Annotated in this window: 82 protein-coding genes (1 of these 82 cut by a window edge); 3 read left to right on the forward strand and 79 right to left on the reverse strand. The window is 36.4% G+C overall.

The window, feature by feature from the left end; translation table 11 throughout:
• The 61 genes from ACSVDA_RS05935 to sdaAB form a co-directional block, all read right to left on the reverse strand.
• Positions 1-61: the 5' portion of a chemotaxis protein CheW gene (locus ACSVDA_RS05935; protein WP_485881640.1), read on the reverse strand. The gene continues 2,003 nt to the left of window position 1, outside the view; 61 of the gene's 2,064 nt are visible here — the first part of the coding sequence; its start codon is at positions 59-61; its stop codon lies off the left edge, out of view.
• Positions 62-317: 256 nt separating this feature from the next.
• Entirely contained in the window at positions 318-1,412 is a 1,095-nt protein-coding gene (locus ACSVDA_RS05940; protein WP_485881642.1) for a protein-glutamate methylesterase/protein-glutamine glutaminase, read from the reverse strand.
• An 8-nt stretch (positions 1,413-1,420) separates the two neighbouring features.
• Complete coding sequence (locus ACSVDA_RS05945) at positions 1,421-2,290, reverse strand: MinD/ParA family protein (RefSeq protein WP_485881644.1); 870 nt, start codon at positions 2,288-2,290, stop codon at positions 1,421-1,423.
• On the reverse strand, positions 2,283-3,452 hold the full coding sequence (gene flhF / locus ACSVDA_RS05950; protein ID WP_485881645.1) for a flagellar biosynthesis GTPase FlhF: 1,170 nt from the start codon (positions 3,450-3,452) through the stop codon (positions 2,283-2,285). Before flhF ends, ACSVDA_RS05945 begins: the two co-directional genes overlap by 8 nt.
• Positions 3,449-5,485, reverse strand: a complete 2,037-nt coding sequence (flhA, locus tag ACSVDA_RS05955) for a flagellar biosynthesis protein FlhA (RefSeq protein ID WP_485881647.1) — start codon at positions 5,483-5,485, stop codon at positions 3,449-3,451. Before flhA ends, flhF begins: the two co-directional genes overlap by 4 nt.
• Positions 5,486-5,591: 106 nt before the next feature.
• Positions 5,592-6,674, reverse strand: a complete 1,083-nt coding sequence (flhB, locus tag ACSVDA_RS05960; RefSeq protein WP_485881649.1) for a flagellar biosynthesis protein FlhB — start codon at positions 6,672-6,674, stop codon at positions 5,592-5,594.
• Between the two features lies 1 nt (position 6,675).
• Positions 6,676-7,452, reverse strand: a complete 777-nt coding sequence (fliR, locus tag ACSVDA_RS05965; protein WP_485881651.1) for a flagellar biosynthetic protein FliR — start codon at positions 7,450-7,452, stop codon at positions 6,676-6,678.
• 2 nt (positions 7,453-7,454) lie between these two features.
• Positions 7,455-7,724, reverse strand: coding sequence for a flagellar biosynthesis protein FliQ (gene fliQ / locus ACSVDA_RS05970; protein ID WP_485881653.1), 270 nt, complete (start codon positions 7,722-7,724; stop codon positions 7,455-7,457).
• Positions 7,725-7,735: 11 nt separating this feature from the next.
• The gene (gene fliP, locus ACSVDA_RS05975) at positions 7,736-8,404 is read right to left on the reverse strand and encodes a flagellar type III secretion system pore protein FliP (protein ID WP_320208702.1); all 669 of its coding nucleotides are present in this window, start codon (positions 8,402-8,404) and stop codon (positions 7,736-7,738) included.
• A 5-nt stretch (positions 8,405-8,409) separates the two neighbouring features.
• Positions 8,410-9,051, reverse strand: coding sequence for a flagellar biosynthetic protein FliO (locus ACSVDA_RS05980; RefSeq protein WP_485881655.1), 642 nt, complete (start codon positions 9,049-9,051; stop codon positions 8,410-8,412).
• A gap of 15 nt (positions 9,052-9,066) precedes the next feature.
• The gene (locus ACSVDA_RS05985; protein WP_485881657.1) at positions 9,067-9,429 is read right to left on the reverse strand and encodes a response regulator; all 363 of its coding nucleotides are present in this window, start codon (positions 9,427-9,429) and stop codon (positions 9,067-9,069) included.
• Between the two features lie 24 nt (positions 9,430-9,453).
• Positions 9,454-10,680 carry a flagellar motor switch phosphatase FliY gene (gene fliY / locus ACSVDA_RS05990; protein WP_485881658.1) on the reverse strand — a complete coding sequence of 409 codons (1,227 nt, stop codon included), beginning with the start codon at positions 10,678-10,680 and terminating at the stop codon, positions 9,454-9,456.
• Positions 10,670-11,668: a flagellar motor switch protein FliM gene (gene fliM / locus ACSVDA_RS05995; RefSeq protein WP_485881660.1), complete on the reverse strand. Its 999-nt coding sequence runs from the start codon at positions 11,666-11,668 to the stop codon at positions 10,670-10,672. Before fliM ends, fliY begins: the two co-directional genes overlap by 11 nt.
• 155 nt (positions 11,669-11,823) lie before the next feature.
• The gene (gene fliL, locus ACSVDA_RS06000) at positions 11,824-12,252 is read right to left on the reverse strand and encodes a flagellar basal body-associated protein FliL (RefSeq protein WP_485881662.1); all 429 of its coding nucleotides are present in this window, start codon (positions 12,250-12,252) and stop codon (positions 11,824-11,826) included.
• The gene (locus ACSVDA_RS06005) at positions 12,245-12,466 is read right to left on the reverse strand and encodes a flagellar FlbD family protein (RefSeq protein WP_320208799.1); all 222 of its coding nucleotides are present in this window, start codon (positions 12,464-12,466) and stop codon (positions 12,245-12,247) included. Before ACSVDA_RS06005 ends, fliL begins: the two co-directional genes overlap by 8 nt.
• A gap of 69 nt (positions 12,467-12,535) precedes the next feature.
• The gene (flgF, locus tag ACSVDA_RS06010; RefSeq protein WP_485881746.1) at positions 12,536-13,765 is read right to left on the reverse strand and encodes a flagellar basal-body rod protein FlgF; all 1,230 of its coding nucleotides are present in this window, start codon (positions 13,763-13,765) and stop codon (positions 12,536-12,538) included.
• A gap of 75 nt (positions 13,766-13,840) precedes the next feature.
• The gene (locus ACSVDA_RS06015) at positions 13,841-14,224 is read right to left on the reverse strand and encodes a TIGR02530 family flagellar biosynthesis protein (protein ID WP_485881664.1); all 384 of its coding nucleotides are present in this window, start codon (positions 14,222-14,224) and stop codon (positions 13,841-13,843) included.
• Positions 14,225-14,262: 38 nt separating this feature from the next.
• The gene (gene flgD / locus ACSVDA_RS06020) at positions 14,263-14,907 is read right to left on the reverse strand and encodes a flagellar hook assembly protein FlgD (protein WP_485881666.1); all 645 of its coding nucleotides are present in this window, start codon (positions 14,905-14,907) and stop codon (positions 14,263-14,265) included.
• Positions 14,908-14,916: 9 nt separating this feature from the next.
• Positions 14,917-16,239: a flagellar hook-length control protein FliK gene (locus tag ACSVDA_RS06025; protein ID WP_485881668.1), complete on the reverse strand. Its 1,323-nt coding sequence runs from the start codon at positions 16,237-16,239 to the stop codon at positions 14,917-14,919.
• A gap of 35 nt (positions 16,240-16,274) precedes the next feature.
• A complete protein-coding gene (locus ACSVDA_RS06030) occupies positions 16,275-16,883 on the reverse strand; it encodes a MotE family protein (RefSeq protein WP_485881670.1) in 609 nt (202 codons plus the stop codon).
• Positions 16,883-17,332, reverse strand: coding sequence for a flagellar export protein FliJ (gene fliJ, locus ACSVDA_RS06035; RefSeq protein WP_320208691.1), 450 nt, complete (start codon positions 17,330-17,332; stop codon positions 16,883-16,885). The genes ACSVDA_RS06030 and fliJ overlap by 1 nt, the downstream gene beginning before the upstream one ends.
• Positions 17,333-17,337: 5 nt before the next feature.
• Positions 17,338-18,636: a flagellar protein export ATPase FliI gene (gene fliI, locus ACSVDA_RS06040; RefSeq protein WP_485881671.1), complete on the reverse strand. Its 1,299-nt coding sequence runs from the start codon at positions 18,634-18,636 to the stop codon at positions 17,338-17,340.
• Between the two features lie 24 nt (positions 18,637-18,660).
• Positions 18,661-19,425 (reverse strand): flagellar assembly protein FliH, encoded by a 765-nt coding sequence (gene fliH, locus ACSVDA_RS06045; protein WP_485881672.1) that lies wholly within the window; start codon positions 19,423-19,425, stop codon positions 18,661-18,663.
• Complete coding sequence (gene fliG / locus ACSVDA_RS06050; RefSeq protein ID WP_320208689.1) at positions 19,418-20,437, reverse strand: flagellar motor switch protein FliG; 1,020 nt, start codon at positions 20,435-20,437, stop codon at positions 19,418-19,420. Before fliG ends, fliH begins: the two co-directional genes overlap by 8 nt.
• Before the next feature lie 11 nt (positions 20,438-20,448).
• Complete coding sequence (fliF, locus tag ACSVDA_RS06055; protein WP_485881673.1) at positions 20,449-22,035, reverse strand: flagellar basal-body MS-ring/collar protein FliF; 1,587 nt, start codon at positions 22,033-22,035, stop codon at positions 20,449-20,451.
• Positions 22,036-22,242: 207 nt separating this feature from the next.
• A complete protein-coding gene (gene fliE, locus ACSVDA_RS06060) occupies positions 22,243-22,539 on the reverse strand; it encodes a flagellar hook-basal body complex protein FliE (protein WP_485881675.1) in 297 nt (98 codons plus the stop codon).
• Positions 22,540-22,550: 11 nt separating this feature from the next.
• On the reverse strand, positions 22,551-23,000 hold the full coding sequence (flgC, locus tag ACSVDA_RS06065) for a flagellar basal body rod protein FlgC (RefSeq protein WP_320208686.1): 450 nt from the start codon (positions 22,998-23,000) through the stop codon (positions 22,551-22,553).
• A gap of 3 nt (positions 23,001-23,003) precedes the next feature.
• Positions 23,004-23,399: a flagellar basal body rod protein FlgB gene (flgB, locus tag ACSVDA_RS06070; protein ID WP_485881677.1), complete on the reverse strand. Its 396-nt coding sequence runs from the start codon at positions 23,397-23,399 to the stop codon at positions 23,004-23,006.
• A 497-nt stretch (positions 23,400-23,896) separates the two neighbouring features.
• Positions 23,897-24,676 (reverse strand): GTP-sensing pleiotropic transcriptional regulator CodY, encoded by a 780-nt coding sequence (gene codY / locus ACSVDA_RS06075; protein ID WP_320208684.1) that lies wholly within the window; start codon positions 24,674-24,676, stop codon positions 23,897-23,899.
• A 139-nt stretch (positions 24,677-24,815) separates the two neighbouring features.
• The gene (gene hslU, locus ACSVDA_RS06080) at positions 24,816-26,213 is read right to left on the reverse strand and encodes an ATP-dependent protease ATPase subunit HslU (RefSeq protein ID WP_485881679.1); all 1,398 of its coding nucleotides are present in this window, start codon (positions 26,211-26,213) and stop codon (positions 24,816-24,818) included.
• Positions 26,214-26,233: 20 nt separating this feature from the next.
• The gene (hslV, locus tag ACSVDA_RS06085) at positions 26,234-26,776 is read right to left on the reverse strand and encodes an ATP-dependent protease subunit HslV (protein WP_214482673.1); all 543 of its coding nucleotides are present in this window, start codon (positions 26,774-26,776) and stop codon (positions 26,234-26,236) included.
• A gap of 26 nt (positions 26,777-26,802) precedes the next feature.
• The gene (gene xerC, locus ACSVDA_RS06090; protein WP_485881681.1) at positions 26,803-27,705 is read right to left on the reverse strand and encodes a tyrosine recombinase XerC; all 903 of its coding nucleotides are present in this window, start codon (positions 27,703-27,705) and stop codon (positions 26,803-26,805) included.
• 66 nt (positions 27,706-27,771) lie between these two features.
• Positions 27,772-29,079 carry an FADH(2)-oxidizing methylenetetrahydrofolate--tRNA-(uracil(54)-C(5))-methyltransferase TrmFO gene (gene trmFO, locus ACSVDA_RS06095; protein ID WP_485881682.1) on the reverse strand — a complete coding sequence of 436 codons (1,308 nt, stop codon included), beginning with the start codon at positions 29,077-29,079 and terminating at the stop codon, positions 27,772-27,774.
• Between the two features lie 83 nt (positions 29,080-29,162).
• Positions 29,163-31,238, reverse strand: a complete 2,076-nt coding sequence (topA, locus tag ACSVDA_RS06100; RefSeq protein ID WP_485881684.1) for a type I DNA topoisomerase — start codon at positions 31,236-31,238, stop codon at positions 29,163-29,165.
• A 176-nt stretch (positions 31,239-31,414) separates the two neighbouring features.
• On the reverse strand, positions 31,415-32,296 hold the full coding sequence (dprA, locus tag ACSVDA_RS06105; protein WP_485881685.1) for a DNA-processing protein DprA: 882 nt from the start codon (positions 32,294-32,296) through the stop codon (positions 31,415-31,417).
• 63 nt (positions 32,297-32,359) lie between these two features.
• Positions 32,360-33,262 carry a succinate--CoA ligase subunit alpha gene (sucD, locus tag ACSVDA_RS06110; RefSeq protein WP_214482669.1) on the reverse strand — a complete coding sequence of 301 codons (903 nt, stop codon included), beginning with the start codon at positions 33,260-33,262 and terminating at the stop codon, positions 32,360-32,362.
• Between the two features lie 18 nt (positions 33,263-33,280).
• Positions 33,281-34,441 (reverse strand): ADP-forming succinate--CoA ligase subunit beta, encoded by a 1,161-nt coding sequence (gene sucC / locus ACSVDA_RS06115; protein WP_320208677.1) that lies wholly within the window; start codon positions 34,439-34,441, stop codon positions 33,281-33,283.
• A gap of 98 nt (positions 34,442-34,539) precedes the next feature.
• Positions 34,540-34,821: an EscU/YscU/HrcU family type III secretion system export apparatus switch protein gene (locus ACSVDA_RS06120; protein WP_485881688.1), complete on the reverse strand. Its 282-nt coding sequence runs from the start codon at positions 34,819-34,821 to the stop codon at positions 34,540-34,542.
• Entirely contained in the window at positions 34,818-36,557 is a 1,740-nt protein-coding gene (locus tag ACSVDA_RS06125) for a hypothetical protein (RefSeq protein WP_485881689.1), read from the reverse strand. Before ACSVDA_RS06125 ends, ACSVDA_RS06120 begins: the two co-directional genes overlap by 4 nt.
• A gap of 6 nt (positions 36,558-36,563) precedes the next feature.
• On the reverse strand, positions 36,564-37,349 hold the full coding sequence (locus ACSVDA_RS06130) for a ribonuclease HII (protein ID WP_485881691.1): 786 nt from the start codon (positions 37,347-37,349) through the stop codon (positions 36,564-36,566).
• A 545-nt stretch (positions 37,350-37,894) separates the two neighbouring features.
• Positions 37,895-38,749, reverse strand: a complete 855-nt coding sequence (gene ylqF / locus ACSVDA_RS06135) for a ribosome biogenesis GTPase YlqF (RefSeq protein ID WP_485881693.1) — start codon at positions 38,747-38,749, stop codon at positions 37,895-37,897.
• A gap of 22 nt (positions 38,750-38,771) precedes the next feature.
• Entirely contained in the window at positions 38,772-39,305 is a 534-nt protein-coding gene (lepB, locus tag ACSVDA_RS06140) for a signal peptidase I (RefSeq protein WP_485881695.1), read from the reverse strand.
• Positions 39,306-39,378: 73 nt separating this feature from the next.
• Positions 39,379-39,723 (reverse strand): 50S ribosomal protein L19, encoded by a 345-nt coding sequence (gene rplS / locus ACSVDA_RS06145; protein WP_214482781.1) that lies wholly within the window; start codon positions 39,721-39,723, stop codon positions 39,379-39,381.
• Between the two features lie 134 nt (positions 39,724-39,857).
• Positions 39,858-40,595, reverse strand: a complete 738-nt coding sequence (trmD, locus tag ACSVDA_RS06150; RefSeq protein ID WP_485881697.1) for a tRNA (guanosine(37)-N1)-methyltransferase TrmD — start codon at positions 40,593-40,595, stop codon at positions 39,858-39,860.
• A gap of 2 nt (positions 40,596-40,597) precedes the next feature.
• Positions 40,598-41,113 carry a ribosome maturation factor RimM gene (rimM, locus tag ACSVDA_RS06155; RefSeq protein ID WP_485881699.1) on the reverse strand — a complete coding sequence of 172 codons (516 nt, stop codon included), beginning with the start codon at positions 41,111-41,113 and terminating at the stop codon, positions 40,598-40,600.
• A gap of 12 nt (positions 41,114-41,125) precedes the next feature.
• Entirely contained in the window at positions 41,126-41,512 is a 387-nt protein-coding gene (locus tag ACSVDA_RS06160) for a YlqD family protein (protein WP_485881701.1), read from the reverse strand.
• 571 nt (positions 41,513-42,083) lie between these two features.
• Positions 42,084-42,314, reverse strand: coding sequence for a KH domain-containing protein (locus ACSVDA_RS06165; RefSeq protein ID WP_214482659.1), 231 nt, complete (start codon positions 42,312-42,314; stop codon positions 42,084-42,086).
• A gap of 14 nt (positions 42,315-42,328) precedes the next feature.
• Entirely contained in the window at positions 42,329-42,601 is a 273-nt protein-coding gene (rpsP, locus tag ACSVDA_RS06170) for a 30S ribosomal protein S16 (protein WP_485881703.1), read from the reverse strand.
• A gap of 94 nt (positions 42,602-42,695) precedes the next feature.
• Complete coding sequence (gene ffh / locus ACSVDA_RS06175) at positions 42,696-44,039, reverse strand: signal recognition particle protein (protein ID WP_485881705.1); 1,344 nt, start codon at positions 44,037-44,039, stop codon at positions 42,696-42,698.
• 15 nt (positions 44,040-44,054) lie between these two features.
• Positions 44,055-44,387, reverse strand: coding sequence for a putative DNA-binding protein (locus tag ACSVDA_RS06180; RefSeq protein WP_214482656.1), 333 nt, complete (start codon positions 44,385-44,387; stop codon positions 44,055-44,057).
• Between the two features lie 87 nt (positions 44,388-44,474).
• A complete protein-coding gene (gene ftsY / locus ACSVDA_RS06185) occupies positions 44,475-45,464 on the reverse strand; it encodes a signal recognition particle-docking protein FtsY (RefSeq protein WP_485881707.1) in 990 nt (329 codons plus the stop codon).
• Between the two features lie 613 nt (positions 45,465-46,077).
• Positions 46,078-49,641 (reverse strand): chromosome segregation protein SMC, encoded by a 3,564-nt coding sequence (gene smc / locus ACSVDA_RS06190; RefSeq protein ID WP_485881708.1) that lies wholly within the window; start codon positions 49,639-49,641, stop codon positions 46,078-46,080.
• 295 nt (positions 49,642-49,936) lie between these two features.
• Entirely contained in the window at positions 49,937-50,653 is a 717-nt protein-coding gene (gene rnc / locus ACSVDA_RS06195) for a ribonuclease III (protein WP_485881710.1), read from the reverse strand.
• A gap of 152 nt (positions 50,654-50,805) precedes the next feature.
• Complete coding sequence (gene acpP, locus ACSVDA_RS06200; RefSeq protein ID WP_214482652.1) at positions 50,806-51,039, reverse strand: acyl carrier protein; 234 nt, start codon at positions 51,037-51,039, stop codon at positions 50,806-50,808.
• Positions 51,040-51,292: 253 nt separating this feature from the next.
• Positions 51,293-52,036 (reverse strand): 3-oxoacyl-[acyl-carrier-protein] reductase, encoded by a 744-nt coding sequence (gene fabG / locus ACSVDA_RS06205; protein WP_485881712.1) that lies wholly within the window; start codon positions 52,034-52,036, stop codon positions 51,293-51,295.
• A 4-nt stretch (positions 52,037-52,040) separates the two neighbouring features.
• Entirely contained in the window at positions 52,041-52,982 is a 942-nt protein-coding gene (fabD, locus tag ACSVDA_RS06210; protein ID WP_485881714.1) for an ACP S-malonyltransferase, read from the reverse strand.
• A 23-nt stretch (positions 52,983-53,005) separates the two neighbouring features.
• Positions 53,006-53,992, reverse strand: a complete 987-nt coding sequence (gene plsX / locus ACSVDA_RS06215; protein WP_485881715.1) for a phosphate acyltransferase PlsX — start codon at positions 53,990-53,992, stop codon at positions 53,006-53,008.
• A 16-nt stretch (positions 53,993-54,008) separates the two neighbouring features.
• Entirely contained in the window at positions 54,009-54,575 is a 567-nt protein-coding gene (gene fapR / locus ACSVDA_RS06220; protein WP_320208660.1) for a transcription factor FapR, read from the reverse strand.
• Positions 54,576-54,663: 88 nt separating this feature from the next.
• A complete protein-coding gene (gene recG, locus ACSVDA_RS06225) occupies positions 54,664-56,712 on the reverse strand; it encodes an ATP-dependent DNA helicase RecG (protein WP_485881717.1) in 2,049 nt (682 codons plus the stop codon).
• A complete protein-coding gene (sdaAA, locus tag ACSVDA_RS06230; RefSeq protein ID WP_485881719.1) occupies positions 56,705-57,592 on the reverse strand; it encodes an L-serine ammonia-lyase, iron-sulfur-dependent, subunit alpha in 888 nt (295 codons plus the stop codon). Before sdaAA ends, recG begins: the two co-directional genes overlap by 8 nt.
• Before the next feature lie 42 nt (positions 57,593-57,634).
• Positions 57,635-58,297, reverse strand: coding sequence for an L-serine ammonia-lyase, iron-sulfur-dependent subunit beta (gene sdaAB / locus ACSVDA_RS06235; protein WP_320208657.1), 663 nt, complete (start codon positions 58,295-58,297; stop codon positions 57,635-57,637).
• A gap of 312 nt (positions 58,298-58,609) precedes the next feature.
• On the opposite strand from sdaAB, the gene ACSVDA_RS06240 reads away from it, so the two are divergent.
• Positions 58,610-58,759, forward strand: a complete 150-nt coding sequence (locus ACSVDA_RS06240; protein WP_485881721.1) for a hypothetical protein — start codon at positions 58,610-58,612, stop codon at positions 58,757-58,759.
• Positions 58,760-58,939: 180 nt separating this feature from the next.
• Here the strand turns inward: ACSVDA_RS06240 and ACSVDA_RS06245 are convergent, their stop codons facing one another.
• Positions 58,940-60,610: a DAK2 domain-containing protein gene (locus ACSVDA_RS06245; RefSeq protein ID WP_485881723.1), complete on the reverse strand. Its 1,671-nt coding sequence runs from the start codon at positions 60,608-60,610 to the stop codon at positions 58,940-58,942.
• Between the two features lie 15 nt (positions 60,611-60,625).
• Complete coding sequence (locus tag ACSVDA_RS06250) at positions 60,626-60,988, reverse strand: Asp23/Gls24 family envelope stress response protein (RefSeq protein WP_320208655.1); 363 nt, start codon at positions 60,986-60,988, stop codon at positions 60,626-60,628.
• A 258-nt stretch (positions 60,989-61,246) separates the two neighbouring features.
• Here ACSVDA_RS06250 and rpmB point away from each other — a divergent pair, with 258 nt between their 5' ends.
• On the forward strand, positions 61,247-61,435 hold the full coding sequence (gene rpmB / locus ACSVDA_RS06255; RefSeq protein WP_214482642.1) for a 50S ribosomal protein L28: 189 nt from the start codon (positions 61,247-61,249) through the stop codon (positions 61,433-61,435).
• Between the two features lie 60 nt (positions 61,436-61,495).
• On the opposite strand, the gene spoVM is transcribed toward rpmB, so the two are convergent.
• The 16 genes from spoVM to ACSVDA_RS06335 form a co-directional block, all read right to left on the reverse strand.
• Positions 61,496-61,579: a stage V sporulation protein SpoVM gene (gene spoVM / locus ACSVDA_RS06260; RefSeq protein ID WP_214482780.1), complete on the reverse strand. Its 84-nt coding sequence runs from the start codon at positions 61,577-61,579 to the stop codon at positions 61,496-61,498.
• Positions 61,580-61,711: 132 nt separating this feature from the next.
• Positions 61,712-62,353 carry a thiamine diphosphokinase gene (locus ACSVDA_RS06265; RefSeq protein WP_485881748.1) on the reverse strand — a complete coding sequence of 214 codons (642 nt, stop codon included), beginning with the start codon at positions 62,351-62,353 and terminating at the stop codon, positions 61,712-61,714.
• Between the two features lie 259 nt (positions 62,354-62,612).
• A complete protein-coding gene (rpe, locus tag ACSVDA_RS06270) occupies positions 62,613-63,263 on the reverse strand; it encodes a ribulose-phosphate 3-epimerase (protein ID WP_485881724.1) in 651 nt (216 codons plus the stop codon).
• A 3-nt stretch (positions 63,264-63,266) separates the two neighbouring features.
• A complete protein-coding gene (gene rsgA, locus ACSVDA_RS06275) occupies positions 63,267-64,148 on the reverse strand; it encodes a ribosome small subunit-dependent GTPase A (RefSeq protein WP_485881726.1) in 882 nt (293 codons plus the stop codon).
• A gap of 17 nt (positions 64,149-64,165) precedes the next feature.
• Positions 64,166-66,148: a Stk1 family PASTA domain-containing Ser/Thr kinase gene (gene pknB / locus ACSVDA_RS06280; protein WP_485881728.1), complete on the reverse strand. Its 1,983-nt coding sequence runs from the start codon at positions 66,146-66,148 to the stop codon at positions 64,166-64,168.
• A 6-nt stretch (positions 66,149-66,154) separates the two neighbouring features.
• The gene (locus tag ACSVDA_RS06285) at positions 66,155-66,904 is read right to left on the reverse strand and encodes a Stp1/IreP family PP2C-type Ser/Thr phosphatase (RefSeq protein ID WP_485881749.1); all 750 of its coding nucleotides are present in this window, start codon (positions 66,902-66,904) and stop codon (positions 66,155-66,157) included.
• Positions 66,905-66,909: 5 nt separating this feature from the next.
• Positions 66,910-68,007, reverse strand: coding sequence for a dual-specificity RNA methyltransferase RlmN (gene rlmN / locus ACSVDA_RS06290; protein ID WP_485881729.1), 1,098 nt, complete (start codon positions 68,005-68,007; stop codon positions 66,910-66,912).
• Between the two features lie 5 nt (positions 68,008-68,012).
• A complete protein-coding gene (gene rsmB, locus ACSVDA_RS06295) occupies positions 68,013-69,356 on the reverse strand; it encodes a 16S rRNA (cytosine(967)-C(5))-methyltransferase RsmB (protein ID WP_485881731.1) in 1,344 nt (447 codons plus the stop codon).
• A complete protein-coding gene (fmt, locus tag ACSVDA_RS06300; RefSeq protein ID WP_485881732.1) occupies positions 69,343-70,302 on the reverse strand; it encodes a methionyl-tRNA formyltransferase in 960 nt (319 codons plus the stop codon). Before fmt ends, rsmB begins: the two co-directional genes overlap by 14 nt.
• A 115-nt stretch (positions 70,303-70,417) precedes the next feature.
• Positions 70,418-72,829: a primosomal protein N' gene (gene priA / locus ACSVDA_RS06305; RefSeq protein WP_485881734.1), complete on the reverse strand. Its 2,412-nt coding sequence runs from the start codon at positions 72,827-72,829 to the stop codon at positions 70,418-70,420.
• Positions 72,826-74,031, reverse strand: a complete 1,206-nt coding sequence (gene coaBC / locus ACSVDA_RS06310) for a bifunctional phosphopantothenoylcysteine decarboxylase/phosphopantothenate--cysteine ligase CoaBC (RefSeq protein ID WP_485881736.1) — start codon at positions 74,029-74,031, stop codon at positions 72,826-72,828. Before coaBC ends, priA begins: the two co-directional genes overlap by 4 nt.
• Positions 74,032-74,474: 443 nt before the next feature.
• Positions 74,475-74,669, reverse strand: a complete 195-nt coding sequence (gene rpoZ / locus ACSVDA_RS06315) for a DNA-directed RNA polymerase subunit omega (RefSeq protein WP_214482777.1) — start codon at positions 74,667-74,669, stop codon at positions 74,475-74,477.
• Between the two features lie 4 nt (positions 74,670-74,673).
• Complete coding sequence (gmk, locus tag ACSVDA_RS06320; protein WP_214482633.1) at positions 74,674-75,288, reverse strand: guanylate kinase; 615 nt, start codon at positions 75,286-75,288, stop codon at positions 74,674-74,676.
• Between the two features lie 15 nt (positions 75,289-75,303).
• Entirely contained in the window at positions 75,304-75,567 is a 264-nt protein-coding gene (gene remA / locus ACSVDA_RS06325; RefSeq protein ID WP_320208645.1) for an extracellular matrix/biofilm regulator RemA, read from the reverse strand.
• A 65-nt stretch (positions 75,568-75,632) separates the two neighbouring features.
• Entirely contained in the window at positions 75,633-76,508 is an 876-nt protein-coding gene (locus ACSVDA_RS06330) for a YicC/YloC family endoribonuclease (protein WP_485881738.1), read from the reverse strand.
• A 156-nt stretch (positions 76,509-76,664) separates the two neighbouring features.
• On the reverse strand, positions 76,665-79,337 hold the full coding sequence (locus ACSVDA_RS06335; protein ID WP_485881739.1) for a calcium-translocating P-type ATPase, SERCA-type: 2,673 nt from the start codon (positions 79,335-79,337) through the stop codon (positions 76,665-76,667).
• Positions 79,338-79,514: 177 nt separating this feature from the next.
• Between ACSVDA_RS06335 and ACSVDA_RS06340 the strand changes: the two genes are divergently transcribed.
• Positions 79,515-81,224 carry an Rqc2 family fibronectin-binding protein gene (locus ACSVDA_RS06340; RefSeq protein ID WP_485881740.1) on the forward strand — a complete coding sequence of 570 codons (1,710 nt, stop codon included), beginning with the start codon at positions 79,515-79,517 and terminating at the stop codon, positions 81,222-81,224.
• Positions 81,225-81,338: the final 114 nt, after the last annotated feature.

Raw genomic sequence — 81,338 nt, forward strand, 5'->3', positions numbered from 1 at the left:
CTGTTTGTAAATGCTCTTTACTTTCATCAATAAATACATCTAAATACTGATTCATATCCATAACATACACACCCCTTATTCGGATTTTAGACTAGGACATTCAGTAAGTCCGAGAAAAATGACTTTGCATTCGGTTACTCCACTGTGTAACAATACGTGACAGTTTTATGAAAGTAGCCGTAAGTTGCATTTCCCTCCTCTTTTTGTCCTCCTTAATGCAAACGTACTTGAAGGGTTTATAAACCTCTCCGTTCTTAGTTTGAGCTTTTCAATTAATATCCCATTCTAAATACATATACATTTTGTTATAGAGTTTATTAATAAATATATTTTAAGGCGGTTGGCGCTATATCACCTAGATCTGCAACATCGTCTATGACATTTGCAGCTATTGCCGACTTAGGCATACCAAAAACAATTGAAGTTTCTTGAGATTCTGCTATAGCTTTCACATTGCCGCTTGACTTTAATTTCTTTAACCCTTCAGTACCATCTGAACCCATTCCTGTCATAATGATTGCAATTTTCATATATCCTGAAATGTCACTAACTGATTCAAGCATTACATCTACAGAAGGTCGATGACCATTCTTAACCTCTGATTGATCTATTTGTATAACTAACGAAGTACCTACCTTCTTCACCTTCAAATGAGAGCCTCCTGGTGCAATATAAGCAGTACCATTTTGAATTATTTCGCCATTCTCGCCCTCCTTAACACATATATCGCACAGGGAATTAAGACGTAATGCTAGTGATTTCGTAAATCCTGCTGGCATATGCTGTACAACGATAATCGGTACATTAATATTTTTAGGCAACCCTTGCAATACTTTTTGTAAAGCTCTCGGTCCTCCCGTGGACGTACCGATGCATAATATTTTTTTATTCGTCTTCACTGAGCTGTTACTGCTCAAGCGGGAATTGAATCTTGGTTCTATTTTACTATATTCTGCTAATGATGAAGTAATAGTTTTTGCTTTTTCAGTCGGAATTTGGAAATTTTTCATATTTACTTTGCTAGCTAGTAGCACTTTCGAGACTATTTCGTCCTTAACTTTATGAAGGTCTAAAGAAATGCCACCAGAAGGTTTCGTAATGAAGTCAATAGCTCCATATTGCATCGCAACAATAGTATTATCAGTTCCTTCGTTAGTCGTGCTTGATAACATGATGACCGGTAATGGGTTCAACTTCATTATTTTCTTTAGAGCCTCTAACCCATCCATAGTGGGCATTTCCACATCCATCGTTACTACGTCAGGATTAAGTTGTTTAATTTTGACCAGTGCATCCTCACCGTTTCGAGCAGTTCCTACAACTTCAATCTGATGATCTTCTTTTAAAAATTCTGAAATCAACTTTCTCATGAATGCTGAGTCATCTACGATAAGAACTTTTACTTTTTTCACGGTGGTACCTACCTTTCTATTAAAAATTTCCGTAATCTCGACATAAATGAATGAGTTGTTGAGTTTTGTTTTATATTCTTTGAAAATGACATATACGTACTTGCAACTTGTTGAATATTTCTACTGGCACTAGCTTTTGGAGCATATAATAAAAATGGGGTTTGTCGGCTTACTGCTTTTGTAATTTGCTTGTCCTCAGGTATTTGTCCTAGTATCTTTATATCTTTATTTAAGAACCGTTTCATGACATTGGTAATTCTCTGAGTTGTATGGTTTCCTTCATGTTGTGACTGAGTTTTATTAACTATTAAGAATAGTGGCATCGTTGGATCTTTCAAAATAATATACTTAATTGCAGCATATGCATCCATAATTGAAGTAGGCTCTGGAGTCGTAACGACAAACACTTCGTTTACCGCTCGTATTAGTAATAAATTTTCCTCGGTCATGCCCGCTCCCATATCAAATATGACATAATCATATTTGTCTATTAAGCTTTGCATATGCTGAATAATCATATGAACTTTTTTAGAATCTAGCTTAAACACGTGATTTAACCCAGAACCTCCTGCTATATAGGATAAATTCTCTGGTCCTTTAGTAATAATTTGATCGATAGTAATGTCATTGCGAAAGACATCCAAGATTGTATGTTTTGAAGATAAGCCCATTAAAATATCGATATTCCCCATACCAATATCCATATCAAAAATAAGTACTTTTTTTTCCTGCCTAGCTAAAGTCAAAGCAAAGTTTAAGGAAATATTGGATTTACCAACACCACCCTTACCGCTTATAACTGCGATCGTCTTAGCAGAGGTGTTGGTTTGTTGACGTTCCATTTGTACACGTAAGCTTTCTGCTTGATCCTTAAACATTGGTTTCTTCTCCAAGAATAATTTGGCCGATTAATTGCGGTGAAGCTGTTTTAATATCATCCGGTACATTTTGACCATTCGTAATATAAGCTACACCAATTTGGAAATGGTCGATCAGATTAAGCATAGAACCGTAGGTTGATGTCTCATCTTCTTTTGTAAAAATAAACTGATCGATTTGAATCATTGAAAATTGCTTATAAATTTGCTTCATATCAGTAAATTTTGATGTGAGTGATAAGACAAGAAACGTTTCAACGTCCTCATTAAAATCTATTATTTCTTTAAGATCCTCTACATATTGTTGGTTCAAAAAATTCCTGCCAGCTGTATCTACAAAGACGACATCATAGTGATCAAATTTATCCTTAGCACGTTGAAAATCGTCAATATTGTAACAAACTTCAATTGGGACATCTAATATTTTCGCATATGTTTTTAATTGTTCAATTGCTGCAATTCGGTATGTATCAGTAGTTATAAAGGCCACTTTTTTCTTATCATTTAGTACACATTGTGCAGCTAATTTAGCCAAGGTGGTCGTTTTCCCAACACCAGTTGGTCCTACTACATTGACAAACTTTTTCGAAAAGCTGACACCTCCATAGTTAAATGAAGTTATTCTTTCGATGATACATTGCTTCGTCCAGCTCAAAAAGTTCACATCGTTATCTCTATTAGAATTTGTATGCCATTTCGCTAATAGTTCATCCATAATTTTCAAGCGTAATGAGTCGGATAATTCTTGAACGACTAATCTTTCGTTAATTTGCTTCAATGGATCTGGATATTTCTCAAAATTTGTATGAATATCGATATTTAAGTTTTCCATTAATACTTTTATATCTTTTAATTCGGTTAAAACGTCGTCAGCTTGTTGTGTGGCTGCTGTCTCATTTGGCAAATGAAGCTCGCGCTGCGACATTTCATTTCCTTTCGAACCTTGTATGCTCTGTTTCTTGCTCACTACTTGTTGTTCGTGAGAAAAAGGCTCTGGGTCTTGAACAGCAATAACTTCAAACTGTTTTTTTGAAAAGAAACCAAGGAATCCTCCCTTCTGAACAACTTTAGAATTAAGAATGACTGCATCGCTTCCTAATTCATGACGTATTTTTTTCATTGCTTCAGACATAGAAGGTGCTAAATATTTTTTTATTTTCATCGCATGTTCACCACCCCAACACTTTGAACTTCTACACTTCCATCAAGTTCATTATAGGATAACACCGGGACGTGCGGAAGTAGTCTTTCGATGATTTGTTTCATATACATTCTAACGGCAGGTGAACATAGCAAAATTGGTGATTGATCTTGAAAATGCTGTAGTTCAATATTTTGCACCACACTATTCGTTATTGCTTCTGATGAATCAGGAGCAAGAGATAAATAATTCCCGTGCTCGGTCTGTTGAATGCTATCCGCAATAACTTTTTCAACAGCACCTGATAATGTGATCACTTTTAACATATCTCCGTTAGCGACAAATTGTGCAGTAATTTGGCGTGCAAGTGATTGCCTTACATACTCTGTCAATAGTTCTGTGTCGGATGTCATTTTACCAAAATCAGCTAATGTTTCGAATATGACCGGTAAGTTTCGGATTGAAACATTTTCTTTTAATAATTTCGCTAACACTTTTTGGATATCCCCTATAGCTAAAGGATTCGGTGTAACCTCTTCAATAAGTATTGGATATGACTCCTTCAAATGTTCAACGAGCTGTTTCGTTTCTTGACGACCTAATAATTCATGTGCATTTGATTTAATTAATTCAGTAATATGTGTAGAGACAACTGACGCTGGATCGACAACAGTATATCCAAGCATTTCAGCTTTTTCCCTCATGTCTTCAGAAATCCATTTTGCAGGTAAACCAAATGATGGTTCAATTGTATCGATTCCTTCAACAGATGGATCATCTACTCCAGGACTCATCGCTAAATAATGGTCGAGCAATAGCTCTCCCTTTGCCACTTCGTTCCCTTTTATTTTTAATCGATATTCATTCGGTTGTAACTGAATATTGTCTCGAATTCTAACGACTGGAATAACAAGGCCAAGCTCAATCGCCAACTGCCTTCTAATCATGACAATACGATCTAATAAGTCCCCACCTTGTTTTGTATCAGCCAAAGGAATTAAGCCATAACCGAACTCAAATTCAATCGGATCAACATTGAGTAAGCTTACGACACTATCAGGACTTTTCATTTCCTCTGTTTCTACTTCTTCTTCAAGTTCTTCTTCAACTTCAATTGAGGCTTTTTGCGATTGACTAATCATAAATCCACCAATGATGAGTAATGCAGCAATCGGTAAAGTTAATGTTAGTGACATCGTTGTAAAAACACCAAAACTAGCAATCGTTGCACCGACTATATATAACATTTTCGGATAAGCAAATAACTGACCTGTTATATCCTCACTTAAATTCCCTTCAGATGCTGCCCTCGTAACGATAATACCTGTTGCAGTTGAGATCATTAAAGCTGGGATTTGACTCACTAAGCCGTCGCCCACAGACAATAGCACATAAGTACTCGATGCTTCAGAGATGTTCATGTCCATTTGTATAACACCAATAATCATCCCAAAAATAATGTTGATTAACGTAATAACGATTCCTGCAATCGCATCTCCTTTAACAAATTTACTAGCCCCATCCATCGCACCATAAAAATCAGCCTCACGCTGTATTTTTTCTCGGCGAGCTGTAGCATCTTTTTCGGAAATAAGACCTGCATTCAAATCAGCATCAATGCTCATTTGTTTACCAGGCATCGCATCTAATGTAAAACGAGCTGCAACCTCTGAAACACGCTCAGCTCCTTTTGTAATTACTATAAATTGAATAATAATGAGGATAACAAATACGACAAAACCAACTAAAACATTTCCACCAACAACAAAATTACCGAACGTTTCTACTACTTGACCAGCATCGGCATTTCCTAAAATTGAGCGGGTTGTTGACACGTTTAACCCAAGTCGAAAAAGTGTTAATACTAGCAACAGTGATGGAAACACAGAAAGCTGAAGTGCCTCCTTCATATTCATTGATACGAGGAGGACTAATAAGGCAAGAGAAATATTTAACATGATTAAGACGCTTAATAACCACGTAGGTAACGGGATAACTAACATAATAATAATAAGTACGACTCCGATAATAACTGGTAAATCTCTTGCTCTCATATGACATTCTCTCCTTACATATGCTGTTCAAATTTTGCTGATAAGCCTCTTACCATACTCTTCAACCGTTCTGATGATCCATTTGACATTCATTTATTCAACAAAGCTATACTTTATTTTTCAAGCGATAAACATAAGCTAAAATTTCAGCAACAGCTTTGAAATATTCATCTGGAATGGCTTGACCAATTTCTGTTTGATCATATAGCGCCCTCGCTAGTGGTCGATTTTCAATCATTATGACATCATGTTTTTTAGCTATTGACTTGATTTTTTGTGCTATAAAGTCCACTCCACTAGCAACAACATATGGAGCATCCATTTTTGATTCGTCATATTTTAATGCGACGGCAAAGTGTGTTGGGTTTGTGATGACTACGTCGGCATTTGGTACCTCTTGCATCATTCGTTGCATCGCCATTTCACGTTGCTTTTGTTTAATTTTTGACTTGATTTGAGGATCACCTTCGATATTTTTATATTCATCTTTAATATCTTGCTTCGACATTCGAATACTTTTCTCAAAATCATACTTTTGATATAAATAATCGATGATTGCTAAGAACAAAAGGACAATAGCTGCTGCTAAGCCCATTTGAAAAACTAATTTTGCGAGAAAAGACAACGAAGCACCAACACTTATTTGCGAAAGCATTTCTACTTGACCCCAATTAAGCCATAGTATAAAGAAAGTAACCCCAGCAACTAACGAAATTTTTAGAATCGATTTCAACAATTCAACGATCGCTCGCATTGAAAAAATTCGTTTAGCCCCTTTGATTGGATTGATTTTTTCTAATTTAAATTTAATCGGCTCAGCTGAGAATAAAAATCCTACTTGTGAGTAATTTGCCGCTACCCCTCCGATCATCGCAGCAAGCATGATTGGAGCCATGATTAACGACATATCTATTAATAACGCTAAAAAGATGTCATAAATATTACTTTCTGTAGCACCGACAAGTAGATAATCTTGGAAACTAGTAATAAATATATCTACTAATTTTTCCATCATGAATGGGCCGCTAAACCAAAAAAATAGAAATACAACGAATAATACAATGGCCGTATTAACATCTTGACTCTTCGCTACTTGACCTTTCTTCCTTGACTCTTGACGTTTCTTCGGAGTCGCTTTTTCAGTTTTTTCCCCAGCAAAAAACTGAAGATCTAATCGTAAAAAAGACAAATTACACTCCTCCTAATATTTTCATCAAGGTTCTTAAAGTAACTAATATATTCTCAAATAAGTCCCTAACTAAATAAATAAATGATGCCATTACGACAATTAGCATCACTAAGCTCACGATAATTTTGATCGGAATTCCCACTACAAAAATATTGAGCTGAGGCATCGTTCTTGCCATAATTCCTAAAGCTACATCTACTAAAAAGAGTGATCCAACAATTGGGAGTGCCATTTGAAATGCAATAATGAACATTATACTTAACGTCTTAATTAAAAAGTTGCTAAATCCAGTGTCTCCAAAAGGAATCCAAGGTTGATCAATCGGTATAAATTCGTAGCTATAAAAAATGCCATCAAGTAATAAATGATGTGCATCAACGGATAGTAAAAATAGTAATGCAAACGTATGTAAATATTGTCCAATCAATGGACTTTGTATCCCAGTTTGAGGATCAATGACATTAGCAATCGCAAATCCCATTTGAAAATCAATAAATCCACCAGCTATTTGGATAGCTGCAAAGAGAATTTGGGCGGTAAATCCGATTAAGAGCCCAATTAATACTTCTTTCATAATTAGTAAGATAAACATTTCATCTATTGTTATAACAACAGGATCAATTGTAAATAACATCATCCATGCTAGAAAAACAGCAAGTCCAATCTTATGTGTTGACGGAATATTACGATAAGAAAAAATAGGTATCGTAACGAAAAAAGCTGTGACTCTTACAAGGATTAATAAGAACATTGGAAAGTAATTTATTATATCATTCATATTTAACCTACAAACTTATGCAAATTATTAAATATATCAAAAGTATAGCTGATCATTCTTGATAACATCCAAGGACCAAATATAACTAAACCAATAAAAACTGCGACAATTTTCGGTATAAAAGCTAAGGTTTGCTCTTGAATTTGTGTTGTAGCTTGAAAGATACTAACAGCTAACCCAACCCCTAATGCTAATAACAACAGTGGACCAGCAACTATCAATACCGTATATACACCTGTTTCAGCAAGTGAAATAACAGTTTGAGCATTCATGTCTCGTTCTCCTATCCAAAGCTTGTTAATAATGATTTAACTACAAGATTCCAGCCATCTACGAGTACGAACAACAATATTTTAAACGGTAATGCAATCATAACTGGTGGTAGCATCATCATCCCCATTGACATTAAAATACTTGCTACAACCATATCAATAACTAAAAAAGGTACAAAAATCATAAAGCCAATTTGAAATGCTGTTTTTAACTCACTAATCGCAAAAGCCGGTACTAATGCTGTCAAAGGAATATCTTCGATAGTTGATGGACTGTCATATTCACCATATGACAAAAACAGGGCTAAATCTTTTTGTCTCGTATGATTACTCATATATTCTTTCATCGGAATACTTGCCCGCTCATACGCTTCTTCAAGATTAATCTCCTCATTAAACAAAGGAGTCAACGCCTGATCATTCACCTCTTGAAACGTTGGCGCCATCACAAAAAATGTTAAAAACAATGACAAGCCAATGATTATTTGGTTTGGCGGCATTTGCTGTGTTCCTAACGATGTCCTTACAAACGATAATACGATGACAATTCTAGTAAAGCTCGTCATTAATACTAAAATACTAGGAGCTAAAGAAAGGACTGTCAATAAAAGTAGCATTTTGACTGTCGTTGACACATTTTGGGGATCACTCGAATTGAAAAACTCCATAAACTCATTCATTCATTCTAGTCCCTTTCTTTATCTTGCTCATGTAAAACACGTTTTCTTTCTACAGATAGCTCATCCAACTGTGATTTAAGCACGCTGGCGAAATTTTCATCATCTTCATGTTGCTTATTATGACGAGACGATATTAGTTTCTTAACTAAATGGGCTGGCTGCACCATTTGGTTTAGTTTATTATGATGGTCGTCTACGATTTGTTGCACTTCATGCTCATTATCTATTTCGCGTAATAATTGAATGTCTTCACCTACGCCTACTACTAAAATACGTTTTCCGACTTTTATGAGTTGAACAGAGCGGTTGGAACCTAAGCTCGTTCCACCTAAGTTTTCAACATAGCGTAAATTGCTTTGTATACTGCTCTTTTTATTTACAAATTTAATAAGTAAATAGATTAATATAAGGACGAATATCGTAGCAAAAATCATTTTCATTAAATCCCAAACCCCAACAGAATTTGGAATTTCATCATCTATTTGAGTATCCTCTATATTATTACTTTCATTAAGTAGACCTTTATTCACAGCTTCTGCTACAGTATTATTTTCTTGATCCTGTTCCGCATAAGCTATCGAAGCTTGTAGCGGAACAGAGAGTATGAAAATCATGAATGCTATAAATAGTATTTTTGTTTGTTGCAAAATAGAAAACCTCTTTTAACTTAATGTTTTATTAATAGCTTCTAACACACGATCTGCTTGGAAAGGTTTAACGATAAAATCCTTGGCTCCCGCTTGAATAGCATCTATTACCATTGCCTGTTGTCCCATCGCTGAACACATAATAATCTTGGCATTTGAATTTAACTTCTTAATTTCTTTTAACGCAGTAATTCCATCCATTTCTGGCATCGTAATGTCCATCGTTATAAGATCAGGTTGGAATTCCCTAAATTTTTCAATCGCTTGAACACCATCAGCAGCCTCACCAACTACTTCAAATCCGTTCTTAGTTAATATATCTTTTATCATCATTCTCATAAATGCTGCATCATCAACGATCAAAATCTTATGGCTCATATTTTTCTCATACCTCCATGTAAATTATCGCATTTTGTTAATACGATCAGTCTGACTAACAATATCTGTTACTCTAACGCCAAAGTTTTCTTCAATTACAACTACTTCACCTTGTGCGATTTTCTTTTGATTAATTAAAATATCAACTGGCTCACCTGCTAGTTTATCAAGTTCGATAATAGATCCAGATGACATATCAAGAATTTCCTTTACTGTCCTTTTCGTACGGCCTAATTCAACTGTAACCTTTAATGGGATATCTAATAGCATATCTAGATTGCTTGACTCTGCTTCTGTTAAATGGACAGGTTCAAAGTTTGAGAATACAGCTGGTTGTACATTTGTTGGCTGCATTTGAGATGACCTGTTTACACCAGCCCCAATGTATTGTGGCGTTGTACGATCTCTCACTGCTTGTCCAACCCCTTCCATGACTGCTGTTGCAGCGACTTCTTTTGCAGTTTGATGCATCGGACTTCCCTGTAATTCAGCATGGTGTGCTGCTTGAGTCACTGCAGATGAATCATTTTGTGTATTTGAACTCGGATGACTCATCTCATTTTGTTCAGGCTCTAGTAACCCTTTCACTAGTTCTTTCGCAAAAGAGACTGGAAGAAGCTGCATAATACTAGAGTCAATAATCTCACCTATTTTTAGTTTAAAGGAGATTTTTATGAGACTATCATCTTCAGGAATTTTATTTGTTCCATTACCTTCCTTGATATCCAGTATATCAATACTCGGCGGCGAAATATCGACCTTTTTATTAAAAATTGTTGACATTGATGTCGCTGCACTGCCCATCATTTGATTCATTGCTTCTTGAACAGCGCTTAATTGAAGATCACCAATTTCTTCATTCGGATTAAGTCCATCTCCGCCTAACATAATATCTGAAATAACTGCTGCATCATGCTTCTTAATAACTAATAAATTTGCTCCAGAAAAACCTGCTGTATAATTTACTTGAATCGCAACGTATGGTTGAGGAAATTCCTCTTCCAATTTTCTTTTAAGCACAACTGATACAGTAGGAGTTGTTATTTCCACCTTGTTATTTAATAGTGTTGAAAGTGCTGTTGCAGAACTACCAAATGAAATATTTCCAATTTCCCCTAGAGCATCTTGCTCAATGGTTGATAAAAATTGTTCAACAGGGGGAGTTTGGTCCTCCTCTTCGCTAGTTAGGTCTACTGTTCCATTCAATAATGCTTCTATTTCATCTTGTGATAGCATGTCATCACTTACCATCTTCGTCTCCCCCTTTCACTTGGTCAATTACTTGTATTGCTTGTTTATTGCCAGCTTTTCCTGGTTGTCCAAGAAACTTTGGTGTTTCATTCACTTTGATCGTTAACGGTTGGTCGATTTGTTGATTTAATTGAATGACATCTCCTACGTCTAGGTTCAAAAAATCTGCTATTGATATTTCTGATGTCCCTAGCTCAGCAGTCACTGGTAAAACAGCTCTTTTGATTCGTTTTTGCAAAGCTTCTATTTCTTCAGGCTCGCGCTCTTTCTTCTCAGTTTGCATCCAATAATGAACAGACAGTTTTGGAATGATAGGTTCTAATACGACATGTGGAAAACAAATATTAATCATGCCGCTCGTTTCACCAATTTGAGTGTTTAAAGAGATGACAACTACTGTTTCATTTGGTGAAACCATTTGTAAAAACTGAGGGTTCACCTCAAAATCAGCTAATATCGGATCAATTTCTTCGATCGTACTCCAAGCTTCACGTAAATTTTCTCCTACTTTATCAAAGAGATTCGTCATAATACTTGTTTCAATTTCTGTTAAATTATCAACTTTATTGACACTTATACCTCTACCACCTAATACTCTATCTACCATCGAATAAGCGATGTTAGGATTTACTTCAATAAGAATTCTACCGTCAAGCGGTGGAACTTCAAATACGTTTAAGACGGTCATTTTCGGTATTGAACGGATAAACTCTTCATACGGAATTTGATCTGCAGATGCAACCGAAATCTGTACATATGTCCGTAATTGTGCAGAGAAATAGGTAGTTAACAGCCTAGCAAAGTTTTCATGAATTCTAGTTAAACTACGAATTTGGTCTTTTGAAAAACGCAATGCTCTTTTGAAATCATATACTTTGACTTTTTTTTCTGCCTCTTCTTTCTTTAATTCTTCTGCATTCATCTCACCTGTTGAAATAGCAGATAATAAGGCATCTATTTCATTTTGCGATAAAACTTCTCCTGACAAATTTCTTCACCTCCATCTTGCCTCTAACCCTGCCTTTGATGTCAAACAGTTCATTGATTGTTCAGGGTTTCCCCTACCATTATTGATAGTTATTCAATCAGGTTGAGTCCAGGCTCCCCCTGTGTCCTCGGTGTTCAAGTCAACGTTGAACTAGCTTACTGGAGGAGAAAGGAGGTAATATAAACATTCTGTATTGTTCCATCTTGCATAATTTCATTCATTTGTGTCAGCAATTTATCCTGAAGTGCTATTTTCCCTTGTTTTCCATCAAATTGCTCTGCCTTCATTTCAGAAAGCTCTTGAATCATAATATTACGTACTTGAAAATCACGTTTTTCTAGCTCTTTTTTCGCATCCTTACCATCTGTTTCAACTTTAAATGACACCCTTATAAAGCCATGATCCAATAAATTCGTTGTAATATCAGCTATGTCTACTGAATTAACTATAATTTCATCTATCGTCGGTGGCTCTTCTGCGTTGGCATTTCTACTATCTAGTAGAATATATATTAATATTGAACCTATGATGGCTAGTATTGCTAGCATTACAATCAGAAATATATACCATTTGTTTTTACCCACAATCCTCACCCTCCAGATCGTGATGGGATCCAATTAATGTAATCCTTTTATAAAACTGTTCAACTTGTGCTTTTACTTCATCCACGCTTTCTTTGACAACGAATTTCTTGCCATCTGTTAACGTGATTGTCGTATCTGGAAATGCTTCAATTTGAAGAATATAAATGGCGTTCAACGTATGTTGCTTGCCATTCAGCCTCGTAACAGTGATCATATGTATCGGCAAGTAGATTCCTAACTGCTATTAACCTCGGAACCTACTTGCCATTCCCCCTTTGTTATATTAACGCTTCAGATTAACGAGCTCTTGCAAAATCTCATCAGACGTTGTAATAATACGTGTATTCGCTTGGAACCCACGCTGAGCAACGATCATTTCTGTAAACTCTTCTGAGAGGTCAACATTGGACATTTCTAATCTACCAGAAGCAATGAGTCCACGCCCTTCACCAGGCATATCTACATTTGCAGTACCGGAGTTAATAGACTCTTGGAATAAGTTATTACCCGACTTCGTTAAGCCAGCAGGGTTACTAAACTTTGCAATCGCAAGCGTCCCTAACGGATTAACTAAACCATTTGAATACACACCATTAATTTCCCCACCAGCACCGATATTGAAGCTTTCTAGAACTCCTTCAGTATTACCATCTGGATTAGCTAACGCAGTAGTAGAGTCATCGAATTGGGTTAGGGCTGAGAAATCTAGTTCTATATCAATAGTTGGCGTTCCACTAGTCCCATCCCCATCATGGTCAAATTCCCAAGGACCTCCTGCATCCGCTGAATCAAATTCTCCTGTTGTGCTATCAAAAAATATTGTATCTACTTTTGTAGGAGCAGGATTAGGTGGATTACTTAAATCGGCTGGTGGCTCTTCATTAATATAAACATCCCACTCATCATCATCAGTCTTTTGAAAATACACATCTACTGTATGAGGCTGACCTGCATCATCAATTACTTTGATTTGTTGGTTATATATAAAACCTTTCGCTGCGCTGCTTGACAGGTTTTCTGAGAAACTTATTTGTGTCGTTTCTACAGCAGGTGACACCGCATTTACATTTACTGCGACATCTCCGAGTGTACCCGTTTCATCATATGCTTGAACTTTAAAGCCTTCACCAGTTACGAGCGTACCGTTGTCATCTAAATAGAAGTTACCGGCACGTGTATAAAACTGTGCATCACCTTGGTTAACGATAAAGTAGCCGTCACCATCGATCGCTAAGTCTAGCGAACGCCCAGTTGTTTGCAAGCTAGATTGTGTATGAATCGTGTCGATCGTAGCGATCGTTGCACCTAAGCCGACTTGCATCGGATTTTGGCCACCACGGTTATCAGTTGAAGCAGTGGCACCTGAAATCGTTTGGTTCATCGTGTCCTTGAATGTAACACGACCTTTTTTGAAGCCGTAAGTGTTAACGTTAGCAATGTTATTTCCTATTACATCAAGTTTCGTTTGGAAATTACGCATTCCACTAATTCCTGAATACATTGATCGTAGCATAGTTCGTTGCTCCTTTCGATAGTTGGTTGCTTCTGTCATTCCACAACCTTTGGCCTCCGCATTCGGTCCAGCCAATTAATCCATAATGATCGTGCCGTTAATGTTCGTAAATATTTGTGATGATGCCTCAGTACGATCCATTGCAGTGACGATCGTATTATTTTTAGCACTTACGATAAACGCTGCATGATTAAATAGGACAAGAGAGTCTTGAACACCCATCTTCTTAGCCTCATTTACCTTTGCAGTCATTTGTTGTAGCTGACTCGGTTCTATTGAAATACCACGTTGTTCAAGCCGCTGCTTTGCATGCTTGCTAATTTTTAATGCATCAGTCGTTTCTAGTGCTGAAGCTAATTGCATTTTAAAATTAGCATGAGACGAATGTCCACCCGTTGTTGCTTTGTTAGATCTTGGTTGTATGTATTGTGGATGTGGCTGAAAAATTCGTTGTGTCACTTGTTCACCTCCAAGTTATAAGAGGAACAGGATCAAAATTAGTTAGAAATTTTAATGATTTGTGATGCAGAAATCGTTGTACCGTCTTCGTCGTCTAGTTGATAAGTTGTTTGCCCGTTGCTAAACAATACTGACTGAACGATTGAAGTAATTTCGGTTTCATCCTCACCTATCCAAGTTACAGTTTTGCCGATTAGCTCGCTGCCTTGTAATATTTGATTATCACTTGTCGTATTGTTGATACCAGATATATTCCCTGTATTAATGACAGTACCATCCTCTAACTCAAACGACACTTCTCCATCATTGTATTGAACGGATTTGATAACGCCTGTTCCTTCTACAATCGTTGGTTCATCGGTATCTTCAGTATTCTCGACTACTTGATGATACAGCACTTCTTTACCGACAAATTGTTGGTAAGAAACGAGATTTGTTTGAATCGTTTGTTCGATTAACCTTTCAATTGAATCGTTCATGTTTGTCATTTGCTCTAAGGAAGAAAATGTTGCCATTTGGGCTATAAAATCTTTATCTTCCATAGGGTTCAACGGATCTTGATTTTGTAATTGTGTCATTAATATTTTTAAAAATTCATCCTTACCTAGCGCACTAGAGCCTGTATTTCGCTGTTCCTGCTCATAAGTAGCTAAAGAATAAGTTGATGGAATTGAACTAACCATTTTTATCACCTACACTTGCAAATTAAGTAATTCTTCCTCAAAAGAAATTGCTTGCTCATTATGCTCATTATCGTTAGAGTCATCCTCTTGCTTTTGCTGACCGCCTTGTCGATCGTTAGAGTCACGATTAAGAAACCTTTCAAATTGTTGCTCTTGTTGATTAGCAATAATTAATTTATCTACTTGAATGTTTTGAGCTTGAAAAGATTGCCTTAAGCTATGAAGCTGTGATTCTACTAAATCTTTCGCAGCAGTAGAGGATGTAATAATTTTGGCTAGCATGCCAGCTTCACTTTGTAATAGCTCTATGCGTAATGTTCCAAGATGCTCTGGAAACAGCTTAATTTGTAATGATTTATTGCCATTCAAAAAAGACAAATTACTTTTCGCTAAGATGTTCTGAAAATCTTTAATAAATTGCTCTTGATTGACCTGTTTTGTTGGTTGGTCAACAAACAGCACATATTGTTGTATTTTATCCATTGGCCCTTGTGGTACATCAGTTGCAATAACTGGGCTAGTTATTATGTCAACTGGCTGTTTAACAGTCATTCCTGCTAGCAATAATTCACTTTCTGCAACGTTGTTTGTTGTAGCTTGATGTGTTGAACTCCTCACAACAGGCTGACGAATGGGACTAAGTAGCAATGGTTGTCCGTTCACAAAGTTACTTGTCGTCTCAGTTTGTTTATTTGAGGAGTCAGTTGTTGCCTTACCTGCAACGTTAGCGACTAATTGCTGTAGTTTAGCAAGAACGTCATCATTTAATAATGACTCTTCTGTCGTATTTTTCATGCTAGCATTCATTTTCATTGCTTCAAGAACATTCATTAGTAGCTGTAAGCTCGATTTTATATGCTCATTTTGTCGTAGGATAGCTGGATCATCTACCTTATTGATCATGTCCGTAAGTCCTACTTGCGAATGATTTTCTACGAACGCTGCCAGTTGTGTATTCAAAGCAGTCATTGTTTCGCCATCCAAATGTTGCAACTCAGCTGACATTTGGATCGTTGATAAGATTTGTACAAGATCTGTTAGCAACGGAGCTATATCTTCATTTGGTTGTAGCTCACTTAATAACTGATTAAGCTGCTGTATAGCTTGCTCAATGTCTATATTAATAAGTTCCTCGATTGCAGCTTCTCCGTCTAAATCAGAAGTGATAGCTTCGCCAGAGACTGCTGCTTGATCATCAATCGCTCCATCTTGATTACTGTTATTAAGAACTCCTACTAATTTGTCCTTAAATGAATTGGCATCAACGTTATTTGAATGTGTTGTTATTTCCATCGTGTTTTTCGGTGCAGGTTGAAGCATTTGTACGTTCATCGTTTTTTCACCTCCTTCCAAAAAACTCACTCATATTATTCAGCAATATCAGCTGTACTAGAAACATCACTACTCCCATACGTTAATAGCTTCGTAAATTTAGCAGCGGTCTCTGGGTCCATTTTCGCAAAAATAGCAGCACGTTCATCACTTTTCATAGTAGCTAATATAGGGAATGCATCGACCTCTTGCATTTCAGATAGAACTGCAGCTGCACTTTTTGCCGACATCGTTTCATATGTTTTCACGATATCCTTCAAAGATTTCTCCGCATCCATCTCTGCTTCTTCCTTCATTTCTAGCCTATATTTATAGTTGCTATTTTCATCTTCTAAATCTTCAACTTCTTGTTGTATTTCGGACATTTTATTAGTTAAATTAGCTATTTCTGCCTTTTGATTATCTATAATTTCCTGTAAATCTATTATTTGTTCTCGTGATTCTTCTTGCTGCTGTTCAGTGCTAGCAGTAGTTGGCATGAAAAGAATTTGTTCAGTATATTGTTTCGCAGTTTGGAAGACGTTTACTCCTAACAATGTAAGAACGATGAGTGTAATGGTTAACAATAAGGTGAACGGGATTACAAAAAACAGAAGAAACCGTTGGAACCAATTAGATTTTTTTTTTGTAGAATTTGTAGCCATTATCCGTTCACCTGCGCTTTTAGAAATTGCTGCATTGAAATTTCATTCATAAGATTATTTTCAATTGCTTTATTTGTTAAAAGGAAGTTTTCGTAATCCTTTTCTTTCATTTTTTCATATTTTTTCATTTCAATATTTGCTTCAATAAGCTTTTTCTCTTTCATCTGCATTTGTAGCCGCGCTTCAGCTACTAAGTTTTGATATATATTTATTGATTTATCAATATGTGAAATGAGTTGTTGATGATGTCGAATATCTTGGATAGACAATCCTGAAGATATTTTTGTTATTTGTTTTGCCTGTGAGTCTTCCTTTTGCTTCAATAGTTCGTACAATTTATTTCCTACTTCTTCGAAACGTTGAACAGCACTGTTATATTCTGTTAAAGTTGAATCTTTTTCGTGTTCCTTAATTGATAAGATGTGATGAAATTTATAAGTATATTTCATAATGTCTATTCACCTTTTTCTATTAACCGAAGTAAGCTCGTCACACTTTCTTGACTACTAATTTTATCACTTGTATTTTGCTTCAAATACTGAATTAGTTTAGGATAAAAGCTTATCGCATTGTCAATTTCCTTAGAGGAACCACGTTTATATGCACCTATATTGATAATATCCTCTGAGTTTATATACGTTGATAATAATTCTCTAAATTGTTCTGCAGCAAGTCGGTGTTCTGAGTGTACGATTTGATTCATGACTCGACTTACACTTTTTAGAATATTGATTGCAGGAAACTGACCTTTATTTGCGAGATTACGATCTAAGACGAAGTGACCGTCTAAAATCCCTCTTACAGCATCTGCGATAGGTTCATTCATATCATCACCGTCAACTAGAACAGAATAAAAGGATGTGATCGTACCTACGTTATTTGTCCCTGTTCTCTCTAGCAATTTTGGCAATATCGCAAAAACTGAAGGCGTATACCCTTTCGTTGTAGGTGGCTCACCGATAGCTAATCCGACTTCACGTTGTGCCATTGCAACACGCGTAACTGAATCCATCATAAGGTTGACATCAAGACCTCGATCTCGAAAATATTCAGCGATTGCTGTTGCTGTATACGCTCCTTTTATTCTCATCAAAGCAGGCTGGTCTGAGGTTGATACGATGACGATAGAACGCTTCAAACCTTCAGCTCCAAGATCTCGCTCAATAAATTCACGGACCTCTCTACCGCGCTCTCCTATAAGTGCAATGATGTTTATATCTGCGCTGGTGTTTCTCGCGATCATGCCCATTAAAGTACTTTTACCAACTCCAGACCCTGCAAAAATACCGACGCGCTGCCCTTTTCCTACAGTTAGTAAGCCATCTATGACCTTTACACCTACTGCCATTTCCTCCGCAATTGGAGGGCGATCCATTGGATTTGGTGGCTGTTGCTCTGCTTTTACAGCGGACAAGCCTTTCGGTAATTCATCACCATTTAACGGATGTCCTAGCGAATTAAGGACTTTACCTATTAATGCTGAGCCAACTTTAATTTGTAAAGGTTTCTTCGTTGCTTCCACGATGCTGCCTGATGATATGCTGTTGACGTTCGTATATGGCATTAGCACGACAAATTCATCTCTAAATCCAACGACCTCAGCCATAATTTTATTGCTCTTGTTTGAATCTACGTATATGTAACAAACGTCTCCTATTGAGCTTTCAGGACCTTTTGATTCAATCATTAAACCGACAACTCTCGTTACTTTTCCGTACCGTTTATATGAATCTATAGAATGAATTTCATTCATAAGGTCATGTAGTTTCAACGACAATCATTCCTCTACTAAAAGATCAAAGAGCTTCGTTTTAATTTCCTTAAGTTGACTATCAATACTTGCATCTATTTTGCCAAATGAAGATTCTATAATACAACTCGTTTCATTTCTCTCTTCATCTGGATAAACATAAATATCTGTATTATGATTCACTATATCTAATAGTTCTTTCATGTTATTTGCTACTAACTCGTAATAGGAAGGATGAACATAAATTTTAATATCACTATGCTCCTTGACTTCTTTTAGAGCCCGCTTAACAATTTGCACATAATGTTCTTTGTTCTCTTCAAGATGTTGACCGAGGATACGCTCAGCGACTAGCATTCCTAGTTTGAGCGTTGTTTCCTCAGTTGAGTCCAATTTCTCATGATAGTCTCGCTTAGTCATGTTAACGATAGCTTGTGCTTCATCGATCACTTTCGTATATTGAGCGTAGCCGTCTTGTTTACCAGATTGCAGCCCTACGCTATAACCATCAGTCTTTGCAGCAGCGATAAGCTGCTGCTTTTCACTTTCCCAAGCTGTTTTATCAGCTTCAATAGCTTCAGTTATTTGGTTCACATACATGTCAGCCTGCTTTTTCATTTGCATCGCTTCTTGCTCTGCTGCTGCAAGCATTTGTTGTGATATTTGTTTCCAATCTTCATTATTATTACTTTGGTGTTCAGTAAGCTCAGGGTGGGAAAATGATTGCAACCCTATAACCTTTTTGTCAATAGGAGAGACGTTCGCAAATGGTGCCTTAATGACTTTAGACAATAATATCATCTCCTCCACCACGGGCAACGACAATCTCACCAGTGTCCTCTAAGCGACGAATCGTAGCTACGATTCGTGATTGCGCTTCCTCTACATCCCGTAACCGAACTGGACCCATAATTTCCATCTCTTCTTTAAAGTTGTCAACCATTCGTTTCGACATGTTTTTGAAGACGATTTCTGTAACTTCCTCACTCGATACTTTCAAGGCAAGAATAAGATCCTCATTTTGAACATCACGTATAACTCTTTGAATAGCACGATTATCAAGTGTAACAATATCCTCAAATACAAACATTCTCTTCTTAATTTCTTCAGCAAGCTCGGGGTCTTGTACTTCCAACGAATCGAGAATCGTTCTTTCTGTACTTCTGTCAACACCGTTTAAGACTTCAACAACAGATTCGATTCCACCCGTCTGAGAATAATCTTGTGTCACAGTTGTTGACAGATTCTTCTCCAATATTTGCTCAACCTCATTTATAATCTCCGGTGAGGTCCCTTCCATTAAAGCGATTCTTTTTGCTATATCCGCCTGTAATTTTTGTGGAAGTTCTGATAATATTTGACCAGCTTGTGTAGGTTCTAAATAAGACAAAACTAACGCAATCGTTTGTGGGTGTTCATTTTGGATAAAGTTTAAAATTTGACTTGGGTCTGCTTTCCTCGCAAAATCAAAAGGTTTTACTTGTAAGGAAGATGTTAAACGATTAATTATGACCGCTGCCTGCTCACTACCTAGAGCCTTTTCTAAGACAGTCTTGGCATATCCAATACCCCCTTGTGCGATATAATCTTGCGCAAGAGCGATATTGTGGAACTCTTCCATAATATCTTCCTTTGATTTTGAATCTACTTTTTTAACATTAGAAATCTCTAATGTTAGTCTCTCAATTTCTTCTTCAGATAAATGTTTGTAAATCGAAGCAGAGACGTCTGGCCCAAGAGAAATTAAGAGAATGGCCGCCTTTTGTTTGCCGGTTAATTTTACCTTACCATCCTTAATAGCCATCTTTTTTCCTCCTAATCATCAGATAACCATGATCTTAGCAATTTCGCGAAATCTTCTGGTTTATCTTGTGCCATTTTTTCTAGTTGTTTTTTACGCACGAGTGTTTCTGTTTCTTGTTCATTATTTACATCAGGAAGTGAAATTGGTGGCTGCTCTTCTAGATCAATATCTTCAACAGCTGCCTTTGATCGTTTTCTCACTAACAAGATGATCAGAATGATGATTGTTAATAATAATAGTCCACCAACAATATATACCCATGTCGGTACTGATGGTTTTACTTCCTCTTCAAAAACTGTCTTCCCATTAAATGGAGAAACAGAAACAACGACTTTTTGCTGCAATTCCTCTTCTGTAAGTTCCTCGACGTCGTTCTCTTGATTGATGGTCGTACGAACGATAGTACTTAGAATTTGTTTAATATCCTCTTCTTGCTGCGCTGGTAGAGAATTACGATCATCCGCTACAGGTGGCTCTACCATCACTTGAATACTAAGGTCACGTACCTTATATGGACTTTCCACTATTTCTTTAGTAATTCGGTTTACTTCATTATTGATCGTTTCTTCGATCCGTTCATAATCGCCAGATGTTTCCCCATCAACTCCAGGGTAATTGGTAATATCATTATCACCAGTTCCGTCTATACCACCCGCTTGAGCTCCACTGCCTGTAAACGTTTCTGTAATACGTTTAGCACTAATTGCAATACCTTCATTATTTTCCGGATCTGTTGCTGTAACTAAATTTTCCTGACGATTTTCTTGTGTAAAATCAAGGTCAGTCGTAACTGAAACGACTACCTTATCCTGACCCATCATCATGCCGAGCATTTGCTGAACTTGGCGCTGTATCCCTCTTTCAACATCACGTTTAATTTCCAATTGATTCGCAATTATTGAGCCAGCAGAATAATTATTTTCATTATTTAAGTCAAAATACTGAAAATGTTGATTCATAATGACGATATTATCAGTAGGAAGGTTTGGTATGCTTTTTGACACTAAATGATAAAGTGCTTTAATATTGTTATCTTCAAATTTATACCCGTCCTTTGTTTGCAAAACAATTGATGCTGTAGCTTCTTCATCAACTGAACTTACGAATAAAGCCGGTTCAGGAAGATAGATCATTACCGTTGCATCCTGTACACCATCAATACCTTTAATTAAATTAGCCAATTCGGTTTGTGTTGCTTCTAATTTCAACATGTTAAATTCATTTTCTGTCGTTCCTAAGCCAGAATCGTTCCCAAAATCTGCATAGTCAAAGCTCCCGCTTTCAGGAATTCCTTCTGCTGCTAATTCCACTAAGAGTGAATCAACCATGTCAGCGGGCACATAAATTGTCGTACCGTTATTTGAAATTTCCGATGCAATACCTCTGGAATCTAAGGTAGCTTTAATTTGTCCAGTTTCTTGCGGTGTTAAATCGACATAAAGCGGTTGAAAATTTTTATTATTAACGAAGAGAAGTATGACTGAAATGATTACAATCATTAGGGCAATCGCCCCAATGATACTTGCTTTTTGAGTTTTTGATCGTTCATTCCAAAAATTTAAAGTGTTTGTTTTATATTTCTGAATTAATTCATTCATCTTATTCCCCCGGTTATTTTGGCAAATTCTCGGTTGAGTAAATAACCGTTAGTGATTATTATACTTATTACCATCTTAATGATTTAACGGTTAAGAATTTATGTTTTATGAATGGCTGTTTTCGCATACCACTTTTTTGGTACTAAATTAATAGCGATAGCAACAATGTTTACGAAAAGAGCCTTAAGAATTCATGACTATTGAACATTACACTTGCATTCTCATAATTTCCTGATAGGCTTCAACTGCTTTGTTGCGGATTTCTAGTGTTGTTTGCAATGTAATGCTAGCTTTTTGAGCTGTAATCATAACATTATGTAAATCAACATCTTCACCGTTTACGAGACTTTCAATTGCTTTGTCTGATGCTACTTGTGATTCATTAACTTGATTTATTGCGTTATTTAACATAGTTGAAAAGCTTTGTTGTGCTTGTGCGGGTGTGACGTTCTTATTATTTTCTTGAATGATCGTTGGACCGACTAATTGAGTTGGGTTAATCATTAGTTATTCACCTACTTCCCTATTTCTAACGCTTTCATTAACATACCTTTTGATGCATTCAAAACTGTTACGTTCGCTTCATACGATCTTGTAGCACTCATTAAATCAACAACTTCCTTTAATGGATCAACATTTGGAAGTTGAACATATCCTTGCTCATCTGCATCAGGGTGGGTTGGGTTATAGGCTAATTTAAAAGGTGCTTCATCTTCAATAATTTCAGTCACTTTCACACCATTACCGACATGACTATCATTCATCGCTTGATTCAAAAATGATGAAAACGTTCCTCCCTTTTCTTCTGTGACGACCATCTTTCTTCTATAAGGCTGCCATTCTCCATCAACTAAAGTAGCACGTGTAGTATCAACATTTGCCATATTGGATGAAACTACGTCCATTCTTAGGCGTTGCGCAGTCAAAGCAGAGGCAGTTGTATTCATACTCTGAAAAATCGACATTTATTATCTTCCTCCTTTTATCACTGACTTTAACGATGAGAACTTCCCGTTTAATAAGTCTGATAATGCATAGAAGTAAATTTGATTTTCTGCTAAATTTGTCATTTCTTTGTCTATATCGACATTGTTTCCATTATGACTATACATCTGCTCACTTTGACTCGTAATAGAAATTGGATGTTGTGAAGTAGAAGACGATAAATCAAAGTGTCGATCATTAGTCTTATAACCTCTAACCTCATCTACTGCACTCGCCAATTCTGATTTAAAATTTACAGATTTAGCTTTGTAATTTGGAGTGTCAACGTTAGCAATGTTATTAGCTATCACTTTTTCCTTTTGAGACGAGTAATTCAGTCCAGTTTGCAGTGTATTAATCGTATCGGAAAATAGCTTCATATATTTCCCCTCTATTCTTTTAAATTACTTATTTTTGCATTTCATATGATATATGAAGTGGTCATTTAACTAGTAAAACATACCTTAGAAATAGTAGGATATATTACCAAAAAATCATAATTTCATTATAACAGCTTTAGGTTGCATGTCTATACACTACATCTAAAAAAACGACAAATTACCCCCATAAAAAAGGCGATAAAAGTCGAATATACTATTTTTGGATGTTAAATTTATGGGTAAATTTACCCTTGATTTCCACCTATTATCATTTATGTAACAGGATATGTCATATATAGTCGATCTTGGCGTATTATTGCAGCATAACGAAACGCGAACAATGCTTACGATAAGACGTTTTTAAGCTCAAAAAAAACATCTAATACGAGGTATCAGATGGTTACATCACGTTAGGATACTAAGCAATGCTGTATCACATAGAAAAGCCCCCATCCTATATAGGAGGGGGCAATTATTGTTAATATATAGTGTGATGATTAATTAGATTTAAGCTTTTCTAGCTCTACTAAAAACTTATCATTTAACACCTTAATGTACGTACCTTTCATTCCTAGTGAACGAGACTCTATTACACCAGCACTTTCTAACTTTCTCAATGCATTTACAATAACAGATCGGGTAATACCTACTCTGTCAGCGATTTTACTAGCGACTAATAGACCTTCATTTCCATTTAATTCTTCAAAAATATGCTCAATCGCTTCTAATTCACTATAAGAAAGTGAGCTGATAGCCATTTGTACGACAGCTTTACTTCTCGCTTCTACTTCAATTTCTTCAGCTTTCTCACGTAAAATCTCCATTCCTACAACAGTTGCTCCGTACTCAGCAAGAATAAGATCATCATCATGGAACTCTCCTTCAACGCGAGCCAAAATCAATGTTCCAAGACGTTCTCCCCCGCCATTAATTGGCACGACAGTCGTAAGCCCAGATTTAAATAATTCTCTATTTTCTACAGGGAAAGCTGTGTATTCGCTTTGTACGTCTAAATTAGAAGATGTTTCAGTAATATTGAATAAGTTATTAGTGTACTCTTCTGGAAATTGGCGATCTTCTAACATTTTCTTCATGCGCTCATTTTCTATTAATCGATTAATTGAAAAGCCAAGTAGTTTACCACGGCGGCTTAAAATGAAAATATTACATTCAATTACATCACGTAAAGTATCAGACATTTCTTTAAAATTTACTGGTTTTCCAGCGGCTCTTTGGAGCATAGCATTAATTTTTCTCGTTTTTTCTAACAAATTCATTTCTTTCTTCCTCCTGTACTTTGCATTCATCAACTTCAGAGGTTATGCAAAAAGTCCGATACAGAACGATAATACTAAGTAGATCTTAGTAGAATTTCTGATCTTAGCTGTTCTTTTCACCCTCCGTTAGAACACCTAGTTATAATATAAATTGACTTAAGTCCTTATCTTTTGCTATCATGCTCAGTTTTTCTTCAACATATTGTTGTGTTATCGTTATGCTTTCCATCGTAATATCAGGAGCTTCAAAAGATAATTCTTCAAGAAGTCGCTCTAAGATAGTATGAAGTCTTCGTGCTCCTATATTGTCAGTATTTTGATTTACGTCAAATGCGATTTCAGCAAGCTTACGAATAGCATCGTCAGAAAATTCAAGTTGTATACCTTCTGTGCCTAATAATGCTGAATATTGTTTCAATAAGGCATTATTTGGCTCTGTTAAGATTTTAACAAAGTCTTCAATCGTCAACTTCGTTAATTCTACACGAATCGGAAATCTCCCCTGTAACTCTGGAATTAAATCCGACGGTTTAGCGATGTGGAATGCTCCAGCTGATATAAATAATATGTGGTCTGTTTTTACCGACCCATATTTTGTAACGACGGTTGAACCTTCAACAATCGGTAGAATGTCTCGCTGCACACCTTCGCGAGATACGTCACCAGAAGATGATTGTTGACTTTTACTTGCGATTTTATCAATCTCATCAATAAATATAATTCCTGTTTGCTCTGCCTTTTGGACAGCTTCTTGTGTTACTTCATCCATATCGATAAGCTTCTGTGCTTCTTCATGTGTTAATACTTTGCGAGCTTCACGTACAGTTAATTTGCGTTTTTTCCGCTTCTTTGGCATCAGCCCGCTCAAAGCATCCTGCATGTTCATGCCCATTTGTTCCATACCTGAGCCTTGAAGCATGTCGAACATTGACGGTTGCTGTTCCTCTACTTCAACAGTCACATAATAATCTTCAAGCTCTCCTAATGCAAGTTTATGGGCAATTTGCTTGCGCTTTTCTTTTACTGAAACCTCGTCAGCTTGTTCCTCATTGTCGCTTTGGGAAGATTGTCCTCCAAACAGCATCTCAAATGGATTTTTATAATTTGATTGTTTAGATTTCCCTGGAGCTAACAATTCAACTAGACGTTTGTTGGCATTTTCTTCGGCTCTTTCTTTCACTGCTAACATTTTTTCCTCTTTAACAAGACGGACCGACGTCTCCACAAGATCTCTGACCATAGATTCTACGTCACGACCAACATAACCTACTTCAGTAAATTTAGTTGCCTCTACTTTAACAAATGGAGCTCCGACAAGCTTAGCTAAACGTCTAGCAATTTCAGTCTTACCAACGCCAGTAGGGCCTATCATTAAGATGTTTTTCGGTACAACTTCATCTCTAAGCTTCTCATCGAGAAGACTTCGACGGAAACGATTTCTTAAAGCAACAGCAACAGCTTTTTTTGCATCACTTTGACCTATTATAAACTTATCTAACTGCTCTACAATTTGTCTCGGAGTGAGATTCTTTCTCATTAAAAACCCTCCTTCATTGCTCAAAGTTGTTCAACAATAATCTGATCATTTGTATATACACAAATTTCACCAGCAATTTCTAAAGCAGCTTTGGCGATTTCTTCAGCTGATAAATTATCTCCGGCATAATTTTTAAGTGCTCTACCTGCAGATAATGCATAATTACCACCTGACCCAATTGCTAAAATTCCATCATCAGGTTCGATTACTTCACCGGTACCCGAAATAAGTAATAAATGCGTTTTATCCATTACTATTAACATCGCTTCTAGTTTATGGAGAACTTTATCTGACCTCCACTTTTTCGCGAGTTCAACCGCAGCTCTTTTAATATTTCCATTATACTCTTCAAGCTTGCCTTCAAATAGCTCAAACAGCGTAAAGGCATCTGCAACTGAGCCCGCAAAGCCTGCTATAACTTTTCCTTGAAATAGTTTTCGAACCTTTTTGGCAGTGTGTTTCATTACAACGGCATTACCGAAAGTCACTTGACCATCACCTGCCATCGCACATTGCCCGTTGTGGTGAATAGCAAAAATTGTTGTAGCATGAAACGTTGACATGACATATCCTCCTTTTTTACACTCACTCAGGCTCTTGGATGATGCTTCATGTAAATATTACGCAAATGATCTTTAGTTACGTGCGTATATATTTGTGTTGATGACAAATGTTCATGCCCTAAAAGTTCTTGAACAGATCGCATATCCGCACCTTCATTTAATAAATGTGTGGCGAATGTATGCCTAAGAACGTGTGGACTTATATGTATAGTTATGGAAGCCTGCTTTATCATCTTATCGAGTATGACACGAACACCTCTTGCAGTTAAAGGCTCACCTCTGTAATTTAAAAACAGATGTCCTGTTTTTACTTGCGACTTATCCTGCAAGATTTGCCTACCTTCAGAAATGTATTTTTCTATTGATTCATGAGCAAAGCTACCAAATGGCACGTATCGTTGTTTATTTCCTTTTCCAGTAACTAATACTGTACCAATTGAAAAATCTAAGTCTTGTATTTGAATATTACAGCACTCACTAACACGAATACCAGTAGCATACAACAATTCTAGTATTGCTTGATTACGGAGCCCTAAAGGCGTTGTAATATCACTGACAGCAAATAATTGTTTTAGCTCTTCTTCATATAAAAATTGCGGTATCCTTTGTTCCTGCTTCGGCAAAGCAACGATGGAAAAGGGATTTTCGTTCACTAATTCTTCTCTTAACAAAAAGGCGAAAAAGCTACGCAGGCACGAAACCTTTCTTGCTATAGACTTTCTTGCATATTTCTTGCTATGTAGTTCAGTCAAATAGATGCGAACATCAGCATATGAAACATCCAAAAGCTTATCAATCGCCTGTTGATTCATAAACTGAAGAAAATGCAAGATATCATTTTTATAATGCATTATGGTATATTCTGAATAGTTTTTTTCAATTTGTAAATATTCAATAAATAATTGTAATTGTTTGTTCACATTTTTCAATTCGGCATACACCTCGCAAGGGCTACTAAATAGTAACATACTTTAGTAGCCCCTTGCAAACAATTTCTATACATTTTTTATAAAATTCTGAATTGTTTCTAACGCACGATTTGCATAGCGTTCATAGCGTTCTTTTTTATTCTTTATCCTTACACCTAGGTCAGGAAACAAGCCAAAATTCGCATTCATCGGCTGAAAGTTTTTTTCATTTGTCGTTGTAATATACTTAGCCATACTTCCTATTGCTGTTTCTTCAGGAAATACTAACAAGCTCTTTCCGTCCACTGATCTGGATGCATTAATTCCGGCTACCAAACCTGAAGCAGCAGATTCAACATATCCTTCTACCCCTGTCATTTGGCCTGCAAAAAACAAATTTGGCTTATTATGGAATTGGTATGTCGGCTTAAGTAGATGAGGTGAATTAATAAATGTGTTTCGGTGCATCACCCCATACCTAACGATCTCAGCATTTTCTAAACCAGGAATAAGTCGTAACACTTCTTTTTGTGCTCCCCACTTTAAATGCGTTTGAAAGCCCACTATATTGTATAACGTTCCTGCTGCATCATCTTGTCTAAGCTGAACAACAGCATGCGGTCTTTTTCCTGTACGTGGGTCTTCTAAACCAACGGGCTTTAACGGGCCAAAAAGCATTGTTTTGTGACCACGTTGTGCCATAACCTCAATTGGCATACAGCCTTCAAAATAAATTTCCTTCTCAAATTCTTTTAGTGGAACTACTTCTGCATTAATTAAAGCTTCGTAAAATGTATTAAATTCCTCTTCGTTCATAGGACAGTTAATATAATCAGCTTCACCTTTATCATAGCGAGATTTTAAATAAGCCTTGTCCATATTAATACTTTCTTTGTCAATAATCGGTGCAGCAGCATCATAAAAATAAAAATAATCCTGACCTGTTAGCTCTTTTATGTTGTTAGATAATGCCTTTGATGTCAAAGGTCCAGTTGCGATAACTGTAGGAGCATCATCTATAGCAGTAATTTCCTCGTTAAAAACTTTAACATTCGGGTGATTTTTCACATAATCTGTTACTTTGCCCGCAAATTCGTGGCGGTCAACAGCTAACGCTCCACCTGCTGGCACAGCACATTCGTCCGCTGCTTTAATAATAACTGAATCTAACATACGCATCTCTTCTTTAAGTACACCTACAGCATTTGTTAAGCTGTTTCCTCTCAGAGAGTTACTACAAACTAGTTCAGCAAATTTATCTGTATGGTGTGCAGGTGTTTGTTTAACAGGTCTCATTTCATATAAATTCACCTGAAAACCACGCTTAGCAATTTGCCAAGCAGCTTCACTTCCAGCAAGCCCTGCACCAATTACGTTTATAGCTTTAGTAGTCATTCTTTTTCCTCCATCATTGCATTAACTTACACAGTTTTTTGCTATCTAAAAGAGGTGAGCGTCAAGTTAGCTCACCTTTATGGTTACTTCTGTTGCTCTTCTTTATAGTCACAATTTACACATTGAACTTGCATACCTTTTTTCAGTTTTTTCTCAACAAGCATGTGGTCACATTTAGGACACATACGTGCAATCGGTTTATCCCAAGAAACGAAATCGCATTCTGGGTACAAGTTACACCCATAAAATACTCTTTTCTTTTTACTTTTACGTTCAACGATACTCCCTTTATTACATTTTGGACATTGAACACCTATTTCTTTTACGATCGGCTTCGTGTTACGACAATCAGGGAAATTTGAGCAGGCCATAAACTTACCGTATCTTCCCATCTTTATGACCATTGGATTCCCACAAAGCTCACAATCAACACCTGCAGGTTCATCCTTAATCTCCACTTTCTCCATTTCTTTCTCTGCTTTTGTTAAATGCTTTTCAAAGTCTTGATAAAATTTATCAATAATCGAAATCCATTCAACATCTCCAACTTCAATTTCGTCAAGGTTTTGTTCCATATTAGCTGTAAATTCTACATCAATAATATCTGGGAAGAATTCAACTATGAGGTCTAATACAATTTCACCTAATTCAGTTGGAGTGAACCGCTTATTTTCTAGCGCAACATAACCACGTCTTTGAATAGTGTCTAAAGTAGGTGCATACGTTGATGGTCTTCCAATACCTAACTCTTCAAGCGTCTTTACTAGTCTTGCTTCTGTATATCTCGGCGGTGGTTGTGTAAAGTGCTGCTTTGGCTCTAGGTCCTTTGAAATAACTGTATCACCCTTTTGCAGATCAGGTAACATATGATTTTTTTCTTCTACTTGATCATCTGTACTCTCAACGTATACTTTCATAAACCCAGGGAATTTAACTTTTGAGCCATGTGCTTTAAACATCACACCTTCATTTTCTAGCACAACAGTCATCGTATCCATCGTTGCTGGAGCCATTTGACTTGCAACGAACCGTTCCCAAATAAGTTTGTATAAACGAAATTGATCTCTACTTAAATACTGTTTGATTGAAGCTGGGTCCCGTTGTGTAGAAGTTGGTCTAATTGCTTCATGTGCGTCTTGAGTATTAGCTTTCTTTTTTTTGTTGCGTTTATCCTCGGATAAAAATTCTGTTCCATATTTATCTTCTATGTAAGCAGCAGCTTCATTTTGGGCAGTATCAGAAATCCTTGTAGAGTCAGTACGCATGTATGTAATGAGACCGACTGTACCACCCTTACCAAGCTCAATCCCTTCATAGAGTTGCTGTGCAAGCATCATTGTTTTTTTCGCACGGAAATTTAACTTTCGCGCAGCTTCTTGTTGTAATGATGATGTCGTAAATGACAGCGCTGGATTACGTTTTCGTTCCTTTCTTGTCACGTTATTTACTAGAAATTCATTCCCGTTTATTTTACTAAGTACACTCTTTACATCGTCTTCCGACTTTAATTCTAACTTTTCACCCTCGATACTATGAAAGAAAGCTTCGAACTGTTTTTTGCCTTTAACGAAATCGGATCTGATTGACCAATATTCTTCTGGAATAAATTCTGCTATTTCTTTTTCTCGATCAATGATTAATCTAACCGCTACTGACTGTACTCTTCCAGCACTTAATCCTTTTTTTACTTTTTTCCACAATAACGGACTAATATTATACCCTACTAATCTGTCAAGTACTCTTCGAGCTTGTTGGGCATCGACTAAATCCATGTTTATCGCACGAGGATGCTTAAATGACTCTTTAATCGCATCCTTCGTTATTTCATTAAATACGACACGGCAGTTTGAATTAACATCGATTGCTAGGCTATGAGCAAGATGCCAAGCGATTGCTTCTCCTTCACGATCGGGGTCAGCCGCTAAGTAAATCTTTTTTGCTTTTTTTGCGGCATTTTTTAATTCCTTTAAAACTGGCCCTTTACCTCTTATCGTAATATACTTTGGCTCAAAGTTTTGGTCTATATCGACACCCATTTGACTTTTTGGTAAGTCTCTAATATGTCCCATGGAAGCTTTTACTTTATATTTTTTTCCTAAATATCGTTCAATCGTCTTCGCCTTAGCAGGCGATTCCACAATAACAAGATAATCTGACATTCAAATGTCCTCCTCAAGAGGGTAATGATAATAATTCTCTAGGCGTTCACAAATGGCCTATCTATTTTCTCAACTCTCAATATTAAAATAATTTTTTCTGATTTATAAAATCTTCACTATTATTAAATATTCACATACAGTTTGTCAAACACTACTCTCAAAAAAGTTAACAAACATTATATTTGTGATATAATTTCAGCTTCAATATCGTTGCTCGACATAACGAGCTTTGCCCCTTGTTGAATGAGCTTATTCGTTCCAATTGAATGCTCAGCAAAAATAGATCCTGGTATAGCAAATACCTCTCTCCCCTGCTCTAAGGCTTGATCAGCTGTAATGAGCGAACCACTCGATTCTCTTGCTTCTATAATAACTGTACCGAACGATAAACCGCTAATAATTCTATTCCTCATAGGAAATTGCCATCGTTCAGGCCTTACAAAGGGCGGGTATTCTGATAATAATAAATTTTCCTTACTTATCATATTTGCAAGTTTTGCATTCTCTTTTGGATAAATATATTGAAAACCACCAGCAATTACAGCGATTGTTTTTCCCTTGTGTAATAAAGCTAACTCATGAGCTTTAGAGTCTATACCTTTTGCTAAACCACTAATGACGGTCCACCCCGACTGAATTAAAGGTAAAATGACCCTTTCTATACTTCTCAAGCCATATGAAGAAGGGTATCTCGCCCCAACAACACTAAGACATTTTTGATCTGAAAGTAATCGAAGATCTCCTTTGGCGTAGATTACCCAAGGGGGATCATATATTTGTTTTAGCATGTTTGGATATTCATCGTCAAATATTGTAACAATGTGAATATTGTAATCACTATACTTATTTAGCATACTTTGGATGTTAGAAGAATGCAAATCTTTCATGAGATTTTTCAGTTGAGTAGTGGAGATAGGGAGATGTGGTCGAAGATCTGTAAAAGAAGATTGATAGATTTTTGTTAAATTCGGATCGTAAGTTAAGAGGTTTTTTATTGACCTCCATCCGATGCCACGACAATGATGTAGATGTATTAATGTTTTTCGAAAAGTGTCCATTAGCTCCTTCCTTTCAGATTAAATAGCCCCAAACCGAGTGGTATGGGACTATTTATTTATAGATTAATGAGTTTTACATTTTTCGTAAATGCCTTTTTCCTTAAGGGTAGAAATTAAAGTTTCTCCCATTACAGCTGGAGTATCAGCAACTTGAATTCCGCACTCGTTCATCACTTTAATTTTTTCATCAGCAGTTCCTTTTCCACCAGAAATAATGGCACCAGCATGTCCCATACGTTTTCCTGGAGGTGCTGTTCTACCACCGATAAATCCGACTACAGGTTTTGTCATATTTTCCTTCACCCATAATGCAGCTTCTTCTTCTGCTGTACCACCGATTTCCCCGATCATAATTACAGCATATGTGTCCGGATCTTCATTAAAAGCTTTGAGAGCATCGATAAAATCCGTCCCATTCACAGGGTCTCCACCAATCCCTACTGCTGTAGATTGACCAATTCCAGCTTGTGATAGCTGATGTACTGCTTCATAGGTTAATGTTCCAGAACGAGACACTACACCTACATGCCCTTTTGTATGAATGTAACCAGGCATAATACCTATCTTACACTCCTCAGGAGTAATAACCCCTGGACAATTTGGCCCAACTAAACGGGTCTTTTTACCTTCCATATACTTCTTAACCTTTACCATATCAAGAACTGGAATATGTTCAGTAATACAAATCGCAAGGTCAAGCTCTGCATCTACTGCTTCTAGAATTGCATCAGCTGCAAATGGAGCTGGCACATATATGACAGATACATTAGCGCCTGTTGCCTTCACTGCTTCTTCAACCGTGTTAAATACTGGGACGCCTTCAGCTTCAGTTCCACCTTTTCCTGGTGTCACACCAGCAACGATTTGCGTGCCATATTCTAACATTTGCTTAGTATGAAAAAGAGCTGTTGAACCTGTGATACCTTGGACGATTACTTTTGTATCTTTATTAATAAATACACTCATTTCGTTCCCCTGCCTTTCTTACCCTACGTGTTCTACGATTTTTTGAGCACCATCAGCCATTGATTCTGCTGCAATAATATTTAAACCTGACTCTTGTAAAATCTTCTTCCCTAGGTCAACGTTTGTTCCTTCTAAACGGACAACAAGAGGAACGCTTAATTCTACTTGTTTAGCAGCTTCTACAACACCCGTTGCAATAACATCACATTTCATAATTCCACCGAAAATATTAACAAAAATCCCTTTAACACTTTCATCAGATAGAATGATTTTGAAAGCTTCTGTTACTTTTTCCGCAGTTGCACCACCACCAACATCAAGGAAGTTTGCTGGGTCACCGCCGTAATGTTTAATAATATCCATTGTCGCCATCGCAAGGCCGGCTCCGTTAACCATACAACCGATATTACCGTCTAATGAAATATAGCTTAAGTCATATTTCGAAGCTTCAATTTCTTTTTGGTCTTCCTCATCAAGATCACGGTAAGCTAAAACGTCTTTTTGACGATAGAGAGCATTTGAATCAAAGTTTAATTTTGCATCTAGTGCCATAACATTCCCATCTCCCGTTACAACAAGTGGGTTAATTTCAGCAATAGAACAATCCTTTTCGATAAATGCTGTATAAAGACCTATCATAAATTTGACAGCCTTGTTCACTAGCTCTTTAGGGATATTAATATTAAATGCAATTCGTCTAGCTTGGAAGCCAGTTAATCCAACTACAGGATCAATGTACTCCTTAAAAATCTTCTCAGGTGTTTTTTCTGCTACTTCTTCAATTTCTGTTCCACCTTCCTCTGATGCCATTAAGACAACACGGGAAGTTTCACGATCCAATACAAGACCTATATAATATTCCTTTTTAATATCGCAGCCCTCTTCAACTAATAGGCGTTTGACTTCTTTACCTTCTGGACCCGTTTGATGAGTAACAAGTATTTTACCTAAAAGGTCATTTGCATATGTACGAACTTCATCAACGCTTTTCGCAACTTTCACGCCACCTGCTTTACCACGACCACCAGCGTGGATTTGCGCTTTCACAACACAAACTTCCGTTCCTAATTCTTTCGCTGCCTCAGCTGCTTCTTCAGCTGAAAATGCAACTTTACCATTCGGAACAGCTACCCCGTAACTTCTGAGGATTTCTTTCCCTTGATATTCATGGATATTCATTTCCCATCCTCCTACTAAATAACAAAATAAAATAGACTGCGCTTTCATTTTATATAATGGCTAGTATATTGTCTAGCATTCCAACAAAATTAATATTTTTATCTTTCACCTTGTTGTTTATCCACACGGTAAATAAAAGCAAAAATTTCTGCTACTGCTTCATATAATTCTTCGGGAATTGCTTCGTTAATATTTAGCTGACTTAACAAATTTACGAGTGTTGGATCTTCTTGAAGAGGGATATTATGCTCTTCAGCTACAGAAATAATATTCTCTGCAACAATCCCTTTTCCCTTACCAATAATCGTTGGGGAAGCTTTTTTTTCTCTATCATATTTAAGTGCAATCGCTTCTCTAATTAAATCTACTTTTTCACTCATATACGTATATCTACTCCATAATAATTGTTATCTACGTGCACTTTTTCTCCTATAGACCGAGTGATAGGCAAATTCCTCTCTCCTTCAGTCGACTGTAAAACTTTAACTGAAGATAGTTGATAGTTTAACGTAAGCAAATTTTCTTTCAACATATGCTGCATATTTTTAATGAGGTTAGCCAATCCTTCTGTATCATTAATAATTGAAATATTAATAATACGATTTTGAATGTGTACATCTATGACTGTTTCCTTTATTGTTTCTAACTCAACATAAAAGATTACTCGGCAATAATTCGGATCAATTTTACCACTCTGTTGTTTTTTCCCACTCCATTGTATTGATACATCAGTCAAACGATCGTATAACGGTACAGGTAGCTGCATCATTATATGTTGAAATGGACCTTGTTCCTGACTCAACAATTGTTGCGCATTTAATTTGTATAATACTGTCTCAATGTTGTCATTTAGCTGCTTAGATACAGATTGCTGTAAGATGGTTAACAGTAATGGTTTTATTGACTCTAACCTTTCAATTTCAATATCGAGAGGGGTTTTTGTAAAGTCTTTTAATAGTGATTCATAGTCTAAACCCATCGCTTTACTAATTTGTTGAAATGCCATTTTAACGACTGTACCATTTCCCCATCCTTCATTATTTTGAACTGATTGACCCATTTGGGAAAGAAACTGTTTCTCCTTATTACTAAAACCTATTAAATCATCCTTACCACTTTTAGTTATTTGCTCAACAATTTCATTTAGTTTATTGCTAATGCTACTCACATCCACATTTGAACCTAGACGTGAAGAGATTGTTCCAATAATACTTTTATCTTTGTCATTCAACCCCTCCGCCGGTAATATTGTTTGTAGCTGAGCTATCATTTTGTCAATATTCGGTAATATAACTGGCCTTTGTCCTTGATCCTTGACTGAATCAACATCTGCTTGTATAGTCTTGTTATAATTGGTTGTTTGTACAGTAATTTTATCGAGTATTGATAGTATAGTTTGTTTGTCAGTGATGTGAGTTTTGTCATCAATGAGCGTCTGCAGAAGCCTACTTAAAGCCGTTTCTTGAGATTGACTATTTACCGAAATAATCGACGCTAATTTCGCTTGCAGCAGTTTATTCTCTGCTGATTGGAATTTTTGCGCTCCTAATAACTCTTGAATTTGATGCAACTGTTTGCTTAACGGCTCTTTGCCGTATGTAGAAGAAATTGAATTATAAACTTCATCCGTAAATGGGAGGTCATTAACGAGCATCGTTTTAATCGTTTGTAACGATCCTTCACGATCAGTAGATTGTTGAAACCAATTACTAGCATGGTTGATCTCCACTTTAGTGAAGGGCATGTTTTCTTTCATCAAAAAACGGAGAAGAGCAACATTAACCTTAGAGTCTTCTAATTGAAATTGGCTGAGGAGTTTGCTAATCATACTAGACTCATTCATCTGATTTTTTGTGAATGTGGCATTTTCTAATACTTTTAAATATAATTGTCCTTCATGATTTGAAGCCTGAAACCAATAGTTCTCACCTACCGATAACGGTACTTCAAATGAAGCAAATAATTTCATTGCACCAATTTGAACCGCAGCAATATTTTTAGGAAAAAGCTTCGTTACCTTCCCTTGAAAAATATCTCCTTGATTAATTGATATAGCTTTAGTTTGTTGAATTTGCATATCGTTAATAAGAGTGTGCATAAGCGACGGATGAATCATATTTGTTTACACCTCACTGACAAGTTCTAATGTCTCACGCACTGGGCTAAACGTTTTACGGTGTTCTCTCGTTACTCCAAACTGCTGTAATGCTGTGACATGCTCTTTCGTACCATACCCCATATGCTTTTCAAATTGATATTGAGGAAACTCTTCTGCTAAGTTTATCATTATCCTGTCCCGGGTTACTTTTGCGACAATAGAACTAGCTGCGATTGCAATACTTTTCGAATCTCCTTTGATAATAGATAACTGGGGTAAGTCCATTGACAACTCCATCGCATCAATTAATAGGAAGTCAGGCTGTATTGTAAGGTCTTCAATAGCCTGTTTCATCGCATGTTTTGTTGCTTGATATATATTTACTTCATCTATTTTTTGTGCTGAAACGATGCCAACACTTGTCGCTACCGCATGTTCCATAATATACTCATACAAATATTCTCTTTTCTTCATTGAGAGCTTTTTCGAGTCATTTAACCCTGGTAAATAAAAGTCTTTAGGCAGTATCACAGCTGCAGCGACAACTGGACCAGCAAGCGGCCCCCTACCAACCTCATCTATACCTGCAATGCTGTTATACCCTTGTTCATATAAGCTTTGTTCATATGTACTCATCTCGCTAAATAACTGTCGTTGTGTGTGATGTTCCTCCTGTTGCTTCAGCCACCTAGTCAACAGCTGTTGAACACCTTTTCGGTCATCATCCTCGCATATTTTAATAATTGGATCTTTAATATTAGTCGTACCATCTAAAATTTGTTTTATTTGTTTAACAGTAAGTTTATTCATTCTTAATCACTCTTTCAATATGGCTCTTTGCGTTTATTGTCACTCCGTTAAAATCAATAACAAAATGAGGTCTAATGTGATTGTAGATGTATGTTTAAGGCAAAGATGCCAAAGTCTCTTCTCGTGTTGATCTTTTAGAAGGAAAATCAAAGCAATGTGCAAACATCATTGCCTAAACTCCGTTGCTATCGTCTTTAAATTAGAACAGTAAGAAACTATTATTTGCGTCTATCATCTTTTAGAGATACGACAAACACTAGTTAGTATCTAATGTGTTTTTCTTTCTTCATACGAAAAACAACAATCAATGCTACAACAGCTTATTCATTATATCGGTTCTAAATAAAAAAAATAAAGGCTCGCTAACATAAGCGAGCAAAACAAGATAAGCTCAGATAAGCTAAATCCTTACTGAGCAAGGTCATTTGATTACAATTGTTACACAAAGAACAGGGCTATTGACTTTGTCACCTACAACAAGTACTTAAGTCACCCTGAAGCAATTGACAAGAGGTGCTATGTATATGACCTCTTTAAACACTTTGTTACTCGTATTCGGCAGGACTTTCGAATGTTAATGGTCCAAGTTTTTCTGAGCGTATTTCTCTTAAGACTAACTCAGATACTTTATCGTAATCTATTATCCCACCAGCCATGATACAGCCTCGTCTTTTGCCGATTTCATCAAAGGTTATGACGATGTCATCGTGAATTTCTTGCAAATTGTATCTATCTTTCAACCGATCTGGATATTGATTGCTTAAAAATCTTAAAGCGTATACAGTAATGTCTTGTAAGTTTAAAATCGTATCTTTTATGGCACCTGTTGTAGCAAGCTTTAACCCAACAGCTTCGTCCTCAAACTTCGGCCACAAGATACCCGGAGTATCTAAGAGTTCTAATTCTTTACCAACTTTAATCCACTGTTGCGCTTTTGTTATTCCAGGTCTATCACCTGTCTGAGCAATTTTTTTCTTTGCTAGACGATTGATTAACGTTGATTTACCTACATTAGGAATTCCTACAATAACAGCTCTAATTGGACGTGGTTTCACGCCTTTTTGTCTCAGTTTATCAAATTTGTCTTGTAGCATTTCTTTTGAAATGGCAACAATCTGCTTCATTCCTTTACCTGATTGAGAATCAATTGGTATAGCTCGATCCCCTCGTTGTTGAAAGTAATCTATCCACTCTTTTGTTTTACTCGGATCAGCCATATCAGCTTTATTAAGTAAAATAAGTCTTGGCTTATTACTAATCATTTCATCAACCATTGGATTTCTTGAAGAAGCTGGAATACGTGCATCTACAAGCTCAAAGACGATATCTATGAGTTTTATTTTTTCAATGACCTGGCGTTTTGCTTTAGCCATATGCCCCGGAAACCATTGAATTGTCATTTTTTCATTTCATCCTCTCTTACTAGTTTGCTATCCTTATTTTAGAAAACGGCCAATACACAACACTAGTTTTTCCAAGGACTTCATCAATAGGTATCGTTCCAATATGGCGACTGTCTCTGCTTGCACGACGATTGTCTCCTAAAACAAATAACTCTCCATCCGGAACTGTAACTTCAAATGGGTCTGTAAGAGGTGTACCTGCTATTAACTCTTTCTTTTTTTCATCTAAATATGGCTCCTCAAACTTTTCACCATTAATATAAAGAGTATCATCTTTATATTCTACATGATCACCTGGCAAGCCAATCACTCTTTTTATATAATCTTTTTCAGCATTAGCATGAAATACAACGATATCGAAGCGATGAGGTTCGCCGATTGTATATGAGATTTTATTGACAATCATTCTGTCTGTATTATTTAAGGTTGGCATCATTGACTCTCCATCAACGACGATGGGTGCGAAAAGAAAGTATCTGATGACCGCAGCTAACAATATGGCAATAATTAAGGCTTTAACCCACTCAAACAATTCATTTTTTTTAGTTGTCATAACGCTACCACCTATGCTTTTTAATCTTATATATGAAAAAAGAGCTTGATAGACAAGCTCCTTTTTAGTTCTATTATCGAATTTCTTTAATACGCGCAGCCTTACCTCTAAGGTTACGTAAGTAGTAAAGTTTTGCACGGCGTACTTTACCACGACGAATTCTTTCAAGTTTAGCAATTTTAGGTGAATGTAATGGCAATGTACGTTCAACACCTACACCGTAAGATACTTTACGGACAGTAAATGTTTCGCTAATCCCGCCACCACGACGCTTAATTACTACACCTTCAAACACCTGGATACGCTCACGGCTACCCTCGACAACTTTAATGTGTACACGTACAGTGTCACCAGAACGGAATTCAGGAAGATCTGATCTTAACTGTTCTTTTGTGATTTCTTCAATTAATTGTTGCATCGTTTTCAACTCCTTCCACAGATGTTCATTCCAATGTTTTACATTACAGCGGAACATCAGTCATCCGTAACATAAAGATATTCATCCTTAGTCACAAAAAACATCATAGCATAAAAATGAATGACATGCAATAACTAGCTTTGTTGTTTTTTTAACTCGTCTAACCATTTTTTTTGTTGGGGTGTAAGATCAGCTTGATTCAATAGATCTGGTCGGCGAAGTAGTGTACGCCTCAAAGATTCTTTCTGACGCCACTCTGAAATTCTTTGATGATTCCCAGATAATAAAACATCAGGCACTTGATGATCTTGGAAGTTTGCTGGTCTTGTGTATTGCGGATGTTCAAGCAAACCCATAGAAAATGACTCCTCAACAGCTGATTCATCATTCCCCAACACTCCAGGAAGGAGTCTAACAACACTATCAATAACGACCATCGATGCCAATTCTCCACCTGTCAAAACAAAATCACCAATGGATATTTCGTCAGTAACTAGATGCTCGCGTATTCTTTCATCGTACCCTTCATAATGGCCACAAATGAACACAAGATGATCCTCAGTTGATAGTTCTTTTGCCTTACTTTGATTAAACTTCGCACCTTGAGGGCACATTAATATGATTCGAGGATCCGTATTTATATCTTTGCTCAAGTCTTCGATGGCTGAAAAAATAGGTTGTGGGGTTAATACCATGCCTGCCCCACCACCATATGGATAATCATCAACTTTCCCATGCTTGTTAGTCGTATATTCACGAAAATTAGTTGCTTTTAATGATACAGCTTCTTTGTCTTGTGCTTTTTTTAATATAGAATGACCGAATACGCCTTCAAACATTTCAGGGAACAATGTCAGAATGTCAATCTTCATATTTAAAGTAACCCCTCTAATGGTTTAATAATAATCTTCTTGTCATGAATATTAATATCTAGCACAATTTCATCGATATAAGGAATGAGGATTTCTTGATTATGATGTCCTTTGACGACCCACACATCATTTGCACCTGGTGTTAATATTTCCTTAACTGTACCTAGTTCTTTCGCCTCATCTGTATATACATGGCAACCGATAATTTCATGGAAATAAAATTCACCTTCATCAAGTTCACCTAGTTGATCCTCAGGGACTTTTAGTAAGGAGCCCTTATATTTCTCAACTTCATTAACGTTGTGGTACCCCTCAAATGTCAAAAGATCAAAATTTTTATGCAAACGATGGCTTTTAATTACAACCTCGATAGGTTGATTATTTTCAGCTGTAAAAATATAGAGCTTATTCCCAAGCTGATAACGTTCTTCTGCAAAATCTGTCTTAGAAATGACTCTTACTTCTCCTTTAATACCATGAGTATTAACAATTTTTCCAACATTATACCACTTGCCCATTTAACTTCACCTCTATCTCATTTCTACTACAATACCTTCCTTGATAATAATTGTTTTCTCATGAGATATGTCGTCCCAACTATCACCAACATTTATATCGACAATGGCCTGCACTTCTTTTTCTCTTAATTCACTGCCAATAGGTAAAACCTCTAGCTGTTCAATTTGAAAATCCAAAACTTTTATTTTATCCAGCCTCGAATTTATTTCTCGTTCAAAATATGTATGTAGTGTTGATGCCTGATACTTCTTATTATTTTCCATCTTCTTTCGTTCAAATCGTAGCTGATCACATTCTTTTTGCAATTGAAATTTTGACTGTTGAAACTTATCTAGTAGACCGTCTTTACTTTTCTCAGTGAGTACTTGCTTTACAATTATATTTTGTATAATTTTCATGGCAACCATCCCTTTAATAGGTTCGTTCTACCCTTATTGTGCATTGAAACTCACGTTAACTGTACCTGTATACCCATAAGTATAACAAAGAAATATATCGTTCTCATTCAAGCTTAGTACTTCACCCATACACACGAAATCTTTTGACTTCATATGGTTGGGTGAAGTGACGACCTTTGTTAGTAGTTTTCTCTTCTCTAAACAAAGCACGTCTAAAATGTAAAGAAAGGGAGGAGGTTACCCCCCACCCTTTTCTCTATATGCGGATGTTCAAATCGTCCGGGAAATATATCTGTCGAATTACTGCGTTGGCTTGTTTTTCCGCGCCTCATGTACCCTTTAAACGTACACTTTGGTGCTCAAACCCACGCCGCCTTGTTCTTCTCCGACCTTTTTCTCCTCCCATTTGAACACGTACAATTAGCGGATGTTCAAATCGTCCGGGAAATATGTGTGTCGACTACACTTGTCACGTCATGCTGATCGCACCATTGCCACAGGTTGTGGCTTTGGTTAGAGAGACTTACTGTCGTCATTATTCCCGTTCATGTGATTTGTTTTAACATTGCTATTAGTCATTAATCTCTAGATGAATTCGTTTCTTTTCACTTGCACCTGCTGCATAAACAACAGTGCGTATCGCTTTTGCCACTCGACCTTGCTTACCAATTACTTTCCCCATGTCTTCTTTATGGACAGATAAATGGTATGTTATGTTGCGTTCATCAGATGTTTCTTTCACCAATACATCATCCGGATAATCGACAAGGGCTTTTACGATCGTTTCAATTAACTGTCTCATCCGATTCACAAATGTTACTTACTGTTTCTAGCATTATGGAATTTTTCCATAATCCCTTGTTTTGAGAATAGATTACGAACAGTATCAGATGGTTTTGCTCCATCTTGCATCCACTTAAGAGCTAACTCTTCATTGATGTTTACTTGAGCTGGTTCTGCAACTGGGTTGTATGTTCCAACTGTTTCGATGATTCTACCATCACGTGGTGAACGTGAATCTGCTACTACAATACGATAAAAAGGAGATTTTTTTGCTCCCATACGTTTCAAACGAATTTTTACTGCCATTATAAGCACCTCCGAAAATATTTCACACAGAATAGTATATTATCAAAAAATCAATATGTTTGTAAAGTGTTTTTTCTTAACAGTATTATTTTCCCTACATAAACGGGAATTTCATACCCTTCTTCTTACTTTTGGAGGACATGTTGGTCATTTGTTTCATCATTTTCTTCATGTCCTCGAACTGCTTCAACAAACGGTTAACTTCTTGAACAGAAGTTCCGCTTCCTTTTGCAATTCGCTTCTTTCTACTTGCATTAATAATCTCTGGCTGGACTTTTTCAGCTTTCGTCATCGAGCGAATAATAGCCTCAACATGACCAATTTGCTTTTCATCCACCTGAACGTTCTTTAGACCTTTCATTTTGTTTGCTCCAGGTAACATATTAATTAAGTCATCTAGAGGGCCCATTGAACGAACTTGGGATAGTTGTTCTAAAAAGTCATCAAACGTAAAGGACATTGTCCTCATTTTTTGTTCTAACTCTTTAGCTTTATCTTCATCAACTGTAGCTTGAGCTTTTTCAATTAATGTTAGTACATCCCCCATACCTAATATACGAGATGCCATGCGCTCAGGATGAAATGCTTCAAGCGCATCAAGCTTTTCTCCCAAACCAACAAATTTAATTGGTTTACCTGTAACAGCTTTTACCGATAATGCAGCACCACCACGTGTGTCTCCATCAAGCTTCGTCAAAACTACACCTGTAATTCCAAGTTGGCTATTAAAGCTTTCAGCTACGTTAACAGCGTCTTGACCTGTCATTGCATCGACGACCAAGAAAATTTCATGAGGGTTTGTTACCTCTTTGATTTGAGCTAGCTCATCCATTAATGCTTCATCGATATGGAGTCGCCCAGCAGTATCAATAAGAACATAATCATTATGTTGTTCTTTTGCTTGTGCAATTGCCTGTTTAGCTATTTCCACCGGACTCACTTGGTCACCAAGAGAGAAAACCGGCATATTCAGCTGTTTCCCTAACGTTTGTAGTTGTTTTATAGCAGCAGGTCGATAAATATCAGCAGCTACTAAAAGTGGATTTTTGTTGTATTTTTTTCTAAGTAAATTGGCTATTTTCCCAGTATGAGTTGTTTTACCTGCACCTTGTAACCCTACCATTAAGATAACAGTTGGCGGACGATTTGCTACTGCAATTTTACTTTGCTCTCCACCCATTAGTTCAGTCAGCTCTTCTTTTACTACTTTAATAACCTGTTGACCAGGGGTTAAACTCTTCATAACCTCTTGACCGACGGCCCTTTCACTGACTCGTTTCACAAAATCCTTAACAACTTTAAAGTTAACGTCCGCTTCTAATAATGCAAGACGCACTTCTCGCATCATCGCTTTTACATCTGCTTCCGTTACTTTTCCTTTGCCTGTGATTTTCTTAATTGTATTTTGCAGTCGGTCGGCTAATCCTTCAAATGCCATTTCTGTGCCGCTCCCTTACTCTAATTTCTCGAGTTCATTAAGTACTGCAAGCTGTTTTGTATTGTCCTGAACGCTACTTGACATGATTTCTTTCAGATCAGAAAAAAGTTGTTGACGTTGCTGAAATTTTTGAAATAACAACAACTTCTCTTCATACTGTTCAAGCATCGTTTCTGTACGTTTAATGTTATCATATACTGCCTGGCGACTAACATTAAACAGTTCAGCAATTTCACCAAGGGAAAAGTCGTCTAAATAATATAAAGACATATAGCTTTGTTGTTTTTCCGTTAACAACGAATGATAAAAATCATATAGATAATTCATTCTTGTCTTTTTTTCAAGCATAGTCTTTCCCCCTATGTTAAGTGAATTACCTTTACAAATTGTACTAGGTCGAATCATTAATGTCAAGTTTTTTTCTTAACAGCTCTTTTATGCTTCAGTATCTGCGATTAAACCAGCAAACAAGCCATAGACGTATTGTTCTGGATCAAATTGTTGTAAATCATCAACTTGTTCCCCAAGACCTACCAATTTAACAGGAATTGATAGCTCGTTTCGAATAGCCAATACGATACCTCCCTTTGCAGTACCATCTAACTTTGTTAAAACAATTCCTGACACATCTGTTGATTCTGCAAATTGCTTAGCTTGGCTCATAGCATTTTGACCTGTGGTAGCATCTAAAACGAGTAAGACTTCATGAGGAGCTCCGGGAACTTCCCGTTCGATCACACGCTTTACCTTCTCAAGTTCTTTCATTAGATTAACTTTGTTTTGCAATCTACCTGCTGTGTCACATAATAAAATATCAGCGTTGCGCGCTTTAGCTGCCTGAACAGCATCGTACATAACTGCAGCAGGGTCAGAGCCTGGAGATTGTTTAATTACATCCACACCAACTCTATCTCCCCATACTTCCAGTTGGTCTATAGCACCAGCACGAAATGTATCTCCTGCAGCCAATAATACTGACTTTCCTTCATTTTTAAATTTATTTGCAAGCTTTCCAATCGTAGTCGTTTTCCCTACACCATTAACTCCAACGAATAAAATGACAGTTAAAGATTGCTCTTGAATATTTATCTTAGCAGATAAATCGTCCTGCCCTTCATAAATTTCAACTAGCTTTTCTGTTATAACATCTTGAACTTCTCTCGTGTCCTGTATATTTCTACGTTTTACTTCCATTTTTAATTCATCAATTAATTCCATTACAGTTGCTACACCTACGTCTGCTCCAATTAAGATTTCTTCCAACTCATCAAAAAAATCTTCATCTACAGACCTGTATCTAGCAACAAGGTCATTCACCTTTTCTGAAAAAGAATCCCTTGTTTTCGATAAACCATCTTTAAATTTTTCTGTTACAGAATCTGTCTGCTTAGTAATTTTTTCTTTTAATTTTTTAAAAAAGCTCATATTTGTTCTTCCCTTCTTATTTCATAAAGTAGTTGCTCAAGTAACTTTTAGTTAGGCTGTTTTCTCATTGATTGTTGTTTATCGTATTTAGAAAGAACTCCTATACAACTAGCCTTCGTGTCATCTTTTCTTCTGAACAACAATGAATAACTATATAAACCACTTTTTATAATACTAATTTGATTACAATAGCAACAAAATTTACGAAAAGATCCTTTAGTTAATATCAAGTAATCGCTTCTTTTACTGTAGGCAGTTTTCTCATTAATTGTTGCTTTTCGTTTTAAGAGTTAATCACGTATACAATTAGCGTTCAGTGACATCTTTTCTTTTGTATAACGATGAATAGCAATATAAACCAGTTTTTATAGTACTAATTTGATTACAATAGCAACAAAGTTTACGAAAAGATCCTTTAGTTAATATCAAGTAATCGCTTCTTTTACTGTAGGCAGTTTTCTCATTAATTGTTTCTTTTCGTTTTAAGAGTTAATCACGTATACAATTAGCGTTCAGTGACATCTTTTCTTTTGTATAACGATGAATAGCAATATAAACCAGTTTTTATAGTACTAATTTGATTACAATAGCAACAAAGTTTACGAAAAGATCCTTACTTAACCAATTCAGCAGTTTCACCTAGTCGAACTGAAACTAGCTTAGACACACCCGATTCTTGCATCGTAACTCCATAAAGAACATCAGCTTCTTCCATTGTTCCTTTTCGGTGAGTAATAACTATAAATTGTGTATCTGAGCTATAACGTTGTAAATATTGTGCAAAACGATGGACATTAGCTTCATCTAGAGCAGCTTCTACCTCATCCAAAACACAAAATGGAACAGGACGAACCTTTAAAATTGCAAACAATAATGCTATAGCAGTTAAGGCTCTTTCTCCACCTGATAATAAACTTAAATTTTGAGGTTTTTTTCCTGGTGGTTGTGCAATAATTTCAACTCCAGTATTTAATAAATCACCTGGATCTGTAAGCTTCAATTCTGCCCTTCCACCACCAAATAATGCTTGGAAAACAGGCTCGAAGTGAGAACTGATATTGTTAAATGTTGTTTGAAACCTTCGCTTCATTTCATCGTCCATTTCATCGATAACCTGATATAATGTGTCCTTTGCTTGTAGCAAATCTTCCTTCTGCTCTTGTAAAAAGGAATAACGCTCATTCACACGCTCAAACTCATCAATTGCACCAAGATTAACATTTCCAAGTTCATCAATTGAAAGCTTAATTAATTTTACTTTCTGCCTAGCTTCCTCTATATTCAATTCCAAAGGGTACCGTTCTTTCGCAGCCTCAAAAGTTAACATATATTCTTCTCGTAAGTGAGTTAATCTGTTTTCTAATTCCACGTCTAAACGATTGATTTTTACTTCTTCATCGCGTAAAACCTCTACAAGCTGCTTATATTGTCGTTTTTGTTCTTTCGCTTCGCGCTCCTGATCCTCTAACTTCTGCTGTAAATGTAGCCGTTGATCGCGACGTTCAGCGATAAGTTGAACAGTAGCTGATTTATCCTGTTTCTTTTTTACAGCTTCAGAGACTAAAACCTCTTCACCCGATGAGTTTGAACTCATTTCATTTTGTAGTAATGAAAGGTCCTCCTTCGCTTCCTGCAATTTATCTTCAATTTCAGCAATAGCATGTAATGTGCGACCTGCTTTCTCTTGATGATTCGCTAACAGCTGCTCTTGGCTTGCTAATTCAACCTTTAATTCCGTTATTTCTTTTTGTAATGATTCCTTTGATATTTGTTGGTCATTCTTTTCTAAAGTAAGTTTTTCAATTTCTTGATCAAGATTTGTCACTTGGTTTTCTATGACGCTCACTTGTTCTTTAATCGCTCTTGTTCTTGCATTCATTTCATCCATTTGTTGTGAGAAATTTTCTTTTTCAAAGTCGTAAACAGTTAAGCGATCGTTAACATTTTTTTCTTCTATTTCAAGCTCTCGAATTTCTCCTTTTATTGACTGCTCACTCAAACGAAGCGTATTTCCCGTTTCACGTAAAACTTCAAGCCCTGCCTCGTCTTCTTTAATGGTGTCCTTCAGTTCCTTTACTTGAGCTTCAAGCTGTGAAGTCTTTTGCTCCATATCAAGTACTTTCACTGAAAGCTCTTCAAGCTCACGTCCTCTGCTTAATAACGAATTTGATTTTTGTTTTACTGCCCCACCTGTCATGGACCCACCAGGATTTACAACATCACCTTCAAGTGTAACGAGGCGATACCTGAATTGTAATTGTCTTGCTAAATCATTTGCACCTTTTAAATCAGTAGTAATGACTACTGTCCCTAGTACGTTTTTCAATACAGCGCTATACTTTTCATCAAATGTTATTAAGTCTGAAGCAACCCCTACATATGATGGATGGTTTTTTATTTGATTTAGTTGCAGATCTGAAATCTTACGCTCTTTGATGACCGATAATGGTAAGAATGTAGCCCTGCCATATGAGTTTTTCTTTAAATAACTAATAGCTTGCCTAGCATTTTGTTCATCATGAACGACAATATGCTGTGTTGCTGCTCCCAAAGCTATTTCTATAGCAATTTCATACTCCTGAGGTACTTGAATTAATTCTGCGATAGCACCTTCAACACCTTGCAAATGTTTATCTCTAGCTTTTAATACTTCTTTAACACCATGAAAAAATCCGGAATAATCTTCTTTGATTTCTTCCAACATTTCTTTACGAGATTTAGTCTGCTGCAAGTACTGATAAGCTTGATAAAGTAAATTCTCCTTCTTTTGGTACTTGGTCTTCAATTGTTCCAGGTTTGTTTGTTTATTTCGAAATGTACTAATTTGATCGTTAATTTCTTCTTGAACTTTCGAAATTTTAGTTTGGAGTAGTATTTTTTGATCATTTGTTTCTTTTCGTTGAATAATATATTTTTCATTTACTTCTTCTAAGTGTGATTTACGGACATTTTGTTGTTTCAACTGATCTTCAATATTTGTAAGTTCATTATTCAAGGCAGCTTTCTTATTTAATAATTCAATATAGTCACTTTTTAACCCTTCAATTACGTCTTCAATATTTTGATCATAAGATGCAAACATTTGTGTTTTCTGCTTTAAGTCAAGCTGCTTAACATTAACATCTTCTTCATATTGTTTAAGTAGCTGAGCTTCTTCATCTCTTTGAGCTAAATGCTCGTGTCTTTTTATCTCAAATTCATCAATTACTTTTTCTAATTGTGTTCTATTTTGGGAGGCGTTTTTCTTGCGCTCCTTCAGTACTTCTTTCCGGCCTTCTAGCTTTTCTAATTCTTCACTAGCGAGCAGTAGTACTTCTTGAAGATCATCTATAGATTCATCAAGTGCGATTATTTGCTCACGGTGGTGCTCTATTTCAGATTCTAATTTCTGTAAAGAAGAAGAGGACTCGATTTCATCATTTTTATGTTGTTGAAATATACTACGAAGATCCTCCCATTTTTTATGAAGGTCTTCTACTTCAAATACTGTTAAGGCAACCTCAATTTTTTCGAGGTCCTCCTTCTTTTCAATATAATCTTTAGCAATTGATGATTGAATTTCTAGTGGCTCTATTTGACCTTCAAGCTCGTGGACGATATCAGAGACACGATGTAAATTCTCCTGAGTCTCAGCTAATTTATATTCTGCTTTTTTCTTGCGAGTTTTATATTTTAACACTCCAGCAGCTTCTTCAAAAATTGAGCGCCTTTCTTCAGCTTTACTGCTCAAAATTTCTTCTACTTTACCTTGGCTTATAATTGAAAAAGCTTCTCTTCCAAGACCTGAATCCATAAATAAATCAACAATATCTTTTAATCGACACTGCTGTTTATTTATTAAAAACTCACTTTCTCCTGAACGAAAAACTCTCCTTGTAACACTTACTTCATGATAATCTATTGGTAAAAACTGGTCTTCATTGTCTAATGTTAACGTTACTTCTCCTATATTCAATGGTTTTCTTGAGTCACTACCTGCAAAAATAATATCTTCCATTTTCGCTCCACGTAGAGATTTTGCTGATTGTTCCCCTAATACCCATCTAATAGCATCGGTAATATTACTTTTTCCACTGCCGTTCGGTCCAACTACTGCAGTTACACCTGGCACAAAATCAATAGAAACTCTTTCTGCAAACGATTTAAATCCAACGATATCTAACCGTTTGAGGAACATGAATATCCCTCCTATTACGTAAAAATTCTTTTATTATGACGTGTGTACACTTGATCATCTCTGCCTAGCACAGGCAGCATTTCATGATTAGTATTATAATTTACTTAATTTGGTATGTGTTGTTTATCAGTGGCTATCTTCGCATCTTTCCGAACTAAGACATTAATACGTTCACAAATAAAGTTCTTTCGCATCTTATCTTTTGCTTTAGCTTCGAAATAAATGTTGAAATAGCAACAAGTTATACGAATAGAGCCTTTTTAAAAATACCCCCATAAAGGGGGCATTAATGGTGTTATAATGATTCTTTTACTTTTTGCAAAGCCTTTTTCGCAGCGTTTTGCTCTGCTTCTTTTTTTGATTTCCCCCTACCTTCACCAAGTGTTTTGTTATTTATACAAACTGAAGATACAAACTCTCGATTATGAGCAGGACCGTTTTCCTGTAAGATTTTATATTCGAGTGAACCAGCTCCATCTCTCTGAATTAATTCTTGAAGCTGACTTTTATAATCCATCGTATGAGAAAAAGCACCATCATTTATTTTAGGAAAAACAACCATATCTAGAAAGGAACAAACAGCGTCAATTCCTTGATCTAAATATAATGCTCCAATAAATGCCTCAAATACATCCGCTAATAATGCTGGTCGTTCTCGTCCACCAGTTAACTCTTCTCCTTTACCTAGCAAAACTAGCTTACCGAAGGATAGCTCATTTGCAAAAGAAACAAGAGAAGATTCACAAACTACAGCAGCACGAAGTTTCGTTAATTTGCCTTCACTTAGCAATGGGTATTTTTTGTACAAATATTGGGATATTGTTAACTCAAGAACTGCGTCTCCTAAAAACTCTAATCTCTCATTATCTTCATAGAGCCGTTTTCGATGCTCATTCACATAAGATGAATGCGTAAATGCTTGCAACAACAATTTTTTATTTTGAAATCGAAAACCTATTTTTTCTTGAAATTCATTAAATTTCGCGTTCTTTTCAATACCTGTTTTTCTCATGTTATTTTAGGTACCTCCAACAAAACTTGATGTTCGGAATTGTTCATTTATAGAGGTTGATCAATTGCACTTTATTGCCTATGTACTAAAATGGCACCTATTATGATGATAAAGTCCCGCCTTAAACGGGACTTTTAATAGATAAAACGGAATTATTGCTGACCGTTTATGTAGTTAACAGCGTCACCAACTGTAGCTATCTTTTCAGCATCTTCATCGGAAATTTCCATATCGAATTCGTCTTCAAGCTCCATCACTAGCTCTACTACATCTAGGGAATCAGCACCAAGATCATCTTTAAATGAAGATTCTAATTTCACCTCTGACTCTTCAACTCCAAGGCGATCAACGATAATCTTAGTTACACGTTCTAAAACATCTGCCATTATTGCTCACCTCCCCTCAAATATTATAGTGTATTTTCATACAAAAAACTAGTTGTATTATTTTAAAAGGCTGTTTTCGTAGCGATTGTTGTTTTTCATTCTAAGAGATCACGTCTTTCTAAAACGTTCGTCGTACCTTCTCTTCTTTTTAGGACAATCGGATAATAATATCATCTAGCTGTTCACATTGTGTTTAAAAATCAACAAAGTTTACGATAACAGCCTTATTAAAAGCACCTTTTTGTCAAACTCTTTACATGACCATTCCGCCATCAACATGCAATGTTTGCCCAGTCATATACCCACTTGCTTCAGAAGCTATAAATGCCACAACAGCTGCTACGTCTGTCGGTTCACCAAATTTCACAAGTGGAATTTGTTTCAACATTTCATTACGAATATCTTCATTTAATTCATCGGTCATATCAGTTGTAATAAAACCTGGGGCTATTGCATTTACTGTAATATTTCTACTTGCTAGTTCCTTAGCAGAACTTTTTGTTAAACCTATCACACCCGCTTTTGCAGCAACGTAGTTTGCTTGTCCAGGGTTACCTGCTACTCCAACCACTGAAGCAATATTTATTATTCTTCCAGCTCTTTGCTTCATCATTTGGCGGGTAACAGCCTTTGTACAATTGAATACGCCCTTTAGATTTGTATTAATGACAGTATCCCACTCATCTTCTTTCATTCTCATTAACAAGTTATCCCTTGTTATTCCGGCGTTGTTTACTAGAATGTCTAGCTTGCCAAATTTAGAGATTACATCTTTAATCATAGAAGATACCGCTTCAGAATTTCCAACGTCGGCTTGAATCGCGACTGCTTCAGAACCAAGTGCTTTTATTTCATCCACCACTTCGTTTGCCCTTGCTTCACTTCCTGCAAAATTTACTACTACGTTAGCACCTTGCTTCGCTAGTTCTAATGCAATAGCACGACCAATCCCTCTAGATGCTCCTGTCACTAAGGCAATTTTTCCTTGCAACGTCATATTTTTATTCCCCTTTCAATCTTTCAATTGTCAATAACATTGACTCTTCATCATTTATTGAATAGGCATTAACCCTTCTGTTTACCTTTTTGATGAGTCCTGAAAGAACTTTACCAGGACCAATTTCTATAAAGGTATCTACACCATTATCAAGCATGTATTCTACAGACTGTTGCCACAAAACTGGAGAATATAATTGTTCAATTAAAGCTTGCTTTATTTCAGTGTTCTTTGTTAATGGCTTTGCATGAATGTTCGCTACTACTGGAACCTTTGCATGATTAATTGTTATTTCGTCCAATATGTGATCGAATTTATTAGCGGCTGGTTGCATGAGTGATGAATGAAATGGTCCACTTACAACTAAAGGGATGACGCGTTTTGCACCTTGTTCTTTACATTGTTTCGTTGCGATTGATACTCCCTCAGCTGTTCCAGAAATAACAATTTGACCAGGACAGTTCAAATTTGCTAGTTGAACTGGATATCCATCAGCTGTGATTTGGGTTGTGATTTCTTGCAACTGACCTTGTTCCATCCCTAATACAGCTGCCATTGACCCTTCTCCAGCAGGAACAGCTTCTTCCATTAATTCGCCTCGCATCCTTACTGCATATACTGCATTTTCAAATGACAATGCTTCGGCAGCCACTAGTGCGCTATATTCTCCTAAACTATGACCCGCAACAAAATCAGGTCGTATATTTTCTTCTTTGAACCGTTCAAGAATAGCTATGCTCGTCGTTAATAAAGCTGGCTGTGCGTTCATCGTTAACGTTAATTTATCAGCTGGACCTTGGAAAATAAGGTCAGTTAGTGAAATACCTAGTTTTTCATCAGCTTTGTTAAAAACAGCTGCAACATTGTCATATTTTTGTGCAAGGCTTTGTCCCATACCAACAATTTGTGAACCTTGGCCTGGAAAAACAAATGCAATTTTCCCCATATGATCATTCCTCTCTTTACTAATCAATCAATAGATTCAACTTGTTGCTTTATCAATTCAGTAACATTGTTATCAACGATATCTTTTGCTTGACGAATAGCGTTAAAGATCGCATTGGCGTCAGAAGAACCATGTGCTTTAATTACTGGAGCTTTTAAACCAAACAACCCAGCTCCACCGTATTCTGAATAATCCATTTTTGCTTTTAAATCTAACAGTTGAGGCTTTAATACAGAAGCTGCAAATTTGCTCTTAAAATTGCTTGTTAATGTTGTTTTTAACATAGAAAAAACTGATTGTGCTGTTCCCTCAATTGCTTTTAATGTAACATTACCTGTAAAGCCGTCTGTTATAACTACATCTGCAACCCCTTCTAATAAGTCTCGCGCCTCAACGTTACCAATAAAGTGTAATGGCGTTTTTTCTAACAAGGAAAAGACTTGCTTCACGAGATCGTTACCTTTATTCTTTTCTGTCCCTATATTTAACAAGCCCACTCTAGGTGATGGAACACCCCGTACTTTCTCAGCATAAATCGATCCCATAATCGCATACTGTAGCAAATGCTGAGCTTTGGCATCCACATTAGCTCCAGCATCTAGCATTAAAAAACCACGTCCATCTGCAGTTGGTAATGTTGGAGCTAATGCAGGGCGATCAATTCCATCGATTCTACCGACTATGAATAAACCCGCTGCCATGAGAGCACCCGTATTCCCTGCAGAAATACAAGCATCCGCACGCCCTTCTTTCACTTCTTTTGCCATAAGTACCATAGAGGCGTTTTTCTTTCTACGAACTGCCCTTACAGGCTCATCAGTTGCTTCAATTATTTCATTGGCATGTATTATGGAAAGACGTTTCTGTTCAGAAACATATGTCTTAATTTTGTCTTCATCCCCAATTAAAGTAATATGTAAGCTAGGGAAAGCTTCTAGCGCTTTTAGTGTGCCTAAAACAATTTCTTTAGGTGCATGGTCACCACCCATTGCATCGATTGCGATTCTCATTTGTTGGACCTACCTTTTAATTACTTTTTGAACGATACATTTCAAATTCCCCTGAAAATACCATTTCTGCTCCGACAAAGCTGTTTACTTCTACTATTGTTCTCCCTTTCTTCTTATCCAATCCTTTAACTTTGGCTTTAGCTATCACGCGCTCAGTTTCTTTTACTTGGCGCATGAAACGAATTGTTGCTTGCGCAGTTAAAGCTAGTTCATCATTAATAACTGCAACCGCAAGGGAGTTAGCTTGAGCAAAAAGATGATGACCACGCATAATCTTATTTCTTTTAAAAACGTGTTCCTTTTCTACATCAAATATTGAAATAGCACTTTCATCAGGAACAATATCTACAATTTCTCCAATTACCTCTTCAATCGGAAGCGAACGAACTTGTTCATCAAAATTCTTTTCTGCCACATATTTTATTCGCTCTCGCAATTCAGGAATCGATAACTCCATTCGATCGAGTCGTATCGTTTGGATGCTCACTGAAAATTTTACTGCTAATTCTTCGTCGGTGACGAATGGATTTTCAGTTATTGTCTGTTGCAATTGCTCCTGTCGTACTTTTTTATTTTTACGCATATGAGAAAACACCATCCGTATTATTATGACTAGGTACTAATAGTAGTATATAATCAAATGCTTCAATTTGCAAATAATCAATCTGTTATTAATCCAGTTTTTCTCCATGTAAAGCACCGGTTTGTTGCAAATAATTTCTTAGTGCCTCATACTCATTATTTTGCCAAAATGCCGTTGATTGAATAAGCTTAGCAGCATCATCTCTTGCTACTTCCAATGCACGATAATCATGTACCATATCAGCGACTTTAAACTCTGGCACACCACTTTGCTTTTTACCAAAGAAATCACCAGGCCCACGAAGTTCTAGGTCCTTTTCAGATAGCTTAAAACCATCATTTGTTTCTGTCATGATATTCATTCGTTCTTTACCTACTTCTGATTTTGGGTCCGCTAGCAATATGCAATAAGACTGATTCTCACCACGACCAACACGGCCTCGAAGCTGATGTAATTGTGACAACCCGAAACGATCTGCATCATAAATCAACATAAATGTGGCATTTGGAACGTTTACTCCAACTTCAACAACAGTTGTTGAAACAAGCACTTGAACGTTATTTGTACTAAAGTCTCTCATTACAGCTTCCTTTTCAACAGAAGGAAGTTTACCATGCATTAGTCCAATATTATATTTATTGCTAAAATATTGTGTCAAAATACTATGGACATCTATCGCATTTTGCACGTCCAATTTATCAGATTCTTCAATGAGCGGACAGATGATATAAGCTTGTCTCCCTTTGATCAGTTCTTGCTTCATGAACTCAAGGACTCTCTCTAGCATGTCGTGTCTTGCCCAGTATGTTTCTATCTCTTTTCTACCAGCTGGCATTTCGTCTATTACTGAAACATCCATTTCCCCAAAAACAGTGATTGCTAGAGTTCGAGGGATAGGCGTAGCAGTCATAAATAGAACATGGGCATTTTCACCTTTTTCTCTTAAAGTTCTACGTTGTGCTACTCCAAAACGATGCTGTTCATCAGTAATAACAAGACCTAATTTATTAAATGAAATCTCATCTTGAATTAATGCATGTGTTCCGACGATAATATCGATTTCACCACGTGTTAGTTGGTCAATTATTTCTCTACGCTTTTTCCCTTTCACGGAGCTCGTTAACAGCTCAATACGCATTGGAAAGGCACTAAATAACTGCTTCAATGAGTATTCATGCTGTTCTGCTAATATTTCCGTTGGAACCATCAAGGCTCCCTGATATCCTGCCAACACAGTTGCATAAAGCGAAATCGCTGCTACAACAGTCTTTCCAGATCCAACATCACCTTGTAATAACCGATTCATACGGTAAGGTGTTGCTAAATCACTTGTAATTTCGTGGACAACACGATTTTGGGCATTAGTTAGTGGGAAAGGTAACTGGTCAATAAAGCTGTCAAGCTCATTTTTTGAATATTCCATCACTACACCTACAGATTGTTCCCTCTCGAACTTTCGAAGTGTTTGCATTTGTAATTGAAATTGTAAAAATTCTTCGTAAACGAATCTTCTTCTTGCTTGTTTTAAATCTTCATGTGATAAAGGTATGTGAATCGCTTGTATAGCATCTTTCTTTCCAACTAATCGATATTTTTGTAGTAAAGAGCTAGGCAAATTTTCTTCAATTAATGTGCTATATTGATTTAATGCTAAAGACATAAATCTTCGCATTCCTTTAACAGTTACCTTCCCTTTAATTGTATAAGTTGGCTCTATCTCACTATTTTTTTGATGAGGTGAGAAAGAAAGTTCGCTCACTGTAATTGTTTGGCGATGCTGATCCCATTTACCAGTAACTGTTATGATTGCATTGATAGCAAGCTGTTTTTTATAATACGGTCTATTAAAGCATGTTACCGTAATTAAATACCTTCCGACAAGCAAACGAAATGTGAGTCGAGATTTCTTTTTCCCATAATAAGTTAGAGAAGGTTCACTATGGACCTTCCCTTCCACTGTAACTTTTTCTTCATGTTTTACATCAGCTAAATCCCGCAATTGATAGTCTTCATATTTGTAAGGAAAATACTCAAGGAGATCTAATACGGTTTGTATACCCATATCATTTAATGATAGTGCTGTTTCTTCACCAATCCCTTTAATTGAAGTTACTAAGTCTGTTACTTCCTTACTCACTTGTACCTAGCGAAACGCCAAATATTTTTTGTTCAAGCTCTTTACCAGTTGGCGTTGCCGCTAACCCTCCTCGCGCTGTTTCTTTTAACGAAGTTGGCATATTTTGACCAATTTGATACATAGCATCTATTACTTCATCACAAGGGATTCGACTCGTTATACCAGCTAATGCCATATCTGCTGCAACCATTGCATTTGCAGCCCCCATCGCATTCCTTTTTACACAAGGAACTTCTACTAACCCTGCAACTGGGTCACAAACTAAGCCGAGCATATTCTTTAATGTAATAGCCATCGCTTCAGCTGATTGACTAGGTGTTCCCCCTGCCATTTCAACGATTGCTGCTGCTGCCATTCCAGCGGCTGAACCTACCTCAGCTTGACATCCACCTGCTGCACCTGAAATTGATGCATTGTTAGCTACTACAAAACCGAAAGCTCCTGAAGTGAATAAAAACTCAACCATCTGTTCTCTAGATGGATTTAGTTTATTTTTGACAGCAAAGAGTGTGCCCGGTACAACTCCTGCTGAACCAGCAGTGGGTGTAGCACATATCGTTCCCATTGCAGCATTAACTTCGTTTGTCGCTACTGCTTTACTTACTGCATCCAAAATCGTTTCACCTGATAAGAAATTTCCTTTTTGTATATATGATTGTAATAATAATGCGTCTCCGCCTGTTAATCCAGAAAATGATTTTACTCCTGAAAGACCCTTCTCAACAGCTTTTTCCATAACCTGTAAATTCTTTTCCATTTGATCGAGTATTTCAGAACGACTCTTTTGCTTTACTTCCATCTCTTGTTGAATCATCACTTCAGAAATTTTCACATTCTGCTCATTCGCTAACTTAATTAACTCAGCTACGTTACGAAACATTTAGATTTCCCCCTTATATACTTAGCTGGACATATTCTTTTCTTAATCTACGATTTTCGTCACTTGTAATATATTCGGAAGTGAATCAAGCTCATCTAAAACAAATTGCTCAATATTTTGATCTAGTTCAATTGTCATTAATGCAAGCTTGCCTTTTTCTTTACGTGAAACTTCCATATGTCCAACGTTAATCTTAAATTTTGCCAATACGTTGGCAACAGCAGCTATCGCTCCAAATTTGTCATTATGAGCAATGAGTATGGCTGGATGATGACCGGATAGCTTAAGTTCAAATCCATTAAGTTCAATAATTTCAATTTTCCCACCGCCGATGGAAATACCAACTAGCTCTAATTCTCCATCATCATCTCCTATACGTACCCTTGCAGTATTAGGGTGGTCAGTAATAGCTTCTGCTCTTCGGAAAATAATATTTATGCCTAACTGATTGGCAATATCTAGGGACGATTTAATTCGTTCATCATCTGTCTCAAAGTCGAGCAGTCCACCAACAAGTGCAATGTCAGTACCATGTCCTTTATACGTTTCAGCAAAAGACCCATAAAAAGATATTTGTGCCCACTTCGGCTGACGTCCAAATAGACTTCGCGCAACTTTACCTATTCTCGCAGCACCTGCAGTGTGTGAACTTGATGGACCAATCATAATAGGGCCGATAATATCAAATACACTTTTATATTTCACAATAAACTTCTCCCTTTATTATCATATTTGAGATGCACTAAAGACTAATAGCATCCAGACAGTACTGGTGCCATTTCAATGAATGCGCTTTCTGACATCGAGTGCATTGGTGAAGCAACCTCGATGGGGTTAGCACCTGAGCTAGACAACATATATAAATGCAACACCTTCAATTATTATAAGGTTCTTTTCGCATACTTGTTCCTATAATTGAGGATAAAGACGTGGTTTACCACAACGCTCATTCCGAAGGTGTGTAAACTTATTATTAATAAAAGTTCTTTTCGTAAACACTGTTGCTATTTTTACTAATTGAACAATATAATCAATGTTATGAGAGCTCACCATAAATTTAAAGTAGAAAAGATGCTACAAAAGCTAGATGAATACAGCGTATATATCTTAGAACGAAAAGTAACAAGCTATGCGCAAACAGCATTTGAAAAACAACATTCAAAGTAAAAACAGCCGGTTACAATTACGTAGCTGCTTGTTAGTACTTTACCTATTATAAGTGCTTCACCCATTCACCTAAGACTTTATCTTTGGAGAATGGGTGAAGAAGCTCTAGCGAAGAAGAATATTAGCTAGATTAAAATGAAATAGCGTATATGATTGTTATAATTTGTTAATCTACTCCAATTATTCTATAGCAAAAACAAATGAATATAGAGGCTGTTTCCCATTATGCACTTCAACTTCAATTTCTGAATGCTGAGCTTCTATATAAGAGACAAGCTCCTCTACTTCGTCTTCAGCAGCATCTTCACCGAAGAGAATCGTGATAATTTCATCATCTTCATCTATCATATTGTCGAGCAATTCTTTCGCAACAGCTACTTTGTCTTCATTCGTTACATCAATCTTGCCATCATTTATTCCCATAAAATCGTTTTTGGATATATCTAAGCCATCAATATTCGTATCACGAATGGCATAAGTAACTTGTCCAGTTTTCACACCACTTAGTGCATCTGTCATTAACTGTTCATTTTGAGTTAATTCGATTGTCGGGTTAAAAGCCAGTAATGAAACCATACCTTGAGGTACTGTTTTAGACGGAATGACTACTACATTTCCCTCAATAACTGTAGCTGCTTGTTGAGCAGCTAAGATGATATTTTTATTATTCGGTAAAATAATAATATTATCGGCATTTACTTCATTTATCGCATTAACAAAGTCTTCAGTACTCGGATTCATCGTTTGTCCGCCCTCAATGACAGAATGTGCGCCAATGCTTTTAAATAAATCTGCAACTCCTGACCCCATTGCTACTGCAATAATTCCATAAGGCTTTTGTTGAGCAACCTCTCTTGGCTGTATTATTTCTTCCGTAGTGTTAACTATATTACTATGTTGCTCTCTCATGTTTTCTATTTTCATATTAATTAAAGAGCCGTATCGTTTCCCATATGACAGTACTTCTCCTGGTTCTTCAGTGTGAATGTGGACCTTCACAACCTCTTCATCGGCAACAACTAATAATGAATCACCATGTGCACTTAAATCATTACGAAATTGCTCTTGAGAAAAAGATGGTGTATCTTGGTTGTCTTCACTAAACTTCACCATAAATTCTGTACAATACCCAAATTCAATATCTTCTGTATCCATATGGCTTTGTATACTTTTATGATGTTCTGCGTTAATTAATTCAGTCATAGTAGGGATGGTAGATGATTGTATAATTGTTTCTTCTTTAAGTTCCGCCAAAAAACCTTCATACACAAAAACAAGGCCTTGACCTCCACTGTCAACAACCCCAACTTCCTTTAATACTGGTAACAATTCAGGCGTTCTACTAAGAGAAGATCTCGCTTCCTTCACAATCTCTTCCATTAACAGGATTATATCTGTTTCATGTTCAGCTACTGAAAGCCCTCGATTTGCAGCATCCTTTGCGACAGTTAAGATCGTTCCTTCAACAGGTTTCATCACAGATTTATAAGCAGTTTTTACTCCTGAGGCAAACGCTTCCGCAAACTCCACGCTATTAATACTTTCCTTATGTTCTATCGCTGTAGCGAACCCTCGAAAAAGTTGAGATAATATAACACCAGAATTACCTCTCGCGCCCATTAACAAACCTTTTGAAAGCGATTTTCCTACTTTCCCAATATGGTCGGAAGTAACGTTAGTAACTTCCTTTGCTCCAGACGACATAGATAAATTCATATTAGTTCCAGTGTCACCGTCTGGAACAGGAAAAACGTTTAGTGCATCCACTAGTTTTGAATGATTAGCTAAATTTTTAGACCCCTGGATGACCATTTTAATAAAACGTTCTCCACTTAATTTCGTTAAAGACAAGATGTTTCCTCCTTACTATGCGTTCGTAACACGAACTCCTTGTACATAAATATTTACAGCATCTACTGCTAGTCCGATTGTTTGATCTAACGTATATTTCACTTTTGTTTGTACATTATTTGCAACCTCGGAAATCTTCGTTCCATAACCAACTATAATATACATATCGATCTGAAGGTTATCATCCTCTTGTCGAACAATGACTCCCTTGGTAAAATTATCTTTGCGTAATATGTCCGTTAAGCCATCTTTAATTTGATTCTTTGATGCCATACCAACTATCCCGTAGCAGTCTATTGCAGCTCCGCCAGCAATCGTTGCAACCACATCGTTCAAGATTTCAATCTGCCCGTATTTTGTTTTTAGTTCAATGGACATAAACGTTCCTCCTTTGGAATTGTACACCTGATTAAGGTCATTTTACTATAATAACAATTTTTTTAAAAGTAATACTGTAAATTAGCCGACGGCTAATTATAATCTGCCCCAATACGTATCTGTCAAGTAGATTTTCTTGAAAGCTTCTTATTGAACTGTTGCAATATGAATTGATGTGTGGTAAATTATATAAGTATTTCTTATAGCAAATATTGAAGTCTTTTTGAAAGCTTTATGGAAGTTAGGAGGGAGATAGACATGGCACGTAAATGTGTTGTTACTGGTAGAAAGACTCGTTCAGGTAATGCACGTTCCCATGCAATGAACGCTACAAAGCGCAAATGGGGTGCGAACCTTCAAAAAGTACGTATTTTAGTTGACGGAAAACCTAAACGTGTATATGTATCTGCTAGAGCTTTAAAATCTGGTAAGGTAGAACGCGTTTAATAAAGTATATTAACCGTTTGCATCAGTAAAAAAAGCACCTGACTATCGGTGCTTTTTTTACTATTCCTTTTTCTTAAATGTCCCAAGCATTGCTCTAATAATTCCACCTAAAAATCTCGGTAATTTGATCGTATAAAATTTCATTGTTTCCCTCCTCACCAATGGTCCACGCATGACATTTCAATTCAATAAGCCTGTAATTTTTCTGTATAATTTCCTCTATAAGTATATTCAAGAATGCAAAAAAAGTACCTATTAACACTCTCATTAGCGGTATCAGTCTGTGCTTCTTACCATCAATAATATGCCACTAGTAAATGAAAAAGTACCTCGATCATCATTTAGTTCATTACTAATACATAATGTCGATCCTAATGTTATATGACAATTTTCTAATGGATATTTAAACCCAGATAATGATAGTTGCTCTACTTCTTTCGAAAAAGGAAGAAAAGATATGTAACGATAACTTTCATGTTTATTTACATAGTATGAACCTGGTTCATACATCGTCACATTATTTTGGGTATCAATTAAATGAATTTGTACATCTTTTGTCAGTCCATTCACGAGAAGCTGTATATTGCCTAACAGATGATCTAATCTCCCTCCAGAACAGCCAAACATTTGAATTGTTGTTGGTTGTTGTGCTAAAGCCCATTGAAGAGCAATTTCTATATCAGTTAAATCTTTTTCTTCTGGAAATATATGAACGTGTTTTAGCTTTTGTTCAATATACCTCATCTCATCTGCTGTAATAGAATCAAAGTCTCCAAATGCGTGGCTAGGAACAATATCTGAATGAATTAAATATAAAACACCTCTGTCAGCACCAACCCATAAGCAATCTTCACAGTTATACTGTTGAAGAGAGGGAACATAACGAATAGGACCTCCACCTACAATATTTATGATCATATCTATCATCACCTATCTTTATATTACGTTATATTTGTAAAAGCCCTCTTATTAATCCTTATTACTATTGTTACAAAATTAGCGTAGCTAACAGCCGTATTCGATTGCCATTGAATTATTGAAGAAAGGATACCACGAAATTGATATGAAAAAATGTTTATGTTTTTAGGATAACACACAGAAATCAATAGCCTACGTAAAAAAGGATATCACCAAAGATATCCTTTCAAGTTCGTATGCAAGCTACCATTTAGCGAGTTTAGTTTATCCCTCGGATACTCTCAATAGCCTCTTTACGATTTTGTTTATTATACACTGCAGATCCAGCCACTAAGACATTTGCTCCTGCTTCTACACATATCGGGGCTGTCTCAACATTAACACCACCGTCTACCTCAATTTCGACTTGTAACCCTTTATCTTGTATCATCTTTGATACTGCTTCTATTTTCGGAATAACTGAATGTATAAATTGTTGACCTCCGAAACCTGGGTTCACTGTCATTAGTAATACTAAATCAATATCCTCTAGTATATGTTGAATAGATTCAACTGGAGTTGATGGATTAAGTACTACACCAGCTTTCACACCGTGTTCTTTAATAAGGTGAATTGTCCTATGCAAGTGAGGACATGCTTCTACGTGAACTGAAATAATATCAGCTCCTGCCTTCGCGAACATCGGAATGTATGTATCTGGATTCTCGATCATAAGATGAACATCTAGTGGTATATTTGTAATTGGACGAATTGCATCAACAATTAAAGGGCCTATCGTAATGTTTGGGACAAAATGACCATCCATCACATCAATATGAATATAATCAGCGCCTCCTTCCACCACATCTGTTATTTCATCCGCTAATCGTGAAAAATCTGCTGCTAATACTGAAGGTGCTACCTTTATCATACATTAATACCTCGGCTTTCTATCATTAATTTCTTGTAAAAAATGAATATAGTGATCATATCGATAAGAAGCTATGGTATCGGTTTTTACAGCATCTTTTACAGCACACTTAGGTTCCGATACATGAGTGCATCCCCGAAATTTACAACGCGGGCTTATCTCGCTCATCTCGGGGAAACAATAAGAAAGCTCATTTGCTTCAATATCGGTAAAGTCCAAAGAACTAAATCCTGGGGTATCGGCGACTAACCCCGTACCGATGGATAATAACTCTACATGTCGAGTCGTATGTTTTCCTCTACCCAGATGTGAAGAAATATCGTCTGTCTTTAAATCTAACTCTGGTTTGAGTGCATTGAGTAATGAAGATTTCCCAACACCTGATTGGCCTGCAAAAACAGAAATATGGTTATTCAAGAAAGGTGTGAGCTTTTGAATACCTTCCGTTGTAAGCGACGATGTCAAAACTACCTCATATCCAATTTGGCGATAATCATTAGCATATTGGTGAATTTCTTGAATCAATGTCTCACTGGCTAAATCAATTTTGCTTATACAAATAAGCGGTTCAATATTCTTTGACTCTATCAATACTAAAAAACGATCTAGTAATGCTGTGCTAAAAGCAGGCTCAAATGCAGAAAATACTAAGATAGCCTGATCAACATTAGCAATTGGTGGACGGTTTAATTCATTTTTTCGTTCCTTAATATCCAATATATATCCTTCTTGATCATTATCTGCTTGATAGACAACTTGATCACCAACTAGTGGTGTAATATTTTTTTTACGAAATACACCTCTACCTCGACATTGAACCATTTGTCCGTTGTTATACACGTAATAAAATCCACTCAAAGCTTTAATGATTTTACCTTCTAGCATTGACTCACTCCTACTATCTAGTCTTGAATATCTTTGTATTTAATTGTTCCTTCATAAAGGACTATATTATCACGTACAATTTTATATTCTGCTTTGCTGCCCTTCTCTATTTTAAACTCAATCGTTTCTTCACGAGTCTCATTCTCACGTATAGGGAATGTATCGTATACCTCATTTATATATCTTTCCGCATCGTCAATATAAATAACGACTTCATTAACAATATCTTCGTCATACTTAGGCTCAAAGGTTATTGTAAAAGTTTTTTCATACGTCTTTACAGTCTCTTCCGGCTCTTCCTCTTTGCCCTTTGATAAATAAACTATCACTTCAGCACCTTTATCTAACTCTGTACCTTCTTCTGGTGATTGTTTAAAAACCAAACCTTTTGCGACATCATCATCAAATCCATCTCGTATATCAATATTTAAGCCATTCTCTTCAGCATAGTCGATGACTCCTTTTTGTGATCTTAGAGTCAAATCTTTCAATATTATTTTTTCGGGTCCCTTACTGACAGTAAAAATTACTTCCTGCACATCAGGTATGACAAGGGAATCCGGATCTGGGGATTGATCAATGATTATTCCAGCATCATATTCATCACTTGACTGTTCCCTTTTAGTAACATCTGTAAAATTATATTTTTCTTGCAATTGTTCTTTCGTTCTGTCGTAATCGTCCCCGATATAATCACCAAACTCAATTTTTTCTTTACCACTGCTTCTATAAATATTTATTCCTGCACCAGGTTTTACCATAGCACCATCTTCAGGATCAGTCTTAATAACAAGGCTTTCAATGACTTCATCACTAGTTTGATCTATTGTTTTTGTAATAACAAGATCTAATGCTTCAAGCTTTTTTACAGCTTCATCATACTCCATATTTTTAACGTCTGGTACTGCAACATCATCTGGTGTTAATAAAGAAGGAATAAGGGTCACAGCTAAGACCGCCGCAATGACTAACATAAAAAACGTCGTAGTAATAATCACCGGAAGCCTTTTTCGCTTACTTTGTTTAAGTTGTTTCGTTGTTTCCTCTGATGATGGCTGTTGTGGCTCATGTATGGTTGTTTTTTCATTAGCTAACAACTGCTCGTTAGTTAACACCGGAATCGCTTTCGTCACCTCATCATCCTCAACAGGAAGTGTAAATCTTTCTTCTGTCATTTTCTCTGGATCAAGAGCCGACTTTATATCAGCTTCCATGTCGTCTACAGAATCATACCTATGCAATGTATCTTTTGCAGTAGATTTTAAGATAATGTTTTCTACACTTTGAGGGATGTCCGGATTCCATCTTTTTGGTGATGGTGTTTCTGATTGTAAATGTTTTAGTGCGATAGAAACTACAGACTCGCCAGAAAATGGTATTTCTCCTGTCAGTAATTCAAACATGACAATACCTAATGAATAGATATCAGATTTATTATTCGCCAAACCACCACGCGCTTGTTCAGGAGATAAATAATGAACAGAACCTAATACAGAATTAGTATGTGTAATAGTAGTTGAGCTTAATGCCATTGCAATACCGAAGTCGGTAATTTTCACTGTTCCGTTATTGTTAACTAATATATTTTGTGGTTTAATGTCTCGGTGAACGATTTGGTTTTGGTGAGCATGAGAAATTGCTGATGTCAATTGTTCCATGATATTTAAAGTTTCCTGCACTGACAACGGAGCGTATGCTTGAATATATTGCTTCAATGTTTTCCCGCGTACATACTCCATAACAATGTAATAAATATTATCCTCTTCTCCCACATCATAAATCGTCACTATGTTAGGGTGAGCTAAGCTCGTTGCAGCTTGAGCTTCACGCCGAAAGCGTCTGATGAACTCCTCATCATGAGAAAAATCTAAGCGCAAAACTTTGATGGCAACCTCCCTGTCAAGAATCATATCTTTCGCAAGGTAAACGTTAGCCATTCCTCCTCCACCGACAACCTCGACAATATCATACCTATCATTTAGACGTTTTCCAATTAACATTTTAGATCACCTGCTCTCGTAATCCGATGTATATTCGATGATCGAAAGCGTTATATTGTCCTCGCCCCCATGCTCATTAGCAAGATCGATGAATGCATGAGCTTTCTCACTTAACGAAATGTCAGACTGTAATGTCGAAATAAATTCATCTTCTGATATTTTATTAGATAGTCCATCGGAGCATAATAGGAGTATATCATCCTCTTCTAAAATAATGGTCTTTATGTCGAGTTGGATATCCTCCTCAGTTCCTAATGCTCTAAGTAACACATTCTTTCTTGGATGATGTTCTGCGTCTTCTTTGGTAATTTGACCTGAACGAACCAATTCGTTAACTAAAGAATGGTCTTCTGTTAGCTGAGAAAAGCCCGTATCGTTTAGAAGGTAACAACGACTATCACCAATATGCCCGACTGTTGTAAAGCTAGATGTGCATAAAGCTACGACTAAAGTTGTACCCATTCCATTACAGTGGGGATTGTCATGAGCATGTTTAAACAGAGCTTCGTTCACTTTCACCACATGCTCCATCATCCACTTCTCAGCTTCTTCTGGTGTGTTGATACGTTCATTGTTCTCCCAAAAATCTCGTAAATGATTACTCGTCATTTCACTAGCAACATCACCTGCTCTGTGACCTCCCATACCGTCTGCTACGATTACAAGAAGATCTCCTTGTTGATTTTTGAATATCCCACCATTATCCTCGTTATGAGGACGAACTTTCCCCTTGTCTGTGAGAAATACTGAATTCACAACGTTCACCTCGTCTCCTCTTTACGTTCCTTTGCACGTAATTGACCACAGGCTGCATCGATATCATGTCCATGTTCACGTCTGATCGTTACATTGATTCCACGTTTCTTCAACGTTTTCTCAAAAGTAAATATTTGGTTTTTCGGTGTGCGTACATAATCGCGTTCTGGTACATAGTTAACTGGAATTAAGTTCACATGACAGTTAATTCCTTTTATCAGCTTGGCCAACTCTTCTGCGTGTTCAACTTGATCATTGACCCCACCAAACAAACCATATTCAAATGACACGCGCCTTCCCGTTTTGTCAATATAATAACGTACCGCATCCATTAATTCTGGCAATTTATAAGCCCTATTAATGGGCATTAAATTACTTCTTATATCTGAATTTGGTGCATGTAATGATATAGCAAAATTAATTTGCATGTTCTCATCAGCAAATTGATAAATTTTAGGGATAATACCACTCGTTGAAACCGTAATGTGTCTCGCACCTATGTTTAAACCTGCATCATCATTGATGATTTTTAGAAAGGATAGCATTTGATCATAATTATCAAATGGTTCACCAATGCCCATTATCACAACATGACTAACACGTTCATTTAATTCATCTAACGCCTTTTGAACTGTTACAACTTGTGCAACGATTTCTCCAGCAGTAAGATTCCGTTTTAGACCACCTAAAGTTGATGCACAAAATGTGCAACCTATTCGACATCCAACCTGTGTAGTTACACAAACAGAATTTCCATAATTATGTGTCATTAACACGGTTTCTATTGAGTAACCATCATACAATTCAAATAAAAACTTCATCGTCCCATCCGATGATGTTTGTTGAATAATCGTTTTTAGAGTAGTGATCGAAAAATGTTGCACCAATAATTCTCTCAAACTTTTTGATAAGTTGGTCATATCATCGAATGAATCAACCCTTTTTACATAAAGCCATTCAAAAATCTGTTTAGCTCTATAAGACTTTTCACCATTCGACTTGAGCCAGCTTTGTAATTCTTCTAATTTCAACGAGTAAACAGAAGGTTTAATCACATCATTAGTTGTATTGTTCTTTTGTTCTGTTTTTGTTGTATCTTCCATTTACATTACACCCGCTTTCTTAAACATGCTATATAAAAACCATCTGTTTTAAAATAATGAGGCAATAGCTGTAGTTGTCCATTTTGAACATATGGACGTACATTTTCTGGGAGTCTCTCACTAATTGTTAAATCCTGTTCATATTCTTCATGTTCTAGTAAGAATTTATCGATGACATCGCTATTTTCAGCTTTATCTATCGTACATGTACTATATACCAATATCCCATCTTTTTTTAATAAAGGTGCTACAGCTTTTAAAATACTCATTTGGATTTCAGCTAACTTCAATACATCTTCCTCTGTTTTAGCGTACTTGATGTCCGGTTTTCTTCTAACAACTCCTAGCCCGGAACAAGGTGCATCAACAAGAATTCTATCAAAGCTTTCTTGTGCATAATATTGCTGAACTTCTCTGCTATCTAGCACATTTGTTTCAACATTTGACAGCTCTAACCTATCTACCTGCTCTTGAACAAGCTTCACCTTATGCTTATGAAGATCAATCGATACAACTCGTCCAGTATTTTTTAATAGTTCTGCTATATGTGTAGCCTTCCCCCCTGGTGCACTACACGCATCAAGAATAGTGTTATGCTCCTTTACATTTAAAGATTTAGCTACAAGCATAGAGCTTTCATCTTGGACCGTAAACAAACCTTCTTGGAAGGCTGTTGTTTTTGCAAGATTTCCTTTCATACTTTTTATTGCCTCGTCTGACAGATCACCTTGTACAACATTATATCCTTCTTCATTTAGATGGGCTAACAACTCGTCTTTCGTTAACTTATTCGTATTCACTCTAACAGTTTGAACTGGAGGCATTAAATTTACTTCACACATTTGTTTAGTAGCTTCATAACCTAATTGGTCTACCCAACGTTTGATGAGCCATTTAGGGTGACTCGTTTCAATAGCTAGACGCTCATTAGGATCAGTAATTTCTGCCAAGGAAGGAATTCCTTCCCGTTGCAAGGCTCTTAAAACCCCATTTACCATTGAAGATATACCTTTATGCCCCCGTTGCTTAGCAATTTCTACTGCTTCAAAAATGATCGCGCGGTCAGGAACACGGTCAAGGTATACCATTTGATAAGCAGACATTCTTAAAAGGATGTAAACCCATTTTTCTATCTTACGTTTAGATTGTGTAAACGGACGTAAAAAATAATCAAGCGTCATTTTTCGTTGAATCGTCCCGTAAACTATCTCTGTAAGGAGACCAATGTCTTTGCTATTTAGATGATTTTTTTCTATCATACGATTTAACAAAATATTGCTATACGATTGATTTTTTTCTATAGAAAGTAGTATATCAAGTGCAACATTTCTTACATTACTTTTTTTCATGTCCTTCTCCTAATTGTACACCAACTTGCAATGAAGAACCCATACCACGTAAATATTCTTCAGCAGTCATGCGCTTCTTGCCTGCTGGCTGTAGCTCAGTAATTTTTATGCTTATGTCATCACCAGTTGATACGATGAAACCATCCTGCTCAATAGCGGTGATTGTTCCAGCTACGTGATCGTTATGTGTACTCAATTTTTCTCCCCACCAAACTTTCATTACCTGTCCATCTAGCATTGTATATGCTACAGGCCATGGGTGAAGGCCACGGATTTGATTATAAATTTCATATCCAGGTCTAGACCAATCTATTTTTTCTTGTTCACGTTTAATATTATAAGCAAAAGTAACTTCGTCTTCATTTTGTTTTCTTGCGGTAATCTTATTGTTTAGTAACAATGGAACTGTTTCTGATAATAGCTTCGCACCAGCAACACTTAACTTATCATGTAATGTACCAACATGATCAGTTTCTGCTATTGGAACCTCTACTTGAGTAATAATGTCTCCAGCATCAAGCTTCTTTTCCATATACATGATCGTAATCCCAGATTTCTTCTTCCCTTCCATAATTGCATAATGGATTGGCGCACCACCCCTAAGCTCAGGAAGTAGTGAAGCATGAACATTAATACAGCCAAACTTAGGAGCTTCTAATATTTCTATCGGTAAAAGTTGACCGAAAGCTGCCGTAACAATTAAATCTGGTTGTAAACTGAGCACCTTTTCATACTCATCTTTTGAACTAAGCCTTTCTGGTTGTAAAATGGGTATGCCATGCTTTTCAGCTTCCACCTTCACAGGGGGTGGGGTCAAAACCCTCTTTCTTCCTTTCGGACGATCGGGTTGAGTTACAGCTGTTATTACATCGTATCCATCATTTATTAATTGTTGTAAGACGGGAACAGAAAAATCTGGGGTTCCCATAAATACTACTCTTGTCATTCTCATCCTGCCCTTCTATAGAATGAATAAGTCCGTAAACCTTACCTATTACCATTCATTATACGTTCTTACTTTACTTGTCCATACGTTAACTTTCCATTTCTTCTGTATTTAATCACATGAGTATGTGTGGATTTAAATCAATAGCAACAGATAAATTGTTTCTAAGTATTTCTGCTTGGTATTTATCTACTATTTTCTTTAGAGCTAATCTTAGTTTAGGTTCATTTTTGTATTTTACCATGCATTGGTATCGATATCTATTATTTACTCGAGCGACTGGTGATGCTACAGGACCATATATGATTGTTCTGTCACTTAATTGTTGTCTTAAATATGCAGTAATTTTTTCAGTTATATCTACGACTTTTAATAACTGTGCATGCGAAACTGTAATTAAAGCAAGATAATAGAATGGTGGATATTGATGAAGCTTTCTAAGAACCATTTCCTTTTGATAAAATATATCATAATTATGTTCACTTGCTAATTGAATACTATAATGCTCAGGTGTGTATGTTTGAATAACAACTTCACCTGGTAATTCATGGCGTCCTGCTCTACCACTTACTTGGGTTAATAATTGAAAAGTCTTTTCAGATGAGCGGAAATCTGGAATATGAAGTATTGTATCTGCTGTTAGTACTCCAACCAATGTAACATTTGGGAAATCTAGCCCTTTAGCTATCATTTGCGTACCTAACAAAATATCTGCTTTCCCTTCACCAAAATCATTTAATAAACGCTCATGTGCACCTTTACGACTCGTTGTATCAACATCCATTCTAATTACTCGTGCATTCGGAATTACTTTAGTTAATTCTTCCTCGACTTTTTGTGTACCCGTTCCAAAAAAACGTATATGGTCACTTTGACATTCGGGACATTCATTAACAGCTTGTTGTTCGTATCCACAATAATGACATTTCAGCTGATGTTCAGTTCTATGGTACGTGAGAGATATATCACAATGTGGGCATTGGATGACAAAACCACAATCTCGGCACATGACAAAAGAAGAATAGCCACGTTTATTTAGCAATAACACAGCTTGTTCTCCCTTTTCAATCCGATTCATTAATCTCTCAAATAATAGGGTAGAAAACATTGATCGATTCCCACTCCTAAGCTCTTCTCGCATGTCAACGATATCTACTGTTGGCAATGGCTGTTCGTTCATACGTTTGGACAGTGTTAATAGTTTATACACATCTTTTTTTGCTCTAGCAAATGATTCTAACGTCGGTGTTGCACTGCCAAGCACAACTGGACAATTATGATACTCACCTCGATAAATTGCAACATCTCGTGCATGATATCTAGGGTTTTCCTCTTGTTTATAACTCGTTTCATGTTCCTCATCAATAATGATTATTCCTACATTTTCAAATGGCGCAAAGATCGCAGATCTTGCTCCAACTACAACACTCACTTCATTCCGTTGTATTTTTCTCCATTCATCGTACTTTTCACCTGTACTTAAACCACTGTGCATAACAGCAACTTTGGATCCGAATCTTCCTTTAAACCTTTTGACCATTTGAGGGGTTAATGATATTTCAGGAACTAATACGATTGCTTCTTTGCCTTTTTTTAAAACTGCATCAATTGATTGCAAATATACTTCAGTTTTTCCACTACCCGTTACACCGTACATTAAAAAAACTCTATGAATTTCTTTTTCAATTTCACTTAATATTGGTGAAATGACTTCCTGTTGTTCATTTGTTAATGGCAATGGATGAGTTCTTTCAAATATGCGACCTTCAAATGGATTTCGATACACTTCTTTTTCACGTTCAATTAAAAAGTTTTTATCCAATAATGATTTAATAGCAGAAGTGTTCCCAAACATTTGAGCTAGTTCCTTTTTAGAGATCTCAGAAGAATGTTCACGAAAATAGCTGAGTATTTCCTTTTGCTTACCAGCTCGCTTTGGCAAGCTCTCTACAATGTGATCAATTTCATCAATAGGGATTCCTAAGCTAATTACTTTGTTTTTTTTCATTTTGCCACGATCTTTGACTTGATAAATCACTTCTAAATTGCCTTGCCGCACTTCATTTTGAATATCATACAACATATCTGACTGTTCAAGTTCTTTCCAAAGCACTGTCTGTTTGCTGCTAAACAATTGTTGTAGTTGCTTTGGTAAGTTTTCTAAACTTGCTGACGGGCTCAACTTTATTTCCTTGTCATATTTTGCCCTCAACGCTGCTGGGAGCATTGCTTGATAAGCTGAAATAGTATAACAAAGTGCATAATTCGATAACCAAGATCCCAAATTAAGTAACTCATTATTCAACACTGGCGTAACGTCTAATATTGTATGAATAGGTTTTAATTTATCAAAGTCTGAGTGGTTTTTTATTTCTACTACGAAACCTTGTACCTTCCTTGAGCCGAACGGAACAATCACTCTCATCCCTGCTTGAATAATTACCGTCCAATTGGCAGGAATTTCATAATCAAATGTTTTGTCAGTTTGATGTGCTGGAACATCAACAATTACGCTTGCTATTTTCATATATGAACATCAACCATTTTTCTTATTTCTAATAATAAAGATTTGGCAACCTCTTTTTTAGTTAGTAAAGGGAGCGCTATTTTCGTATGATCTTGTTTATAAATTGTGACGATATTCGTATCTACACCAAAACCAGCACCGTGATCATCAACATTATTCGCTACGATCATATCTAGATTTTTTTTCTTCATCTTGGCTAGGGCATACTCTTCAACACGATCGGTTTCAGCTGCAAAACCGATTAGAAGTTGATGCTCTTTTCTTTCACCTAGTGTTTTTAAAATATCTGTTGTACGTTCCATTTCAACAATGTAATCATCAGGTTGTTTTTTTATTTTCTGCTTCTGCACATTCTTTGGACGATAATCTGCTACAGCTGCACATTTAACGACAATATCACTTTGATCATATAATTTCAGTATCTCATTCAACATATCTTTAGCAGATTCTACTTTTATTGTTTCAACATTTAACGGTGGATCAATATTTGTAGGTCCAGATATTAAAACGACGTCTGCACCTAAATGAGCTGCTTCTTCAGCAATTGCATAACCCATTTTTCCAGAAGAATAATTTGTGAAATAACGTACCGGGTCAATTCTTTCACGTGTTGGTCCAGCTGTCACAAGCATTTTTTTCCCTTTTAAAGGCTTTTTACTGTTAGAAAAATGTTCAGTTAATAGTTTAACAATATTTTCAGGTTCTTCTAACCTTCCTTTGCCAACGTATCCACACGCTAAATATCCTTCACTAGGCTCAATAAATTCATATCCAAAGCTTGCTAATTTGCTAATATTTTGTGTTACAGCAGGATGATCATACATATGGACATTCATAGCTGGAGCAACCCACACAGGAGCAGTGGTTGCTAATAACGTAGTTGTTAACATATCATCAGCTATCCCATTCGCAAGTTTGCCGATAACATTTGCCGTAGCGGGAGCAATTAAGACGATATCAGCCCAATCAGCTACATCGATATGAGCAATCTTAGACGGGTTTTTTTCATCAAAAGTGTCAATATATACATCATTTCTAGTAAGTGCCTGAAATGTCAATGGTGTTACAAATTTGCAAGCAGATTCTGTCATTATAACTTTTACATTTGCCTCAGCTTGAGTCAGCTTACTAGCTAAAGCAGCTGCTTTATACACAGCAATGCCTCCACTCACACATAACAATATATTTTTATTTAACAACATAATTCTCGCCACCTTGGAATGAAATTACTATTTCTGTATTTAATAAGGCTCTTTTCATATACTTTGTACTAATATTACCTAATTGGCATACTAAAAAGTGGTTTATGTGTAGGTCATCGTTGTATTGAATAAAAGATGCCACGAATGCTATCTATATAAGTATTAAGCTCTTAATACGAAAAAACAATCAATGTTGAAAACAGCAATTTAAAAAGGCCCTTTTCATAAACTTTTTGCTATTGTTACCAAATAAGCATCATAAAAAGTGATTTTATATGCTAGTCATCGTTGTACCGATGAAAAGATGCCACGAACATTAGCTATATTCATGTTAAGTTCTTAAAGCGATAAAGCTAACATAAAAAGAAACAATGTATGAAAAACTATTGTTGATAAAAAAACAACCTAAGAATATAGGTTGTCATTGATCTATTTGAAATTTCTTATTTATTCTTATATGTTAGAATACCTTCATTTATTTCTTCTAACGCCTTACCTACATATTTCTCTGATACCGTCTTTTCAAGCATTGCATTATTATTTTCTTGCATATCACGAGCCCTCTTTGACGCAACAGTTACAAGGGTATATTTTGAATGTAACTTCCCCATTAAAGAATCAATAGATGGATATAACATTTTTTTATTCAACCTCCAGCATTTTTCTATATCGGTTAGCAATTCTATCTCTGCGACAATGTTCTGCCGTAACGATTGCTTTTATGCGTTCACACGCTAGTTCAACCTCATCGTTTTCTACAACGTAGTCGTAAGCGTTCATCATTTCAATTTCTTGCCTAGCAGCGTTCATTCGATTATTAATTACCTCATTTGATTCAGTGCCTCGAGTAGTAATTCTATTTTCTAATTCAGTTAAACTCGGAGGCATAAGGAAAATAAACAAGCCCTCAGGAAATGCTTTACGAACCTGCATAGCACCTTGAACTTCAATTTCTAAGAAGACATCCTTACCTTCTTGAAGAGTCTTTTCAACATAATCTACAGGGGTTCCATAGTAATTCCCTACAAACTCTGCCCATTCGAGCAGTTTAGATTGTGCTATTAACGATTCAAACTCTTCTCTTGATTTAAAAAAGTAATCCACCCCATCGACTTCCCCTTCACGCGGCTTACGGGTAGTCATTGAAATTGAATAATGTAACTTTATATCAGATTGTGAAAATAATGCCTTACGTACTGTACCTTTTCCAACACCAGAAGGTCCCGAAAGTACTATTAATAAACCTCTTTCTTTCATAACTTATTTTTGAACCTACCCTTCATCAGATAAATCATCCTTGTTTATTAAACGTTGTGCCACTGTCTCAGGCTGCACGGCAGAAAGAATAACATGTTCACTATCCATAACAAGGACAGCTCTCGTTCTTCTACCGTAAGTTGCATCAATAAGCTTTCCACGATCACGAGCTTCTTGAATAATCCTTTTTATAGGAGCAGATTCAGGGCTGACAATAGATATGATACGATTTGCTGAAACGATGTTACCGAAACCTATATTAATTAATTTTATAGACATAACGGTTCCTCCTATATGTTACTTAATTAGTTTAGCCGTCATAGCTCTGCTGTAACCACTGAAACTTATTCAATGTTTTGTACTTGCTCCTTAATTTTTTCCAGAAAGCTTTTCATTTCAACAACATGCTGAGCAATTAATACGTCATTTGCTTTCGAGCCAATTGTATTTATCTCTCGATTTAATTCTTGCACGAAAAAATCTAGTTTCCTGCCAATTTCTTGCTTATGTTGCATCGTGTCGAAAAAGTGGCTAATATGGCTATTAATTCGTGTTAATTCTTCATTAATATCCGCTTTATCGGCGAAAATAGCAACTTCAGTTAGTAGTCGCTGTTCATCGACTGTACCTGATAAAAATTCAGAAATACGTTTCGTTATTTTTTCTCGGTATAAATCATACACAATTTCTGATCTTTTTGAAACGACATTCACACTATTTTGCATATTTTCTAATTGAGTTGAAATATCAATTAACAGTTGCTGTCCTTCAGAATAACGTGTTCTTTTCAACTGTACTACAGCATCCTCAATCGCTTCAAGTACTGTGTGTTCAATTTGTTCATTTCCACTGTCTTTTTCTTTAATCATGACGACATCATGTAGTGAAAATAATTGCTTTATCGTTATTTGCTCTGGAAGCTTATATTTATCTACTGCAGTTTTAATCGTTTCGTAATATTGATCTAGAAGATGCCAGTCAACTTGAAGCGACCGCTCTACTAATTCATCACCTTCTATAGTAATAAATACTTCTATACGACCACGTTTTACATATGTAGAAATTAATTTTTTTATTTTTTTTTCTAATGCATAAATGTATTTTGGTCCTTTAATGCTAACATCACTAAACCGATGATTTACTGATTTCATTTCAACAGTTACAGAATATTGCTCCAACTCAACTGTCGCTCTTCCAAAGCCAGTCATACTGTATACCATATAAACACACACCCATTTCAAGAGAACTTGTCTAAGTAAAGTTTAATGGTAGAGCTAGCCTCTATTCCACTATTTTACACATATAGATTCACGCATTAAGATAAAAAGGTAATAGAGTACACTCCATTACCAATTGTATTATATCATATAATTAAATTATTTTCTTGAAAAATGTGTAGTAGCAAGTAAAAAAGTTGGAATTGCAGATAATCCTAAAATCAGCAACCAATCTATTAACATGATTGAGGAAGTGTGAAATATAACTTGTAGCGATGGTAAATAAATAACAACCATTAATAGTAAAACTGAAGATATTACTGCTAACACTAGATAAATGTTTTCAAATGGCTTCCGTTCAAATATTGATCGTTCAGAACGACAATCAAATACATGAATTAATTGTGCCATGACTAACGTTGCAAAAGCAATTGATTGTGCATATTGTAATTCATTTGGATTACGCGAATATGTGATAATAAATGCTATTAAAGTAACTATCCCAATTAAAAAGCCTCTACTAATCACCTTCCATGCTAAACCTCTTGCAAAGACACCTTCAGTAGCACTTCTAGGTCTTCGTTTCATCACATTTTCTTCCGGCTGATCTAATCCGAGCGCCATAGCTGGTAAGCCGTCGGTTACTAAATTAACCCATAAAATTTGTATAGGAACTAACGGTAGTGGAAGGGCTAAAATCATAGCAAAAAGCATAACTAAAATTTCCCCTACATTGGAAGCAAGTAGATAACGGATAAACTTCCTAATATTTTCATAAATATTTCTTCCTTCTTTTATCGCTGCTTTAATTGTTGCAAAGTTATCATCAACGAGAACTAAAGAGGAGGATTCCTTAGCCACATCTGTACCCGTAATACCCATCGATATTCCAATATCTGCTGCTTTAATTGCCGGTGCATCATTTACTCCATCACCCGTCATAGCTACAATGTGACCTTGTTGTTGTAACGCTTTAACTATCTTCAGCTTATGCTCAGGAGAAACACGAGCAAAAACATAGACATCATCAACAATTTCCTCTAATTCCTCAACACTCATAGATGATAATGATGAGCCATCAAGGACTACACCATGTTCAGGTAAAATATCAATCTGCTTTGCGATCGCTTGTGCAGTATTTACATGATCCCCTGTAATCATAATTGTTTTTATCCCTGCTTCATGACATTCCTTCACAGCCTGCTTCACTTCTGGACGAGGTGGGTCAATCATCCCTTGTAACCCTATGAAAACTAAGTCTTTTTCTGCTTCAGTGTCCGTGCTTATTTTTTTATTTGAAGAGATTGGTTTGTAAGCTATCGCAATTGTTCTTAAAGCTTGATTGGCTAAGCGTGCTATCGACTTTTCCACTTCATTACGATAATTGTTATTTAGTAGCTGTTTTTTATCATTCCACAAAATTGAATCACATTGTTTTAACAGGACGTCAGGAGCACCTTTTGTAATTACATATTGTTTTCCTTGTTTATCACTAGCAATAATAGACATCATTTTCCGAGAAGAATCAAACGGGAATTCTTTAATTATCTTAAACTCTTCTTGTAGTTGGTGTTTTGAAAGTTTCCCTTTCATAGCAGCTACAGCTAAAGCACCTTCAGTTGGATCACCATCAACAATAAATTGATTATCCTTCTCAACAATTCGAGCATGATTACATAATAATCCGAATGTGAGTAGTTGATAAAATGATTTGCTAGTTGTTGGGTCTACCTCTGTACGCCCATCAAAGAAACTACCCTTTGGCTCATATCCAGTTCCTGTTACATTCCAGGTTTCCCCACCTGTCCACATATGGGTAACTGTCATTTTATTTTGTGTTAATGTTCCCGTTTTGTCTGAGCAAATGACTGATGCACAACCTAATGTTTCAATTGCAGGTAGTTTACGTACGATTGACTTTTGCTTTATCATCCTTTGAACCCCAAGAGATAATGCTACAGTTACTATAGCAGGTAGTCCTTCTGGTATAGCAGCTACTGCCAAGGATACCCCAGCCAAAAACATACTGTATAGATCGTGCCCTTGAAGCACCCCAACAATTACAACAAGAAAAGTTAATATTAATGCAACACCAATTAAGATTTTTCCCAATTGTTCAAGGCGGCGTTGCAATGGTGTTTCAAGCGTTTGTTGTGACTGGAGTAAATCGGCAATCTTCCCCATTTCTGTTTTCATTCCAGTACCAATTACAATCCCGGTTCCACTGCCCCTTGTTACCATCGTTCCCATAAATGCCATGTTGCTTTTGTCACCTAATGCAGTTTTTGAACCCAAAATTGGATTTATATCCTTCATAACTGGTACAGATTCTCCAGTTAGAGCAGATTCCTCTACCTCTAGACTGTTAGATTGTAATAGCCTAACATCGGCACCAATCCGATCTCCACTAACAAATTGAATTATATCCCCTGACACAAGTTCCTTAGATGGAATACGAAACCATTGTTTATTTCGTAACACATGTACTTGAGGGGCTGCTAATTCTTTCAGAGCCTGCATTGACCTCTCTGCTCTTCTTTCTTGATAAAAACCAAGAAACCCATTAATTAAGACAATAGCAATGATTGCAATGGCATCAATATACTCACCTAACAATCCAGAAATAAAAGTTGCAATCAAAAGTATTAAAACCATAAAATCTTTAAATTGTGCTAAAAACAATAAAAAAGCAGAAGGTTGCTCGGCTTCATCCAATTCATTCAAACCACTTTTTTGTTGCCGTTGGTTTACTTCTTGCTCTGTTAAGCCTGTTTCAGAGTTGGAATTCATCACTTTTTCCACTTCTTCTAAGCGCATTTCATGCCAGTTCACCCAACCTTCACCCCTTATACTATACGGTTATTTCAATTATCTCTAAGGACAGCTTATTCGCACTTGTCCAAAAAAATGCTATACTTTTCATGTTAATGAGTATTCAAATGATGGACAGGGTTTGTTTTAATAGAAATTACGCAAAACAAAATTAGAAATAGAATTGGGTGAATGACAATGTCCTTTGATGGTCTGTTTACATATGCGATAACTAACGAATTAGAACAATTATTATTAAATGGCCGTATTAGCCGTATTTATCAACCTTTTCAAAATGAATTAATACTACAAATTCGTTCGCAAGGAAAAAATCAAAAATTACTAATTTCTGCTCATCCCACATACGCGAGAATACATTTGACAGAAGAGCAATACAGCAACCCACCTGAGCCACCGATGTTTTGTATGTTGCTAAGAAAGCATATAGAGGGTAGTATAATCCAAAGCATTCAACAGGTTGGACTTGATAGAATTATGATTATTGAGTTAAAAGGGAAGGATGAAATAGGTGATGTTTCTCATAAACAATTAATTATTGAATTAATGGGAAGGCATAGTAACATTATTCTAGTTGACAAAGATGAGCAGGTGATTCTTGATTCCATTAAACATATAACACCAGCCTTAAATCGTCACAGAACAATCTTACCTGGGTTTGAGTATGTTGCACCGCCATCACAAGATAAGGAAAATCCTTTTTCAGTAACTGAAGATCGTATATTGAAAAAACTCGATTTTAACACTGGTAAACTTGATCAACAACTAGTTAATACGTTTGCTGGGGTTTCTCCCATGTTCGCCAAAGAAGTCATGTCACAAGCTGGAATTGCAAACAGAAATTCATTACCTAAAGCGTTTTTGACTCTCATACAAAAAGTGAAAAATATGGATATTTCTCCTCAAATAACAAGGGATGATTTGAAAGAGAGTTTTTATATATTCCCTTTAGACCATATAAAGGGAGAAGTTAAAACTTTTTCATCACTCAGCACGTTGCTCGATCGATACTACTATGGCAAGGCGGACCGAGAGAGGGTAAAGCAAAGAGCAGTAGACCTAGAACGTTTTATTGATAATGAAAGAAAGAAAAACGAAAAAAAGATAAAAAAATTAACTAACTCATTAAATAAAGCCAAAAATGCTGATCAATATAAACTACTCGGTGAGTTGTTGACAGCGAATATATTTATGGTTAACCAAGGTGATAGTGAAGTTGACGTAGTGAACTATTACGACGAAAACGGAACTACTATAACAATACCTTTAGATCCAAGAAAAACACCTGCAGATAATGCCCAAAGCTACTACACTAAGTATCAAAAAGCAAAAAAATCCATAGCCTTCATTCATGAACAAATTAGCCATGCTGAGGAAGAAGTGATATATTTCGATTCACTTAAGCAACAAATTCAATCTGCAACTGCTAGCGATATCGAAGAAATCCGTGAAGAGCTTGTTGAAGGAAGATATATTAGATCTAAAAAGCACAAGGGCCAAAAGAAAAATAAACTAGACAAGCCCCAAATTGAACGTTATAAAGCAAGTGACGGGACAGAAATACTTGTGGGGAAAAACAATAAGCAGAATGATTATTTAACGAGTAAAGTCGCAAGAAAGGAAGAAGTATGGCTACATACAAAAGATATACCAGGTTCACATGTTGTTATACGACATGATCAACCTTCCGATCAAACGATTTTAGAAGCAGCTAATCTCGCAGCATATTTTAGTAAAGCAAAGCATTCAAGTTCTGTACCTGTTGATTACACAAAAATTCGAAACGTGAAAAAACCAAATGGATCAAAACCAGGCTATGTTATTTATGACAACCAGCAAACGGTCTTTGTCACACCAGATGAAGATCTATTAATAACAATGAGGGTTTGACACTCCCACCCCTAAAGGAGCAAGCTGATAGTCTTACGGCATCAGTGGGATTCTCGAGTGATTAAACCGAAGTGCATTTCTGCTATCGGAGTATGACCTCGAGATTAGGGTATG

Source organism: Cytobacillus sp. Hm23 (assembly GCF_051842895.1).
Classification (GTDB): Bacteria; Bacillota; Bacilli; order Bacillales; family SM2101; genus Nanhaiella.

Excerpts from the sequence above, each read along its gene's own strand:
- plsX (WP_485881715.1), bottom strand. The coding sequence starts at position 53,992 with ATGAGAATCGCAATCGATGCAATGGGTGGTGACCATGCACCTAAAGAA.
- flgF (WP_485881746.1), bottom strand. The coding sequence starts at position 13,765 with ATGCTACGATCAATGTATTCAGGAATTAGTGGAATGCGTAATTTCCAA.
- rpe (WP_485881724.1), bottom strand. The coding sequence starts at position 63,263 with ATGATAAAGGTAGCACCTTCAGTATTAGCAGCAGATTTTTCACGATTA.
- ACSVDA_RS06265 (WP_485881748.1), bottom strand. The coding sequence starts at position 62,353 with ATGATCATAAATATTGTAGGTGGAGGTCCTATTCGTTATGTTCCCTCT.
- smc (WP_485881708.1), bottom strand. The coding sequence starts at position 49,641 with ATGTTCCTCAAACGGTTAGATATCGTTGGATTTAAATCGTTTGCAGAA.
- flgD (WP_485881666.1), bottom strand. The coding sequence starts at position 14,907 with ATGGTTAGTTCAATTCCATCAACTTATTCTTTAGCTACTTATGAGCAG.
- sdaAA (WP_485881719.1), bottom strand. The coding sequence starts at position 57,592 with ATGTTTCGTAACGTAGCTGAGTTAATTAAGTTAGCGAATGAGCAGAAT.
- ACSVDA_RS06180 (WP_214482656.1), bottom strand. The coding sequence starts at position 44,387 with ATGCTTGAAAAAAAGACAAGAATGAATTATCTATATGATTTTTATCAT.
- fabD (WP_485881714.1), bottom strand. The coding sequence starts at position 52,982 with ATGGGGAAAATTGCATTTGTTTTTCCAGGCCAAGGTTCACAAATTGTT.
- ACSVDA_RS06125 (WP_485881689.1), bottom strand. The coding sequence starts at position 36,557 with ATGATTCATCCGTCGCTTATGCACACTCTTATTAACGATATGCAAATT.
- fmt (WP_485881732.1), bottom strand. The coding sequence starts at position 70,302 with ATGACAAGAGTAGTATTTATGGGAACCCCAGATTTTTCTGTTCCCGTC.
- ACSVDA_RS06340 (WP_485881740.1), top strand. The coding sequence starts at position 79,515 with ATGTCCTTTGATGGTCTGTTTACATATGCGATAACTAACGAATTAGAA.
- ACSVDA_RS06330 (WP_485881738.1), bottom strand. The coding sequence starts at position 76,508 with ATGGTATACAGTATGACTGGCTTTGGAAGAGCGACAGTTGAGTTGGAG.
- fliR (WP_485881651.1), bottom strand. The coding sequence starts at position 7,452 with ATGAATGATATAATAAATTACTTTCCAATGTTCTTATTAATCCTTGTA.
- flhF (WP_485881645.1), bottom strand. The coding sequence starts at position 3,452 with ATGAAAATAAAAAAATATTTAGCACCTTCTATGTCTGAAGCAATGAAA.
- ACSVDA_RS06250 (WP_320208655.1), bottom strand. The coding sequence starts at position 60,988 with ATGTCCATTGAACTAAAAACAAAATACGGGCAGATTGAAATCTTGAAC.
- fliF (WP_485881673.1), bottom strand. The coding sequence starts at position 22,035 with ATGAATGAATTAATTCAGAAATATAAAACAAACACTTTAAATTTTTGG.
- ACSVDA_RS05945 (WP_485881644.1), bottom strand. The coding sequence starts at position 2,290 with ATGTTTAAGGATCAAGCAGAAAGCTTACGTGTACAAATGGAACGTCAA.
- fliE (WP_485881675.1), bottom strand. The coding sequence starts at position 22,539 with ATGATTAACCCAACTCAATTAGTCGGTCCAACGATCATTCAAGAAAAT.
- topA (WP_485881684.1), bottom strand. The coding sequence starts at position 31,238 with ATGTCAGATTATCTTGTTATTGTGGAATCGCCTGCTAAGGCGAAGACG.
- rpoZ (WP_214482777.1), bottom strand. The coding sequence starts at position 74,669 with ATGTTATATCCATCTATTGATTCTTTAATGGGGAAGTTACATTCAAAA.
- flhA (WP_485881647.1), bottom strand. The coding sequence starts at position 5,485 with ATGAGAGCAAGAGATTTACCAGTTATTATCGGAGTCGTACTTATTATT.
- sucD (WP_214482669.1), bottom strand. The coding sequence starts at position 33,262 with ATGAGTGTATTTATTAATAAAGATACAAAAGTAATCGTCCAAGGTATC.
- ACSVDA_RS06030 (WP_485881670.1), bottom strand. The coding sequence starts at position 16,883 with ATGGCTACAAATTCTACAAAAAAAAAATCTAATTGGTTCCAACGGTTT.
- rsmB (WP_485881731.1), bottom strand. The coding sequence starts at position 69,356 with ATGAAAAAAAGTAATGTAAGAAATGTTGCACTTGATATACTACTTTCT.
- fliJ (WP_320208691.1), bottom strand. The coding sequence starts at position 17,332 with ATGAAATATACTTATAAATTTCATCACATCTTATCAATTAAGGAACAC.
- fabG (WP_485881712.1), bottom strand. The coding sequence starts at position 52,036 with ATGACGTTGCAAGGAAAAATTGCCTTAGTGACAGGAGCATCTAGAGGG.
- pknB (WP_485881728.1), bottom strand. The coding sequence starts at position 66,148 with ATGTTAATTGGAAAACGTCTAAATGATAGGTATGATATTGTCGAGGTT.
- ACSVDA_RS06130 (WP_485881691.1), bottom strand. The coding sequence starts at position 37,349 with ATGAATAAACTTACTGTTAAACAAATAAAACAAATTTTAGATGGTACG.
- rpsP (WP_485881703.1), bottom strand. The coding sequence starts at position 42,601 with ATGGCAGTAAAAATTCGTTTGAAACGTATGGGAGCAAAAAAATCTCCT.
- rlmN (WP_485881729.1), bottom strand. The coding sequence starts at position 68,007 with ATGGAAGATACAACAAAAACAGAACAAAAGAACAATACAACTAATGAT.
- priA (WP_485881734.1), bottom strand. The coding sequence starts at position 72,829 with ATGAAAATAGCAAGCGTAATTGTTGATGTTCCAGCACATCAAACTGAC.
- ylqF (WP_485881693.1), bottom strand. The coding sequence starts at position 38,749 with ATGACAATTCAATGGTTTCCGGGGCATATGGCTAAAGCAAAACGCCAG.
- ACSVDA_RS06025 (WP_485881668.1), bottom strand. The coding sequence starts at position 16,239 with ATGAACGTACAAATGCTTCAACCTGCACCGAAAAACACGATGGAAATA.
- ACSVDA_RS06005 (WP_320208799.1), bottom strand. The coding sequence starts at position 12,466 with ATGATCACTGTTACGAGGCTGAATGGCAAGCAACATACGTTGAACGCC.
- fliQ (WP_485881653.1), bottom strand. The coding sequence starts at position 7,724 with ATGAATGCTCAAACTGTTATTTCACTTGCTGAAACAGGTGTATATACG.
- hslV (WP_214482673.1), bottom strand. The coding sequence starts at position 26,776 with ATGTCAACGTTTCATGCTACAACAATTTTTGCTATTCACCACAACGGG.
- ftsY (WP_485881707.1), bottom strand. The coding sequence starts at position 45,464 with ATGAGCTTTTTTAAAAAATTAAAAGAAAAAATTACTAAGCAGACAGAT.
- fliI (WP_485881671.1), bottom strand. The coding sequence starts at position 18,636 with ATGAATGAAATTCATTCTATAGATTCATATAAACGGTACGGAAAAGTA.
- fliY (WP_485881658.1), bottom strand. The coding sequence starts at position 10,680 with ATGGTAAGTGATGACATGCTATCACAAGATGAAATAGAAGCATTATTG.
- spoVM (WP_214482780.1), bottom strand. The coding sequence starts at position 61,579 with ATGAAATTTTATACGATCAAATTACCGAGATTTTTAGGTGGAATTATT.
- rplS (WP_214482781.1), bottom strand. The coding sequence starts at position 39,723 with ATGCAACAATTAATTGAAGAAATCACAAAAGAACAGTTAAGATCAGAT.
- ACSVDA_RS06165 (WP_214482659.1), bottom strand. The coding sequence starts at position 42,314 with ATGAGACAGTTAATTGAAACGATCGTAAAAGCCCTTGTCGATTATCCG.
- hslU (WP_485881679.1), bottom strand. The coding sequence starts at position 26,213 with ATGAGAAAGAATCTCACTCCGAGACAAATTGTAGAGCAGTTAGATAAG.
- codY (WP_320208684.1), bottom strand. The coding sequence starts at position 24,676 with ATGAATTTGTTAGAAAAAACGAGAAAAATTAATGCTATGCTCCAAAGA.
- rimM (WP_485881699.1), bottom strand. The coding sequence starts at position 41,113 with ATGGGCAAGTGGTATAATGTTGGAAAAATTGTTAATACTCATGGTATT.
- remA (WP_320208645.1), bottom strand. The coding sequence starts at position 75,567 with ATGTCTATAAAATTAATTAATATAGGTTTCGGTAACATCGTTTCAGCA.
- sucC (WP_320208677.1), bottom strand. The coding sequence starts at position 34,441 with ATGAATATCCATGAATATCAAGGGAAAGAAATCCTCAGAAGTTACGGG.
- ACSVDA_RS05985 (WP_485881657.1), bottom strand. The coding sequence starts at position 9,429 with ATGAGCCATAAGATTTTGATCGTTGATGATGCAGCATTTATGAGAATG.
- rsgA (WP_485881726.1), bottom strand. The coding sequence starts at position 64,148 with ATGCTAGAAGGTAAAATCATTAAAGCTTTGAGTGGATTTTATTACGTG.
- rnc (WP_485881710.1), bottom strand. The coding sequence starts at position 50,653 with ATGAGAAAAACAGGTATTGAAAAGAACGCGAAATTTAATGAATTTCAA.
- gmk (WP_214482633.1), bottom strand. The coding sequence starts at position 75,288 with ATGAAAGAAAGAGGTTTATTAATAGTACTTTCGGGACCTTCTGGTGTT.
- fliP (WP_320208702.1), bottom strand. The coding sequence starts at position 8,404 with ATGAATGAGTTTATGGAGTTTTTCAATTCGAGTGATCCCCAAAATGTG.
- lepB (WP_485881695.1), bottom strand. The coding sequence starts at position 39,305 with ATGACAACTAAAAAAAATGAATTGTTTGAGTGGGTTAAAGCCTTAATT.
- flgC (WP_320208686.1), bottom strand. The coding sequence starts at position 23,000 with ATGTCGATTTTTCAGAGTATGAATACAACTGCCTCTGCTTTGACTGCG.
- trmD (WP_485881697.1), bottom strand. The coding sequence starts at position 40,595 with ATGAAGATTGACATTCTGACATTGTTCCCTGAAATGTTTGAAGGCGTA.
- flgB (WP_485881677.1), bottom strand. The coding sequence starts at position 23,399 with ATGAAGCTATTTTCCGATACGATTAATACACTGCAAACTGGACTGAAT.
- fapR (WP_320208660.1), bottom strand. The coding sequence starts at position 54,575 with ATGCGTAAAAATAAAAAAGTACGACAGGAGCAATTGCAACAGACAATA.
- acpP (WP_214482652.1), bottom strand. The coding sequence starts at position 51,039 with ATGGCAGATGTTTTAGAACGTGTAACTAAGATTATCGTTGATCGCCTT.
- dprA (WP_485881685.1), bottom strand. The coding sequence starts at position 32,296 with ATGGACACTTTTCGAAAAACATTAATACATCTACATCATTGTCGTGGC.
- ffh (WP_485881705.1), bottom strand. The coding sequence starts at position 44,039 with ATGGCATTTGAAGGATTAGCCGACCGACTGCAAAATACAATTAAGAAA.
- trmFO (WP_485881682.1), bottom strand. The coding sequence starts at position 29,079 with ATGACTACTAAAGCTATAAACGTAATTGGTGCAGGGCTTGCTGGAAGT.
- ACSVDA_RS06160 (WP_485881701.1), bottom strand. The coding sequence starts at position 41,512 with ATGAAAATTATACAAAATATAATTGTAAAGCAAGTACTCACTGAGAAA.
- fliG (WP_320208689.1), bottom strand. The coding sequence starts at position 20,437 with ATGGCTATTAAGGATGGTAAGGTAAAATTAACCGGCAAACAAAAGGCG.
- coaBC (WP_485881736.1), bottom strand. The coding sequence starts at position 74,031 with ATGTTGTTAAATAAAAATATATTGTTATGTGTGAGTGGAGGCATTGCT.
- ACSVDA_RS06120 (WP_485881688.1), bottom strand. The coding sequence starts at position 34,821 with ATGAGTGAAAAAGTAGATTTAATTAGAGAAGCGATTGCACTTAAATAT.
- rpmB (WP_214482642.1), top strand. The coding sequence starts at position 61,247 with ATGGCACGTAAATGTGTTGTTACTGGTAGAAAGACTCGTTCAGGTAAT.